Origin of the sequence: Benzoatithermus flavus, from assembly GCF_037908215.1 — a bacterium.
GTDB lineage: Bacteria > Pseudomonadota > Alphaproteobacteria > Geminicoccales > Geminicoccaceae > Benzoatithermus > Benzoatithermus flavus.
Map to the genome: position 1 here is coordinate 396,174 of NZ_JBBLZC010000001.1, position 110,315 is coordinate 506,488.

The 110,315-nt window shown below is 69.6% G+C and carries 106 protein-coding genes, 1 tRNA gene and 1 pseudogene (2 of these 108 cut by a window edge); 40 read left to right on the plus strand and 68 right to left on the minus strand.

Annotated features, from left to right (window positions below; translation table 11 throughout):
- Positions 1–614, plus strand: the 3' portion of a protein-coding gene (gene phoB, locus U1T56_RS01795; RefSeq protein ID WP_418157710.1) for a phosphate regulon transcriptional regulator PhoB. The gene continues 151 nt to the left of window position 1, outside the view; 614 of the gene's 765 nt are visible here — the last part of the coding sequence; the start codon falls outside the window, past its left edge; its stop codon occupies positions 612–614.
- Here phoB and sppA read toward each other — a convergent pair.
- The 4 genes from sppA to U1T56_RS01815 all read right to left on the minus strand — a co-directional run bounded on the left by sppA (position 574) and on the right by U1T56_RS01815 (position 4,571).
- Positions 574–2,280, minus strand: a complete 1,707-nt coding sequence (gene sppA, locus U1T56_RS01800) for a signal peptide peptidase SppA (protein ID WP_418157711.1) — start codon at positions 2,278–2,280, stop codon at positions 574–576. The two genes, phoB and sppA, sit on opposite strands and share 41 nt — an antisense overlap.
- A 4-nt stretch (positions 2,281–2,284) precedes the next feature.
- Positions 2,285–3,415, minus strand: coding sequence for a dual-specificity RNA methyltransferase RlmN (gene rlmN / locus U1T56_RS01805; protein WP_418157712.1), 1,131 nt, complete (start codon positions 3,413–3,415; stop codon positions 2,285–2,287).
- Positions 3,399–3,917 (minus strand): invasion associated locus B family protein, encoded by a 519-nt coding sequence (locus U1T56_RS01810; protein WP_418157713.1) that lies wholly within the window; start codon positions 3,915–3,917, stop codon positions 3,399–3,401. The genes rlmN and U1T56_RS01810 overlap by 17 nt, the downstream gene beginning before the upstream one ends.
- Before the next feature lie 102 nt (positions 3,918–4,019).
- Positions 4,020–4,571 carry an RNA methyltransferase gene (locus U1T56_RS01815; RefSeq protein WP_418157839.1) on the minus strand — a complete coding sequence of 184 codons (552 nt, stop codon included), beginning with the start codon at positions 4,569–4,571 and terminating at the stop codon, positions 4,020–4,022.
- A gap of 137 nt (positions 4,572–4,708) precedes the next feature.
- Here U1T56_RS01815 and U1T56_RS01820 point away from each other — a divergent pair, with 137 nt between their 5' ends.
- Entirely contained in the window at positions 4,709–5,686 is a 978-nt protein-coding gene (locus U1T56_RS01820) for an NADPH:quinone oxidoreductase family protein (RefSeq protein ID WP_418157714.1), read from the plus strand.
- A 149-nt stretch (positions 5,687–5,835) separates the two neighbouring features.
- Entirely contained in the window at positions 5,836–6,882 is a 1,047-nt protein-coding gene (locus U1T56_RS01825; RefSeq protein WP_418157715.1) for a glutathione S-transferase family protein, read from the plus strand.
- Here U1T56_RS01825 and U1T56_RS01830 read toward each other — a convergent pair.
- The 4 genes from U1T56_RS01830 to U1T56_RS01845 all read right to left on the minus strand — a co-directional run bounded on the left by U1T56_RS01830 (position 6,845) and on the right by U1T56_RS01845 (position 11,478).
- Positions 6,845–7,327, minus strand: coding sequence for an RNA pyrophosphohydrolase (locus U1T56_RS01830; protein WP_418157716.1), 483 nt, complete (start codon positions 7,325–7,327; stop codon positions 6,845–6,847). The two genes, U1T56_RS01825 and U1T56_RS01830, sit on opposite strands and share 38 nt — an antisense overlap.
- On the minus strand, positions 7,324–8,097 hold the full coding sequence (locus tag U1T56_RS01835) for a divergent polysaccharide deacetylase family protein (RefSeq protein ID WP_418157717.1): 774 nt from the start codon (positions 8,095–8,097) through the stop codon (positions 7,324–7,326). The genes U1T56_RS01830 and U1T56_RS01835 overlap by 4 nt, the downstream gene beginning before the upstream one ends.
- 265 nt (positions 8,098–8,362) lie before the next feature.
- Positions 8,363–9,694 carry a S41 family peptidase gene (locus tag U1T56_RS01840; RefSeq protein WP_418157718.1) on the minus strand — a complete coding sequence of 444 codons (1,332 nt, stop codon included), beginning with the start codon at positions 9,692–9,694 and terminating at the stop codon, positions 8,363–8,365.
- Positions 9,695–9,963: 269 nt separating this feature from the next.
- The gene (locus tag U1T56_RS01845; protein WP_418157719.1) at positions 9,964–11,478 is read right to left on the minus strand and encodes a TolC family outer membrane protein; all 1,515 of its coding nucleotides are present in this window, start codon (positions 11,476–11,478) and stop codon (positions 9,964–9,966) included.
- Between the two features lie 312 nt (positions 11,479–11,790).
- Between U1T56_RS01845 and U1T56_RS01850 the strand changes: the two genes are divergently transcribed.
- The 3 genes from U1T56_RS01850 (at position 11,791) to U1T56_RS01860 (ending at position 16,141) form a co-directional block, all read left to right on the plus strand.
- Positions 11,791–14,004: a type I secretion system permease/ATPase gene (locus U1T56_RS01850; RefSeq protein ID WP_418157720.1), complete on the plus strand. Its 2,214-nt coding sequence runs from the start codon at positions 11,791–11,793 to the stop codon at positions 14,002–14,004.
- 2 nt (positions 14,005–14,006) lie between these two features.
- On the plus strand, positions 14,007–15,365 hold the full coding sequence (locus U1T56_RS01855) for an HlyD family type I secretion periplasmic adaptor subunit (protein ID WP_418157721.1): 1,359 nt from the start codon (positions 14,007–14,009) through the stop codon (positions 15,363–15,365).
- Between the two features lie 314 nt (positions 15,366–15,679).
- Positions 15,680–16,141, plus strand: coding sequence for a MerR family transcriptional regulator (locus U1T56_RS01860; RefSeq protein ID WP_418157722.1), 462 nt, complete (start codon positions 15,680–15,682; stop codon positions 16,139–16,141).
- Between the two features lie 27 nt (positions 16,142–16,168).
- On the opposite strand, the gene U1T56_RS01865 is transcribed toward U1T56_RS01860, so the two are convergent.
- Positions 16,169–17,365, minus strand: a complete 1,197-nt coding sequence (locus U1T56_RS01865; RefSeq protein ID WP_418157723.1) for a fatty acid desaturase — start codon at positions 17,363–17,365, stop codon at positions 16,169–16,171.
- A gap of 475 nt (positions 17,366–17,840) precedes the next feature.
- Here U1T56_RS01865 and U1T56_RS01870 point away from each other — a divergent pair, with 475 nt between their 5' ends.
- On the plus strand, positions 17,841–18,527 hold the full coding sequence (locus tag U1T56_RS01870) for a sensor histidine kinase (RefSeq protein ID WP_418157724.1): 687 nt from the start codon (positions 17,841–17,843) through the stop codon (positions 18,525–18,527).
- On the opposite strand, the gene U1T56_RS01875 is transcribed toward U1T56_RS01870, so the two are convergent.
- The 4 genes from U1T56_RS01875 to arsB all read right to left on the minus strand — a co-directional run bounded on the left by U1T56_RS01875 (position 18,524) and on the right by arsB (position 24,121).
- Positions 18,524–20,176, minus strand: coding sequence for an HWE histidine kinase domain-containing protein (locus U1T56_RS01875; RefSeq protein WP_418157725.1), 1,653 nt, complete (start codon positions 20,174–20,176; stop codon positions 18,524–18,526). The genes U1T56_RS01870 and U1T56_RS01875 overlap by 4 nt on opposite strands.
- Entirely contained in the window at positions 20,173–21,369 is a 1,197-nt protein-coding gene (locus U1T56_RS01880; RefSeq protein WP_418157726.1) for an FIST signal transduction protein, read from the minus strand. The genes U1T56_RS01875 and U1T56_RS01880 overlap by 4 nt, the downstream gene beginning before the upstream one ends.
- Before the next feature lie 285 nt (positions 21,370–21,654).
- The gene (locus U1T56_RS01885) at positions 21,655–22,575 is read right to left on the minus strand and encodes a DMT family transporter (protein ID WP_418157727.1); all 921 of its coding nucleotides are present in this window, start codon (positions 22,573–22,575) and stop codon (positions 21,655–21,657) included.
- Positions 22,576–22,990: 415 nt separating this feature from the next.
- A complete protein-coding gene (gene arsB, locus U1T56_RS01890) occupies positions 22,991–24,121 on the minus strand; it encodes an ACR3 family arsenite efflux transporter (protein WP_418157728.1) in 1,131 nt (376 codons plus the stop codon).
- Between the two features lie 209 nt (positions 24,122–24,330).
- On the opposite strand from arsB, the gene U1T56_RS01895 reads away from it, so the two are divergent.
- Genes U1T56_RS01895 through U1T56_RS01905 form a run of 3 tightly spaced genes read left to right on the plus strand, consistent with a single transcriptional unit; the run spans position 24,331 to position 25,805 of the window.
- Complete coding sequence (locus U1T56_RS01895; RefSeq protein WP_418157729.1) at positions 24,331–24,726, plus strand: ArsR/SmtB family transcription factor; 396 nt, start codon at positions 24,331–24,333, stop codon at positions 24,724–24,726.
- Positions 24,695–25,189: an ArsI/CadI family heavy metal resistance metalloenzyme gene (locus U1T56_RS01900; protein ID WP_418157730.1), complete on the plus strand. Its 495-nt coding sequence runs from the start codon at positions 24,695–24,697 to the stop codon at positions 25,187–25,189. The genes U1T56_RS01895 and U1T56_RS01900 overlap by 32 nt, the downstream gene beginning before the upstream one ends.
- A gap of 16 nt (positions 25,190–25,205) precedes the next feature.
- Positions 25,206–25,805 carry an arsenate reductase ArsC gene (locus U1T56_RS01905; protein WP_418157731.1) on the plus strand — a complete coding sequence of 200 codons (600 nt, stop codon included), beginning with the start codon at positions 25,206–25,208 and terminating at the stop codon, positions 25,803–25,805.
- Here the strand turns inward: U1T56_RS01905 and U1T56_RS01910 are convergent.
- The 5 genes from U1T56_RS01910 to U1T56_RS01930 form a co-directional block, all read right to left on the minus strand.
- Entirely contained in the window at positions 25,759–27,111 is a 1,353-nt protein-coding gene (locus tag U1T56_RS01910) for a dihydrolipoyl dehydrogenase family protein (protein ID WP_418157732.1), read from the minus strand. The genes U1T56_RS01905 and U1T56_RS01910 overlap by 47 nt on opposite strands.
- A gap of 171 nt (positions 27,112–27,282) precedes the next feature.
- Complete coding sequence (locus U1T56_RS01915) at positions 27,283–27,510, minus strand: GDCCVxC domain-containing (seleno)protein (RefSeq protein WP_418157733.1); 228 nt, start codon at positions 27,508–27,510, stop codon at positions 27,283–27,285.
- Positions 27,507–27,713: a mercury resistance system transport protein MerF gene (merF, locus tag U1T56_RS01920; protein ID WP_418157734.1), complete on the minus strand. Its 207-nt coding sequence runs from the start codon at positions 27,711–27,713 to the stop codon at positions 27,507–27,509. The genes U1T56_RS01915 and merF overlap by 4 nt, the downstream gene beginning before the upstream one ends.
- A 1-nt stretch (position 27,714) precedes the next feature.
- Positions 27,715–28,005, minus strand: coding sequence for a cation transporter (locus U1T56_RS01925; RefSeq protein ID WP_418157735.1), 291 nt, complete (start codon positions 28,003–28,005; stop codon positions 27,715–27,717).
- A 20-nt stretch (positions 28,006–28,025) separates the two neighbouring features.
- The gene (locus U1T56_RS01930; protein WP_418157840.1) at positions 28,026–28,400 is read right to left on the minus strand and encodes a mercuric transporter MerT family protein; all 375 of its coding nucleotides are present in this window, start codon (positions 28,398–28,400) and stop codon (positions 28,026–28,028) included.
- Between the two features lie 125 nt (positions 28,401–28,525).
- Between U1T56_RS01930 and U1T56_RS01935 the strand changes: the two genes are divergently transcribed.
- Positions 28,526–28,924: a MerR family transcriptional regulator gene (locus tag U1T56_RS01935; RefSeq protein ID WP_418157736.1), complete on the plus strand. Its 399-nt coding sequence runs from the start codon at positions 28,526–28,528 to the stop codon at positions 28,922–28,924.
- A gap of 142 nt (positions 28,925–29,066) precedes the next feature.
- On the opposite strand, the gene U1T56_RS01940 is transcribed toward U1T56_RS01935, so the two are convergent.
- A tRNA-Pro gene (locus U1T56_RS01940) sits at positions 29,067–29,143 on the minus strand.
- Positions 29,144–29,228: 85 nt separating this feature from the next.
- Here U1T56_RS01940 and U1T56_RS01945 point away from each other — a divergent pair.
- The gene (locus U1T56_RS01945) at positions 29,229–30,122 is read left to right on the plus strand and encodes a heme-dependent oxidative N-demethylase family protein (protein ID WP_418157737.1); all 894 of its coding nucleotides are present in this window, start codon (positions 29,229–29,231) and stop codon (positions 30,120–30,122) included.
- 66 nt (positions 30,123–30,188) lie between these two features.
- Here the strand turns inward: U1T56_RS01945 and U1T56_RS01950 are convergent.
- The 3 genes and pseudogenes from U1T56_RS01950 to U1T56_RS01960 form a co-directional block, all read right to left on the minus strand.
- Positions 30,189–30,437, minus strand: a pseudogene (locus U1T56_RS01950) (GNAT family N-acetyltransferase); the annotation flags it as partial.
- Between the two features lie 317 nt (positions 30,438–30,754).
- Positions 30,755–31,321: an NUDIX hydrolase gene (locus U1T56_RS01955; RefSeq protein ID WP_418157738.1), complete on the minus strand. Its 567-nt coding sequence runs from the start codon at positions 31,319–31,321 to the stop codon at positions 30,755–30,757.
- Positions 31,321–31,533: a DUF1192 domain-containing protein gene (locus U1T56_RS01960; RefSeq protein WP_418157739.1), complete on the minus strand. Its 213-nt coding sequence runs from the start codon at positions 31,531–31,533 to the stop codon at positions 31,321–31,323. Before U1T56_RS01960 ends, U1T56_RS01955 begins: the two co-directional genes overlap by 1 nt.
- 448 nt (positions 31,534–31,981) lie before the next feature.
- Between U1T56_RS01960 and gpt the strand changes: the two genes are divergently transcribed.
- A complete protein-coding gene (gpt, locus tag U1T56_RS01965; RefSeq protein WP_418157740.1) occupies positions 31,982–32,476 on the plus strand; it encodes a xanthine phosphoribosyltransferase in 495 nt (164 codons plus the stop codon).
- A 15-nt stretch (positions 32,477–32,491) separates the two neighbouring features.
- On the opposite strand, the gene U1T56_RS01970 is transcribed toward gpt, so the two are convergent.
- On the minus strand, positions 32,492–32,803 hold the full coding sequence (locus U1T56_RS01970) for a hypothetical protein (RefSeq protein ID WP_418157741.1): 312 nt from the start codon (positions 32,801–32,803) through the stop codon (positions 32,492–32,494).
- A 259-nt stretch (positions 32,804–33,062) separates the two neighbouring features.
- On the opposite strand from U1T56_RS01970, the gene U1T56_RS01975 reads away from it, so the two are divergent.
- The gene (locus U1T56_RS01975; protein WP_418157742.1) at positions 33,063–34,730 is read left to right on the plus strand and encodes a Na/Pi cotransporter family protein; all 1,668 of its coding nucleotides are present in this window, start codon (positions 33,063–33,065) and stop codon (positions 34,728–34,730) included.
- 432 nt (positions 34,731–35,162) lie between these two features.
- Here the strand turns inward: U1T56_RS01975 and rnhA are convergent, their stop codons facing one another.
- The 4 genes from rnhA to apaG form a co-directional block, all read right to left on the minus strand.
- Positions 35,163–35,618 (minus strand): ribonuclease HI, encoded by a 456-nt coding sequence (rnhA, locus tag U1T56_RS01980; RefSeq protein WP_418157743.1) that lies wholly within the window; start codon positions 35,616–35,618, stop codon positions 35,163–35,165.
- A gap of 11 nt (positions 35,619–35,629) precedes the next feature.
- Positions 35,630–36,592, minus strand: coding sequence for a homoserine kinase (locus U1T56_RS01985; protein WP_418157744.1), 963 nt, complete (start codon positions 36,590–36,592; stop codon positions 35,630–35,632).
- 52 nt (positions 36,593–36,644) lie between these two features.
- The gene (gene ispH / locus U1T56_RS01990) at positions 36,645–37,652 is read right to left on the minus strand and encodes a 4-hydroxy-3-methylbut-2-enyl diphosphate reductase (protein WP_418157841.1); all 1,008 of its coding nucleotides are present in this window, start codon (positions 37,650–37,652) and stop codon (positions 36,645–36,647) included.
- A 65-nt stretch (positions 37,653–37,717) separates the two neighbouring features.
- A complete protein-coding gene (apaG, locus tag U1T56_RS01995; RefSeq protein WP_418157745.1) occupies positions 37,718–38,110 on the minus strand; it encodes a Co2+/Mg2+ efflux protein ApaG in 393 nt (130 codons plus the stop codon).
- A 188-nt stretch (positions 38,111–38,298) separates the two neighbouring features.
- On the opposite strand from apaG, the gene aptA reads away from it, so the two are divergent.
- Together aptA and U1T56_RS02005 are read left to right on the plus strand one after the other, a co-directional pair.
- Complete coding sequence (gene aptA, locus U1T56_RS02000) at positions 38,299–39,639, plus strand: omega-aminotransferase AptA (RefSeq protein ID WP_418157746.1); 1,341 nt, start codon at positions 38,299–38,301, stop codon at positions 39,637–39,639.
- A 334-nt stretch (positions 39,640–39,973) separates the two neighbouring features.
- Positions 39,974–40,315 (plus strand): hypothetical protein, encoded by a 342-nt coding sequence (locus U1T56_RS02005; protein ID WP_418157747.1) that lies wholly within the window; start codon positions 39,974–39,976, stop codon positions 40,313–40,315.
- A gap of 24 nt (positions 40,316–40,339) precedes the next feature.
- On the opposite strand, the gene U1T56_RS02010 is transcribed toward U1T56_RS02005, so the two are convergent.
- Complete coding sequence (locus U1T56_RS02010) at positions 40,340–41,749, minus strand: arylsulfotransferase family protein (RefSeq protein WP_418157748.1); 1,410 nt, start codon at positions 41,747–41,749, stop codon at positions 40,340–40,342.
- A gap of 250 nt (positions 41,750–41,999) precedes the next feature.
- On the opposite strand from U1T56_RS02010, the gene U1T56_RS02015 reads away from it, so the two are divergent.
- The 3 genes from U1T56_RS02015 (at position 42,000) to U1T56_RS02025 (ending at position 47,050) form a co-directional block, all read left to right on the plus strand.
- Complete coding sequence (locus U1T56_RS02015; protein WP_418157749.1) at positions 42,000–43,466, plus strand: sulfatase family protein; 1,467 nt, start codon at positions 42,000–42,002, stop codon at positions 43,464–43,466.
- Positions 43,467–43,710: 244 nt separating this feature from the next.
- The gene (locus U1T56_RS02020; protein WP_418157750.1) at positions 43,711–45,186 is read left to right on the plus strand and encodes a sulfatase family protein; all 1,476 of its coding nucleotides are present in this window, start codon (positions 43,711–43,713) and stop codon (positions 45,184–45,186) included.
- A 166-nt stretch (positions 45,187–45,352) separates the two neighbouring features.
- Complete coding sequence (locus U1T56_RS02025; protein WP_418157751.1) at positions 45,353–47,050, plus strand: L-lactate permease; 1,698 nt, start codon at positions 45,353–45,355, stop codon at positions 47,048–47,050.
- A gap of 51 nt (positions 47,051–47,101) precedes the next feature.
- Here U1T56_RS02025 and U1T56_RS02030 read toward each other — a convergent pair whose 3' ends face one another.
- Together U1T56_RS02030 and U1T56_RS02035 are read right to left on the minus strand one after the other, a co-directional pair.
- The gene (locus tag U1T56_RS02030) at positions 47,102–47,302 is read right to left on the minus strand and encodes a YgaP family membrane protein (RefSeq protein ID WP_418157752.1); all 201 of its coding nucleotides are present in this window, start codon (positions 47,300–47,302) and stop codon (positions 47,102–47,104) included.
- Between the two features lie 72 nt (positions 47,303–47,374).
- Positions 47,375–48,043, minus strand: coding sequence for a Crp/Fnr family transcriptional regulator (locus tag U1T56_RS02035; protein WP_418157753.1), 669 nt, complete (start codon positions 48,041–48,043; stop codon positions 47,375–47,377).
- A gap of 225 nt (positions 48,044–48,268) precedes the next feature.
- Between U1T56_RS02035 and rfbB the strand changes: the two genes are divergently transcribed.
- The 4 genes from rfbB to U1T56_RS02055 are packed head-to-tail and all read left to right on the plus strand — an operon-like array spanning position 48,269 to position 52,333.
- The gene (rfbB, locus tag U1T56_RS02040) at positions 48,269–49,339 is read left to right on the plus strand and encodes a dTDP-glucose 4,6-dehydratase (RefSeq protein ID WP_418157754.1); all 1,071 of its coding nucleotides are present in this window, start codon (positions 48,269–48,271) and stop codon (positions 49,337–49,339) included.
- Positions 49,336–50,220, plus strand: coding sequence for a glucose-1-phosphate thymidylyltransferase RfbA (gene rfbA / locus U1T56_RS02045; protein ID WP_418157755.1), 885 nt, complete (start codon positions 49,336–49,338; stop codon positions 50,218–50,220). The genes rfbB and rfbA overlap by 4 nt, the downstream gene beginning before the upstream one ends.
- Positions 50,217–51,194: an NAD-dependent epimerase/dehydratase family protein gene (locus tag U1T56_RS02050; RefSeq protein ID WP_418157756.1), complete on the plus strand. Its 978-nt coding sequence runs from the start codon at positions 50,217–50,219 to the stop codon at positions 51,192–51,194. Before rfbA ends, U1T56_RS02050 begins: the two co-directional genes overlap by 4 nt.
- Before the next feature lie 17 nt (positions 51,195–51,211).
- Positions 51,212–52,333: a DegT/DnrJ/EryC1/StrS family aminotransferase gene (locus U1T56_RS02055; RefSeq protein WP_418157757.1), complete on the plus strand. Its 1,122-nt coding sequence runs from the start codon at positions 51,212–51,214 to the stop codon at positions 52,331–52,333.
- Here U1T56_RS02055 and U1T56_RS02060 read toward each other — a convergent pair.
- From U1T56_RS02060 to U1T56_RS02070, 3 genes are read right to left on the minus strand one after another with little or no spacing between them, the layout of a single operon-like run.
- Positions 52,320–52,655: a DMT family transporter gene (locus U1T56_RS02060; RefSeq protein WP_418157758.1), complete on the minus strand. Its 336-nt coding sequence runs from the start codon at positions 52,653–52,655 to the stop codon at positions 52,320–52,322. The two genes, U1T56_RS02055 and U1T56_RS02060, sit on opposite strands and share 14 nt — an antisense overlap.
- Positions 52,652–53,671 (minus strand): glycosyltransferase family 2 protein, encoded by a 1,020-nt coding sequence (locus tag U1T56_RS02065; RefSeq protein WP_418157759.1) that lies wholly within the window; start codon positions 53,669–53,671, stop codon positions 52,652–52,654. Before U1T56_RS02065 ends, U1T56_RS02060 begins: the two co-directional genes overlap by 4 nt.
- Positions 53,672–53,673: 2 nt before the next feature.
- Complete coding sequence (locus tag U1T56_RS02070; protein WP_418157760.1) at positions 53,674–54,411, minus strand: class I SAM-dependent methyltransferase; 738 nt, start codon at positions 54,409–54,411, stop codon at positions 53,674–53,676.
- 179 nt (positions 54,412–54,590) lie between these two features.
- Here U1T56_RS02070 and U1T56_RS02075 point away from each other — a divergent pair, with 179 nt between their 5' ends.
- Together U1T56_RS02075 and gpmA are read left to right on the plus strand one after the other, a co-directional pair.
- Positions 54,591–55,544: a 1-phosphofructokinase family hexose kinase gene (locus tag U1T56_RS02075; protein WP_418157761.1), complete on the plus strand. Its 954-nt coding sequence runs from the start codon at positions 54,591–54,593 to the stop codon at positions 55,542–55,544.
- A gap of 27 nt (positions 55,545–55,571) precedes the next feature.
- Complete coding sequence (gene gpmA, locus U1T56_RS02080; RefSeq protein ID WP_418157762.1) at positions 55,572–56,294, plus strand: 2,3-diphosphoglycerate-dependent phosphoglycerate mutase; 723 nt, start codon at positions 55,572–55,574, stop codon at positions 56,292–56,294.
- 563 nt (positions 56,295–56,857) lie between these two features.
- Here gpmA and U1T56_RS02085 read toward each other — a convergent pair.
- From U1T56_RS02085 to rpiB, 8 genes are all read right to left on the minus strand, one after another.
- Positions 56,858–57,724, minus strand: a complete 867-nt coding sequence (locus U1T56_RS02085; protein ID WP_418157763.1) for a DMT family transporter — start codon at positions 57,722–57,724, stop codon at positions 56,858–56,860.
- 40 nt (positions 57,725–57,764) lie between these two features.
- Positions 57,765–58,724: a thiamine-phosphate kinase gene (gene thiL / locus U1T56_RS02090; RefSeq protein ID WP_418157764.1), complete on the minus strand. Its 960-nt coding sequence runs from the start codon at positions 58,722–58,724 to the stop codon at positions 57,765–57,767.
- Positions 58,721–59,212: a transcription antitermination factor NusB gene (gene nusB / locus U1T56_RS02095; RefSeq protein WP_418157765.1), complete on the minus strand. Its 492-nt coding sequence runs from the start codon at positions 59,210–59,212 to the stop codon at positions 58,721–58,723. The genes thiL and nusB overlap by 4 nt, the downstream gene beginning before the upstream one ends.
- Positions 59,212–59,688 carry a 6,7-dimethyl-8-ribityllumazine synthase gene (gene ribH / locus U1T56_RS02100; protein WP_418157766.1) on the minus strand — a complete coding sequence of 159 codons (477 nt, stop codon included), beginning with the start codon at positions 59,686–59,688 and terminating at the stop codon, positions 59,212–59,214. The genes nusB and ribH overlap by 1 nt, the downstream gene beginning before the upstream one ends.
- Positions 59,689–59,747: 59 nt before the next feature.
- Positions 59,748–60,347: a riboflavin synthase gene (locus U1T56_RS02105; protein WP_418157767.1), complete on the minus strand. Its 600-nt coding sequence runs from the start codon at positions 60,345–60,347 to the stop codon at positions 59,748–59,750.
- Positions 60,348–60,354: 7 nt separating this feature from the next.
- Positions 60,355–61,473 carry a bifunctional diaminohydroxyphosphoribosylaminopyrimidine deaminase/5-amino-6-(5-phosphoribosylamino)uracil reductase RibD gene (gene ribD / locus U1T56_RS02110; RefSeq protein ID WP_418157768.1) on the minus strand — a complete coding sequence of 373 codons (1,119 nt, stop codon included), beginning with the start codon at positions 61,471–61,473 and terminating at the stop codon, positions 60,355–60,357.
- 57 nt (positions 61,474–61,530) lie between these two features.
- Positions 61,531–61,992, minus strand: coding sequence for a transcriptional regulator NrdR (gene nrdR / locus U1T56_RS02115; RefSeq protein ID WP_418157769.1), 462 nt, complete (start codon positions 61,990–61,992; stop codon positions 61,531–61,533).
- An 87-nt stretch (positions 61,993–62,079) separates the two neighbouring features.
- Complete coding sequence (gene rpiB / locus U1T56_RS02120; RefSeq protein ID WP_418157770.1) at positions 62,080–62,544, minus strand: ribose 5-phosphate isomerase B; 465 nt, start codon at positions 62,542–62,544, stop codon at positions 62,080–62,082.
- A 189-nt stretch (positions 62,545–62,733) separates the two neighbouring features.
- Between rpiB and U1T56_RS02125 the strand changes: the two genes are divergently transcribed.
- A complete protein-coding gene (locus U1T56_RS02125) occupies positions 62,734–63,156 on the plus strand; it encodes an SRPBCC family protein (protein ID WP_418157771.1) in 423 nt (140 codons plus the stop codon).
- A gap of 28 nt (positions 63,157–63,184) precedes the next feature.
- Here the strand turns inward: U1T56_RS02125 and U1T56_RS02130 are convergent, their stop codons facing one another.
- Both U1T56_RS02130 and U1T56_RS02135 read right to left on the minus strand, forming a co-directional pair.
- Complete coding sequence (locus U1T56_RS02130; RefSeq protein WP_418157772.1) at positions 63,185–63,937, minus strand: DsbA family protein; 753 nt, start codon at positions 63,935–63,937, stop codon at positions 63,185–63,187.
- A gap of 80 nt (positions 63,938–64,017) precedes the next feature.
- Entirely contained in the window at positions 64,018–65,355 is a 1,338-nt protein-coding gene (locus U1T56_RS02135) for a M48 family metalloprotease (RefSeq protein WP_418157773.1), read from the minus strand.
- Positions 65,356–65,460: 105 nt separating this feature from the next.
- Here U1T56_RS02135 and U1T56_RS02140 point away from each other — a divergent pair, with 105 nt between their 5' ends.
- Positions 65,461–66,648, plus strand: a complete 1,188-nt coding sequence (locus U1T56_RS02140; RefSeq protein WP_418157774.1) for a pyridoxal phosphate-dependent aminotransferase — start codon at positions 65,461–65,463, stop codon at positions 66,646–66,648.
- 54 nt (positions 66,649–66,702) lie between these two features.
- On the opposite strand, the gene U1T56_RS02145 is transcribed toward U1T56_RS02140, so the two are convergent.
- Positions 66,703–69,327, minus strand: a complete 2,625-nt coding sequence (locus U1T56_RS02145; RefSeq protein WP_418157775.1) for an Rne/Rng family ribonuclease — start codon at positions 69,325–69,327, stop codon at positions 66,703–66,705.
- A gap of 416 nt (positions 69,328–69,743) precedes the next feature.
- Here U1T56_RS02145 and U1T56_RS02150 point away from each other — a divergent pair, with 416 nt between their 5' ends.
- The 7 genes from U1T56_RS02150 to U1T56_RS02180 all read left to right on the plus strand — a co-directional run bounded on the left by U1T56_RS02150 (position 69,744) and on the right by U1T56_RS02180 (position 79,288).
- Complete coding sequence (locus tag U1T56_RS02150) at positions 69,744–71,033, plus strand: N-acetylmuramoyl-L-alanine amidase (RefSeq protein WP_418157776.1); 1,290 nt, start codon at positions 69,744–69,746, stop codon at positions 71,031–71,033.
- Between the two features lie 49 nt (positions 71,034–71,082).
- Positions 71,083–73,476 (plus strand): penicillin-binding protein 1A, encoded by a 2,394-nt coding sequence (locus tag U1T56_RS02155; protein WP_418157777.1) that lies wholly within the window; start codon positions 71,083–71,085, stop codon positions 73,474–73,476.
- 54 nt (positions 73,477–73,530) lie between these two features.
- A protein-coding gene (prfB, locus tag U1T56_RS02160; protein WP_418157778.1) for a peptide chain release factor 2 occupies positions 73,531–74,647 on the plus strand; the annotation gives its coding sequence in 2 pieces (ribosomal slippage) (positions 73,531–73,599 and positions 73,601–74,647; 1,116 coding nt in all).
- 229 nt (positions 74,648–74,876) lie between these two features.
- Complete coding sequence (locus tag U1T56_RS02165) at positions 74,877–75,677, plus strand: formylglycine-generating enzyme family protein (protein WP_418157779.1); 801 nt, start codon at positions 74,877–74,879, stop codon at positions 75,675–75,677.
- Positions 75,678–75,681: 4 nt separating this feature from the next.
- The gene (locus U1T56_RS02170; protein WP_418157780.1) at positions 75,682–77,160 is read left to right on the plus strand and encodes a BMP family ABC transporter substrate-binding protein; all 1,479 of its coding nucleotides are present in this window, start codon (positions 75,682–75,684) and stop codon (positions 77,158–77,160) included.
- A 101-nt stretch (positions 77,161–77,261) separates the two neighbouring features.
- Positions 77,262–78,107, plus strand: coding sequence for an AAA family ATPase (locus tag U1T56_RS02175; RefSeq protein ID WP_418157781.1), 846 nt, complete (start codon positions 77,262–77,264; stop codon positions 78,105–78,107).
- Between the two features lie 8 nt (positions 78,108–78,115).
- Complete coding sequence (locus U1T56_RS02180) at positions 78,116–79,288, plus strand: vWA domain-containing protein (RefSeq protein ID WP_418157782.1); 1,173 nt, start codon at positions 78,116–78,118, stop codon at positions 79,286–79,288.
- Positions 79,289–79,350: 62 nt separating this feature from the next.
- Here the strand turns inward: U1T56_RS02180 and U1T56_RS02185 are convergent, their stop codons facing one another.
- The gene (locus tag U1T56_RS02185; RefSeq protein WP_418157783.1) at positions 79,351–79,752 is read right to left on the minus strand and encodes a hypothetical protein; all 402 of its coding nucleotides are present in this window, start codon (positions 79,750–79,752) and stop codon (positions 79,351–79,353) included.
- A gap of 297 nt (positions 79,753–80,049) precedes the next feature.
- Here U1T56_RS02185 and U1T56_RS02190 point away from each other — a divergent pair, with 297 nt between their 5' ends.
- Positions 80,050–80,619 carry a thermonuclease family protein gene (locus U1T56_RS02190; protein WP_418157784.1) on the plus strand — a complete coding sequence of 190 codons (570 nt, stop codon included), beginning with the start codon at positions 80,050–80,052 and terminating at the stop codon, positions 80,617–80,619.
- A gap of 1,560 nt (positions 80,620–82,179) precedes the next feature.
- Here U1T56_RS02190 and U1T56_RS02195 read toward each other — a convergent pair.
- Positions 82,180–82,902: an SOS response-associated peptidase gene (locus U1T56_RS02195; protein WP_418157785.1), complete on the minus strand. Its 723-nt coding sequence runs from the start codon at positions 82,900–82,902 to the stop codon at positions 82,180–82,182.
- Positions 82,903–82,905: 3 nt separating this feature from the next.
- On the minus strand, positions 82,906–84,432 hold the full coding sequence (locus U1T56_RS02200) for a bifunctional aminoglycoside phosphotransferase/ATP-binding protein (RefSeq protein ID WP_418157786.1): 1,527 nt from the start codon (positions 84,430–84,432) through the stop codon (positions 82,906–82,908).
- Positions 84,433–84,656: 224 nt separating this feature from the next.
- Here U1T56_RS02200 and U1T56_RS02205 point away from each other — a divergent pair, with 224 nt between their 5' ends.
- Both U1T56_RS02205 and sseA read left to right on the plus strand, forming a co-directional pair.
- Positions 84,657–85,658, plus strand: coding sequence for a cysteine synthase A (locus U1T56_RS02205; RefSeq protein WP_418157787.1), 1,002 nt, complete (start codon positions 84,657–84,659; stop codon positions 85,656–85,658).
- A gap of 56 nt (positions 85,659–85,714) precedes the next feature.
- Positions 85,715–86,551 carry a 3-mercaptopyruvate sulfurtransferase gene (sseA, locus tag U1T56_RS02210; RefSeq protein ID WP_418157788.1) on the plus strand — a complete coding sequence of 279 codons (837 nt, stop codon included), beginning with the start codon at positions 85,715–85,717 and terminating at the stop codon, positions 86,549–86,551.
- 18 nt (positions 86,552–86,569) lie between these two features.
- Here sseA and U1T56_RS02215 read toward each other — a convergent pair whose 3' ends face one another.
- Both U1T56_RS02215 and U1T56_RS02220 read right to left on the minus strand, forming a co-directional pair.
- Positions 86,570–87,175, minus strand: coding sequence for a GNAT family N-acetyltransferase (locus tag U1T56_RS02215; RefSeq protein ID WP_418157789.1), 606 nt, complete (start codon positions 87,173–87,175; stop codon positions 86,570–86,572).
- Positions 87,176–87,281: 106 nt separating this feature from the next.
- The gene (locus tag U1T56_RS02220) at positions 87,282–88,553 is read right to left on the minus strand and encodes a hypothetical protein (RefSeq protein ID WP_418157790.1); all 1,272 of its coding nucleotides are present in this window, start codon (positions 88,551–88,553) and stop codon (positions 87,282–87,284) included.
- Between the two features lie 276 nt (positions 88,554–88,829).
- Between U1T56_RS02220 and U1T56_RS02225 the strand changes: the two genes are divergently transcribed.
- Positions 88,830–89,816 (plus strand): aldo/keto reductase, encoded by a 987-nt coding sequence (locus tag U1T56_RS02225; protein WP_418157791.1) that lies wholly within the window; start codon positions 88,830–88,832, stop codon positions 89,814–89,816.
- Positions 89,817–89,823: 7 nt separating this feature from the next.
- Here U1T56_RS02225 and U1T56_RS02230 read toward each other — a convergent pair whose 3' ends face one another.
- From U1T56_RS02230 to speE, 17 genes are all read right to left on the minus strand, one after another.
- Positions 89,824–90,594 carry an MBL fold metallo-hydrolase gene (locus U1T56_RS02230; RefSeq protein ID WP_418157792.1) on the minus strand — a complete coding sequence of 257 codons (771 nt, stop codon included), beginning with the start codon at positions 90,592–90,594 and terminating at the stop codon, positions 89,824–89,826.
- Positions 90,591–91,385: a TatD family hydrolase gene (locus U1T56_RS02235; protein ID WP_418157793.1), complete on the minus strand. Its 795-nt coding sequence runs from the start codon at positions 91,383–91,385 to the stop codon at positions 90,591–90,593. Before U1T56_RS02235 ends, U1T56_RS02230 begins: the two co-directional genes overlap by 4 nt.
- Positions 91,382–92,926: a methionine--tRNA ligase gene (gene metG, locus U1T56_RS02240; protein ID WP_418157794.1), complete on the minus strand. Its 1,545-nt coding sequence runs from the start codon at positions 92,924–92,926 to the stop codon at positions 91,382–91,384. The genes U1T56_RS02235 and metG overlap by 4 nt, the downstream gene beginning before the upstream one ends.
- A gap of 19 nt (positions 92,927–92,945) precedes the next feature.
- Positions 92,946–94,016, minus strand: a complete 1,071-nt coding sequence (locus tag U1T56_RS02245) for a DNA polymerase III subunit delta' (RefSeq protein ID WP_418157795.1) — start codon at positions 94,014–94,016, stop codon at positions 92,946–92,948.
- Positions 94,013–94,732, minus strand: a complete 720-nt coding sequence (tmk, locus tag U1T56_RS02250) for a dTMP kinase (RefSeq protein ID WP_418157796.1) — start codon at positions 94,730–94,732, stop codon at positions 94,013–94,015. The genes U1T56_RS02245 and tmk overlap by 4 nt, the downstream gene beginning before the upstream one ends.
- An 11-nt stretch (positions 94,733–94,743) precedes the next feature.
- Positions 94,744–95,874, minus strand: a complete 1,131-nt coding sequence (locus U1T56_RS02255; RefSeq protein WP_418157797.1) for a D-alanyl-D-alanine carboxypeptidase family protein — start codon at positions 95,872–95,874, stop codon at positions 94,744–94,746.
- A gap of 33 nt (positions 95,875–95,907) precedes the next feature.
- A complete protein-coding gene (locus U1T56_RS02260) occupies positions 95,908–96,870 on the minus strand; it encodes a septal ring lytic transglycosylase RlpA family protein (RefSeq protein WP_418157798.1) in 963 nt (320 codons plus the stop codon).
- Between the two features lie 30 nt (positions 96,871–96,900).
- Positions 96,901–97,884, minus strand: a complete 984-nt coding sequence (locus tag U1T56_RS02265) for a lytic murein transglycosylase (protein ID WP_418157799.1) — start codon at positions 97,882–97,884, stop codon at positions 96,901–96,903.
- 119 nt (positions 97,885–98,003) lie between these two features.
- The gene (locus U1T56_RS02270; RefSeq protein WP_418157800.1) at positions 98,004–98,330 is read right to left on the minus strand and encodes a hypothetical protein; all 327 of its coding nucleotides are present in this window, start codon (positions 98,328–98,330) and stop codon (positions 98,004–98,006) included.
- A gap of 135 nt (positions 98,331–98,465) precedes the next feature.
- The gene (locus U1T56_RS02275) at positions 98,466–98,906 is read right to left on the minus strand and encodes a Csu type fimbrial protein (protein ID WP_418157801.1); all 441 of its coding nucleotides are present in this window, start codon (positions 98,904–98,906) and stop codon (positions 98,466–98,468) included.
- Complete coding sequence (locus tag U1T56_RS02280) at positions 98,897–101,170, minus strand: fimbria/pilus outer membrane usher protein (RefSeq protein WP_418157802.1); 2,274 nt, start codon at positions 101,168–101,170, stop codon at positions 98,897–98,899. The genes U1T56_RS02275 and U1T56_RS02280 overlap by 10 nt, the downstream gene beginning before the upstream one ends.
- Positions 101,171–101,609: 439 nt before the next feature.
- Positions 101,610–102,326: a fimbrial biogenesis chaperone gene (locus tag U1T56_RS02285; RefSeq protein WP_418157803.1), complete on the minus strand. Its 717-nt coding sequence runs from the start codon at positions 102,324–102,326 to the stop codon at positions 101,610–101,612.
- A gap of 14 nt (positions 102,327–102,340) precedes the next feature.
- A complete protein-coding gene (locus tag U1T56_RS02290) occupies positions 102,341–102,826 on the minus strand; it encodes a Csu type fimbrial protein (RefSeq protein ID WP_418157804.1) in 486 nt (161 codons plus the stop codon).
- Positions 102,827–102,894: 68 nt separating this feature from the next.
- Positions 102,895–104,628 carry a response regulator gene (locus U1T56_RS02295; protein WP_418157805.1) on the minus strand — a complete coding sequence of 578 codons (1,734 nt, stop codon included), beginning with the start codon at positions 104,626–104,628 and terminating at the stop codon, positions 102,895–102,897.
- Between the two features lie 221 nt (positions 104,629–104,849).
- Complete coding sequence (locus tag U1T56_RS02300; protein WP_418157806.1) at positions 104,850–105,113, minus strand: hypothetical protein; 264 nt, start codon at positions 105,111–105,113, stop codon at positions 104,850–104,852.
- 292 nt (positions 105,114–105,405) lie between these two features.
- Positions 105,406–106,893 carry a M81 family metallopeptidase gene (locus U1T56_RS02305; protein ID WP_418157807.1) on the minus strand — a complete coding sequence of 496 codons (1,488 nt, stop codon included), beginning with the start codon at positions 106,891–106,893 and terminating at the stop codon, positions 105,406–105,408.
- Positions 106,894–106,925: 32 nt separating this feature from the next.
- Positions 106,926–107,771 (minus strand): polyamine aminopropyltransferase, encoded by an 846-nt coding sequence (gene speE, locus U1T56_RS02310; protein ID WP_418157808.1) that lies wholly within the window; start codon positions 107,769–107,771, stop codon positions 106,926–106,928.
- 153 nt (positions 107,772–107,924) lie between these two features.
- Here speE and U1T56_RS02315 point away from each other — a divergent pair, with 153 nt between their 5' ends.
- Together U1T56_RS02315 and U1T56_RS02320 are read left to right on the plus strand one after the other, a co-directional pair.
- Positions 107,925–109,091, plus strand: a complete 1,167-nt coding sequence (locus U1T56_RS02315) for a pyridoxal phosphate-dependent aminotransferase (protein ID WP_418157809.1) — start codon at positions 107,925–107,927, stop codon at positions 109,089–109,091.
- A gap of 23 nt (positions 109,092–109,114) precedes the next feature.
- The gene (locus U1T56_RS02320) at positions 109,115–109,792 is read left to right on the plus strand and encodes a hypothetical protein (protein WP_418157810.1); all 678 of its coding nucleotides are present in this window, start codon (positions 109,115–109,117) and stop codon (positions 109,790–109,792) included.
- 2 nt (positions 109,793–109,794) lie between these two features.
- On the opposite strand, the gene U1T56_RS02325 is transcribed toward U1T56_RS02320, so the two are convergent.
- Positions 109,795–110,040 carry a YMGG-like glycine zipper-containing protein gene (locus U1T56_RS02325; protein WP_418157811.1) on the minus strand — a complete coding sequence of 82 codons (246 nt, stop codon included), beginning with the start codon at positions 110,038–110,040 and terminating at the stop codon, positions 109,795–109,797.
- 81 nt (positions 110,041–110,121) lie between these two features.
- Positions 110,122–110,315: the 3' portion of an indolepyruvate ferredoxin oxidoreductase family protein gene (locus U1T56_RS02330; protein ID WP_418157812.1), read on the minus strand. It continues 3,286 nt past the right edge of the window; 194 of the gene's 3,480 nt are visible here — the last part of the coding sequence; its start codon lies beyond the right edge, outside the window; its stop codon occupies positions 110,122–110,124.

Consider the following 110,315-nt stretch of genomic DNA (forward strand, 5'->3'; position numbering starts at 1 on the left):
TTCTGGACTGGATGCTGCCCCAGCTCTCGGGCCTCGAGATCTGCCGCCGGCTGCGGCGCCGCCCGGATACGGCGCACCTGCCGATCATCATGCTGACCGCGCGCGGCGAGGAGCCGGACCGCCTGCGCGGGCTCGACACCGGGGCCGACGACTTCGTCACGAAGCCGTTCTCGCCGGCCGAGCTGATCGCGCGCATCCGCGCCGTGCTGCGCCGGGTACGACCCGCCTTCGTCGAGCAGGTCCTGAGCTTCCACGACATCAGGATGGACCTCGCCGCGCATCGGGTGTTCCGGGGCGAGCGCGAGGTCCAGCTCTCGCCGACCGAGTTCCGGCTCCTGCGCCACTTCCTCGAGCATCCTGGCCGCGTCTTCAGCCGCACCCAGCTCCTCGATCGGGTGTGGGGAACGGATCTCGACATCGAGCTTCGGACGGTCGATGCCACCATCCGCCGCCTGCGTCGGGCGCTGAACGCCGGCGGCGAGGCCGACCTCCTGCGCACCGTCCGAGCGGAAGGTTACTCGCTCGACCGCAAGCTCGCGATCGAGCCTGCGGACGGGGCGGATGCCGGCGGCGTCAGTGCACGCCCAAGGGTGGAAGCGTCGCCGTGCCGGTAGCAGCGCCGAGCTGACGAACGAGCGCCGCCGCCTGCGCCAAGGCGCCGGCCTGCGGCCGGAGCCAACGCAGAGCGGCGAGCAGCGGGTTTCTCGGCCGCGGCAGGATCTCGATGTCGAGCGCGGCGCCGTCGGGCAGGTGCAGCTCGCGGCGCGCTGCCGCGAGAGCCGCATCGAGGCCGCCCAGCTCGTCGACGAGGCCGAGATCCTTGGCTTGGACCCCGATCCAGACCCGGCCTTTCGCCACCGCCTCCACCTGCTCGGGCGTCATGGAGCGGCCGCGCGCCACCCCTGCCTTGAACGTGCCGTAGATGGAATCGAGGACGGCCTCGACCCGTGCCCGCGCCTCCGGTGAGAAGGGCTGGTTCACGGACCACATGCCGGCATGGGCGCCGCGCGCGATCTCGGCCCAGTTGACGCCGATCTTGTCCCAGACGCCGCTCAGGATGGGCTTGCCGGCGATGACCCCGATCGAGCCCGTGATCGTGCCGGGCTGGGCCACGATCCGGGTCGCGTCCATGGCGATCCAGTAGCCGCCCGAGGCCGCCGTGTTGCCCATCGAGACGATCACGGGCTTGCCGGCCTCGCGCACGCGCCTGACACCTCGCGCCACCGTCTCCGAGGCAACGGCCGAGCCGCCGCCGGAATCGATGCGCAGGATCACGGCCCGGATCCGGTCGTCCCCAGCGGCATCGGCCAGGGCCTCGGCGAGATCCCCGGCCGCGATCTCGAAGCCGACACCGTCCTCGCCGCGCCGGATCAGCCCGGCTGCCCGGATCAGCGCGATCTTGGCGGCTCCCGCCTCCACCGTCGGCCGCTGTGCCGCGTAGTCGGCGAGATCGACCCTGCCGGCTCCCGGTCCGGCTCGTTCGCGAGCAGCCCGCATGGCCTCGTCCGCATGCGCGATCCGGTCGATCAGCCGGTTGGCCAGCGCCTCGTCGGCCGTGAACGGGCCATGGTCGATCAGGCGCTGCACCTCGACCGGATCCAACTTCCTGCCCTCGGCGATGCCGGCCACGAGCTGCCGCTGCAGCCCGTCGAGCAGGCCTTCCAGCATCTCGCGGTTGGCCGGCGAGAGCTCGCTCCGGGTGAAGCTCTCGAGGGCGGTCTTGTACTCCTCGCGCTTGACCACCTCGAGCTCGACGCCGAGACTGGCCAGAAGCTCGCGCGCCAGCGGCACCTCGGCCATGAGTCCGGTGAGCCCGACCAGGCCCACGGGCTGAAGGTCGATCTCGTCGAAGGCCGTGGCGAGATAATAGGCCTCGTTGCCGGGGCCGAGCTCGCCGAAGCTGTCGGCATGAGCGATGGCGAAGCGCCCGCTCGCCCGGAAGCGGCGCACCGCATCGCGCAGCTCCTGGGCCGCGGCGAAGCCGTGCCGCGCCTCGGCGAGACGGACCACGAGGCCCTTTACGCGCGGGTCCCTGGTGGCGGCATCGAGCGCCAGCACGATGTCGCTCACCGTGGGCGCCGGCGTCAGCCGGAAGTCGAGGAGGTCGGGTGGCCCGGCGGTCTCCGCGAGCGCCTGGCTCCAGTCGGCCGTGAGGACGAACTGCGCCGGAAATGCATGCCGCTCCGGCAGGAAGCGCCAGACCAGCGCTCCCACCAGACCCACGATCACGAGGGTGACGACGCCGATGGCGGCGAGCACCCCGACGAGAAAACGGCGCAAGGGATCAGGCCGCCGCGGCCGAGAGGCGCCGGCGCAGGCGCTGGCTCTCGGTCTTGAGCTGGCCGCACGCGGCGAGGATGTCGCGGCCGCGCGGTGTCCGCACCGGCGAGGCGTAACCCGCCGCCTCGACGATCGCGGCGAAGGCGTGGATACGGTTGTTCGAGGAGCACTCGAAGGGTGCGCCGGGCCAGGGGTTGAACGGGATCAGGTTGACCTTGGCCGGAATGCCCTCGAGCAGGCGCACGAGCTCGCGCGCATCGGCGTCGCTGTCGTTCACCCCCTTCAGCATCACGTACTCGAACGTGATCCGCCGCCGGGTCGGGTAGCGGCGGCACGCATCGAGCAGCTCGGCGATCTTCCACTTGCGATTGATCGGAACCAGCTCGTCGCGCAGATCGTCCCGGACCGCATGGAGCGAGATCGCGAGCCCGACGCCGAGATCGGCCCCGAGCTGGTCGATCCTGGGCACGACACCCGAGGTCGAAACCGTGATGCGCCGGCGCGAGAGGCCGAGCCCCTGCTCGTCCATGGCGAGGCGCATCGAATCCACGAGATTGTCGTAATTGAACAGAGGCTCGCCCATGCCCATGACGACGATGTTCGTGAACAGCCGGCCCTCGATCGCGGTCGGCCACTCGCGAAGCGCATCGCGGGCGACCAGCATCTGAGCGGTGATCTCAGGGGCACCCAGGTTGCGCACGAGCGGCATGGTGCCGGTGTGACAGAACTTGCAGGTGAGCGTGCAGCCCACCTGCGTCGAGACACACAAGGCCCCCCGATCCTCCTCGGGGATGAACACGGCCTCGACCTCCTGCCCATCGGCGAAGCGCAGAAGCCACTTCCAGGTGCCGTCCGAAGAGCGCTGCTCGGCCACGATCTCGGGCCGCGCCACCGAATAGGCATCGGCGAGCCGGGCGCGCAGAGCCTGCGGCAGCGTGCTCATGATCTCGAACGAGGCGGCGCCCCGGTGATAGATCCAGTGGAAGAGCTGACGCGCGCGCAAATCCCGCTGCCGTTCGGGCTCGCCCAAGGACTCGAGGCAGGCCGCGAGTCCTTGCACGTCGAGCCCGATCAGGCTCGGCTTCCCATCGGCGGCAAGAGGCTTCGGCAGGGCGAGGCTACTTGGCACAGGCATCGCGCATCGCGTCGTAGGCAGCTTTGAAACCATTCAAAGAATAGGTGTCGATGGAGACGGTGTCACGCGTCGAGGTGCCACGCACGGTCATGCTCGAGCCGCGCTTCATGGCCTCGATCAGCGCCTTGTCGTCGGCCTCGGTCCTGGCCCAGGCATGCTCGCCCTTGGTGAAGAGTTGGAAGGTCCGGTTCTCGATCTTCACCTCGACGGAGCTGTTCTTGCGATAGGTGTAGCCGGGCTGAACGCTCACCTGCTCGCTCGGCGGGCTGCCCGGCAGCCGGGCCACGAGCACCGCCGGGTTGCCGCGGCTCTTGAAGTTGCCGTCCTGGCTCGTCGGCTCGCTCGCGGCATAGCACATCTTGCCCTTGCCGTCGGCGACCTCGTAAACGGTCCAATCCTTGAAGCTGCTGACGAACTTCGGTGCCTCGGCCGAGGCGGACGCCGTCTGCGCCGCCGTCGCGACCACGATGCATGCCAGCGTCCAACGCAGCGAATGTCGCATTGGTCTCCTTCGTTCTTGCAGCCGGTTGAAGCCTGTCGGATGGTCGCGGCACCATAATGGCTCGTTCATGCGAGCGGAAGCGCCTGACCGGCCGGCCTAGACTCACGATGACGCCAGATCCTCGGGCGGCCGGCGGCCGAAGCGCTTGATCGGTCCGTGCACGTGCGCCGGCAGGGGCTCGATCGGGCCGCCGGCATGGACCGGCCGCGGTGCGAAGCGGCCGAGGCTGACGAGCCGGTCGTACATGACGATCGCACCCGCCACCGCGAGATTGATGCAGAACCGGGTCGGGATCTTCACGACGTGGTGGCAGCGTGCCAGCATCGCCGGCGAGAGCGAGCTCCGCTCCGGCCCGAACACGTAAGCCGCGTTCAACGGATGACGGAAGCTCGGCAGATCCACGGCCTCGTCCACGAGCTCGCAGCCGACGAGCCGACAGCCGCGCGGGAGCTGCAGCGCCTCGACGGAAGGATAGTCGTAGACCGGAAGCTGGAACTCGGCCTGCGAGGTGTCGGAGCGGGCCTTCCGCACGCTGTAGTCGGCATCGACCAGGAACACGAAGCTGGCGCCGAAGGCGTGCGCCGAGCGCACCAGGTTGCCCAGGTTCATGGGCTTGCTGATGCCTTCGGCGCCAATGGCGAAATAGCCGCGCATGGATGGTTCGGACATGGCGCGCCTCAGATAGGGCCATTCGCCGCATCGCGCCAGGGTCTGGGCGGGAATCTGCGCGATCGGCTTCTCAGCCGGCATCGTCTCCACTAGGCTCGGCCCGCCACCCGAGGGAGATCCGGATGCGAGCCATCGTCTGCCGCACGCTCGAAGGCCCCCAATCGCTGGAGCTCGCCGATCTGCCCGATCCCGAGCCCGGCGCTTGCGGCGTGCGCATCCGCGTGCGAGCGGCGGGGGTCAACTTCGCCGACAGCCTGATGCTGAAGGGTCAGTACCAGGAGAAGCCGCCGCTCCCCTTCACGCCCGGCCTCGAGGTCGCCGGCGAGATCGAGGCGGTAGGTGCCGCCGTACGCGGCCTCGTGCCGGGGCAGAGGGTGCTCGCGGTCGTGAGCCACGGCGGCTTCGCCGAGAAGGTCGTGGCTCGCGCCGACGACGTCGTCGCCCTGCCCGACGAGATGGACGCGGTCACGGCGGCGGGCTTCGCCATCGCCTACGGCACCGCGTACGGAGCGCTCCGCTGGCGCGCCGACCTCCATGCCGGCGAGACGCTTCTCGTCCACGGCGCGGGGGGCGGCGTGGGGCTCACTGCGGTCGAGTGCGGCAAGGCCATCGGCGCCACGGTGATCGCAACCGCCCGTGGTGCGGAGAAGCTGAAGGTCGCCAAGGAGCACGGTGCGGACCACGTGCTCGACAGCGAGGCGGACGATATCCGTGCTGCCGTCAAGGAGCTCACGGGCGGGATGGGCGTGGACGTGGTCTACGATCCCGTGGGCGGGGCCATGTTCGACGCTTCCTTGCGCGCGATCGCCTGGGAGGGGCGGATCGTCGTCATCGGCTTCGCCTCGGGCACGGTGCCGCAGATCCCGGCCAACATCCTCCTCGTCAAGAACGCGGCCGTGCTCGGCTTCTACTGGGGCAGCTACCGGAAGCACGACCCCGAGCGGCTGCGGGCGGGCTTTCACGAGCTGTTCGACTGGTATCGGGCGGGTCGGATCCGGCCGCATGTCGGGACGACGCTCCCGCTCGAGCGGACCGCCGAAGCGATCCGTCTGCTCACGGAGCGGCGCAGCATCGGCAAGGTCGTCGTCACGGTCGCTTGAGATCCGTCCTCGGGCAGCGGTGCAACACACGCCGGAAATGCGCGCGCGCCGCTTGCACCTGCAACCGACGCGGCATAGCCATTAGTGTTGCTTAAAGCATTCGGCGTCATGCTCCCCCTGGTCGCCCGATCCCGCGCAAAGGCGCGCCCATGAGCACGTTGCAGCTCGTCATCGGCAGCAAGAACAGCTCCTCCTGGTCGCTGCGGCCCTGGCTACTGCTGAAGCAGATCGGCCTCGCGTTCGAGGAGATCCTGATCCCGCTGCGCCGGCCGGACAGCCGCGAGCGCATCCTGGCCTATTCGCCGAGTGGCCGCGTGCCGGTGCTGATCGTGGGCGAGGTCAGGATCTGGGATTCCCTCGCCATCGCCGAATTCCTGGCCGAGCACGATCCGGGCCTGTGGCCGCCGGAATCGCGGGCGCGCGCCATGGCACGCTCGATCAGCGCCGAGATGCACAGCGGCTTTCAGGCGCTGCGTACCTTCATGCCGATGGACTTCACCGCCCGCTTCGGCCCGCCCGGCAAGCTGCTCTCCTCGGTCGAGGCCGACATCGAGCGGATCGTCGCGATCTGGCGCGAGTGCCGGCAGCGCTTCGGCCGCTCCGGGCCGTTCCTGTTCGGCTCGTTCACGATCGCCGATGCGATGTTCGCGCCCGTCTGCTCGCGCTTCACCACCTACGCCGTGCCGCTCGACCCGGTCTGCGCCGCCTACGTGGCGCACATGATGAGCCTGCCGGCGATGCGCGAATGGGGTCGCGGCGCTGCGGCCGAGGTCGCGGCGGAGGCAGCGCCCGGCATCGCCGCGGCGCCGGCATCGACGGTGGAGGAGACGATCCCGCGCCTGCCGCCGCACTTCGGCCGCGAGATCGGCCGGCCGGAGCCGGTCCGCGATCTCGGTCTGGCCAGAGGGATGCGGCAAGAGTCGACCCAGCCGCGCGAGGGCAAGCCGGAGCGCTCTCCGCCACCGGCCCATGGCCAGACCACCACCCTTGAGCCGCGCCCGGTCCCGCTCGCCGTGGTCGATTCCCTGCCGCCGGCGGGCCCGCTGCCTCCACCGGCGCCTCCCGTGAGTCACGCCGAGCCGGCCATGCCGTTCCTGCCGGATGCTATCGTGGAGGACACGCGCCGAACACCTCGGCCCATCCCCTCGACGATCATGATCAAGCCCATAGGGGACGGAACTCGTCGACGACGCTGAGATAGACGTCGCGCTTGAACGGCACGATGAGCATCGGAAGCTGCTCGGGCGCGACCCAGCGCCAGGCGCCGAACTCCGGATGCGTCCCGTCCAGGCGGATGTCCCGGTCCTCGCCCTGGAAGCGGAAGGCGAGCCAGCGCTGGGTCTGGCCGCGGTAGCGCCCGCCCCACATGCGCCGGGCCAGCTCGGGCGGCAGGTCGTAGGCGCGCCAGATACGGCTCTCCTGGAGAAGCTCGGCCCGATCGGTTCCGATCTCCTCGCGCATCTCGCGCCGGGCAGCGAGCACGGGCGCCTCGTCGCCGTCGATCCCGCCCTGCGGCATCTGCCAGGCGCCCGGCGCGTCGAGCCGCTCGCCGACGAACACCCGGCCGTCAGCGTTGAGGAGAAAGATTCCGACACAGCGTCGGTAGCCGGGCAGCGGCTCGGGGGTCTCGATGCAGGTCATGGCGCTTGCGCCTCGCTGATCCGGGTCGAGCTCGCGGCACCGTCGAGGAGCGTGCTGGGTGCCACCAGGGTGATCCCCTTGCCGGGCAGGGTTCCGAGCCAGGCTCCGAGCCGCTCGAGGGCGGCCGGCGTCGGCGGAACGGTCAGAAGCGCTCGACCGATGCCCAGCGCCTCGGCCTCGGCGGCGAACGTCCGATCGCTCGCGGCCTCGTCGCCATCCGGCGCCAGGGCGTTCTCATATGGCAGCGCCGTCTCGCCGGCCGTTTCCCGCAGCGTGCCGGCGCCGAACTCGACGAAGCCGAGTCCGCGCGCGTGCAGCGTCTGTGCGATGGGTGCGAACCGCGCCGGCTCGGCGGCGAAGGCGCCGACGGGGGCGGTCACGGCGAGGTAGCCGGCGCCGGTCGCGAGCACCTCGAGCAGGGTCTGCACCTGCGCCTCGGCCGACGCGATGCAGGAGATGACCGAAGGCCCGGCGTCGGCCTCGGGAAAGCGGCGGGGTTGCAGCGGCAGCTCGAGCAGGACCTCGTGCCCGGCGGCCCGTACCCGGGCCTGCCAGTCCGGCAGACCCTCGGCGTAGGTGGAGAAGGCGAGCCCGACGACCGGCGGCAGGTCGAGGGCCCACGCCGACGGCTCGCGCGCGAGGCCCAGAACGACGACGGCAAGGCACGCCCGCTCGCACGGCGCATCGCCCCTTCGGGCGTAGTGACACAGCGAGGTCCTGCCGTCGGCGGCGATGCGCGGCAGATCGCCCGGCTCGGTACGCTCGATCAAGGTCGGGTCGAGCGCAACCGGCGGTCCTGCCGGACTCGCTGCCGAGAGCGGCGGTATCGGCAAGCCGATCGAGGGAGTGTCGCGACGACCCATCCCACCCCCGCTCGGCAGCAGCCAAGCACCCACGGCACCTGCAACGGTCAGGGCAAGGGCCGCAAGGCCGGGGGCCCATATCCCCCTGCTCCACCCTCTCACGGCTGTCACCGCAGCGAGCCTGCACGGCCGCGCCGTGCAGGCAGGATACCGGATGCGACCACCCGGCCGGTCAGCCGCGCGAGCCGGCCACCGTCGAGCGGCCCTCGTAGAGCGAGATGCCGCGCAGAAGATCGATCGCCCGCGAGAGCTGGTAGTCCTTGCCGCTGTCGGCCGGCGGCTCGCCGCCCTCGCTTGCCACCGCGGCCTCGCGGTCGCCCATCTGCTCGTCCTGCTGATCGTTCTTGAGCCGGCCGCGCAGATCGGCCTCGCGCCGGTCGGGCGTGTCGTCGATCTGCTCGACATTGGCCTGGTGCACCTCGATGTCGGGCGTGATGCCCTTGGCCTGGATCGAGGTGCCGGCGGGCGTGTAGTAGCGGGCCGTGGTGAGGCGGATGGCGCCGTTGCCGGGAAGCGGCATGATCGTCTGCACCGAGCCCTTGCCGAAGGACTGGGTGCCCATGACGATGGCGCGCCGCTGATCCTGAAGCGCACCCGCCACGATCTCCGAGGCCGAGGCCGAGCCGCCGTTGATCAGGACAACCATCGGCAGGTTGTCGGCGATGTCGCCGGGCCGGGCGTTGAAGCGCTGGATCGAATCCGATCGCCGGCCGCGGGTCGAGACGATCTCACCCTTGTCGAGGAACGCATCGGCCACCGCGACCGCCTGATCGAGCAGCCCACCCGGATTGTTGCGCAGATCGAGGACGAGGCCGGTGAGCTTGCCCTTGGCCTTGCTCTTGAGGTCCTCGAACTTGTCGCGCATCTCCGTGCTGGTCTGCTCGTTGAACGTGGTGAGCCGGATATAGGCGACATCGCCTTCGAGCCGTGCCCGCACCGGCGAGATCCTGATGATCGCGCGGTTCAAGGTGACATCGAACGGCTCCTCGCGGCCCTTGCGCATGATCCGAAGGTCGATCTTGCTGTCGACGGGCCCCCGCATCTTCTCGACCGCCTCGCTCAGCGTGAGGCCCATCACCGGCTCGCCATCGATGTGGGTGATGAGATCGCCGGTCTCGATGCCGGCCTTGGCGGCGGGCGTGTCGTCGATCGGGGAGACAACCTTGACGAGGCCGTTCTCCATGGTGACCTCGATCCCGAGCCCGCCGAACTCGCCGCGGGTCTGTACCTGCATGTCGCGGTACTTGTCGGCGTCGAGATAGCTCGAATGGGGATCGAGCGAGGTCAGCATGCCGTTGATGGCGGCCTCGATCAGCTTCTGATCGGAAACCTCCTCGACATACTCCGCTCGCACCCGCTCGAAAACGTCACCGAACAGCTTGAGCTGGCGGAACGTGTCGCTCGACCCGGCCTGCGCCACGAGATCGGTGGCCGGACCGACCGCGACGCCGGCGACGAAAGCGGCTGTCGCCACCATGCTGAGCTTGACCGCGAACCTCGGCATCAACCGCGCACCTTGTCCTCACGTGCCGCCAACCAGGAGCGGGACCGGAACCGGTCCCGGACGCTTCGGGCTTCCCCGCCGGGACGAGCGGGCGATCCCCTTGGGCGACGAATTTCGCCAACAGCCCGTCCGGCAACTACGCTCGCGCCTGGATCGGCGTCAAGCGGCAGCTTACCGGCAAGCGGTTGATGATACCCGCCCCGGCCGGCCGCGATCAAGACCGGCCGAGGCGGAAGTACGAGGCGTTCGGGCCGATGCCGATGGCGTGATCAGCGTACCGCCTTGGCCGCGTCCAGTGCATCGTAGGGCGGTTCGCCCGCGTTGTAGCCGCGCAAGGGCCGGGGCTCGGCCTTGGGCTCGAGCAGCTCGCGACTCTTGGCCCTGACCGCCTGCGGCGTCTGGAGGTCGGCCGGGGTACGGTAGATCGAGATGTCCTCGCGCGGGCGGACGATCTCGAGCGTGTCGAGCAGCGCTCCCGTCACCGCCAGCACCCGATAGACCGCAAAGCGCTCGGTGTACTCGGCCGTGGTCTGCGCCACGCGCACCGTGAAGAGCTGGTTCTCGGCGTCGAGCACGTCGAGGAGCGGACGCAGGCCGAGCTCGAACTGGCTGGCATAGGCGTCGCGGGTCCGGCGCTGCGCCTCGGCCTCGGCGCGCAGATCGACCACCCGTGCCCTCGCCGTCTGGTAGGCGTTGTAGGAGAGCCGCGCTTCCTGCTCGGCTTTGCGGCGGGCGCGCTCGAGCTCGATCCGCGCTTGGTTCTGTCGGTGGAACGCCTCGCGCTCGCGCGCGATATCGGCACCACCGCGGAACAAGTTGTAGCGCATCACGAGCATCGCCTGAGCGCCCACGCTCTCGCCCTCGACGCCATTGGCGTCGTCGGCAGCGGTCGCGGCGAGCTCCGCGTCGAGCCGTGGCAGGTAGTTGGCCCGCGTACCGCGCAGCTCGGCCTCCGCCACGTCGACGTCCGCAGCCGCGATCAGCACGGTCGGACTCTTCACCGAGGCGGCATCGGCCGCCTCCTCGGGTCCGGGTGGCAGCGCTCGCACCGGCGAGGGCTCGGCCGTGAGGCCGGCCGGCTTCTGGCCCACGATCTGCTGGTAGTTGGCGATCGCATCGGCGAGCGCTCCTCTCGCCTGGGCGAGATTGGCCCGCGCCTCGGCGATTCGCGCCTCGGTCTGCTGGACGTCCGCGGTATCGGCCCGACCGCCGCGCTCGAGGCCCCGTACCTGACCGAGATAGCGCTCGAGCTGCTGCAGGTTGGCCTCGTTGAGCTTGATCAGGTCCTGGTGCCGCAGCACCTCGAGATGGGCCTCGATCGCATCGAGCGCCGTGAACTCGGCTGCTTCCTGCACCCGGTGCGCGGCGCTGTCGACCCGGGCCGTCTGCCGCTCGACCTCGCTCCGCGTCTCGTAGCCGTCGAACAGCATCTGCGAGAGCGTGAGCTCCACTTCCTTGCGCAGGAGGAGGTTGTCGTCGTCATCGGTGCGGCCGAGAGCGGCACGCCGGCGGTCGCCCGAGAAGCGGGTATATTCCGGGCCGATCGCCGCCCGCGCGTCGAGAGATGGATAGTACTTGGCCCGTGCCTGCCGGAGCTCCTGGTCGACCGCGCGGCGGTTGGCCTTGAGCGCTCCGATCTCGGGGCTGGTGTCGAGCGTGGCCTGCACGGTGTCGCGGATCGACCCGGCCTCGGCCAGAGCCGATCCGGCAACCAAGGCAACAGAGGTCAGAAGCGTGCGCAGCACGACCCGACCCAAGAGCCCAACGCTCGGGTGTTTCGCCATGGGAGTTTCCTCGCCCGTATCCCGGAGTCCGACGTCGGCGCGTCAGAAAGTGTGTAATTTCCTACGGTTCAATAAGACCCCTAATGCGCCATCGTCAATCCTTGCGCATGGGTTCGCATAGCTCACGCTTATGGAAGCGTCTTGCGTTCATATCCCTGCCGATGGCAGGAGAGCAACGGTCTCGAACGCAATCCCTGCCCGTGTCGGCGTCGGTGTGGCACGTTTGCCGTTGCGTATACGACACAATGCTGCGGGAGGCGGATCCGCTATCTTCTCTTCCGGCAGGGCCATTCACCCACCGAGGAGGCATCGATGAGCAACGCCACCACCGCCCTCGCGGCACGGGTGGCCGAACCGGCGGCCAATGAGGACGATGCCGCATCGGCGTCGTGGTGCCCGCGCGCCGACGGAAGCGCCGTCGACGATCCGCTGCTCGACAGCCTCGTCGCCCTCGCCCGGCTGCTCGATCGTCCTGCAAGCGCCCAGGCCCTGACGGCCGGCCTCCCGCTCGTACAGGGCCGGCTCACGCCCGAGCTGTTCCCCCGTGCCGCGGCACGGGCGGGTCTCAGCGCCCGGCTCCTGCGCCGTCCGCTCGAGGCGATCGACCCGCTGGCACTGCCTTGCGTGCTGCTGCTCGTGGGCCGGCAGGCCTGCGTTCTCCTCCGCCTCGCGGACGACCGGGCTCTCGTCGTCCTGCCGGAAACGGGCCTGGGCGGGATGGAGCTGCCGCTGCCGGAGCTCGCGGCGCGCTACACGGGTCATGCCTTCTTCGCCCGGCCCGAGCTCGCCCGCCCGGCCCGTGCAGGCGAGCTCCAGGAAGAGCGCCGAGGCCACTGGTTCTGGGGCACCGTGCTCAGGCAGTGGCCGGTCTACGGCGAGGTGGCGTTGGCCGCCGTTCTGATCAACCTGTTCGCGCTCGCGAGCCCTCTGTTCGTGATGAACGTTTACGACCGCGTGGTGCCGAACAACGCGATCGAGACCTTGTGGGTGCTCGCCATCGGCGCGCTCATCGTGTTCGGGTTCGACTTCCTGCTCAAGGTCCTGCGCGGCTATTTCGTCGACGTCGCCGGTCGGGCGAGCGACATGAAGCTCGCGAGCGCCGTGTTCGAGCAGGTCATGGGGCTCAGGCTCGTGGCGAAGCCCGCCTCGGCCGGGGTGCTCGCGAACAACCTGCGCGAGCTCGAGACCATACGCGACTTCTTCTCCTCGGCCTCGATCACGGCACTCGTCGACCTCCCGTTCCTTCTTCTGTTCATCGCCGCCATCTGGCTGATCGGCGGCCGGGTGGCGGTGGTACCGGCCACGGCCGTGCCGCTCGTCCTGGGTGCGGGCCTCCTCCTCCAGCTTCCCCTGAACCGGGCCGTGCGCACGAGCCTGCGGCAGTCGGCGCAGAAGCACGGCGTCCTGGTCGAGGCCATCAACGGGCTCGAGACCATCAAGAGCATCGGTGCCGAAGGCCGCCTTCAGGCCGCCTGGGAGCGGCTCGTGGCCCTCTCGGCGCGCTCGGCCAATGTCTCGCGCTTCTTCTCCACGCTCACCGTCCACCTCACGAGCCTCGCCTCGAACCTGGTCACGGTAGGGGTCGTCATCGTCGGCGTGTACGACATCGCCGCCGGGCGGCTCACCACGGGTGCGCTCGTTGCCTGCAGCATTCTCTCCGGCCGCGCCATGGCGCCCCTGGCACAGGTGGCGGGCGTGCTCAGCCGCTACCATCAGGCCAAGGGGGCGCTCGATCATCTCGACGCCGTGATGCGCCTGCCCGTCGAGCGGCCGCCCGAGCGGCGGTTCCTGCATCGGCCGCGGCTCGAGGGCGAGATCGAGCTCAAGAACGTCACCTTCACCTATCCGGGTCAGAAGCTGCCGGCCCTCGTCGACGTCTCGTTCCGCGTGCGCCGAGGCGAGCGGGTGGGCCTGATCGGCCGGGTGGGCTCGGGCAAGACCACGATCGAAAAGCTGATCCTGGGGCTGCACGAACCCGACAGCGGGTTCGTCCTCGTCGATGGGACCGAGCTGCGTCAGATCGACCCTGCCGACCTGCGCCGCAACATCGGCTGCGTGCCGCAGGACGTGTTCCTGTTCCAGGGTACTTTGCGCGAGAACATCGCCCTGGGCGCGCCGCACGCGGACGATGCCGCCATCCTGCGCGCGGCCAGGATCGCCGGTGTCGACGATTTCGCGCGCCGTCATCCTCTGGGCTACGATCTGCCGATCGGCGAGCGCGGCGACACGCTCTCGGGTGGCCAGCGCCAAGCGATCGCGGTGGCGAGAGCGCTCCTGCTCGACCCGCCGATCCTCGTCCTCGACGAGCCCACGAGCTCCATGGACAACACGGCCGAGAGCCGGCTCAAGGCGCGGCTCGCCGAGGAGCTTGCCGGCCGCACGCTTCTTCTGATCACGCACCGCGTCTCGCTGCTTTCGCTGGTCGACCGGCTGATCGTGCTCGACGGCGGCCGGGTGGTCGTCGACGGACCGCGCGAGCAGGTGCTCGCCATGCTGGCCGAAGCGCAGGCCAAAGGGAGCCGGTGACGATGACCGCTGCAACCGCCCGCTTCCGGCGCCGCCGCTTCTGGAGTCCGGACGATGCCGATTTCCTTGTCGGCGCCGCTGCCGCCGACCGGCTGCGGCCACGCGGCATGGCCCACGTGCTGCTCTTCACCGTGCTCCTGTTCTTCGTCGTGTTCCTGCTCTGGGCGCGCTGGGCGCGCCTCGACGAGGTCACGCGCGGCGAGGCCAAGGTGATTCCCTCGCGTCAGGTGCAGGTCGTGCAGAACCTGGAAGGCGGCATCGTCGCCGCCATGCTCGTCCGCGAGGGCGAGATCGTCGACGAAGGCCAGGTGCTGGCCAGGATCGACAATATCCGCGCGGCCAGCGACTACCGCGAGAAGCGGGCGCGCTTCCTCGCCCTCCTCGCCGCCTCGGCCAGGCTCCGCGCCGAGATCGACGGCAAGGCGGCCCCGGTCTTCCCGCCCGAGGTCGAGGCGGAAGCACCCGGCCTCGCCGAGAACGAGCGGGCCCTCTTCCGCTCCCGCCAGGACAAACTCGCGACCGAGCTCGAGATCCTGCGCCGCCAGGCCGAGCAGCGGCAGCAGGAGCTCGTCGAGCTCAAGAGCCGGCTGGTCCAGACCGAGCGTTCCTTCGCGCTCGCGAGCCAGGAGCTCGACCTCATGCAGAGCGTGGGCGGCGGCCAGCGCGTCGTGCCCAAGGGCGATCTCCTCCGGCTGCAGCGGCAGGTGAGCGATCTCAAGGGCGAGCTCGAGCAGGCGCGGCTCGCCATTCCCCGCGCCGAGACCGCGCTCCGCGAGGCGGGCAAGCGGATCGAGAACGCGACCAGCACCTTCCGCTCCGACGCACAGCGCGAGCTGAACGCGATCGAAGCCGAAATGGCGGGCCTCAAGGAAGTGGTGACGGCGGGCGAGGACCGGGTACGCCGCACCGAGGTCCGCTCGCCCGTGCGCGGCACGATCAAGACGATCAAGGTCAACACGATCGGTGGCGTGGTCCAGCCCGGCGCGGATCTGATCGAGATCGTCCCGCTCGAGGACACGCTCCTCGTCGAGGCGCAGATCCGCCCGGCCGACATCGCCTTCCTCTCGCCGGGCCTGCCGGCGAAGGTGAAGATCACGGCCTACGACTTCTCGATCTATGGCGGGCTCGAGGGGGTGGTCGAGGACATCAGCGCCGATACCATCACCAACGAGCGCGGCGAGAGCTTCTATCGGGTCCGGGTGCGCACCGAGCGCAACCATCTCGGCACGGAAGAGAAGCCCTTACGGATCATCCCCGGAATGACGGCCCAGGTCGACGTTCTCACCGGCCAGAAAACCGTGCTCGACTACCTCCTGAAGCCGATCCTGAAGGCAAGGGCGCGGGCACTGACCGAGCGCTGAGTCACGAGCGCTGTCACGCAATGCAGAGCGCGAGGAGGACAGGCAGCGCCAGGAGCACGAGCCAGACACCGGCGGCCCAGAAGACGTCGTCCAGATCCATCGCTCCCTCCTCGCTCGATATGGCCGGGCCTCCGGCATGTTGTCGTTGGTCGCACCCATCGCTATGAGCGCCGTTCCGGCGCTTCGGGTCAAGAGGAACCGACCGGCGCCCGCCGGACGGGCGTTTCGACTTCCACCGGGACCGGGCTTGACGTAAAGGTCAGCCGGATGACGTCGAGGCAGAGGTCGGCAGCAACAGAGACGGGTCGGGAGCGATGGACGAGCCTCTCTTCACGGTGGGCGAGCTCGCGAGCGAGCTGCAGGTCACACCCAGGGCACTCCGCTTCTACGAGGATCGCGGCCTGATCCAGCCCCGCCGCGCCGGACAGAACCGGATCTACAGCCGCCGCGATCGGGCGCGGCTGATCCTGATCCTGCGCGGCAAGCGCCTGGGCTTCTCGTTGGCCGAGATCAAGGAGTGGCTCGACCTCTACGATGCCGACCCGATGCAGGTGGCCCAGACCCGCCACCTTGCGCGGCGCATCGAGGCCCGTCTGCGCCAGCTCGAGCAGCAGCACCGCGATCTCGAGGCGACACTCGCCGATCTGCGCGCGATCAAGGCCCAGGTCGATGCTCACCTCACCGCGACGGGCGCTCTCGACGGTCATGGCGTCGAGAGCACCACGATGCCGGTCCGGCGCAAACTTCGGGAAAGCCAGGCCCGCCACTCGGTCTGACGGGCCGGCCCATGCCGCTGCCGGTTGTCAGCGCGCCCCCGGTCGGATGACCTCCGGCGGCGTGCGCGACAGTGTGGCGAGATTCTCGTCGATTGCCCGGAACAGGCCCCAGGTCTCGCCATAGTTCAGGGGATAGCCGGGACAGCCGGCGTCGACGTCGCGCTGCCGCGCATGGATATAGTCGGTCCAGGCCTTCGTCGCCGGCCGACGATGATGGAAGTCGTGGCAGGGCGCATCCCCGACCAGGACGAACACCCGCACGAAGAGCTGGACGGTCAGCATGTTGAGCCACCACGCCGCCCAGGCGAGAAAGCCGGCGAGCGTGCCCGCGGAAGCGGCAGGCGGCACGACGCCGGGGAACACGCCTGCCGTCGCCCGGCAGACGAACTCGCGGCCGCGCGCTGCGATCAGCGCCGGCTCGGGGAAGCGGTGCTCGCAGAGGATCCGACCGACGGTCGCCACCTGCAGGAGCAGGGTGACCGGCAGCACCCAGAGGACCAGGAACGCGACGAGCCGGCCCGAAGCGGCGCTGAGCACGAACGCGGTGAGCCAGGCCGCGATGCCGACGTGGTTGTGGAGGGTATCCGGCGAGCACAGCGACGCACGCAGGCGCCGCAGCAGGAAGCGCAGGTGGAAGGCGGGCGAGAACACCACGTTGACGAGCACCCGGCGCCAGAGCTCGCGCTTGGGCAGGCCCGGCGCCAGCCGGCACATCTCGAGGACGAAATCGGCGAACTCGTCCTCCTCGGTCAGGAGCTTTCTCGCATTGTGGTGGAGCATGTGCTCGCGCCGGTAGGCGTCGAAATGCTTGAACAGCAGGAGCGCCGAGATCAGCCGTCCGACGTTCCGGTTGTGCTCGGGCTTCGCGAACACGGTGCCGTGCGAGCAGTGATGGAACACCACGACCTGGAACAGGCCCAGACCCGAACTCGTGACGACGAGCGAGATCGGCAGCAGCACCGCGGCGAGCGGGGGGGCCGAATCGAGCGCCAGCACGCCCAGCGCCACGCCGACCACGAGCCACAAGAGTGCCTCGCTGACATAGGTCCAGGCCGGCCGGCTGCGCTCCGCCTCGCCCGGCGCCGGCCGCGCCGTCAGCCAAGTGAGGAACGGCTGAACCGCCATGGGCAGGCGGGCCGCCATGAGGGCGCGCGGGTCGCGGCGATCGGTCGCTCCTGCGTCCGACAGTGCCGCTGATGGCGCTGCGATAGCAGTATGAGCCATGATGATATCCTCCTGGTTGGAAGACTCGTTGCGTCCGCTCTTTTCCCGGCATGGACGAGTGATCCGGGCCGGGCGGTGGATGCACGCAGGTTAGGACTCGGTTCGGGTCTTGCTCAGCTCATGAGCATCCATCGACTCCTCCCGAGGGCTGGTCGGCTTGGCCAAGACCGAGACAGGCCGGACGACCATTTCTTATAATGACTATACAAGTCTCTTTGCGATTTAGCTGTTTTATCCTAATATGCCGATTATTCCATCTCTCCCTTGCGCGGCATGATGCGATCTTCCCCGGGGAACGAAGAGCTGGACGAGCGGCGCCGGCTCTGTTCAGCTATCCGCACGGCAACCGCGCGACGCCATCATCGTCGCGCCCACATATCGAGCTGGAGGGATCGACCGCTTGCCCGCGAAGCAGTCTCCGGCGAGCACGTCCGAGATGCTTATCCGGCTGCGGAAGCTGGAGCGGGAGGCCGCCTTGCTGCGGCAGGCTCTCGGGCAGACAGCATCGTCGGGCACAGCCTCCGAGCCGGCCGGAACGACAGAGGATGCCGCCCGCCTGCTCGACAGGCTGGGGCACCGGTTCAAGAACACCCTCGTCCTGATCCAGGCCACGGCCTGGCAGACCGCCTTGGGTGCGGTCGACGTTCAAGACTTCCTGAAGCTGTTCGACGGTCGACTGCGCGCGATCGCCGCGGCCAGCGACGTCCTCGCCAGAAACGGCTGGGGCAGCTTCCCGCTCGGGGAGCTCGTCCGCGCCGTCCTGGAGGAGCACGAGGAAACCACGCGCAGCCGGATCCGGATCGAGATCGGAGACCTGCCGCCTCTCCTGCCCGAGGCGGCCCAGAATCTGGCGCTCGCCCTGCACGAGCTGACGACGAACGCGCTCGAGCATGGGGCGCTGTCGGTGCCGGGCGGGTCCGTGCGGCTCGAGAGCCGAATCGAGGGCGAGGAACTCGTGGTGGTCTGGCGGGAAGCAGACGGCCCGCGCGTCGTCCCGCCGACACGGCAGGGCTTCGGCCTGGTCCTGCTCGATCGCGTCGTGGCACGCCGCTATGCCGGCCGGGCGATCATGGATTGGGAACGGAGTGGCCTGATCTGCACCTTGCGAATACCGGGCTCCCGGATCCTGGATCGCCCGGCCGGGAGGCCGGCCACTTCCTAGCCGTCGCCGGATGCGGACTCGCGAGCGAGCGCTCGGGCCAGCATCTGGAGCAGGCGGTCCTGCCGGTAGGGCTTGGGCAGGCGCGGAACGTCCTTGTGCCGCGCCGGTATGACGGAATCGGTCGCATAGCCGGTGGCGAAGATGAACGGCACGCCCTGCTCCCGCAGCATGTCCGCTACGGGAAAGACCGGCTCGTCGGCGACGTTGACGTCGAGCACCGCCGCATCGATCCGCTCGGATCCCGCCAGGAAGAGCGCCTCCGGCACCGTCGTGGCCGGCCCGACGGGCTCGGCGCCGACGCCCTTCAGGATGCGCTCGAGCGTCATCGTCAGCATCAGCTCGTCCTCGACCACCAGCACGCGGGTTCCAGCCAGCACATCCTCGCGCACGCTATCCCTGACGCGCTGGCGGGCCGGTATCCGCGGCGCCATGGCGGCCGCAGGAGGCGAGATCCGTGCCAGCGGATATTCCAGCTCGCAACGCAAGCCCGCCGTTTCGAACGAAAGCCGTGCCGCACCGTTCAGATCGCGCGCGGCCGCCCGCTCGATCAGCGTGGTGCCGAATCCCCGGCGGACCGGCGGGGTCACGCTCGGTCCGCCGCTCTCGCGCCAGACCAACCGCAGCGTCGGGCCGCCGGCATGGACCTGCCGCGACCAGGAGAGGTCGACTCTCCCCTCCGGCACGCTGAGCGAGCCATACTTCACGGCGTTGGTGGTGAGCTCGTGCAGGATGAGGCTCAGCGACAGGGCCGCACGCGGGTTCAGGGGCTGCCGCTCGCCAGCGATCCGCACCCGGTCCGCCACCGCATAGGGCCGCATCTCCTCCTCGACGAGATCGCCGAGATCAGCGCTGCGCCAGCGCGCGTCCGTCAGGAGATCGTGGGTCCGCGCCATGGCCGCGATGCGACCGGCAAGAGCCTCCGCCAGCTCTTCCGGCGACCCGGCCTCGGCCGCGCTGCAGCCGACCATGGCCTCGATGGTGGCGAGGATGTTCTTCACGCGATGGTTGAGCTCGTCCATGAGCAGGATCTGCGCCTCCTCGGCGCGCCTGCGGGCGAGCACGTCGAGATAGACGGAAAGACCGCCCTCGATCAGCTCCTGATCCCCCGGCTCGAACGGCCGGCTGACGTTGGCCTCGAGCCGGTTGCCGATGATGAGCGCATAGCCGGTCGAGCGGTCATAGGCCCAGAGCACGTAGGGTAGCTGCAGGATGCCGGTCAGCTCGTAGGCTGGTGATTCGAGCGGCGTCTGGGCCGTGGTGAAGAAGAACGAAGGCGGATCGGGCACGACGCTCACGGCGAGCGGCTGCTCGCCGAGGCCGATGGCGCGCAGCACGGTGAAGCGGCCGCTGCCGACGGGACTCTCGGACAGGAGGGCCGCCCGGTCGCACATCGTGTTGTCGACGATGATCTCGAGGACCGGCCCGGCGAGCTCGTCCGAAGGCACGCCGGTGTCGGCCAGGCGGTGGGCCTCGCGGATCAGCTTGGCCACGGTCCGGCTGCGGCGCGCCTCGCGGAACGCGCTGCTCTGTTCTTCCTGCAGGCGGAGCAGCCGCGCGCCGAGATCGTTGCATTCCCGCCGGTAGTAGGCGAGCTCCCGCTCGAGCCGGCCGAGCGTGGCGGCGTGCGACGGGCTCAGCGGACGCGTCATCGCCGTCGCAGCACGGTGAGCACGCCCGTCCAGTCGAGCGGGCGGCTGTAGCCGGCGAAGGGAGCGATCTCGACACCCGAATAGAAGCCGAGCAGAGGCGCAGCAGAATCCAGCGCCTCTCGTACCAGATCGGCCTCCTCGATCGGAGCGCCGCTGCGCGCGCTCGCCCGCCCGGCGCAGTCGATGTAGAGCCCGAGCAGCATCTCCTGGCCGGCGATCGCCCGGTTGATGGCGGCGACACCGCTGCGCACGCTGTCCAACATCAGGGCGTTGTCGCGGCTCATGATCTGGACGCGCGTGCCGCGCCGGAAATCGGGCTCGAAGAGCGTGATCGAGCCCGTGGCGCGGTCGGTCCGCAGGATCAGCCGGTTGACGTAGCTGTTCTCGTCGTAAGGACCGTAAGGATCGCCCTGCTTCTCGCCGAGGGTCGCGATCAGCGACAGATCCTCCCCCCCTCCTTTCCCGAGCGAGATGCCCAGCATCCGCTCGATCACCGCGAGCGCCGGCTCGCCGTCGAGCTCGTAGACCTCGGCGCCGTCGATCCGGGTGATCTTCATGAAGGTGCTGACCGGCCGGCAGCCGTGCAGGATCGCGGTCTCGTCGACGACGGCGGACGGGAAAACCAGAGCCGCGGCGGCGTGCTTAGCCACCCCGGCTCCATCGAAGATCCAGCTATCGGACAGGTTCATGTCGGTCAGCGTGCCGCCGCCGATCAGGCGCACCGAACGCCGGCCCAGCCCGGCCTGCACGCCCTCGACGATGGCGCTGGCCGGATGCAGCCGAAGCGGTGCCGTGCTCGCGACGCTGTCGTAGAGCATGAGGACGGTCGCACCCTCGCTCGCCGTCTCGGCGATGCGCGCCCCCAGCTCGCGCCCGAGCGCGCGTTCGTTCTGCCGCGGCCCTCGCACCGCCACGATCCGGGGTGCCACGGCCGGATCGGAAAAAGCAGCGAGGCCGAGCTCGAGGCCGCTGTAGCCGAAGCCCTCGCGCCAGATCACGCCCGCGGCCGAGCCGCCCACGATCGGCACGTCCGGCCCGAACGCGCCGCGGAGCGCCGAGAGCATGACGGCAGGATCGTGCTTGCCGCCGCAGAAGGCCAGAAGCACGCACGGACGGGTCACGCCGAGAGTCCGGCGGCACTGCTCCACCGCCTCCCGTGCCGATGCGTGCTTGCCGTACGCGACGCGTATCATCGTTGCATCGCCGCCTCCCGTCCATTTGTGCTCATATCGCAGTATAGCAACCGCGATTCAACGCGCAGATGTCGCGATCCGTGACAGGGGCGAACCCGATGAGAAGCATGGGAGCCTTCGCGAGGTCGTCGGACGTATCGGCCTCGCCGCCGAAGCGACCGCGGATGGCGCCAGGAGCCTCCGTGCCTTGCACCGGCCCCGGCTTCGCCACGACGGGGCGAGGCTCGCCCTTTCGAGGAGCGCCGCCTACGCGCCACGACTCGACGCGCAGGCGACCAAGGGCGATCAGCCTGTCGGCTCGGATGCTCTCGCTGGCGCGCTCCACATCAGCAGGGCCGACACGGAGCAAAGAATGACCGCGGCACCGGCCGATTGGGTCAGGGTCAGCCGCTCGCCGAGGAGAACGTAAGCCGAGGTGATGCCGAAAACGGGGATGAGGTTCAGGAAGCCACCCGCAATGGCGGCCGGAACGGACCGCAGGCCCGTCAGGTAGAACCAGAAAGCAGCGGCGTAATACATCAGGCCGGAGACGGCACCCCCGAGCCATTCGCTCCGCGACGGCACCAGCACGGGCTCGCCATCGGTCCGGTGCAACGTCACGGACCAGAGCGCCACAGCCCAGAGCAAACCCGCGCTTTGCTGCAAGGCGACGGTGAACAGGAGATCGGCGCTCGGTGCCACCTTCCGCGACAGCACCGTGTAAAGCGCACAGCAGAGTACGCCTCCCAAGATCAGAACGTCGCCGCATCGATCACCCGCGACACCTGCTCCTTCGGGGAAGCCGCTCACCAGAAGAACGCCGCCAGCCGCCGTGGCCGTCACGACCAGGAGGCGGATCGTCAGCGGCTCGCGGAGCACCAGCCAAGCCATGACGACGATCAAGGCCGGTTCGGCCGCCCATAGCAGGGTGGCCACGCTCGCGGTCGTCCGCGCGAGCCCGAGCATGCTCAGGGTGTAGGAAAGGCCTGGGTTCAAGCACCCCATCAGCGCCACGGCGAGCAGCCCGTACCGTTGCACAGGCCGGGCACCGCGAGCGAAAACGAGGAGCCACAGCAGAAGCACGCTCGGTGCGAGCTGAACGACGAGGAGCGTGATCGGCGGGACGGATGCCAGTAGCTTCTTGCTGATGACCGTGGCGACGCCCCAGAAGGCGCTTGCCAGAACGAGCGATGCAATCGGCGAGATGCCGAACGAGCACCGGGACATGACGGCTCTCCGGATGAGAACGCGTGGGCGGACGGCGGTGAGGACGATGCGCAGCGCGCCGAGCAGGCGCGGCGAGCGTCGTCATCGCAGTTGTCGTACCCAGGTTTGCGGAGAGGCCGATGGATCATGCGTGCCGGTCCTCGGGCTCGGCCTTTTAGCACGGTCCGGCCGCGATGGTGCTCTAAAAATGAAGTCCGCTGCCGCGAGCCGGGCTGCATGCAAGCAGGTGCGCGAGCCGCTGACGCTCCGAACCGGCGATGTCGATGCGTTCGACCAGGGCATGCCCCAAGGAATCGCCCGGGCATATCGGGAACGAGCGGCCGTGACCCTGGCGCGCCGACCTCCGCCGAGCGCGCCGAGCACCGAGCCGCATCGGCACCGAGCCGGTCGGTCCCGACCGGCTCGGTGCCGCCGTTCAGCACGACTGCGCGGCTCCCCGCTCGTACCAGCGACGCGAGCGCATCACGAGCCGTACCACGGACAGCATCACCGGCACCTCGACCAGCACACCCACGACGGTGGCCAGGGCAGCGCCGCTTTGGAAGCCGAACAGGGCGATGGCGGCGGCGACGGCCAGCTCGAAGAAGTTCGAGGCCCCGATCAGGGCCGACGGTCCGGCGACGCAGTGCGCCTCGCCCAGCCAGCGGTTCAGCAGGTACGCCAGCCCGGCGTTGAAGTAGACCTGAATGGTGATCGGCACCGCCAGCAGCAGGATCACGAGCGGCTGCTCGATGATCTGCTGGCCCTGGAAGCCGAACAGCAGCACGAGCGTCGCCAGCAGCGCCAGCAACGAGGCCGGCTGCAGCGCCTTGAGCGTCCGCGCCAGCGCCGCCGCGCCGCCGCGCGCGAGGAGCGAGCGCCGCCAGACCTGAGCCACCGCCACGGGGATCACGATGTACAGCACCACCGAAAGCAGCAGCGTCTCCCAGGGCACCGTGATCGACGACAGGCCCAGCAGCAGCGCCACGATGGGCGCGAACGCGAAGACCATGATCGTGTCGTTCAGCGCCACTTGCGACAGCGTGAAATGCGGCTCGCCGTCGGTCAGGTTGCTCCAGACGAACACCATCGCCGTGCAGGGTGCCGCAGCCAGCAGGATCAGGCCCGCGATGTAGCTGTCGATCTGCTCGGCCGGAAGCAGAGGGCGGAACAGCCAGCCGACGAACAGCCAGCCCAAGAGCGCCATCGAGAACGGCTTCACCAGCCAGTTCACCCCGACGGTGACAGCGATCCCGCGCCAGTGCTCGGTGACGCGGTGGAGCGCGCCGAAGTCGATCTTGAGCAGCATCGGCACGATCATGAGCCAGATCAGCACCGCCACCGGCAGGTTCACCTGGGCCACGTTCGCGCGCCCGAGCGCCTGGAACGGACCGGGCAGCAGGCGGCCGAGGACGATCCCGGCGACGATGCACAGCGCCACCCAGACCGACAGGTAGCGCTCGAACGTGCCGAGCGTCGCGGCCGGGCGCAGCGGCCGGTCGGTGGCCTGCGCGCCGGTGGCGGCACCTGGGCGTGCCCGGGTCATCATCGTATCCACGTCGTTCATGCAATCGGCCATTAATTCGATGATTTGCGAATCATCGAAAACATGGTCCATGTCAACAGCTTTCTCCCGCCCGGCTCGACCTTCCGTCGCGCCAGCTCACCCGCACACCGCCATACGCTGCGGGCGGTCTTTTCGACGATCATCGAAACAGTGTTGACAAGAGCCATTTTTTCGATGATTCTCCAATCATGGAATCATCACTCGAACCTATGAGCGACGAGAAGGCGGTCGCGGCGCTGGCGGCGCTGGCACAGGAGACGCGCCTTCGCATTTTCCGGCTGCTCGTGACCGCCGGACCGAACGGCCTGACGGCGGGCGAGATCGCCGAGCAGCTCGGCGTCGTCGCGTCCACGCTGAGCCACCATCTGCGGGAGCTGAAGCAGGCGGGGCTTCTTCGTTCCACGCGCATGGAACGGAACATCATCTACGCCACCGATTACGAGGGCACCCGGCGGCTGCTAGCCTTCCTCGTGGAGGACTGCTGCCGCGGCCACCCGAGCCTTTGCGGCAGCGGCTTTGCCATGCCTGCGTGCCCGCCCGACGATCCCACCGGCAACGAGCAGGAAGCCGACGATGAAGCGCTTTCACGTCCATGTTGCGGTTGATGACCTCGCCACGGCCGTGCGATTCTACAGCACGCTGTTCGCGGCCGAGCCGACGGTTCTGAAGCCCGACTATGCCAAGTGGATGCTCGACGACCCGCGCATGAACTTCGCGATCAGTGCGCGCGGGGCCGCCGTGGGCGTCGAGCATCTCGGCATCCAGGTCGAGGACGAGGCCGAGCTGCACGAGGTCTATGACCGGCTGGTGGCCGCCGACCGGCCGGTGCTGGAGGAGGGCCACACGACCTGCTGCTACGCGCAGTCGGAGAAGTCGTGGGTGACCGACCCCGCGGGCATCCCGTGGGAAGTGTTCCGCAGCTACGGCGCGAGCGCGGTCTACGGCGGCGGCGAGATCGCCGAAGGCGGCCGGAACGCGCAGCCCCGCTTTCCCGCGTCGGTCTGCTGCACCTCCGAGAGCAAGCCCGAGCGGCCCGCCACGCGGGCCTGCTGCACCCCGGCGGCTTGAGGTCCGGGGGAGCGCCATGACGCCCGACCGCGTCTACAACGTGCTGTTCTTGTGCACGCACAACTCGGCCAGGAGCATCATGGCCGAGTGCATCCTGAACCGCGAGGGCCGGGGCCGCTTCCGGGCGTTCAGCGCGGGCAGCCGGCCCTCGGGCCGGATCAACCCGTTCGTGCGCGACCTGCTGGAACGGCTGGGATTCGACACCGCGGACCTGCGTTCGAAGAGCTGGGACGAGCTTGCCCGGCCGGACGCGCCGAAGATGGACTTCGTCTTCACGGTCTGCGACAGCGCCGCCGGGGAGGTCTGCCCGGTGTGGCCGGGCCAGCCCATCACGGGGCACTGGAGCTTTCCCGACCCGTCGAGTTTCGAGGGCAGCGACGCCGAGAAGGCGGCGTTCACGGCGGGCGTGTTCCGCATGATCCAGCGCCGGGTCGGCATCTTCGCCAGCCTGCCCATCGGCTCGCTCGACCGGACGAGCCTTCAGCGGCGGCTTCGCGATCTGGACCGGCCTACGGCCCGTGAGGCGACGGCGGCGCCGCCGTCGTCACCGCAGGCCGCGCCTCCCGATCTCACACCAGATAGCCGAGATCAGATCCGGCCGAAGGATAGGCGCTGACGAAATTCTTCAGGGCATCAGCCCCCAGGCCGTTGCGCATGGCGAGCGCGAACAGGTTGATCGCTTCGACGCTTTCCGGGCCGAGCAGGTGCGCGCCGACGATCCGCCCGGTGTTCTTCTCGACCAGCACTTTGGCCGCCGCGTGGGTCTCGCCGACGCGCTGCACCGTGTACCAGCCGCGCATATCGGTGAATTTCACCTCGACATCGAGTCCCTGCGCCTTCGCCTCTTCTTCCAGCAGTCCGACCCTGGCCAGCGCCGGGATGGTGAATACGGCACTTGGCACGCCCGTGTAGTCCGGGGTCGCGTGATTGCCCTGAAGCAGATTCGCCGCCACCACCTTGCCTTCCAGGCTCGATACCGGCGTCAGCGGCGGCCCGGCCGTGGCGGCGGCATCGCCCGCGGCGTAGACGGCGGGATTGGAGGTGCTCTGCAGATGCTCGTTCACCTCGACGCCGCGCTTGCCCGCGCGCACCTCGCCCGCCGCAAGGTCCAGCTCGTCGATGGCGGGTATCCGGCCCGCGCCGTGCACCACCAGCTCGGCCTCGAAAGCGCGCCTCGTGCCGCCGACCGAGGCCCATACCCGCAGGCCGGCCTCATCCCTCTCGACCGCTTCGACCGTGGCACGGGTATGCAGATCGATACCGATGGCACGCGAGCGTTCGACCAACAGACCGGCCAGATCGGGATCGAAGGCGGTCAGCGGACGCGGGCCGCGCGTCAGCACCGTGACCCCGGCATCCGTGCGTGCCGCCATGTGTGCGAACTCGAAAGAGATGTAGCCGCCACCGATGAACAGCACCCGCCGCGGCAGGTGCTCCAGCTCCAGAAACTGGTCGCTCGTCGTCACCAGCGCCTCGCCAGGAATCCCGAGCGGGCGCGGCTTCATGCCGGTCGCGATCACGATCCGGCGGCCCTGGAGCCGGTCATCGCCGACGGCAATGGTCGTCTGGTCGAGGAAGCGGGCCGTGCCGTGGAAGGTGGCGATGCCCTGTTCCGCGAACCCGCGCTCCCGTTTTGCCGGGACCGGATCGGTGAAGCCGCGCTTGTGCGTCTGAAGGGCTGCCCAGTCGATATGCAGCCCGTCCGGTGCGATGCCCCGGCCCTCCATCCGCCTTGCCGCATCCACGATCTCCGGGCCTCGCCGAAGCATCTTCTTCGGATCGCAACCGCGCAGGGCGCAGGTGCCCCCGTAAGGCCGGTTGTCGATCACGGCGACCGACCAGCCCGCCTTGCGACACCGGTTCGCGACGACCCCGGCCGCCGTGCCGGTGCCGATGACGACAAGGTCGTAGCTCTTGGTCATGATGAACGTGCCCTATGGCGCAGATACCGGTCCCAAAGCGCTTCCGACACAAACCACAGGAGGGCTGCACCTGCGGCAATCCCCCCCCCCGTGCCACATCCACCCATGCCGGTCGAGTGGGAAAAGCCCGACACCGTGGAGAAAGACGGCCATGGGCATCATCTCTCGTTCCTATCCCGTGCAGCATGCGCTTGGCTGTCCCATCTTGCGCGCCTCCTGGACGGGCGGGCACGGCACCGAGCCGTACGAGCAGAACACGCAGCAGTCGCCGGGTTTGGGCCGCAGCAGCGCGCCGCAGCCCTTGCAATCGTAGAAGAACTGGCAGGCGTCGGTCGGCATCACCTCGGTATGCCGATGCCCGCAATGCGGGCAAGTGATGGTGGATTGCAGCTCGCTCATGCCGTGCGTCGCCTTCTCCAAAGCGCGTAAGCCGTGATGCCGACAACCCCCGCCAGCGCAGGAAGCGGCGCGACATCCAGCCAGCCCACGCTGGCCGAGAGGCCGACCGCACCGAGCAGGGCCACGAGAACGGGCGTGAAGCAGCACGGGGCGGCGATCACGCTGCCGAGAATGCCGGTGCACAGGAGGGCCGCATCGGTCATCTCAGCTTCCCGCTCCGGCGGGCCGGGCCGGAAAGCCGGCGTTCGCGCTGGCCGCCGCCACGGCCTCGACCGTCGTCCTGGTGTCATCGAAGGTGACGACCGCCGCCTTGTGCTCGAAAGAGACCGCGACATTGCTGACACCGGGCACGGCCGCCATGACCTTGTGCACGATGTAAGGGCAGGCGGCGCAGTCCATGTTCTCGACCGCGAGCGTAACCGTCCGTTCGGCTGCGTCCCCGGCGGCGGGCAGCAGGCCCAGGGCGGTGATGGCCAGGATCGGGATGCGCCTCATCGAGCTATCCTCCTGTGGCTTCAGACCCCGAACAGGCGGGGTGCGACGTAGGGGAAGGCCAGAGCCGCCGCGACCAGTGCGGTCGCAACCCAGAGCGTCGCCTTTACCCACCGCTGCGGCAGTGGCCGGGCGCAGGCGGCGGTGCCGTCCGTACAGGCCCGCCTCGGCCTGCCGTAGACGAGCCAGAACCCGTAGCCGAGCAGCGCGAGCGTGATCGCCACGAAGATCGGCTGATAAGGTGCCAGCGCCGTCAGGTTACCGATCCACGCGCCGCCGATACCGAGGCTGAACAGCGCCAACGGCAGGAGACAGCACGATGCCGCCGCCAGCGCGCCGAGCAGCCCGCCGGCCGCCGCCAGCTCCTGCCGCCCGGCCGTGCCGGTCGTTCCGGTCATCCGCCCGCCGATCGTCTTCAGGGTATCGCTCTGTTCGTCCATGGCTACGGCTTGCATCCCGGCTTTGCTGCTGATAAGCAGCCTAGGACCTGTAGCGGCTACAGGTTCAAGGGGGAAATTTGCGGGTGGGTCGGGAGCTGACCATCGGTACGCTGTCCAGGCGCAGCGGCGTCAACATCGAGACGATCCGCTACTACGAGCGGATCGGCCTTCTGCCCGCGCCGCCGCGCAGCCAGGGTGGCCACCGCCTCTATAGCGGCGAACACCTCGAGCGGCTGGTGTTCATCCGGCGCGGGCGCGAGCTGGGCTTCACCCTCGACGAGATCCGCGATCTGCTGGGTCTGATGGTGGGCAAACATACCTGCGGCGAGGTGCAGACCATGGCGCTCGCTCACCTGGATGACATCCGGGCCAAGATCGCCGACCTGCGCCGGATGGAGCGGATGCTCGCCGCCACCATCGCCCGATGCCAGGGTGGTGGCAGATCGGAGTGCCCCATCCTGGATGCTCTGGCTGGCGGCTGAAGCTGGCTCGCTCGACCGGACGAGCCTTCAGCGGCGGCTGCGCGATCTGGATCGCGCAGCCTGTGGTCGTTCGGTCTGAACGGTGCGCCGGCAGCCTCGCGGCCGTGATCGATGTGGCCCTCGGCTACCGTTCGTGGATGCGTGGTCGGGGTGGCCGGATTCGAACCAGCGACTTCTTGCTCCCAAAGCAAGCGCTCTACCAGCCTGAGCTACACCCCGGCGGGGGCCTCTTCTACGGCATGTCGTGGCCGTTCTGCAACCGTCGGACCTTGACGGCGCTGCCAGTTCCGCTTCTTTGCCGCCCATGCAGACCCCGCTCGTCTTCCTCCAGGGTCCCTGGAAGCTGTCCATGGGCCTGAACGCGCTCGACCCGGCCGACTGGCTGTGGCTGGACGAGCGCTTTTCCGCCGAGACCGCGGCGCGCGCGGCCCTCGTGGCCGAGCGGGCGCAGGAGGTCCATGCCATGCTGCCGGAAGCGGAGCCCGCCGCGCGCGAGCTTCTGGCGCTGGTGCTGGACCACCTCGTCCGATACGCTCCCGAGCGCGCGCCGGCGAGCCTTCCTCCGGACCTTCCGCCGCTCGTGGCCCTTGCGACCCTCGCCCAGGAGGATTTCTGCCTGATGCAGAAACGGACGGACGGTCGCTACGCGCTCACCGGCGCCATCCTGTGCTTCCCGTCGCACTGGCATCTGCACGAGAAGCTGGGCCGGCCGATGGCGGAGATCCACGCGCCCGTGCCGGGCTTCGGCGCGCGGCTGGGTGGGGCGGCCGACCGGTTCATGGCGAGCATCCAGCCCGACCGGCCGGTGTGGCGCGCGAACTGGACGCTGGTCGAGAGCCCCGAGCTGTTCCATCCGCACCCGCGCGAGCCGATCCCGGACCTCTCGGCCGAGAACGTCGGCTCCCGCCTATGGCTGCGCGTGGAGCGGCAGACTCTGCGCCGCCTGCCCGAGACCCGGGCCGTGGTGTTCACCATCCGCACCCTGGTCGAGCCGCTCGCCGAGGTCGTGCACCGGCCCGGGGTCGCCGCCGCCATGGCGGCGCGGATCCGCGAGATGGATGACGCCATGGCCGCCTACAAGGGCCTGCCGGCCTTCCGTGGGCCGCTCCTCGCCTGGCTCGACCGGCTGGCCGAGGAGCCCCGGCACGCGCTCGCGCAAGAGCAGCCCGCCCTCGGGCGGCAGCACGGCACCCCCTAGCGCCGTGTATTGCAGCCGGGCGGGATCCTCGCCCGGCATCACGACGCTGGCGGGTGCCACCTCGAAGCCGTGCTGCGCGTAGTAGGCGGGATCGCCGACGAGAAAGACGAGCCGGTGGCCCAGGGCCTCGGCCTTGGCGAGACTCGCCTGCAGAAGCGCCCGGCCGATGCCCTGGCCGCGCCGGGCGGGGTCGATCGCGAGCGGACCCAGCAGGAGCGCCGGCCGGTCACCGAGCCGGATCGGCCAGTAGCGGATGGCGCCCACGAGCCGCCCCGCCTCGCGCGCGACGAGGCACAGCTCGGCCAAAGGCGCCATGCCGACCCGGTAGCGGTAGGAGATCTTGCGGAAGCGGTCGGGGCCGAAGGAGAGGTCGAGCAGGATCTCGATGGCGGGCGCGTCGAGCGGGCCTTCGGGGGCGATGACGAGCAATGCAGGGTCTCCAGGTGGACGGTTCCTGACCGTCACCCGTGCCCTGCCGACCCCGTGGCTGCTCCTCAGTCGGCGAGCGCACGGATGACGCGCGCGCGGCAACGGCAACGCGCGCGTCGTCGTCGGTCGATGGCGAAGGCGGCCGATTCGTGCAGGCTCAGCATCATGCTTCGGTGCATAACAGACGGGTGGCGCGTGTCAATTCAGATGGCGCCCTCGCCCGGTATCGGCTCGGGCTGGCGCTCTTCGGGATTGCTCGCCACGGCCTGCGGCCAGGGCAGGCCGCGCAGCTCGAGTGCTCGGCGCAGAATCCAGTCCACGGTGGGAAATGCCAGCGAGTCCCAGGGGATCTCAGACCAGCCCACGAGCCGCACCTCGAGGCTCTCCGGCCCCGGCGCCACGTTCTCGTCGAGCAGGCGCGCCCGGTAGAGGAGCTGGACCTGGTCGATTCGCTTGACGCTGTAGACCGCGAGCAGGCCCTGGATCTCGATCCGGGCGCGCGCCTCCTCCCAGGCCTCGCGCCTCGCCCCCTCCTCGGCGGTTTCGCCCAGCTCCAGGTAGCCGGCCGGGATGGTCCAGAAGCCCGCCCGCGGCGGGATCGCCCGCCGGCACAGGAGCAGCCGGTCCCCGAGCGTGCACACGCTGCCGACGACGATCTTCGGGTTGTGGTAGTGCACGGTCCCGCAGGCCGTACACACGTGACGATCCCGGTCGTCGCCCTCGGGGCGGCGCAACTCGACCGCGGCACCACAGCTCGGGCAGAAGCGCATCAGCCCGGCTCGCCCGACCCGGTGGCGGCAGGCGGCCGCCGGAACAGCGCCTCGGCGGCGCTGCGCACGTCGCGCTGGCGCGCGATCTCGGCCTCGACCCGCGCGATCTCGGCCTTGAGCTCGGCGATATAGGCCTCGAGGTCGGCCACCGACAGCGAGCGCAAGTCGCGGCGAACGCTCGTGGACGGCTTGGGCCTCGGCTCCTCCTCCATGCGTCCCTCCTTCACGGCTGGACCGTGCCGGGTGAGACTATGTCGCAGCCGAAGCCTCGGCAAGCGAGGGAGCCATCGGGCGAAAGGGCCTCGCCCGATGCCCACTCCTCCTTGCCCGACGGCCTCGGCAGCGCGGGTGACGCAGGCGTTCGGGCCGGGCGCACTCGACACTTCATGTGTTGGTTGCTGAAATCATCGGATTTCTCGAAATCGTTCGTGCAATTGCGCTTCGCAAGGTCGCCGCTGCCCGCAGCATGGCCATGTCGGGATTGATTCGGAATAATATCCTAGAAACTGCTCTCTGCGCAAGGCGGGCCGCCCGTGGCATCGCTTGCGTCCCTTCGCTCGGCGGCCCTACGGTTGCACCGCTTGACAAGCGACTGCGCGCGCGACCACTTCACCGCACCCGTCCGCCCCGCACCGTCACGCCACCTCCCGGAGGCCCACCTTGAGCGAAACCAGCAGGCGCTATTATCCCGTGTCCTGGGAGCAGCTCCACCGCGACGCCAAGGCGCTCGCCTGGCGCCTCGCCGAGAGCGGCCCGTTCAAGGGCATCGTCGCCATCACCCGCGGCGGACTCGTGCCCGCGCACATCATCGCCCGCGAGCTCGACATCCGCGTCATCGACACGATCTGCATCAGCTCCTACGACGAGGAGACCCAGGGTGATGCCAGCGTGCTGAAGTCGGTCGGCGGCGACGGCACGGGCTGGCTCATCATCGACGACCTGGTCGACACCGGAAAGACCGGCCGGATCGTACGCGAGATGCTGCCGAAGGCGCACTTCGCCACGGTCTACGCCAAGCCCGCCGGCCGGCCGGTGGTCGACACCTTCGTCACCGAGGTGAGCCAGGACACCTGGATCCTGTTCCCCTGGGACACCGAGCCCCAGTACGCGAAGCCGATCGCGAAGGCACGGGCGGGCGAGACCGTCGTGCCCTGAGGCTCGGAGCGCTCCTCAGGTGAGCGCCCAGGTGACGCCGAAATCGGGGTCGACGCTGTCGGCAGCGGCACCCTTGCCGTGATGGTCGACCTCGCGCCGGGCGACGATCGTGACGACACCCGGCACGTCCTCGGCCAGAACGGTGCAGCCGCCGTCGGGCAGATGCTCGCTCACCGCGAGCCTGCAGCCCAGCTCGCCCGAGGCCCGCTCCAGGGCCGGCCCGATCATCGCCGCCCGCTCGCCGTCGTTCCGCTCCGCATCGAAGAAGCCCTCGCCGCGCAACGCTGCCGTGATCGCATCGCAGACCTGAACGATCGTCGTCGCCATCGCCATTGTCCGTCGCCTCCCAGAAAGGTTGCCCGACGTGATCCGTCCAGCAACGGGCGGCACCGGCTCACAGGCTCTTCACGACTTCGTGAACGGATCGCCTGTCTTCGGCCATGCCCGCCGGCACGCGGGCTCATAGACCGCGGAACCTACGGCCATACCAGGATTTGACCCGCCACGAGCCCGCGCGGTGTTGCGCGCGAGGCGTGAACAGCCTTAGCTCACCGGAACGCCCTGCGACGCAAAAAGCCGTGATGCGATGCCCGCCACCCATGCCCTGATCAACCTTCTCGGCGAGGTAGCCCTTCTGCTCTGGGGCATCCACATGGTCCGGGGCGGCGTCATGAACGCCTTCGGCAGCAGCCTGCGCCGCGCGCTCGGGGCCTGCCTGCGCAACCGGCTCGCGGCCTGCCTCGCCGGCGCAGGCGTGACGCTCACCCTCCAGAGCAGCACCGCCACGGCCATGATGGCGACCTCGTTCCTCTCGGGCGGGGTGATCGACCTCGTGCCGGCGCTAGCGGTGATGCTGGGCGCCAATCTCGGCACGGCGCTGGCCGCCCGGCTGCTCGCGTTCGACGTGGCGCTGGTCTTTCCCGTCCTCCTGCTTGCGGGCTATCTCCTGTTCAAGGCCGTCACCCGCTCGGATCTCAGGAATCTCGCCAAGGCTCTGATCGGGCTCGGCCTCGTCCTCCTGGCGCTCCATCTCCTGGTCGATACGATCGCTCCCGGCGCCATCGCACCCGAGGCGAGAGAGCTTCTCGCCACCCTGACGCGCGAGCCCCTGCCCGATCTGGTGCTGGCCGCGGCCGTCGCCTGGGCGGCGCATTCGAGCCTCGCGGTCGTGCTCGTCATCGCCTCGCTCGCCGGGGCCGGCATCCTGGCACCCGAGCCGGCGCTCGCCATGGTGCTGGGTGCCAATCTCGGCAGCGCCCTCAATCCTCTGAGCGCCGCTCACGGCGACCGGGCGGCGCTCCGCCTGCCGCTCGGCAATCTGCTCAACCGGTTGATCGGCTGCGCCATAGCGATGCCGTTCCTGCCCGAGATCGAGGGCTTGCTGCGGCCCTTCTCGTCCGGGCCGGGCCGGCTCGCGGTCGATTTCCACCTGCTGTTCAACGCCGCTCTGGCCGTGCTCTTCCTCCTGCCGCTGCCGTTGATCGCACGGGCGCTGGAGCGCGCTCTGCCCAGTCGGCCGAACCCGGCCGATCCCGGCAACCCGCTCTATCTCGATCCGGACGCGCTGCACACCCCGGCGGTAGCGCTGGCCAACGCCGAGCGCGAGACGCTGCGGATGGCCGACGTGGTCGAGGCCATGCTGCGGGATTCGCAGAGCCTCCTCTCCCGCGACGACGAGGCCCTGGTGGCCGGCGTGCGCCGGATGGACGACGTGCTGGACCGGCTGCGCCGCGCGATCGAGCTCTATCTCAGCGCCCTCGACCGGAGCGGGCTCGACCCGCAGCAGCGGCAGCGCCTGGCGCAGATCCAGGTGGTGGCGCTCAACCTCGAGCATGCCGGCGACATCGTCGACAAGGGGCTGATGCCGCTCGCCGCCAAGCGCATCCGGCGGCGGCTGCGCTTCGGCGAAGAGGAGCTGACCCAGGCGCGGGCGGTGCACGCGCATCTTTTGAGCCAGCTCCGGCTCGCGGTGGCAGTGTTCATGGCCGACGACCTGCAGGCGGCGATCCGCCTCGTCGAGGAGAAGGAGGGCCTGCGCGAGCTCGAACGGAGCGCCACCGCCGGCCATTACGCACGGCTGCGCGAGAACGGTGGTACGGCGGCCGAGACGGGGGCGCTCCATCTCGACGTGATCCGCGACCTCAAGCGGATCGAGGCGCATCTCGCCGCTACCGCTCACCCGCTCCTCGAGCGCCGCAACCTGCTGCGCCGCAGCCGGCTCGTGCCGGTGGAGAAGACGGCGGGCGATTCTTAGGCCCGTTCTTGCGCAAGCGGGAAGCGGCGCTCCTACTGTTCACGCCAAGGTTGCTGCGCGAGCAGCGATCCAATAAGGAAGGTTCCCATGGCATCGCCGCAGCCGTCAGGGAAACGTTTCGGATGAGCCGAAGATCCACGCGGCATCGGCCAGACAGTGGACTGGTCCTTGGGCGAAGAACGATGCCCAGCACATGACCATCTGCAAGAATGCTTTCGGCTGTGAGCGGATAAGCGAGCTCCATGTCGTCGTCTGCGGCCGCAACGCCTCGATGGCCCCACCGAGAGAGGCCGCTTCGAATGGCGCAGCGACAAGACGAGCATCGCGGGCTCGAGAATCTTGTGCCCGGCCTGCGACGATCTGCTGGCGTACTTCGAGGCGAGGCTCGACGAGATCCGCGATAGCGGCTCCCAACGGCGAGAGCCACCGCCCCTACTGCCGCTCCATCAGCCTCTTGATCGCGTCTCGCGCGAGCCGGTCGGCGCGCTCGTTCTCGGCATGGCCGGCATGGCCCTTGAGCCAGCGCCATTCGACCCGGTGCCGCCGCTGCGCCGCATCCAGGCGCTCCCACAAGTCCTGGTTCTTCACGGGCTTCCTGTCGGCCGTGCGCCAGCCGCGCGCGCGCCAGCCCTCGAGCCAGGTCGTGATCCCCTGCCGGAGATACTCGCTGTCGGTCCAAAGGCGCACCCGCATCGGCCGCTTCAGCGCCTCCAGCGCCTCGATCGCGGCGGTGAGCTCCATGCGGTTGTTGGTGGTGAGCGGCTCGGCCCCGGAGAGCTCCTTCTCCCTGCCGTGCCAGCTCAGGATCGCTCCCCAGCCGCCGGGGCCGGGATTGCCGCTGCAGGCCCCGTCGGTGTGGATCTCGACGACGTCGTCTTCGTCCGCCATGCACGTGCCGCTCAGCCGAGGCCGTAGGCCCTAGGGCCGGCCACACCGCGGTGGAAGCGGAGCTTTCGCAGATACTCGCGCGGGTCCTTGGGCTTGACGAGCGCTCCTTCGACCTGGTGCAGCCAGTCGTAGAGCCGGGTCATGAGGAAGCGCAGCGCCGAGCCCCGCGCCAGCACCGGCAGGGCCGCGACCTCGTCGGGCGAGAGCGGCCGCCGCTGGCGGTAGCCCTGGAGCAGCGCCTTCGCCTTGGTCACGTTGAACGAGCCGTCCTGCTCGAAGCACCAGGCATTGAGGCAGATGGCGACGTCGTAGGCCAGAAGGTCGTTGCAGGCGAAGTAGAAGTCGATGATCCCGGTGACCTTGTCCCCCGCGAAGAAGACGTTGTCCGGGAACAGGTCGGCATGGATCACGCCCGCCGGCAGGTCGTTCGGCCAGAGCCGGGCGAGTTCCTCGAGCTCGGTCGCGATCTCGGCCTCGAGGCCGGGCAGGATCGCATCGGCCTTGCCGCGGCAGCCCGCGAACAGCGCCCGCCAGCCCGCGAACGAGAGCGCGTTCGGGCGGCGGAGCCCGAAGTCGGCGGCGGCGAGGTGCAAGGCCGCCAGCGCCTCGCCGAGCGCTGTGCAGTGCCCGGCCTCGATCCGCCGCGGCCAGCGCCCTTCGAGGAAGCTCACGATGGCGGCGGGCTTGCCGAGGATACGGCGCAGCGCCTGCCCGTCCCTGGCATGGACCGGGAGCGGACAGGGCAGCCCGTGCCGGGCGAGATGCTCCATGAGGCCGAGGAAGAACGGCAGATCGGCGGGATCGACCCGCTTCTCGTAGATCGTGAGGATGTAGCGGCCGCGCTCGGTCTCGAGCAGGAAGTTCGAGTTCTCGACCCCCTCGGTGATGCCCTTGAGGCTCCTTACGGCTCCGAGATCGTAGTCGGCGAGGAAGGCGTGCAGCGCCTCGGGTGGGACGTCGGTATAGACCGCCATGGCTGGCTCGGCGCTGTCTCGATGGGATCGTTGGCTGGAAGCGGAGGGTTCCTCAGGAGGCCTTCCTGAGCGGGATCGGCGGCACCTTGAACGAGACGTTCTCCTCGGTCAGGCGCACGTCCTCGACCGTGACGGCGAAGCGCTCGCGGCAGGCCGCGATCACCTGCTCGACCAGGATCTCGGGTGCCGAAGCGCCGGCCGAGAGACCGAGCGTCCTCACCCCTTCGAGCCAGCCCCAGTCGATGTCCTCGGCGGTGCCGATCAGCTCGGCCCGGGCACGGCCGTGCCGCTGCGCCACCTCGACGAGCCGCATCGAGTTCGAGGAGTTCCGGGCACCCACGATCAGGAACAGGTCGACCCTGGGGGCGATCGCCGCCACGGCCTGCTGCCGGTTGGTGGTGGCGTAGCAGATGTCCTCGTTGCGCGGCCCCGCGATCTGCGGGAAGCGGCGGCGCAAGGTCGCCACGATCTCGGCCGTGTCGGCGACCGAGAGCGTGGTCTGGGTGGAGTAGGCCACCCGCGCGGGATCGGGAACGCTCACGGCCTCCGCATCGGTCACGGTCTCGACCAGGAGCACCGAGCCCGGCGGCACCTGGCCCATCGTGCCGATCACCTCGGGATGGCCGGCATGGCCGATCAGGAGCACGGTGCGCCCGTCTTTGTGGTGCCGCTCGACCTCGCGGTGCACCTTCGAAACGAGGGGGCAGGTCGCATCGGCGAACAGCAGTCGGCGCCGGCGCGCCTCGGCCGGCACCTCCTTGGGCACGCCGTGGGCCGAGAACACGACGAGACCGTCGTCCGGCACCTCGTCGAGCTCGTCGACGAACACCGCCCCCATCGCCCTGAGCTCCTCGACCACGTAGCGGTTGTGCACGATCTCGTGCCGGACATAAACCGGCGGCCCGTGGCGGCGCAGCGCCTCCTTGACGATCGCGATGGCGCGGTCGACGCCGGCGCAGAAGCCGCGCGGGCGGGCGAGCAGGATCGTGAGCGGGGAGCGTGGACTGTCGGGCAAAGGCGAGGCTCTCGCGGAAGCTGGCGGGGAAAGGCGGTGCGGCAGCGTGCCTAGCACAAAGGCGGCGCCGAGGCGAGGGCGCCGACCGCGCACCTCGGGCACGGGCGGGCTCAGTTCACCCGGCCGCGCACCTCCGGCGCATCGAGCGAGAAGGCGGGGATCGCGATGTCGAAGCGCTCGCCGCCGTCGGTCACCATCTGGTAGCTCCCGACCATGATGCCGCTCGGCGTGGGCAGGGGCGTGCCGCTCGTGTACTGGAAGCTCTCGCCGGGCTCCAGGCGCGGCTGCTCGCCGACGACACCCTCGCCGCGCACCTCGACCATGCGGCCACGCCCGTCGGTGATCCGCCAGTGGCGCGTGAGGAGCTGCACGGGCTCGCTGCCGCGGTTCTCGATCAAAACACGGTAGCCGAACACCCAGCGCTCCTTCTCGGGCTCGGACTGCTCGGCGAGGTAGAACGGCTCGACGCTCACCTGGATCGAGCGGGTGATGGCGGTGTACATGGTCGACGCCTGCCGATCGTGATGCCTCGCGGATGGGCCATGTACCATAGCGCTGTCCCGCCTGCTTGGGGAGATGCGCAGCGGCCCGGCACGCCGCTGCCGCATGACGGCCTGCGCTCCGGCTCGCGTTGACAGGGGCAGAGGCCGCGACTCAAGATGCGCCACGGTTCAGGGAGAGGTATCTCGACATGCTGACGAAAGAGCTGGCGGCGCCGAACGATCTCGAGGCGTTCTGGATGCCGTTCACGGCCAACCGGCACTTCAAGGCGCATCCGCGCCTGATCGCGCGTGCCGAAGGCATGTACTACACGCTCACCGACGGCCGCCGCCTCATCGATGCCACCGCGGGCCTGTGGTGCTGCAATGCCGGCCACGCCCGGTCGAGAATCGTCGAGGCGATCCAACGCCAGGCGGCCGAGCTCGACTTCGCCCCCACCTTCCAGTGGGGCCACCCGCTCGCGTTCCAGCTCGCGTCCCGGCTCGCCAACCTGTTTCCGGGCGATCTCGACCATGCCTTCTTCACGAACTCGGGCTCGGAGTCGGTCGACACCGCGCTCAAGATCGCTCTCGCCTACCAACGCGCGATCGGCCAGGGAACGCGCACCCGCCTGATCGGCCGCGAGCGCGGCTATCACGGGGTCGGCTTCGGCGGCATCTCGGTCGGCGGCATCGTCAAGAACAGGATGTATTTCGGCTCGCTGCTCACCGGCGTCGATCACCTGCCGCACACGCTCGACCTCGAGAAGAACCGCTTCAGCCGCGGCCAGCCCGAGCACGGGGCGGAGCTCGCGGACAATCTCGAGCGCATCATCGCCCTGCACGACGCCTCCACCATCGCCGCCGTGATCGTCGAGCCGGTGGCGGGCTCGATCGGCGTCTACCCGCCGCCCAAGGGCTATCTCGAGCGCCTGCGCGCGATCACGGAAAAGCACGGCATCCTTCTGATCTTCGACGAGGTGATCACGGCCTACGGCCGGCTCGGCGCCTCCTCGGCGGCCGAATATTTCGGCGTGCAGCCGGACCTCGTCACCACCGCCAAAGGCCTGACCTCCGGTACCGTGCCGATGGGTGCCGTGATGGCCAGGAAGCACGTCTACGACGCCATCGTGAACGGCGAGGGTGCGGGCCCCGAGAAGGCGATCGAACTCTTCCACGGCTACACCTACTCCGCCCATCCGCTCGCCTGCGCCGCGGCGCTCGCCACGCTCGAGACCTACAAGGAGGAGGGCCTGTTCGAGCGCGCGGCCGAGCTCGCTCCCTACTGGGAGGAGCGGCTGCACGCGCTGCGCGGCAAGCCCAACGTCATCGACATCCGCAACATCGGCCTCATGGGTGCCGTCGAGCTGAGCGCCCGCCCCGGCAAGCCCGGCGAGCGCGGCTACGACGCCATGCTCAAGGCCTGCGACAAGGGGCTGATGATCCGCATCACCGGCGACACGATCGCCATGTCGCCGCCGCTGATCGTGACGCGCGAGGAGATCGACCAGATCATGGACCGTCTCGGCGAGACCCTCGACGAGCTCGAGTGAGGCGGCCGGAGTTCATCTTTCGCGCGTTGCGATTTTGCCATTTTTCAACCCCTGCTACAGATCTGCCCAGCCCGGCTCGGCCATAGCTGAACGCCCGGTCATCGCGAGAGCGATGACCGGCACCAGGCGGCACAATCTGCAGGGGGAACGTCATGCTCAGGCGAGGGCGCTGGAAGCCCCTGGCATTTCTGGCTGCCGCATGCCTCGCGGCCGGCAGCACGGGTGTCGCGGCCGCCGACGCGGTCACCCGAAATCTCCTGGCCGGCAAGCGGCTCATGCCGGAGCCGGTGCCGGCCTTCACCAACCGCCTGCTCGCCAAGGCCGATCCGGACGAGTGCTTTGCCGGAATCGGCAAGGACCATCCGGCGCTCGGCCCGGACGGCACCTGTCCTCGAGGGGGGCGCCCAAGACCAACGAGGCCTATGTCTGGGGCCTCGTCCAGACGGCGAACGACCGGCTCTGGTTCGGCACCGCGCCGAACGTCCATTGCCTCGTCATCGGCGGTTTTCTCGGCCAGACCCGGGCTCACGAGACCCGCTCCTGGGTATGCGAGTTCGGCGAGAGCAAGCTCGCGCACGAGAACCCGGTCCTGCCAGCGGCCGTCGGCGACTGGCGACCGCCCAGCATTTACGAGTACGACGCCAACACGCGCCGCCTCGTCGCCAAGGGCCGCTGAGCCCCTCCAGCACCTCGTCCGGGATCAGCCGCCCGCATCGGCATCGGCCGGGTGGCCGACGCTCGCGTGGTTCGCCCCCGGCGTCAAGGGCTCCCAAGCAAGCCCTGGGTCGAACATGGCTGGATCGATGCGCTGCGCCCAGGAAACGATCGGGATCACTTCCTGCTTGTCCTTGGCCCGCTTGGCCCGGACCGGGTTGACCCAGTTCCACACGATCTGGCCGTCCGGCGTCACCTCGAACAGCCGGCCGCCGTCCGATTCCGTGATCAGCGTGTTGCCGTTCGCGAGCCGCTCCTGCGAGGAGCGCACCTCGCTCTCGAAGGGATGCTCGGGCGTGCCGGCATAGCTCCAGACGATCTGCTGCGTCTGCGGGTCGATCTCGAGCACACGGGTCATGCCGCCGGGGTTGCCCGCCCCGCCCTGGTTGTCGAACAGGAGGATGTTGCCGTTGGGCAGGAGGTCGGGGTCGTGCTGGCGCAGCCAGGGCCCACGCATCGCCCAGACGATCTCCTCGCGCTCCACGTCCATGATCGCGATCGTGCTGATCTCGCGGAACGACAGGAGCACGCGCCCGGCATTGGCCTGCGGCAGCTTGGAGGCGGCCGAGCCGTCGAGCACCTCGATCGCGTTGGTGTGGAGATAGTCGCCCGCGCCCTTCGAGACGTACCACGGCACCATGTCGAGGAGCCGCGCGTAAGGCGAGCGCAACACCATGTCGATGATCCGGATCTTCTTCAGCTCCTTACCGTCGGGCGAGAGAATCGTGACATAATCGTCGACGCGCGGTGCCTTGAGGTGCGGGAACTGCGGGATGTCGTCCTTGCCGATCTCCTGGGTCAGCGCGAAGATCCGCCCGTCGGGTGCGATGCTGACATCGTGGTGCGCGTGGGCGAGATACTTCCAGATGACCTTCGAATCCTTGTCCATCTTGACGAGGCCGTAGCCCCAGGGCGTGTCGCCGACCGCGACGTAGATCGCGAGGAGATCGCCGTTGGGATAGGGCACCGCCTTCTCGATGTAGACGTGGCTGTCGGGCTGCGGCGCCCTGACCGCCGCCGACTTGTCCCAGATGGCGCTGAACGGTACGCCCCATTCCTGGACGATGCGCCCCTCCATGTCGATCAGGAAAGCTTTGGGTGCATGGCCCGAGGTGTAGAGTGTGAGGCCCGGCTGCACCTTGCCCGGCACGTAGACCGTGGTGCCGCGTGCCTCGGTACGCGCCGGCCGCCAGAGATCGAACTGGAGCGGATCGCGGTACTGGGTGAGCTTGCTGTAGAGAGCCGTGCCGGCGCGATAGGCGTCCTCGACCACGCGTCCGGGCCTGCTCTCGCTCAAGGTCGCGACGCTGCCGGCCACGAAGCTCAGAAAGCCGATCGCAGCGAAGCAGGTGGCGATGTAGGCGGCCTTGCCGAAACTTTCCGAACGCGCAGGCATCGAGATCACCGTCGTTGGTCATCAGCCCGTCCGCCGGACGGGAAAACTCTGGTTCAATCGCCGAAGATGGAAGGCGGTTCCTCGCCACCGGCGCAAGCCTGTCATCCAGGCGTGGCAGTGCCGGGACGAGGAGCGTTTTCCAGACGTCCCGATGAGAAGCCTTATTCCCGCAAGCCGTCTCCGTCTTTGCAACCGTACCTGCCGGTCGCCTGCTCGGCAGGCAGCACCGCACGAATCCGGAGGTCACGCCATGCTCCATCCGGGCCGCCCGATCCCGCTCACGCTTCTCTGGCTCCTGGCCGCCATCGCCCCTGCCGCAGCCACAGCGACCGAACCGGCCGCCTCTTTCTTCCGCCCCAACATCGTCCTGATCCTCTCCGACGACGAGGATCTGGCCTCGCACGCCTACATGCCGAAGACCCGAGCGCTCGTCGAGGAGCAGGGGGTGAGCTTCGGGAACTTCTTCGTGAGCTACTCCTTCTGCTGTCCGTCGCGCGCCACCATCCTCCGCGGCCAGTACCCCCACAACCATCGCATCGAGGGCAACGAATGGCCGACGGGCGGGTTCGAGAAATTCCGCGCCCTGGGCCACGAGAGCTCGACCATCGCCACCTGGCTTCACGCCGCGGGCTATCGCACCGCGCTCCTCGGCAAATACCTGAACGGCTACCTGCCCGAGAGACACGAGCCGGCACCCGGCTGGGACGAGTGGTTCGTCACCGGCGGCACCTTCTCGAACTACAACTACACCATCAACCACAACGGCGAGCTGATTCGTCACGGCAACGCGCCGGAGGATTACCTCACGGACGTGCTCGGGACCGAAGCGGTGGGGATCATCGAGCGGGCGGCCGCCCACGAACAGCCGCTGTTCATGATCGTGGCTCCCTACAACCCGCACAGCCCGGCGACTCCGGCCCCGCGCCACGAGGGCCTGTTCGCCGATGTCGCGATGCCGAAGCCGCCCTCGTTCGACGAGCCCGACGTCGGTGACAAGCCCGCGGCGATCCGCAAGACCCCGCGGCTCGCCGAATGGCAGAAGAAGGCGATCGAGGAGCACTACCGCGACCGCCTGCGCTCGCTGCAGTCGGTCGACGACACGGTCGAGCGGATCGTGAAGGCGCTCGAGGCGACCGGACAGATCGGGCGGACCTATCTCGTCTACAGCTCCGACAACGGCTTCCACATGGGTCAGCACCGGCTGTTCGTCGGCAAGACCACGGCCTACGAGGAGGACATCCGCGCGCCGCTGATCGTGCGCGGACCCGGCGTGCCGGCCGGGGAGAAGCGCGACCAGCTCGTGCTCAACAACGATCTCGCCCCCACCTTCGCCGCCATGGCGGGTGTCGAACCGCCCGGCTTCGTCGACGGGCGCTCCTTCCTGCCGCTGCTCCATGACGGGAAGCTCCCCTGGCGCCGGAGCTTCCTGATCGAGCGGCGCGAGATGGAGACACACGAGATCACGGGGCCAGCGATCTTCGATGCGATCCGTACCGCCGATTCGATCCTGATCCGCTACGGCACCGGCGAGACGGAATATTACGACCTGAACCGCGACCCGTTCGAGCTCGTCAACCGCATCGACCAGGTCGATCCGGCTCTCCTGAACTCGCTGACCCGGCGCCTGGCCGAGCTCACGAGCTGCGCCTCCTACAACTGCCAGGAGCTCGAGGACCAGCGGATCGAGCCGATGTGGTCACCGTCGGCGCAGAAATGAGCGACAGGCGATTGCATCGCACCCGGAACGCTGCCGCTGCGACGCGATGCGCCTCGACCCTGGTCCTCGCCGTGCGCATGTTACTCCTGCCGTGACCGGGAGCCTGCGAGGCATCCCGCTCCGGCATGGATCGCGTCGTTCGCGGGGAACACGACCGCCCGAGCCGAGCCCGGCTCGCGTGACGCGGCAGGTGACGACAACCGGGCGCTGCACCCGACCGGCGCCCAGCACGGGAACGTGGATCATGCCGCTCTTCCGTCGCCGCACGAGGCTGCTGGCGCTCGTCCTTCTGGCTCTGGGTCTGTCGTTCGCCGGCAGCACTTCGGCAGCACCGGCCAGGAAACCCAGCATCGTCCTGATCCTCACCGACGACGAGGATCTGGCCTCGCACCGGGTGATGAAGAAGACCAAGACTCTCCTCGAGGACCAGGGCGTGGTCTTCACGAACTATTTCGTGAGCTACTCCTTCTGCTGCCCGTCGCGCGCCACGATCATGCGCGGCCAGTACCCGCACAACCACCGGATCGAGGGCAACGAGTGGCCGACCGGCGGCTACGAGAAGTTCCGTGCGATGGGCACGGAGAGCTCGACCATTGCCACCTGGCTCGACGGCGCCGGCTACCATACCGCCTTCTTCGGCAAGCTCATGAACGGCTACGAGCCGGAGAAGCACGAGCCTCTGCCGGGCTGGGACGAGTGGTACGGAGTCGGCGGGAAGTTCGCGAACTTCAACTACACGCTCAACGAGAACGGCAGGATCAAAGCCTACGGCCAGAAGCCCGAGGATCATCTGACGGACGTGCTCGCACGCAAGGCCGCGGCGACCATCCGCAAGGCCGGTCCCGACGAGCCGCTCTTCCTCTACATCGCCCCTTACGACCCGCACAGCCCGGCGACCCCTGCACCGCGCTATGCGAAGGCCTACGAGGACGAGCCCCTGCCACGCCCGCCCTCGTTCGACGAGGCCGACGTGAGCGACAAGCCCTCTTACGTGCGCGACCTGCCGCCGCTCGAGCCCTGGCAGAAGGAAGCACTGACCGCGCACCACCGCGACCGGCTGCGCGCCTTGCGCGCGGTCGACGACATGGTCGAAACGGTGGTCGAGGCGCTGCGTGATGTCGGCCGGCTCGACGACACCTACGTCGTCTACAGCTCCGACAACGGCTTCCACATGGGCCAGCACCGCCTGTTCGTCGGCAAGACCAGCGCCTACGAGGAGGACATCCACGTGCCGCTGATCGTGCGCGGCCCCGGTGTGCCCAAGGGGGTGCGCATCGGGCAGATGGTGCTGAACAACGATCTCGCCCCCACCTTCGCCGAGATAGGCGGAGCCACCGCACCCGGCTTCGTCGACGGGCGCTCCTTCCTGCCGCTGCTCGCCGGCCGCGACGTGCCCTGGCGCAAGAGCTTCCTCCTCGAGCGGCGCGAGATGGAGACGCATGAGATAAGCGGCAAGGCCGTGTTCGACGCCATCCGCACCGAACGCTACACCTATATCGAGTACGGCACCGGCGAGCGCGAGCTCTACGATCTCGCCCACGACCCCTGGCAGCTCGACAACCGGGCGGAGACGGCGGACCCCGCTCTCCTCCAGGCCCTCGCGACCAGGCTCGCCGAGCTCAGGAACTGCGCCGCGACGAACTGCCGCGAGCTCGAGGATCGATCGGTCGAGCCGACGACGATGCCGGTGGCCGCCTCGGAAGGCGCCACCAAAGGTTGAGTCCTGCACCGGCCTTCCGGCCGGTCCTCCGCAGCACCGATCTCGGAACGGCCCGCCAGCGCCTCTCCCGCACGCTCGCGGGAAGGTGTAGCAGAAGGCACGACCGAGGCCGGGGGCACGGGCTCCGGCACCCTCCTCGCCTCGTCGTCCATTGGGAGGAACAGTGATGGAGCCCCAGGTCTGGGCGCAAGTTTATAATCCTACCGGGAGCATGGTGCTCTCGACCATCGTGGCCGCGATCCCGGTCGTGGTCCTCCTGGGTGCCATCGGCATCCTCGAGATCAAGGCGCACATCGCGGCCATCCTCGGCCTCGCCGCAGCGCTCCTGGTCGCGATCGTGGGCTTCGGCATGCCGGCCGGCATGGCCGGCATGGCCGCGGTCTACGGCGCCGGCTACGGCCTGTGGCCGATCGGCTGGATCATCCTGAACGTCATCTTCCTTTATCAGCTCACCAGCAAGAAGGGCGAGTTCGACGTTCTGCAACGCAGCATCCGCGGCATCTCGGACGACCGCCGGTTGCAGCTCCTGTTCATCGCCTTCAGCTTCGGCGCCTTCTTCGAGGGTGCGGCGGGCTTCGGCACGCCCGTGGCGGTGACGGCGGCCATGCTGATCGGCCTCGGGTTCTCGCCGCTCGCGGCCTCGGGCCTGTCCCTGATCGCGAACACGGCACCCGTGGCCTACGGCGCCCTCGGCACGCCCGTCATAGCACTCTCCGCCGTGACCGGGCTCGACCTCCAGGAGCTCTCGGCCATGATCGGCCGCCAGCTCCCCTTCTTCTCGGTGATCGTGCCGTTCTGGCTGATCTGGGCCTTCGTCGGCTTCCGGGGCATGATCGAGGTCTGGCCCGCCCTTCTCGTCGCCGGTGTGGCCTTCGCGATCCCGCAATATCTGGTCTCGAACTTTCACGGGCCGTGGCTCGTGGACGTCGTGGCGGCGATCGTCTCCATGGGCTGCCTCGCCCTTTTCCTGCGCGTCTGGCATCCGCGCAAGGTCATGACCGAGACCCCGCGCGACTGGTCGTCCCGGCCCGAGGAGCCGCACGCGCGCCCGGCCGACGTCACATCGCGCGGCGCGGTGATGAAGGCGTGGCTGCCCTGGATCATCCTGAGCGTGCTCGTGTTCTTGTGGGGCCTGCCGCAGGTGAAGGCCTGGCTCGATGGAATCTGGATCGCGAAGCTGCCGGTGGCGCACCTGCACAATCTGGTGCAGAAGGTGCCGCCCGTGGTGGCCGCACCCGCCGTGGAACCCGCGGTCTACAACCTCAACCTCCTCTCGGCCACCGGCTCCGGCATCCTGGTGGCGGCGATCATCTCCGGCTTCGTCCTGGGCTATGGGCCGCTCGGCCTCATCCGCATGTACGGCCGGACCCTCTACCTCGTACGCTATTCGCTGCTCACGATCGCCTGCATGCTGGCTTTGGGCTACGTCACCCGCTACTCGGGCACCGACGCCACGCTGGGCCTCGCCTTTGCCCAGGCCGGCTGGCTCTATCCGCTCTTCGGCACGCTGCTCGGCTGGCTCGGCGTGGCGCTCACGGGCTCGGACACCGCCTCCAACGTGCTGTTCGGCGGCCTGCAGAAAGTCACCTCGCAGCAGCTCGGCCTCAACCCGGTGCTGATGGCGGCCGCGAACAGCTCGGGCGGTGTCATGGGCAAGATGATCGACGCCCAGTCGATCGTCGTCGCCTCCACCGCCACGCGCTGGTACGGCCACGAAGGCAGCATCCTGCGCTACGTGTTCTTCCACTCGATCGCGCTCGCCGTCCTCGTCGGCCTGCTCGTGATGGCACAGGCCTATGTCGACCCGTTCACCCGCCTGGTGCCGCCCATGCCGCCGGCGGCCACGACCGCGCCCGCGGGGTGAGCCGGAACGTCCCGCCTCGGGCCCCTGCCGGCCCGGGGCGGGATCGCCCGCTCAAGTCGCCTTCCTCGGCGCCAGCGGACAGGTGCTGAGGCCGAGGAGCCTGTAGGCCGGGCAGAAGCCGGCCAGCGCCGTCACCAGGGGCACGACGCCAAGCCAGCCCCACCACTGCCCGCCGAACAGCGCCAGCGCCAGCAGCACGAGCCCCGCCACGATCCGCACCACCCGGTCGATGGTCCCGACGTTCCGCGTCATCGTCCTCTTCCCCCCGCTTCCTTCAGGCGAGGAGGAGCAGAGCACGGACGAACATGCCGTTCCGTGACTATGTCACGCTCGGCCGGAGCGGTCGGCGAGCCGCGCGATCCGACGCAGGCCCGCCGGATCGTGCAGCTCGATCCGGCCGCGGGCGAGCGCCACGAGCCCCCGCCGCTCGAACTCCTTGAGCTGGCGGCTCACCACCTCCCGCGCCGTGCCGAGCTCGACCGCGATCGCCTGGTGCGTGCTGCCGATCGCCACCTCGCCCGCTGCGTACCGGTGGAGGAGCCAGTCGGCCAGCCGCGCGTCGATCCGCCGGAACGCGACCTCGTTGACGAGCAGCATGAGGTCGGCGAGGCGCCGGCCGAACCCGGCGAACACGAATCTGCGAAACTCGGCCGATTCCGCGATCAGCCGGTCGAACAGGGAGGGCGTGAGCCCGAGACCCTCGATGGCGGTCTCGGCCACCCCTTCGGCCGCATAAGCGTCGTGGCCCAGAAGGCAGGCGGTGGTGAGGACACAGCTCTCGCCGGGCTCGACCCGGTAGAGCACGATCTCGTGCCCGGTGGCGCTCACGAGCTGCACCCGCACGATGCCCCGGAGCAGCACGAGATAGAGCGTACAGGCATCGCCCGGCCGGAACAGGACCGTCCCGGCCGGCACCGCGAGCGGTGCCGCCTCGGCCAGCACACGGCGGCGCACGGGCTCCGGGAGCGGCGGACAGAACGGCGCGGTCGTCATCGCCGCGACACCATCAGAAGCCGCCCCTTCCGGTCAAGCCGCGCCGAGCGCGGTGGATGGCAGGGCCGGCTGCGACATCCTGTCCGTCCTTGCCGCCCGGCGGCGCATCGTCTATGGCGCGCTCCGGCCTCCGGTCCTACCACCGGCCATGCGGGTGATGCATCCTCGGCCGGCGGCCGATGCGGACCGTCGGCGAGCGGCAGAGGATCGAGAGCGGGCTCGGGCATGAACATTCTCGTCACCGGCGGCATGGGCTTCATCGGCAGCGCCCTCGTCCGGCATCTTCTGGCCGAGAGCGGCCACAGCGTCGTCAACGTCGACAAGCTCACCTATGCCGCGAGCCCCGAGGCACTGGGCGCTTTCGCCTCGGACCCGCGCCACCGTTTCGAGCGGGCCGACATCGCCGACCCCGCGGCCATCGCCGGCATCTTCGCCCGGTACCGCCCCGATGCCGTCGTCCATCTCGCCGCCGAGAGCCACGTCGACCGCTCGATCGACGGTCCGGCCCCGTTCGTGGCGACCAACATCACCGGCACCTATGTCCTGCTCGAGGCCGCCCGCGCCTATTGGGCCGGGCTCGAGGGCGAGGCGAAGGTGCGCTTCCGCTTCCACCACGTCTCGACCGACGAGGTATTCGGGGCGCTGGGACCGAATGATCCGCCCTTCACCGAGGCGAGTCCCTATCGTCCGCGCAGTCCCTATGCGGCGAGCAAGGCCGCCTCCGACCATCTCGTGCGCGCCTGGGGCGAGACTTACGGTCTGCCGGTGATCGTCTCCAATACCTGCAACAATTACGGCCCCTGGCAATTCCCGGAGAAGCTGATCCCGCTCGCGATCACGAACGCGCTCGAAGGCCGGCCGCTGCCGGTCTACGGCAAGGGCGAGCAGGTCCGGGACTGGCTCTATGTCGAGGACCATGCGCGAGCGCTGCGCCTCGTCCTCGAGCGCGGCCGGCCGCACGCGACCTACGCCATCGGTGCGGGAGAGGAGCGGCAGAACCTCGACGTGGTGCGCGCGATCTGCAAGGTGCTGGACGAGCTTCTTCCCGACCCGGCGGGCCCTTACGAGCGGCTGATCACGTTCGTTCGCGACCGGCCCGGCCACGATTTCCGCTACGCCATCGACCCCGCGAAGGCGCGGCGCGAGCTGGGCTGGGCACCTTCGGAGAGCTTCGCCTCGGGCCTGCGCCGCACCGTGGCCTGGTACATCGAGCATCGCTCCTGGTGGCAGGAGGTGCGCGCCCGCCGCTACGGCGGCGAGCGGCTGGGCCTGAGCGCTGCGGGAGTGCCTGCATGAAGGGTATTCTTCTCGCCGGTGGGGCCGGCACGCGGCTCCATCCGCTGACGCTCGCGACCTCGAAGCAGCTTCTGCCGGTCTTCGACAAGCCTTTGATCTATTACCCGCTCTCGGCGCTCATGCTGGCCGGCGTCCGCGAGGTGCTGCTGATCACCACGCCGCACGACCAGGCGGGCTTCCGGCGTCTCTTCGGCGACGGCTCGGCCTTGGGCCTCGACATCGCCTATGCCGTGCAGGAGCGACCCGAAGGCATCGCGCAGGCGCTCCTGATCGGGCGGACGTTCGTGAACGGCGGCCGCTGCGCGTTGGCGCTGGGCGACAACCTGCTCTACGGCGATGCGCTGGGTGCGGTCCTGCAGCAGGCGCGCGCACGGGAAACGGGTGCCACCGTCTTCGCCTACTGGGTCAAGGATCCCGAACGTTACGGTGTGGTCGAGTTCGATGCCGCCGGCCGGCCGGTGCGACTGGTCGAGAAGCCCGAAGCGCCCCGCTCGAACTGGGCCGTGACCGGCCTCTACTTCTACGACGAGGACGCGGCCGAGATCGCGGCCGGGCTCGTCCCCTCGGCGCGCGGCGAGCTCGAGATCACCGATCTCAACGCCGAGTACTTGCGCCGCGGCCGGCTCCACGTCGAGAAGCTCGGGCGCGGCTATGCCTGGCTCGACGCCGGCACGCCGGTTTCGCTGCTGCAGGCGAGCGTGTTCGTCCAGACCATCCAGGAACGGCAAGGCCTGCAGATCGCCTGCCTCGAGGAGATCGCCTACCGCATGGGCTTCATCGACGAGGAGCAGCTCCTGCGTCTGGCGCACGGCCTGCGCAGCACCGAGCTCGGTACCTATCTCCGCCGGATCGTGCGCCAGGACCGGGAGGAAGCGCCATGAGCTGGCAGGGCCGGCGCGTCCTCGTCACCGGCGGAGCGGGTTTCCTGGGCTCGAACCTCGCCCATGCCCTGGCACGGCGGGGCGCCGTGCTCACCCTCGTCGATTCCTTCGAGCCCGACGGCGGCGCCAACGCGGCGAACCTCGAGGGCATCGAGGGCGAGATCTGCCTCGTGCGAGGCGATCTGCGCACGCTCGAGAACCTCGCGGAGCTGCTCGACGGCCAGGAGTTCCTGTTCAACCTCGCCGGCCTCACTTCTCACAAGGGCAGCATGGAGGACCCGTTTCGGGACTTCTCCGTCAACGCCGCGGCCCAGCTCCGGCTCCTCGAAGCGCTCCGCCACGGGGGAATGCGCCCGCGGGTGGTGCACGCCAGCACGCGCCAGTTCTACGGCAGGCCGCGCTGGCTGCCGGTCGACGAGAGCCACCCGCTCGACCCGCCCGACGTCAACGGCATTGCCAAGCTCGCGGGCGAGCGGCTCTGGCTGCTCTACGGGCGGGTCTACGGGCTCGAGGTCACGGCGCTTCGGCTCACCAACTGCTACGGCCCGCGCGTGCGCATCAAGGACGCGCGCCAGAACTTCATCGGCCTTTGGATCCGGCGCATCCTGGAAGGCGAGCCGATCGAGGTCTGGGGCGGCGACCAGCTCCGCGATCTCACTTACGCGGACGACGTGGTGGCGGCGATGATCGCGGCCGCCGAATCGCCCGCGACCGTGGGCCGGCCGTTCAATGTCGGCGGCTTTCCGGCCGTCTCCTTGCGCCAGCTCGCCGAGCGGCTGATCGCGGCCCATGGCGGCGGCTGCTACGTGGTCAAGGAATTCCCGGAGGCGCAGCGCGCGATCGACATCGGCAGCTTCGAGGCCGACGACCGCGCCTTCCGCGCCGCCACGGGCTGGGTGCCCAAGGTGCCGCTCGCCGAAGGCCTCGCCCGCACGCTGGCCTATTTCCGCCCCCGCCTCGCCGACTATTGCTGAGTCGAGACCAGAGTCCCATGCATCCCGTCCCGCAGGCCGACCCGCGCATCTCCTACCTCGCCCACAAGGAGGCGATCGACGCCGCCGTGGCGCGCGTGCTCGCGAGTGGCTGGTACGTGCTGGGCGAGGAGGTGGCGGCGTTCGAGCGGGAGTTCGCGGCCTTCGTCGCTGCCGGCCACGGCATCGGGGTGGGGAGCGGCACGGACGCGATCGCACTGATCCTGCGCGGGCTCGGGATCGGGCCGGGCGACAGGGTCGCGACCGTGTCGCACACCGCCGTGGCCTCGGTGGCGGCGATCGAGATGGTGGGTGCCGCCCCTGTGCTGATCGACATCGAGCCCCAGGCCTACACGATGGATCCGGGCGATCTCGCGGCCGCGCTCGCGGCCGACGCGGAAAAGCGCATCAAGGCGGTGATGCCGGTGCATCTCTACGGCCAGCCCGCCGCCATGGACGCGATCGGGCGGCTCTGCCGCGAGCACGGATGCTTCCTGATCGAGGACGCGAGCCAGGCGCACGGTGCGGCACTCGATGGCACGCCCGTCGGCGGCTTCGGGATCGCCGCGGCCTGGAGCCTGTACCCGACGAAGAACCTGGGTGCCATCGGCGATGCCGGGATCGTGACCACGAGCGATCCGGCCCTCGCCGAGCGGCTGCGAGCGCTGCGGCAATATGGCTGGCGCCGGCGCTACGTCTCGGACGAAGCCGGGGTGAACAGCCGCCTCGACGAGCTGCAGGCGGCGATCCTGCGGGTGAAGCTGGCCCGTCTCGCCGCCGGCAACGCCCGCCGGCAGGCGATCGCCGCCCGCTACGACGCAGCGCTCGCCGGCGGCCCCTTCGCCCCGCCCAGCCGCCGGGCAGGTGCGGTCCACGTCTTCCACCAGTACGTGATCCGCTGCCCGAACCGCGATGCGGTGCAGGCGCGCTTGCACGAGGCCGGGATCGGCACCAACGTCCACTACCCCGTCCCGGTCCATCGCCAGCCCGCCTATGCGGGGCGCGTGGCGCTGGGACCCGCCGCGTGCCGCGAATCCGAACGCGCGGCGCGGGAGGTCCTGAGCCTGCCGATGTTCCCCGAGCTCGACGACCGGCAGGTCGAGCGCGTATGCGCGGCGCTTTCGGCGCTCAGGCGCGGGTGAGCATCACGACACCGGAGCAGATCAGCGCCAGTGCCGCGAGGTGCTGCCAGCTCACGGGCTCGTTCCAGACGAGAAAGCCCAAAAGCGCGATCACGGCGTAAGAGAGGGCCGTACTCGGCAGGGCCACCGACATCGGGATGGCCCGGAGCGCGACGATGTAGAGCATGGCGGCGGCACCGTAGCAGCCGAGCCCGACGATGGTCTGCCAGCGCAAGAGCTGCTCGAGGAAGCCGCCCTGGCCGGAGGCTCCGGCCTTGAGGAGGAGCTGGCCGCTGGCGCTCACGATGATGGCGGTGAACAGGGCCAGAAAATGCGGACTCATGCTCGAGGCGTCTCCGACGATCGACCGGCCTGCCGCTGCTCCGAGCGGAGGACGGCGCGCACAATACCTTGCGGCTTGTGGTTGGCGGTCAGGAACACGCGACCAACATACTCGCCTACGATCCCCAGCATGGCAAGCTGCACGCCCGAGAGCAGCAGCACCACGACCATGGTGGACGCCCAGCCCGCCGGCGGCCGCTCGTAGATCGACTCGACGACGACGACGAGCGCGCCTACGAGCCCGATCGTGCCCATGACGAGGCCGAGCAGCACCGAGAGCCGGAGCGGCAGAATCGAAAAGTTGAGCGCCAGGTTGAGCCAGAGACGGAGGAGCCGCTTCAGGGTGTAGTTGGACCGCCCGTGCCTGCGTGGCAGATGCCGGACGAGGATCGAATCGATCCGGCTCGTCACCTGCATCAAGAGCCCGTCGACGTAAGGGTATGGACCTTCGTAGGCGAGGATGCTGTCAACCGCAAGGCGGCTCATGCAGCGGAAGCTCGAGAGATAGAGTCCTTTGGGCTTGTCGAGCAGGATGTCGGCCACACGGTTCGCGAACCGGCTGCCGAGGTTGCGCCAGAGCGCATGCTGCTTCTCGGCGTAGCGGGCATAGACCACGTCGAGATCGTTGCGCCGCGCGTGATCGTAGAGGCGGACGACCTCGTCGGGCGGGTTCTGCAGGTCGTCGTCCATGGTGATGACGTAAGCGCCGCGCGCATGGCGCAGGCCGGTCATGACCGCATTGTGCTCGCCGTAATTGCGGGCATGCTCGACGAAGGTGATCGGCACGGGCATGCTCGCCACGAGCGCCCGGCACACCTCGCCGGAATTGTCGGGGCTGCCGTCGTTGACCAGCACGATCTCCAGCCCGCCCGCGACCTCGAGCTTCGCCAGCGCCGCCACGAGCTCACCCACCGTGTCCGCACCCCGGTAGACCGGCACCACGATCGAGAGCCCGGGCCTCGCAGCCGGATCGTCCGGCCGGACCGCCGGGACTGGAGCGGGATGCACGTCGAGCATGGCTATCTTTTCACCGCTACGGCCAGAATCGAGCCACCAAAGGGAAAGCGCACGCCGAGACCCGCGAGCAGCCGCTCGATGCCGACGACACCGCGCAAGAGCCGGTCGAGTGGGGCCGTGACCGGCGCCACGTCGCTCTCGGCCGCCTCGCCGCGGGCGAGGACCTTGCGCTGCAGCACCATCAGCGGGAACAGAAGACTGTTCCAGAACCGCAGCTCGCGGATCTCGAACCCGGCCCGGACGAGCAGCTCCCCGGCCCGCCGCCGGTCGTAACGCCGGACATTGTGCACCCGGATGTCGTGGGTCGAGAGCAGCCAGGCGAAGGCCGGCAGGTTGAGCACGAGCGTGCCGCCCGGAGCCAGGACCCGCGCCGCTTCCGCGAGCGCCTTCTCCTCGTCCACGAGCCGGTGGCACAGGACGTCCGCCATCAGCACGCCGCCGAGGCTGCCGGCCGCGAACGGCAGCGCCGTCACGGACGCCACCGCCACCGGGACCGGACTCCGGCGCCGCGCCGCCGTGGCCGCCGCAGGAGCGATGTCCACGCCCAGGAGCGGGCGTGCCGGGAACGCAGCGGCGAGCCGGCGCAACAGCCCGCCGGTGCCGCAGCCGGCATCCAGAAGAGGCAGGTCGGGCGGCCCCGGATGGCGGGCGACGGCGTCCAGCATGCGGGCGTGGAGCGCCGCGAACCACCACATGCCGTCCTCGGTCGCCTCGAGACGTGCGTATTCGGCTGCTTCCATCCGTAGGGGCCGGACGTTTCCGATCGTATGAGCGGGGCTCGTGTCCCGACCGGCGGGTACTAATCGCCCGACGCGCCGTCCGCAAGCCCGAGGCGGCCGCGGCGATGCGCGACGAATCGCATTGGAGCGGGCGGCGTTTCGCTCTACGGACTGGCTGAGCAACCAGCGGACCTCGCGTCATGAAGCCCATCGTCACCCTGACCGTGAACCCGGCGATCGATGCGTCCTGCGTCGCCGACGAGGTCGTCCCGATGCGGAAGGTGCGCACCCGCGACGAGCGATACGATCCGGGCGGCGGCGGGCTCAACGTCGCGCGCGTGATCCACGAGCTCGGCGGCGAGGCGGTGGCCTTCTACATGGCGGGCGGCTACACCGGCATGGCGCTCGAGGGCCTGATCGAGCGCAGCGGCATCACCGCCGTTCGGGTGCCGATCGCCGGCCTGACGCGCGTGAGCCACACGGTCTACGAGACCAGCACCGGCCACGAGTTCCGCTTCACCCCCGAAGGTCCCGAGGTGAGCGAGGCCGAGTGGCGCCACTGCCTCGAGGTGCTCTCGGTGATCGACGGCGAGTACTTCGTCGTCAGCGGCAGCCTCGCCCGTGGCATGCCGGTCGACTTCTACGGCCGGATCGCCCATGTGGTGAAGCAACGCGGCGGCAAGCTCGTGCTCGACACCTCGGGGGCACCCTTGCACTGGGCGCTCGAGGAGGGCGTGTGGCTGGTCAAGCCCAGCAAGCGCGAGCTCGAGCATCTCATGGGCCGGAAAGCCCCCACACCGGAAGAGGAGGAAGCCCTCGCCCGCGAGGTGGTGGCCAGCGGCCGGGCCGAAATCGTGGCGCTCACCCTCGGCAGCGCTGGCGCCGTGCTCGCGAACCATAAAGGCACCTTTCGCCTCGCGAGTCCCAGGGTCGAGACCAGGAGCGCCGTCGGCGCCGGCGACAGCTTCGTGGGTGCCGTGGTATGGGCGCTCACGCACGGCCGGCAGCTCCCCGAGGCCTTCGCCTACGGCGTGGCCGCGGGTGCCGCCAGCGCCATGACGCCCGGCACCGAGCTGTGCCGGCGCGCGGACGTCGAGCGGCTGTACGAGGTTGTGCGCGCGCAACTTCCTTATCAGGAAGCGATCAGCATCTGACCAGCGAGGAACAGAGAGGAGACGGCCTTGCCCCATCTCGTGATGATCCGTCACGGCGAGAGCGACTGGAACCGGCAGAACCGGTTCACGGGCTGGATCGACGTCGACCTGTCCGAGACCGGCATCGCGCAGGCGCGCCGCTCGGGCGAGCTCTTGCGCGAGACGGGGATCGCCTTCGACGTCGCCTTCACTTCCGTGCTCAAGCGCGCGATCCGCACGCTCTGGATCGTGCTCGACGAGCTCGACCGGATGTGGCTGCCGCAGCATGCCCACTGGCGCCTGAACGAGCGTCATTACGGCGCGCTGCAGGGGCTTAACAAGGCGGAGACGGCCGCGAAGCACGGCGACGAGCAGGTGCACATCTGGCGCCGCAGCTTCGACGTGCCGCCGCCGCCGCTCTCGCCCGACGATCCCATGCACCCGAGCCACGATCCGCGCTACGCCGGCGTGCCGCGCGAGCTCCTGCCCGCCACCGAATCGCTCAAGATCACGCTCGAGCGCGTGATGCCGGTCTGGAGCGAGGCGATCGCACCCGAGCTCCGGGCCGGCCGGAACGTCCTGATCGCCGCCCACGGCAACAGCCTCCGGGCACTCGCGAAGCATCTCTTCGGCATCGGCGATCAGGAGATCGTCGGCCTCGAGATCCCGACCGGCAACCCGATCCTGGTCGAGCTCGACGAAGCGCTGCGGCCCCTGAGGGCTGGCTATCTCGACGCGAGCCGCGCCGGCCCGCTGCCGAAGCTGGGCTGAGGGTCACGCCGGGCCGGGCTCGTCCGGCCCGGCTGCCGGCATGACGGCCTCGAGCCTCGAATAGACGCTTTCCACCGTGACGGCACGGCCGACTTGCCGGTACCAGCGGGCAGCCTCCGGATCATCGATCTCATCGAGACAGGATTCCACGGAAGCAGGAAGAGAGGCTTCGGCCTCGGATCCTCAAGCTGCTGCCACAAATCCTCGAAGATCTGCTTCACGCTCGAGATCCCTGAGAAACCGCTCCCACCTCTCCGGGCGAACCCAATCCAAGAACACCACGTCGAGAGCCAAGGGGTAGACCTCGTCCTCGATGATCGCGACGATTTCGTTCCAGGCGACGCCAACCTGATCCAGGAACAGGAAATCCCATCCGAATGGGGAAACATGGTGTCGCGTGCCGAGGAGCCGATGACGCCAGCATCGACGCCACGCGCTGCGAGCCGCTGCAAGGCTTCGATGGCACGCGGCAACGCTTCCACACGCCGTTCGGCGGCGCGAGCGCATAAGCCAGGATCGACGGGCAGCGGCATGCGCCGGAGTGCTCCTCTTCTCCTTCGGCTTCACTTGACCGTGGAAGCCCGCCGCATGACCAGACCGACCCCTCCCGTTGCCACCGCCATACCGGCAAGCTGCACGAGGCTCAGCCTCTCGGCGAGCACGAGCCAGGCGACGAACGCAGCACCGGGTGGGACCAGGAAGAACAGCGAGGTCACACGCGAGGCCTCGCCGCGGCGGATCATGATGGTGAGAAGCGTGATCGCCACGATCGAGTTCATCAGCACGAGATAGGCGAGCGCGCTCGCGAACGGCCAGCTCCAGGCGATGCGCATGGTCTCGCTCGCCGCCGCCACCGGTGCGACGACGAGGGTCGCCACCGCGAACTGCACCGCTCCACCGCTCCAGAGATCGAACGCCCCGGCGAAGCGCTTCTGGTAGAGCGTGCCGCCGGTGATGGCGAAGAGGCCGAGGAAGGACCAGATCACGCCGGTCGCCGTGCTGGCGCCCAGCGCCAGCTTGTCCTCGAGCACGAGCGCCACGCCGACGAGGCCCAGAACGAGGCCAAGCCACTGGATCGGGCGCACGCGCTCGCCCAGGAAGGGACCGGCGACCACGGCCGTGAGCAGCGGCTGCAGGCCGACGATGAGCGCCAGCGCCCCCGCCCCTACTCCGGCCGCAAAGGCGAGATAGGTGCAGCCGAAATAGACCGCCTGCATGAGCAGCCCGGTGACGACGACGGGAACGAGCTCGGCTCGGGTCCTCGGCCAGGGCGAGCGGCGAAGACCTGCGATCCCCGCCATGACCAGGGTGACGAGCGCGAAGCGGAGGGCAAGGAACGTGAGCGGCTCCGCACCCCGTAGCCCGATCTTGGCGGCGACGAAGCCGCTGCTCCAGAAAGTGAGGAAGAGCCAGGGGGCTGCGGCCACCACGAGGCCCTCGGCCGGCCTTGCAGCCGTGCCGTGCCCGACCTCAGAAATGACGCCACCCGCCGCGGTCGACGACGAGCCGGTTACCGGCGCCGTCCTCGACCTCGAGCCCCTGCCCGATCCGGATCGTGCCGATCCGCGTCAGCCGGTGGTCGAGGCCGGCGCGCAGCGCCTCCACCTCCGCCCGCCGGTCGGCGGGTGCGGTGAACAGGATCTCGTAGTCGTCGCCGCCCGTGAGCGCCGCCTCGCGCGCACCGGGGATGCCGGCCGCGACCGGGGAGAGCGGCACGAGCGAGGCGTCGAGGATCGCACCCACGCCCGAGGTCTCGAGGATGTGACCGAGATCGGCGACGAGTCCGTCCGAAACGTCGATGGCCGCAGTGGCGAGCCCGCGCAAGTGCCGGCCGAGCTCGAGGCGCGGGCGCGGGGTGCGGTAGCGGTCGACGAGCGTTATGGCCTCGTCCTCGGGCACGGCGAGGCCGCGCAGCACGCGCAGGCCCAAGGCGGCGTCGCCCAGCGTGCCCGAGACCCAGACATCGTCGCCGGGCCGGGCACCCCGGCGCAGGAGTGCCCGGCCCTTCGGCACGGTGCCGAGGATCGTGAGCGAGAGCACGAGCGGCCCCGGCGTCGAGACCGTGTCGCCGCCGAGAAGATGACAGCCGAAGCGTTTCTGGTCGGCCATGAGCCCGGCCGCGAACCGCTTCAGCCAGGTGTCGTCGATGTCGCGCGAGCGGGCCAGCACGGTGAGATAGCCGAGCGGGTCGGCCCCCATCGCGGCGAGATCGGAGAGATTCACCCGGAGCAGCTTGCCCGCGACCAGCTCCGGCGGGTCCTCCTCGAGGAAGTGCACGCCGGCGACGATGGCATCCTTGGCGACGACGAGCTCGAGCCCGTCCGGCACCTCGACCAGTGCCGCATCGTCGGTGAGGTCCAGGGCACCGGGGAAGCCGCGCGCCAGCGGCTTCAGGAGGCGGTCGATCAGTTCGAACTCGCCGAGGCTCATAAAGCGGCCTCGCTCAGGCGCAGACGCGGTGCGAGCCGGTCGAGCACGGCGTTGACGAAGGCGGGCTCGCTGCCGTCGAAGAAGAGATGCGCCACCTCGACATACTCGTTGATCACGACCTTCACAGGCACGTCGGTCCGCTCGGCGAGCTCGTAAGCACCGGCGCGCAGGCACGCGCGTAAGAGATAGCCACAGCGGGCCAGCGTCCAGCCGTCGGCGAGGCAGGCCTCGATCTCGGGATCGAGCCGCCCGCGCGCGGCCCAGGCCCCCTTGACCACGATCTCGAACCACTCGCGATCGACCCGCGGCGAGGGCTCCTCGACCTCGAACGGCTCGAAGAGCCGGGCCAGGCGATGCTCGCCGAACTCGCGCACCACCACCTCGGGCCGCTCGCCCAAGAGCTCCACCTGGTAGAGCGCCTGCACGGCGGCGAAGCGGGCGGCACGCCGCTTGTTGAGGACGGGCCTCTCGCGCGGGGGGCGTGTCATCAGCCGCGGCCCTCCGTGAGGCGGCGCTGCCAGAGGAGAAGGCTCAAGGCCGCGAGCGCCGCCCCGCCGCCCTTGTCCTGATGATGCGGATCGGCCCGCACCAGGGCCTGCGCCTCGTTCTCGACCGTGAGGATGCCGTTGCCGATGGCGATCCGCTCCCGCACGCCGAGATCCATGATCCCGCGGCAGCTCTCGCCGGCCACGAGATCGTAGTGCGTGGTCTCGCCACGAATGACGCAGCCGAGCGCCACATAGGCGTCGAACCGGCCGGTGGCGTGCGCCATCGCGATCGCCGGCGGCACCTCGAGAGCGCCCGGCACGACGATGTGCGTGACCTCGGCGCCTGCCTTGGCGAGTACGGCCTTCGCACCTTCGAGCAGAAAGTCGTTGATGCGCCCGTAGAAGCGGGCCTCGACGATCAGGACGCGCGCGCCCGGCAGGTGCGGGACCTCGGCGGCAGCGCCGGCTCCAGCCATCGAGCGATCTCCTCGTGACAGATGGGGACAGACCAGAAGTAGGCGTTTGCGGCCACGGCTCAAGCCGGACGTGCGAAGGCGAGCTGACGTGCCACATAACGCGCCAGCATGTCGGCCTCGAGATTGACGGGATCGCCGGGACGCCGGTCCGCGAGCGTCGTGTGCGCCCACGTATGCGGGATGATGGTGACCGCGAACCGGTCTCTGCCGGCCTCGTTGACGGTGAGCGAAATGCCGTCCACCGCGATCGAGCCTTTGACCGCCACCATGGGTGCCAGCGTGGGCGGCAGGGCGATCTCGACCCGGCGATAGCCGCCTTCGGGCTCGATGGCGACGATCTCGCCCACGGCGTCGACGTGACCGAAGACGAGATGGCCGCCGAGTTCGTCGCCGAGCCTGAGCGAGCGCTCGAGATTGACGCGGGTGCCCGCCCGCCAGCTTCCGAGCGTGGTGCGGGCGAGGGTCTCCGGCGAGGCCTGGACGGCATGGCTACCTTCGCCGGACGCCACGACGGTGAGACAGATGCCGCTGTGGGCGATGGAAGCACCCAAGGGGATCTCGGCCAGCGGCAGGTCGCTCTTCACGACCAGCTCGCGCCCGTCCGCGACCTCGCGCACGGACACGATCTCGCCGAGATGGGTGATGATGCCGGTGAACATCGGGACCTCACGTCGCTGCCTCGTCTTCGGCCGGCTCCAGCACGCCGAGCCGGTCCGGGCCGAGCAGGCGATCCTCGATCCGCCGCCAGCGCCTCGCCTCCACGAGGCGGCGGACCGAGAGACCCTGAACCGCCGGGCGGCCGTCGGCTCCGATCAGAAGCGGCGCATCGAACAGATAGAGCCTGTCGACCAGACGCTCGCGCAGAAACGCCGTGGCGATACCGGCCCCGCCTTCCACGAGCACACGCGTGATACCCTGCCCGGCAAGGGTCGCCAAGACCTCGCGCAGCTCGCCCGCCCCTTCTCCTTCGCTCGCGAGCGGAAACAGCCTGACCCCTGCCTCTGCCAGCGCTTCGGCTTCGGGCGTGTCGAGGCGGCGCGTGAACAGCCAGACCGGGAAGGCGCGCGCGCTGCGGGCGAGACGGCTCGAAGGTGCAAGCCGCAGACGCCGGTCGAGGACGATGCGCACCGGCGAGCGCGCCTCGAGTCCCGGCAGACGGCAGGTGAGCAGGGGATCGTCCGCGAGCGCCGTGCCGCTGCCGACCAGGATCGCATCGTGCCTGAGCCGCAGCCGGTGACCTTCCGCGCGCGCTTCCGGCCCCGTGATCCACTGGCTCTCCCCGGTCGCGGTCGCGATCTTCCCATCCGCACTCGTCGCGAGCTTGAGCGAGACCAGAGGCCGGCCCCGGCAGCAGCGGGCGAAGAAACCGGCATTGAGTGCCTGCGCCTGCGCCTCCAGGCAGCCGACCTCGACCGCAATGCCGGCCGCGTGCAGCCGGGCGATGCCACGACCGTTGACGCGCGGATCGGGGTCGACCGCGGCGATCACCGTGCGCGCGATCCCGACCGCGATCATGGCATCGGCGCAAGGCGGCGTGCGCCCCTGGTGCGCGCAGGGCTCGAGCGTGACGTAGGCCGTGCTGCCGCGCGCGGCCTCGCCCGCCCGCAGGATCGCCTCGCGCTCGGCGTGCGGCCGGCCGCCGGGCTGGGTCCAGCCGCGGCCGACGATGCGCCCGTCCTTCACCAGCACGCAGCCCACGGCCGGGTTCGGCCAGACATTGCCGAGCCCGCGCTCCGCCAGAGCCAGGGCGGTGGCCATGTGGCGCCGGTCCGAAGCCTCGGTCATGGAAGGAGTCGGGCGAGTCCCGCCCCGGTCGCGGCCCGGCTCTTCCGGGCGGTTCTCTCAGGCGTCATGGTCTTCGGGCAGGTGCCGGATGAACTCCTCGAAGTCGCGCGCGGTGGCGAAGTCGCGGTAGACCGAGGCGAAGCGGACATAGGCCACCTCGTCGAGCTTGGCGAGGCTTTCCATCGCGAGCTCGCCGATACGCCGGCTCGGCACCTCGCTCTCGCCGCTGGTCTCGATCCGCCGCACGATACCGTTCACGATCTGCTCGATCTGCTCCTCGTCGATCCCGCGCTTTCGGGTCGCGAGCCGGATCGAGCGGGCGAACTTCTCGCGGTCGAACGCGACCCGCCGCCCGTCCTTCTTCACCACGACGAGATCACGGAGCTGGACCCGCTCGAACGTCGTGAAGCGGGCGCCACAGCCCGGACACTGGCGGCGACGGCGGATCGCCGAAGCCTCCTCGACGGGACGGGAGTCCTTCACCTGGGTGTCTTCCGTCCCGCAGAATGGGCAGCGCATCCCTCGCTCCGGCAACGGCCGAGACCGGACCGTCCGGCCTCCTCGCCCGGCTGCTCGATCCGGGCGGCTCGTGGCGGCGGGACTATATCATCGGTTGCTGTCGGGGGAAGTGGCGGCACCGCTCAGCTTGTCCACCCGCCGCTGGTGCCGGCCGCCCTCGAACGGCGTGTCGAGGAAGGCCTCGAGGCAGTCCCGCGCGACGCTGGGTCCCAGCACCCGCGAGCCCATGGCCAGCACGTTGGCGTCGTTGTGCTGACGGGCCAGCCTCGCCGTCGTCACGTCGTGGCACAGGGCGGCGCGGATGTGGAGGTGCCGGTTGGCGGCGATGCTGATCCCGATCCCGGTGCCGCAGACGAGCACGCCGCGGTAGGCCCGCCCGTCGGCCAGGGCCTTGGCGAGGGCTGCGGCCATGTCGGGATAGTCGATGGAATCGCCGTTGTGAGCGCCCAGATCCAGCACTTTCAGGCCCCGCTCCTCGATCACGACCTTGAGCGTGTTCTTGAGCTCGTAGCCGGCATGGTCGGCGGCAAGCACTACGGTGTTCTCGGGCATGACGGGTTCTTCTCGGGAGGTCCGGGGTGAGCGCGAGTTTAGTCGATCCGATGCCGCGCGGGAACGCCCTGCGGCCATCGGGCAACGGGCCGCTTGCCAGCGCCCTCGCGGCGGCTTAGCACCTTGTCGGTGCCGGAATCCGCACGGCCTCCCTCCCTGGGAGGCCGTGCCGAAAGGGAGTCTCAGCCCATGCCCAAGATCACGATGTCGACGCCGGTCGCCGCGAGCCCCGACATGCTCTGGCAGGCGATCGGCGCCTTCACCGCGATCGGCGACTGGCATCCGCTGGTCGAGAAGGTCGAGAGCGAGGGCGAATACAAAGGCTCGACCCGCACCCTCCAGCTCGGCGGAGCTCGAATCGTGGAGCGGCTCGAGGAGGTGAGCCCGACCGAGCGGCTCTACCGCTACTCGATCGTCGACAGCCCTCTGCCCATCCGCAACTACGTCGCCGAGATCCGGGTCAAGGACAACGGCGACGGCAGCAGCACGGTCGAATGGTCGAGCGACTTCGACGTCACCACTGGCAACGAGGGCGACGTCGTCAAGACGCTCCAGGAGGTCTACCGGGCCGGCCTCGACAATCTTGGCCAGCTCTACGGCTTCAAGCGCTGAGGATGCGCCTCGCCGCCGCTGCCGGCCGTTAGTTGCTGGCCTCGCGCTGCTCCTGGATCAGACGCTGGAGCTGCGCTACGTCGACCGCACCCGGGATCAGGGTCTCGCCGATCACGAAGCTGGGCGTCCCCGAGATCCCGAGCTTGTCGGCCAGGGCCAGGTTGGCGTCGATCCGGGCCTTGACCCAGTCCTGCTCCATCTCGGCGCCGAGCTGGCCGCGGTCGTAGCCCTGCCTGGCCGCGATCTCGAGGACGGCGTCGCGGCTCAGATCCCTGCTCTGCATCAGCGCAAAGTGGAGGCTCGGGTACTTCTTCGCATCGAGCTTCGCGGCAGCGAGCGCCGCCTTCGCGGCGGTCACCGAGTCGGGGCCGAGCACAGGCAGCTCCTTGAACACGAAGCGCAGCTCCTTGTCGCCGTCGAGCATCTTGCGCAGGCTCGGCGACATCGCCCGGCAATAGCCGCAGTGATAGTCGAAGAACTCGACCAGCGTGACCTTGCCATTCTGGTCCCCAGCGACGGGATCCTCGGCCTGGTGGAAGATCTCGTCCTTGTGCCGCGTGATCGTCGCCTTCTGCCGCGAGGCCTCCTCGGCCTGCTGGCGCTTCTGCAGCTCCTGGATCGCCTGGTAGATCACCTCCGGCTGGCGCAGGAGATAATCGCGCACGATCCGCTCGATCGCCTCGACCGGCAGCTTCTCCTGTGCCCGTACCGGCATTCCCGGCAGAAGCAGCGCCGCCCCGAGAAGAGCCAGGACGGCGAGGACGCGTGTTGGTCTCGGCATGAGAGCGGATGCCTTCCTCGAGCGTGTCGGAAACGCGACGGTGGTAACCCAGCTCGCCGGCCGATGCCAGTCACAAGCCGTCACCGGCGCTGCGGCGGTGGCTCGATCTCCTCGACGGCGCGCGACAGGTCCTGGAGCCGATACCAGCTCGGATCGCTCGGCTTGATGAGCTGCTGGGCGCGATGAACGTAGAAGTCGGCGTCCTTGCGATTGCGCAAGAGCACGGCTTGCTCGGCCAAGGCCAGGGCGGCCGGCCCTTCGCGCCCGCGCCGGCCCTCGGCCACGCCGAGAAAGCGCCAGGCGCCGGCATTGTCGGGCTCGATCCGCACCGCTTCCTGCAGGAGTGCTGCCGCCTCGTCGACGTTCCTGGCGTCGCCCTGCTCGAGGAGCGCTCGGGCGAGACCGAAGCGCAGCAGCGCGGAATCGGGCCGGAAGCGGACGGCCCGGCGGTAGGGCGCTATCGCTTCGGCCACCCGGCCGTTCTCGAACAGCATCTGACCCTTGAGCTCGTGGAAGTAGGGGTCCTCGGGCCGCTCCTCGATGAGTCCGTCGATCAGCGCCAGGGCCTTGTCGAGATCGGGGATCCGGTAATAGGCGACGGCGCGCGCGTACCGGTCGGGCAGGCTGTCGGCGCTGCGGCGGGCGATCACCTGTGCCGGGTTCGAGAGGAACCCGTCCAGCTTCGCCACCGCCCGCTGATGCTCGAGCATCAGAGACCGGTCCGGCTTGGCGTCACGATAAGGCGAGCGCGCGACCGCATCCTCCATGAAGGCGATCCGGTCGCTGGTCAGCGGGTGGGTGCGAAGATAGGAATTGCCTTCCGAGCTGATCCGCAGATTCTGCGTGTCGAGAATCCGGAAGAAGTCGAGCAGGCCCTCGGGCGACATCCTGAGCGCGGCGAGATAGTTGACCGCCGCCTGATCCGCCGTTTGCTCCTGGGCCCGGCTGAAGGCGAGAAAGCCGCGCTGCGCCACCGTCAAGCCGCCCGCCATGATCGCCGTGCCGAGCTGGGGCGCGCCCGCCACCGCGGCGGCGGCACCCAAGAGCGCCCCGACGATGGAGCTGGTGCCGGCGCTGGCCATCGCGTCCTGCGCCCGGGTGAGATGGCCGCCCGCGATGTGGCCGGTCTCGTGCGCGATCACCCCGGCGAGCTGATCCGGGTTCTCGGTGCGCATGATGAGGCCGGTGTTGATGAACAGGTTCTGGCCGCCGGCCACGAACGCGTTGAGTTTGTCGTCGTTCAGGATGTAGACGTTGATCGACGCGGGATCGAGCCGTGCGGCCTTGAAGATCGGGTCGGCAATGGCACGGATCGTGCTCTCGATCTCGGCATCGCGGATCACGGTCGCGGCCGAGGCGGGCCATGCCATCGCGGCGAGCAGCGCCGCCGCGACCACACGCCGGCACCAGATTCTCATCCCGTGCATCCGTCGAGTCCGTTCGTTGACCGCGAGCCGCGGCACCCTATCAAGCTCGGTCCGAGGTCGCCACGTTTCAAGTCAGCCAGCGAGGCCAAGCATAGCATGAGCGCTTCTCCGCCGTTCAGGCCATCCCGTCGCAGCGCCGTCGCTCCCTTCGTCGTGATGGAGGTGCTCGCGGCGGCCAATGCCCGCGCCGCGGCCGGAGCCGACGTGCTGCATCTCGAGATCGGCGAGCCCGGCGGCGGCGCTCCGCCCGCGGCGGTCGCGGCCGCCACACGGGCCCTCGCCGCGGGCGCTTGCGGCTACACCGAGGCGTTCGGCCTTCCGACCCTGCGCTGCCGGCTCGCCGAACACTACCGCGAAACTTACGGGCAGGTGGTCGATCCGGCGCGGATCGCGCTCACCATGGGTGCTTCGGGCGCCTTCATCCTGGCCTTCCTCGCCGCCTTCGACGCCGGCAGCCGCGTCGTCGTGACCGAGCCCGGCTACCCGGCCTACCGCAACATCCTGGAAGCGCTCGACATCGAGGTCGTGCCGCTGCCGACGACGCTCGAGACCCGCTTCCAGCCCACACCCGAGCTGCTCGAGACCGTGGCCGGGCCGATCCACGGGCTCGTGCTCGCGAGCCCCTCGAACCCTGCCGGGACCATGCTGGCAAGGGACGAGCTCGAGCGGCTCGCGCGCTGGTGCCGGGCGCGCGGTATACGCATCGTCTCCGACGAGATCTACCACGGGATCTCCTACGGCACGCCGGCCGAAACGATCCTCGCCTTCGACGACGCTGCCGTCGTGGTCAACAGCTTCTCGAAATATTTCTGCATGACGGGCTGGCGGCTCGGCTGGCTCGTGCTGCCGGACGATTTAGTCGAGCCCGTCATCCGGCTCGCCCAGAATCTGTTCATCTCGGCTCCGACCGTCTCCCAACACGCAGCGCTCGGCGCCTTCGCCGACCGGCCGGAGCTCGAGCGGCGGATCGATGGCTACCGCCGCAACCGGGCGCATCTGCTGCGCGCCCTGCCCGAGGTCGGCCTCACCCGTATGGCGCCGGCGGACGGCGCCTTCTACCTCTATCTCGACGTCGGTGCGTTCACCGACGATTCCGTGCGGCTCTGCCACCGCATCCTCGAGGAAGCCGGCGTGGCGCTGACCCCGGGCGTCGATTTCGACCCGCCACGGGGCCGCCACTTCGTCCGGCTGTCGTTCGCCGGTCCGGAGGACGAGGTGAGCCGCGCCTGCGACCGGCTGTGCGCCTGGTTCCGCAGGGAACGGCCGAGCGGCGGCGCACGCTAGCCCCTGCCCGATCCCTCCCCTGTCCATTCGGAGGAAGGATCGGGCGGGCAGCGGTCAGCGGACCCAGCGGCTCCACCAGCCCGAGCGCTGCGGCCGCTGCTCCGTGCTCTCGCCGGCCGACGTCGGCGCCTCGGGGGCGGTCTCCTGGGCGGGCGGGGCCGTGACCGGCTCGACAGGCGCCTCGCCGTTCGTGGCACCACCTTCGACGACGGCAACCGGGGCGGTCGCCGGCTCGCTCTCGCGCCGCTTGAGTTCCCAGCTTCCCACTGGCGCAGGCTCGGCCGGCACGGGCTCACCGCTGCCGGCGAAGGTCTCGGGCTGGCTGGTGGTGGGCACGGCCTCGGCCGGAGCCGTCTCGGCGGCTGTCGCTGGCTTCCTGCTGCGCGGCTTGCGCGGGGGCCGGGTCCGAGCCGGGGCGGGTGCCGCGGCGGCGGGCTCCGGCATCGTCGCCTCCTCGGCTACAGCTTTAGCCTTGCTCCTGGACGCGGCACGGCGACGGCGCGGCTTCGGCGCCGCTTCGGCCTCTGCGGCAGGCTCCATCATCGGCACCGGCTCGGCCGCGCTCTCGACCGCCGGCAGCACCGTCTCGACCGGCTCCGCTGCCGGCGCAGACTCCTCGGCCTCCGCCAGTCGGGCCGACGCCTCCTCCGCTACCGGCTCGATCTGCTCGGCCTCGGCTGCCGTCGGGACCTCGACGGCAGGCGGCAACGGCAGGGCTTCGGCTCCGGCTGCTGCCTCGGGAGCAGCAGCCTCGACCTCGGCCTGCTCCGGCTCGAGCCGTTCCTCGCCCTCCGCCTCGATTTCCTCGGCGGCAGACTGGGCGCTGCTCACGGCAGCAGCAACCTCGGCCGGCACGCCGGCCTCGCCCGGCCGCCGCCGGCGGCGGCGACGGCGACGGCGACGGCGGCCACCGGCCTCCTCACCCTCCTCGGCCGCAGCCTGGGGCGGCTTCGCCTGCGCAGCGGGCGCGGACTTCGCGGGTGCCGCGGCCTGCGGACGACGCTCCTCGGCCACCTCCTCCTGCGGCGCCGCCTCGACCACCCGCTCGCGCTTCTCGGTCATCTCGATGCGCATCGTGGGCGGGACGAGATCCTCGTCCACCTGGACGAGCACACGCATGCCGTAGCGCTGCTCGAGCCGGATCAGGGCCTCGCGCTTCTGGTTGAGAAGGTAGAGCGCCACCTCCTCGGGCAGCGTGACGCGAAGGGCCGCCGCCTCGTGCCGGATCCCCTCCTCCTGGATCGCGCGCAGCGCCTGAAGTGCGCACGATTCGGTCGAGCGGACCACGCCCAGGCCGGCGCAATGCGGGCAGACCTGGCTCGAGAGCTCCTGCAGGCTCGCGCGCAGCCGCTGGCGCGACAGCTCGAGCAGGCCGAACTGGCTGATCTTGCCCATCTGGATGCGCGCGCGGTCCGCCTTGAGCGCGTCGCGCAGGCGCTTCTCGACCGCGCGCTGGTGGCGCGCCTCGGCCATGTCGATGAAGTCGATCACGATCAGGCCGGCGAGGTCGCGCAGGCGAAGCTGACGGGCGATTTCGTCGGCCGCCTCGAGGTTGGTCTTGAGCGCGGTCTCGTCGATGTGCCGCTCGCGGGTCGAGCGGCCCGAGTTGACGTCGATCGCGGTCAACGCCTCGGTGGTGTGGATGACGATCGATCCGCCCGAGGGCAGCTCCACCGTCGGGCTGTGCATCGCGTCGAGCTGGTCCTCGACGCGGTAGTGGAAAAAGAGCGGGACCTCCTCCTTGTAGAGCTTCACGAGCTTGGCCCGGCTCGGCATCAGCATCTGCATCAGCCGCTTCGCCGAGCGGTAGCCCTCCTCGCCCTCGACCAGCACCTCCTCGATGTCGCGCGTGTAGAGGTCGCGCAAGGCCCGCTTGATGAGGTCGCCTTCCTCGTAGATCAGCTTGGGCGCTATGCTCTGCAGCGTAGTCTCGCGGATCTCGTTCCACAAGCGCAGGAGATACTCGTAGTCGCGCTTGATCTCGGCCTTGCTGCGCTCCTGGCCCGCCGTCCTGATGATCAGGCCCATGCCCGGCGGCACGTCGAGCTCCTGCGCGATCTGCTTGAGCTTCCGCCGGTCCTCGGGCGAGACGATCTTGCGGCTGATGCCGCCGCCGCGCGGCGTGTTCGGCATCAGCACACAGTAGCGGCCGGCGAGCGAGAGGTAGGTCGTGAGCGCTGCCCCCTTGTTGCCGCGCTCCTCCTTCACGACCTGCACCAGCATGATCTGCCGGCGCTTGATCACCTCCTGGATCTTGTAGCTGCGCAGGAGACGCGCACGGCGGCGCGCCTGGTCGGCCATCATCTCCGCCGTCTCTTCGTCGGCGTCGTTGGTGACGGTCTCGGCCCCCTCGCCGCTCTCCTCGCCGTCGCCGGCGCTCGCCTTAATCGCCGCCTCGCGCTCGAGATCCTCGAGCAGCGCACGATCGGCCTGCGGGATCTGGTAGTAATCGGGATGAATCTCGCTGAAGGCGAGAAAGCCGTGGCGATTGCCGCCGTAGTCGACGAAGGCGGCCTGCAGCGAGGGCTCGACCCGCGTCACCTTGGCGAGGTAGATGTTGCCCTTGAGCTGAAGCTTGGTCGAGGTCTCGAAATCGAAGTCGACGAGGTGATGGTCATCGAGCACCACCGCCCGGGTCTCCTCCGGGTGGGTGGCGTCGATCAGCATGCGTTTGACCATGGATGAAAAGCTCCGGTGGCCGCCTCGCCGACCGCAGCGGCAGCTCCCGGCAGTGGCGGCTCGAGTTGGTGGCGACCTGCGACATTCCCGGCTTCCCTGCAGCGGCACGGAACGTCAGCAGGCCGAAACGGAACGAATCGGTCACGTGGCGCGAGCCTCGCCGGCGGCGCAGGGCGTCGTGGCGACGACGAAACGCCTTCTGCGGCAAACCAAGCCCGGCAGCCAGAACCTTTCGGTTGAGAAGATCATCAGCCGGCTTTGCGGCGCGTACGGGCGCCAACCCTCTGCACGCACCATCCTTGTGCCGAGCCCGGATCATCACGGCGCCGAACTATAATGCCTGTCCTTGTGCGCTACAATCGGGTAATCTGCGCTCGTACATGGCGGCGGGCAATCATCGATTCGGCGAAGGTTCGTTGCGGACGCTCCATCATTGGCACGTGCCTCGGGGCCTCGCCCGCGGTGCCCGACGGCAGATATCCTCGCGCTGCGGCTTTCCGCCCTTCGTCCTGCTCTGCCTGATCCTGCTGTTCGGCCTTCTGGCATCGGCCGCGTGGGCCGATCCCGGCCAGGTGAGCGGGCTGCGCTTCGGCATCAACGGGCAGACGACGCGTGTGGTGCTCGACCTCGACCGGACGCTGAATTACGAGGTCAGCGTCGAGCGCGATCCGAGCCGGCTCGTCGTCGATCTCGAGGAGGTGCGCTGGCAGCTCGGGGCAAACACCGACACCCGGCCGCGCGGCCTCGTCCGGGCTCACCGCTACGGCCTCGTGACACCCGGCCGGTCGCGGCTGGTCGTGGACATGGCCCGGCCGTTCACGATCCGGAACACGATGTTGCTGCCGCCCTCGGCGGACAGCAGCCATTATCGCCTCGTGATCGACCTGACGCCGGATCGGGAAGTCCCGGCCGGCAGCGCCGCGGTCGAGCCGGCCGCCGGTACCAGGACGCGCGCCGCGGCACCGCGCGTCCCCTCGCCACGCCCCGATGGGGCTGCGCCCAAGGCTGCGGCCGTCAGGAAGGCCGTTCCCGTCGTCGTGCTTGATCCTGGCCATGGCGGGGTCGATCCCGGCGCCATCGCCGTCACCGGCAAGTACGAGAAGGACATCGTGCTGGCCATGGCGCGGCAGCTCGCCAAGGTGATCGAGAGCACCGGCCGCTACCGGGTGGCGTTCACCCGCGACGACGACACGTTCATCCGGCTGCGCGACCGGATCGCGCGGGCGCGCGAGTTGGGCGGGCAGATCTTCATCTCGCTCCATGCCGACAGCCTCGACGCCGCCGAGCAGCGGGGCGCTTCGGTCTACACGCTCTCCGAGACCGCCTCGGACGAGGAGGCGGCCCGGCTCGCGAGCAAGGAGAACCGGGCCGACATCCTCTCGAGCACCGACCTCTCGCAGCACGATGCCGCGGTTGCGACCATTCTCCTCGACTTGGCGCAGCGCGATACCAATAACCGCTCCATCGCGTTCGCCGACATCCTGGCCGAGGAGCTCGCGAAGGTGTCGCCGCTCCTGCGCAAGCATCGCCGTTTTGCCGGATTCGCCGTGCTGAAATCGCCGGACATGCCTTCCGTCCTGCTCGAGCTCGGCTATCTTTCCAACCCGGTCGATGCGCGCAACCTGACCCGATCCGCCTATCGGGTCCAGGTGGCGCGTGCCGTCGTTCGCGCCCTGGATCGCTTCTTCTCCGACCACCGGTCCTGACCTACATAACCCGTCCGTCGGCCCGGCACGCCTTGCAGAGGATGAGGACGTGAGACGTCTGTTCCGCTTTTTGGCCAGCCTCGTGCTCGGCACGATCGTGCTGGCGGTCCTGGCCGGTATCGGCCTGTTCGTCCTCGTCGAGCGCTACGGCGGCGAATTGCCCGACTACCGTCAGCTCGCGACCTACGAGCCGCCCACCACGACCCGGATCCATGCCGGCGACGGCCGCCTACTCGCGGAATATGCCCGCGAGAAGCGGGTCTACGTGCCGGCCGAGGCGATCCCGGACCGGGTGAAACAGGCCTTCATCGCCGCCGAGGATCAGAACTTCTACCGGCATCCCGGCATCGATATCGTCGGCATCAGCCGGGCACTCCTCAGCAACGTGCAGCGGCTCGGGACCGACCGGCGCCCGGAGGGTGCTTCGACCATCACCCAGCAGGTAGCGAAGAACTTCCTCCTCAGCAACGAGCTCTCCTACAAGCGCAAGCTCAAGGAGGCGATCCTGGCGCTCCGCATGGAGCGCGCCTTCACGAAGGATCACATCCTCGAGCTCTACCTGAACGAGATCTTCCTCGGCAACCGCTCCTACGGCGTCGCCGCGGCGGCGCTCAACTACTTCAACAAGTCGCTCGACGAGCTCTCGATCGCCGAAGCCGCGCTTCTGGGCGGCCTGCCGAAGGCCCCCTCGAGCTACGATCCGCGCCGGAACCCCGAAGCGGCGCTGGCGCGGCGCAATTACGTCATCGGCCGGATGGCCGACGACGGCTACATCACCGCTGCCGAGGCCGAGGCCGCGAGGAACGAGCCGATCGTGCTGCGCGAGCAGTCGCCGACCGAATTCGCCGAGGCCGACTTCTTCATCGAGGAGGTGCGCCGGCAGCTCGTGGCGCGCCTGGGCGAGGACGGCTTCTATGCCGGCGGCCTCTCGGTACGCGTCACCGTCTCGCCCAAGCTGCAGGAGATCGCCGACCGAGCGCTCCGTCACGGCCTCTCGGCCTACGATCGGCGCCGCGGCTGGCGCGGTCCCTGGGGACGGATCGATCTCGCCGCCGCGGGCGCCGCCTGGCCCGCGAAGCTCGCCTCCATGGATCCCGGCTTCGAGCTCGGCACCTGGAAGCGCGGCGTGGTCCTGGAGGCGCAAAAAGACCGGGTCGAGGTCGGGCTCGAGGGCGGCGAGAAGATCCGCCTTTCGGCCAGCGACGTCGCCTGGACGAAGCGGAACCTCGACCCCGGCGATCTCGTGCTGCTCGAGCCCATGAGCGAAGGCGGCGAGCGACGCTGGGTGCTGCGGCAGCGCCCGGAGGTCGATGGCGCCGTGGTGGCGATCGACCCGCACACCGGCCGGGTGCTCGCCATGAGCGGCGGCTTCAGCTACCGGCAGAGCAAGTTCAACCGCGCGACGCAGGCCAAGCGTCAGCCCGGCTCGGCCTTCAAGCCGTTCGTCTATCTCGCGGCGCTCGAGGAAGGCATGACCCCTGCCACGGTCATGCTGGACGCGCCCATCGTCGTCGACCAGGGGCCGGGCCTGCCGAAATGGCGGCCCGAGAACTACACCGACGACTTCCTGGGGCCGATCACGCTGCGCGTGGCACTCGAGAAGTCGCGGAACACGATCTCGGTCAGGATCGCGCAGACGATCGGCATGGCCAAGATCATCGACCTCGCGAATCGGGTCGGCATCGGCGAGGGTCTCGGCCCCTATCTCGCCGCCTCCTTGGGTGCCAACGAGGTGACGCCGCTCCAGCTCACCGCGGCCTACGCCTCGATCGTCAACGGCGGCAAGAAGATCGAGCCCGTGCTCGTCGAGCGGATCCAGGACCGCCACGGCCGCACCATCATGCGCGGCGATCCGCGAAGCTGCGACGGCTGCAACGGCATCGCCTGGGACGGCTCGCCGCCGCCGGCGCTGCCCGACCCGCGCGAGCAGGTTCTCGATCCGCGCCACGCATACCAAATGGTGTCCATGCTGGAAGGCGTGGTCGAGCGCGGCACCGCCAAGGCGGCACTCTCGATCGGCAAGCCGGTCGCCGGCAAGACCGGAACCTCGAACGACAGCCGCGACACCTGGTTCGTGGGCTTCTCGCCCGACCTCGTGGTCGGCGTGTTCGTGGGCTACGATCAGCCGCAGAGCCTCGGCAAGCACGAGACCGGCGCCTCGGTGGCGCTGCCGATCTGGATCGAGGTGATGGATGCGGCCCTGAAGGATCAGCCCGCCACCCCGTTCCGTACCCCGCCCGGCCTCACCCTCGTGCGGGTCGATGCCACAACGGGACGGCTGCCCGGTCCCGACAGCCGGGCCGTGATCACCGAGGCGTTCCTGCCGGGCACGGAGCCGGGACGCGACCGGTCGATCGACCCGGATGCCGAGCCTGCGGATCCGTTCACGGCGGCCCGCGAAACCATGAAGGTGATACCGCCCGGAACCAGCGGTCTCTATTGACAACGGCCACGGCCCGCCGTTCTTCCCCCCTTCTTCGTCTGACAGGGATCATCCATGCGCGCCGAAATCGCGAACCTCGCCGACTCCATCAAGGAGGGCCTCGTCCTCCTGCGGAGGCATCTTTGACTGGGATCGGGCACTTCTGCGGCTGGACGAGCTGAACAGCCTCTCCGAGGATCCCAAGCTCTGGGACGATCCGGAGAAGGCGCAGGCCATCATGGGCGAGCGCAACAGGCTCGCCGCCGCCATCGATCGCCAGAAGGCGCTCGAGCAGGGTCTCGAGGACGCGACTGCCCTCGCCGAGCTCGCCGAGGAGGAGGGCGACGAGGGCACCGTGACCGAGGTGCAGCGCGACCTCGAGCGGCTCAAGGAGCAGGTCGACCGGCTGCAGCTCGAATCGCTGCTTTCGGGCGAGGCCGACGCCAACGACGCCTTCCTGCAGGTGGCGGCGGGTGCGGGCGGCACCGAGAGCCAGGACTGGGCGCAGATGCTCTTGCGGATGTATCTGCGCTGGGCCGAGCAGCACGGCTACAAGGTGGAGTGGATCGAGGAGAGCGAGGGCGAGGAGGCCGGGATCAAGTCGGCGACGATCAAGATCATCGGCGAGAACGCCTATGGCTGGCTCAAGACCGAATCGGGCGTGCACCGGCTCGTGCGCATCTCGCCGTTCGACAGCAACGCGCGTCGGCACACGAGCTTCGCCTCGGTCTCGGTCTCGCCCGTGATCGACGACCGCATCCAGATCGACATCCAGGACAAGGATCTCAAGATCGACACCTACCGCGCCTCGGGCGCCGGCGGCCAGCACGTCAACCGGACCGATTCGGCCGTGCGCATCACGCACCTGCCGACCGGGATCGTGGTCGCCTGCCAGAACGACCGCAGCCAGCACCGCAACCGGGCGCAGGCCATGGACATGCTGCGCGCCAAGCTCTACGAGCTCGAGATGCAAAAGCGCCGGGCCGCCTCGGACGCGCTCGAAGCGCAGAAGATGGACACGAGCTTCGGCTCGCAGATCCGCAACTACGTGCTCCATCCCTACAAGCTCGTGAAGGACCTGCGCACCGGGGTCGAGAGCGGCAACCCGCAGGCCGTGCTCGACGGCGATCTCGACAGATTCCTGGAAGCCTCGCTGGCGCAAGGCGCCGGCCAGCGCCGGCCGGATGCCTAGCCCGAACGACGGCGGGTCCGCCGCGGGCGGGACGAGCATCCCGCCCGCGGGCTTCCCTCTCCCGATCCGCCTGCTGCGAGCGGATCGGCGAAGCCATCAGTGTCGCGGAAGCGACACTGCCCGATCTTCCATGAATCTGCCTTAATGATCGTTATTGCCTTGCCTGTCGTTCGCTTCTAGCTGGATGACGCTTGCGCCGATGAGCGTAGCTGAAGGTCGGAACGAAGCCATGGCCGGGCACAGCCGATACTGGGTGTCGGGGCTCCTCGCCGCCTGCCTGATCGCCGGCGGAGCCGGCTCGCCGATGGCGCAGGGCAGGGGTCCGGTCGAGGAGCCGACGAGCGGTCTCGTGTTCCAGCCGATCCAGGGCGGCTGCTTCGATATGGGCGACCTCGATGTCGGCGTCATCGAGCAGGTCTGCGTCGACGACTTCCTGCTCGCGCGCACCGAGGTCACCAACGCCCAGTTCCGGCAGTTCCGGCCCGAGCACCGCAGCGGCAGCTTCGCGGGTCGAAGCCTCGACGGCGACGATCAGCCCGTCGCCAACGTGAGCTGGCGCGACGCCGTGGCCTATGCAGCATGGCTCGGCGACAGAACCGGTCATCGTTTCCGTCTGCCGACCGAGGCCGAATGGGAATATGCCGCGCGCGGCGGTACCAGGACCGCGCGCTTCTGGGGGGCCGACGAGGACGATGCCGCCCGCTATGCCAATCTCAAGGAGCGGCCGGGCCTGCCCACCGACGGCCACGTCGTCACGGCTCCGGTCGGATCGCTCGCGCCGAACCCGTTCGGGCTCCACGACATGCTGGGCAACGTCTCCGAATGGGTCGAGGACGCCTACCTGCCGGGTGCCGACCGCTACGGCGATCGCCGGCGCAACCCGAAGGTCGAGGGCGACGGCCGCCTGCGCGTGCGCCGGGGCGGCAGCTTCGACGATCCGCCGCGCATCGTGCGCACGTCCGCGCGTGACTTCTACGCCGCCGACTTCGCGGTGCCGCAGACCGGGTTCCGTCTCGTCATGGAGCGATAGGGCGATGACAACGCAGAGATGCGTGCACCCGTGGCGGCGTCGGGCCGCGGCGGTTCTGGCCGTGCTCGGGGCAGCGGCGCTGACCCTGCCCGTACAGGCGCAGAGCGCTGGCTGGATCGAGACCGAGAAGGCCGGCCGGGTCGACAAGGCGGCGCTCGACAGCGTGCTCGAGGTGACGTCGCGCGCGCTCAACGTCCGCCCCGAGCCCTCGACCGCGAAGCCGCCGGTGGCGGTGCTGGAGCAGGGCGACGTCGTCCGCCGGGTCGGCGACACGTTCAACACGGTCGAAGGTCGGGCCTGGATCCAGATCGAGCGGCCGAACGGTCAGCGCGGCTGGGTCTCGGCCCCGTTCCTGCAGCCGATCAGACCCTCCCTGGAACGGGTCGAGCAGGCCATGCTGCTCGTGGCCGGCCTCGGCAGGGCCGGCGCCGCTCCGACCCGGATCGCGGCCAAGGAGAAGATCCGCGCCGGGTTCGTCTATGTCGGCCCGGTCGGGGACGCGGGCTGGACCTACTCCCACGACCAGGGCCGGAAGGCGCTGGAGGCGCTCCCGTTCGTCGAGAAGACGAGCTACGTCGACAGCGTGCCCGAGGACCCTGCTCTGGTCGGTGCTGCCATCGACAAGCTCGTGGCCGACGGCGCCAACCTCGTTTTCACGACGAGCTTCGGCTACATGGACCCGACCATCGCCGCCGCCGCACGACATCCCGACGTCGTGTTCATGCACGCCTCGGGCTTCAAGACGGCGACGAACGCCGGCACCTATTTCGGACGGGAATACGAGGCGCGCTACCTCGCCGGTATTCTCGCCGGCGGCATGACCGAATCCAACATCATCGGCTATGTCGCGGCGTTCCCGATCCCGGAGGTGATCCGCGGCATCGACGCCTTCGCGCTGGGTGCCCGCAGCGTCAATCCCGACGCCGAGGTGCGGGTCTTGTGGACCAGCACCTGGTACGGTCCCGGCGTCGAGCGCGAGGCCGCCGAGCGGCTGCTCGACTTCGGCGCCGACGTGCTGACGATGCACCAGGATTCGCCGGCGGTGGTCCAGGCGGCCGAGCAGCGCGGCAAATATGCGATCGGCTACCATAGCGACATGAGCGTGTTCGCGCCGCGCGCCACGCTCGCTTCCGCTGTGTGGGACTGGACGCCACTCTATCGGAAGGTGGCCCAGGACGTGCACGATGGCACCTGGGAGCCCTACAAGCTGTGGTGGGGCCTCCGCGAAGGCGTCGTGAAGCTCGCCGGCCTCGACCCGAGCCTGCCCGATTCCCTGAAGCAGCGGGTGGCCACCGCCGAGCGGGCGCTGAGGGAGGGCAGGCTCCGGATCTTCGAGGGTACCATCCGCGATGCCGACGGCGTCGTCCGCGTGCCATCGGGCAAGGTGCTGTCGGATGCGGATCTTCTGAGCCTGGACTGGTTCGTCCTCGGCGTGAAGGGCGATCTGCCGAAGCCGCAGCAGCCCTCGCTGCCTTCGAACTGACGATGTAGGCCCGTCCCGCTGCGGTCGGCCGCTCCTGCTTGTGATGACGGAGCGGAGCCGTTAACTCCTGCTGCTGCAGGTCAGCAGGAGCCGTGTCGGGCATGAGGTTCGAGGGTAGCAGCCGCTATATCGCCACCGAGGAGCTCCAGCTCGCGGTGCGGGCCGCCGTGGCGCTGGAGAAGCCGCTGCTCGTCAAGGGCGAGCCTGGCACCGGCAAGACCATGCTCGCCGAGGAGGTCGCCGCATCCCTCGATCTGCCGATCTTCCGCTGGCACATCAAGTCGACGACCAAGGCACAGCAGGGCCTCTACGAGTACGACGCGGTGGCGCGGCTGCGCGACAGCCAGCTCGGCGATCCCAGGGTCCAGGACATCCGCCATTACATCAGGAAGGGCGTGCTCTGGCAGGCGTTCGCGAGCGAGCGGCGCGCGGTCGTCCTGATCGACGAGATCGACAAGGCCGACATCGAGTTCCCGAACGATCTCCTGCTCGAGCTCGATCGGATGGAGTTCTTCGTCTACGAGACCGGCGAGACCGTGCGGGCGCGCCACCGGCCGGTCGTCGTCATCACCTCGAACAACGAGAAGGAGCTGCCGGACGCCTTCTTGCGCCGCTGCTTCTTCCACTACATCCGCTTTCCCGACCGGGAGACGATGCGGCGGATCGTCGAGGTGCACTATCCGGGCCTGCGCGGCGATCTCGTCCGCGAGGCGCTCGAAGCCTTCTTCGAGCTGCGCGAGCTGCCGGGCCTCAAGAAGAAGCCTTCGACCTCCGAGCTCCTCGACTGGCTCAAGCTCCTCATGGCCGAGGAGATCGGGCCCGAGGTCTTGCGCGAGAAGCGGGTGAAGAAGGCGATCCCGCCTCTGTTCGGGGCGCTGCTCAAGAACGAGCAGGACACGCAGCTCTTCGAGCGCCTCGCCTTCATCGCCCAGCGCCAGGGGCGCTGAGGCCGACGATGCTGGTCGACTTCTTCCTGAAGCTGCGCGCCTACGGCCTGCCGGTGACCTTGCGCGAGCTCCTGGATCTCCTGAGCGCGCTCGAAGCGCGGGTGATCCAGGGCTCGATCGAGGACTTCTACGCGCTCGCCCGGCTCTGCCTCGTCAAGGACGAGACACACTACGACCGCTTCGATCTGGCCTTCAGGGACTTCTTCGAAGGCGTGCAGAGCCTGGCCGAGATCTTGGGCGAGATCCCTTACGAATGGCTCAGGAAGGAGGCCGAGCGCCTCTTGAGCGAGGAGGAGAAGGCGCGGATCGAGAGCCTCGGCGGGTTCGAGGAGCTGATGCGGACCTTGGCCCAGCGTCTGGCCGAGCAGGAGCAGCGCCATCAGGGCGGCAGCAGGATGATCGGCACCGCCGGCACCTCGCCGTTCGGCGCCTACGGTTACAACCCGGAAGGGGTGCGCATCGGCCAGGACCGGAGCCGCCACCGCCGCGCGGTCAAGGTCTGGGACGAGCGGCAGTTCCGCAATCTCGCCGACGATGTCGAGGTCGGCACGCGCAATCTGAAGGTGGCGCTACGCAAGCTGCGCCGCTTCGCCCGCACCGGCGCGCCCGAGGAGCTCGATCTCGAAGGAACCGTCGCCGGCACGGCGCGGAACGCCGGCCTCCTCGACCTGCACCTGCGTCCCGAGCGGCGCAACGCGATCAAAGTCTTGATGTTCTTCGACGTCGGCGGCTCGATGGACGACCATGTTCGTATCGTCGAGGAGCTGTTCTCGGCGGCGCGCAGCGAGTTCAAGCACCTCGAATATTTCTACTTCCACAACTGCCTTTACGAGTGGGTCTGGCGCGACAACCGCCGCCGCTTCGACCAGCGCATCCCGACCGTGGAGCTCCTGCGCACCTTCGGCGCGGACTACAAGGTCGTGTTCGTGGGCGATGCCACCATGAGCCCCTACGAGATCACCTATGCCGGCGGGGCCAACGAGCACTGGAACGAGGAGCCCGGCGCGAAGTGGCTCACGCGCGTGCGCGAGACCTGGCGCAAGTGCGTCTGGCTCAACCCGCAGCCCGAGGACTGGTGGGAGGCGCACGAGTCGATCCGGATCATCCGCCACCTGCTCGAGGGACGGATGTATCCTTTGACCCTGAACGGGCTCGATGCGGCCATCAGGGAGCTGCGCTGACCGACGCGACTACGAGATAGAGCGCGGCCGACCGCATCATGGCGCGGCCGCGCTCGGCTCGGTCACTGCTGCGGGTAGTTGCTGCTGCGGGTCGGCCCGGTCGTATCCTCGCCGGTGCCGCCGCCGGTGCCGCTGCCGCCGCCGCCCGTGATGCCCTTGGCGGGCATGTTGTTGCTGGGGCTTCCGGGCACCGGGGTCATCACCGTCGGGCCGGCGCCGGTGGTGCCACCCATGCCGGCGCTTCCGCTGGTGGCTCCGCCGTAGGTGTCCTCGCCGGTACCACCACCCGTGCCGGATCCGCCACCACCGGTGGTTCCTCTCGCCGTGCCGCCGCTCGGCATGCTCACGCAGGCGCCGTGCGCATCGAGCTGCATGCCGGTCGGGCACTTCTGCGCGGCCGGGGCGGGAGCCGCCGACCAGATGCCGAGCGAGACGACGGCCGCTGTCCAGAGAAGCTTGCTCATCACTGTCATCCTGATGGCTTGATCCCGGGTCGGAGCACCCGGAGTGTCGCGCCGGCCGCCGACGGACAACCGACGCTCATCCTACTCCGTCCGCGGAACAACGGCTCCCCCGCCGCGCAGTTCCCCTCCTGGCCGGCATGCTTTCCCGTGTGCCGCCCGACAGGATGCAAGGAAGAGGAGGCCATATCTAGAATTGATATAGAATAATATTATTCAACTTTTGGTTAACGCCAGCTACATATCCAATTACTACGGAGTAGACTTCTCGATCGGCGCAGCCGCGATTATTTGTTCTGCATGAACAAGATCGTCAGAAACGCCCTGGTCGTGTTTTGGCTCCTCCCGCTCGGGCTGGTTTCCGGCTGCTCGCCACCGTCCGACAAATCCGCCAGCACCTCGCGCCGGCAGGAAGCGCGGCAGGAGCAGGTGATCGCCGGTCGCGCTTCGGTGATCGACGGCGACACGCTGGAGATCCACGGCCACCGCATCCGGCTGCAGGCGATCGATGCGCCGGAGGCGCGACAGACCTGCAAGCTGGACGGCAAGCCCTGGCCGTGCGGCCGGCAGGCGGCCTTCGCCCTCGCCGACCTGATCGGGACGCGGCCCGTGGAATGCCGCTCGCGGCAAAGGGATCGCTGGGACCGGGCGGTGGCCGTCTGCCGGGTGGGCGAGACCGAGATCAATGCCTGGATGGTCGAGCACGGCTGGGCACTCGCCTACCGCCGGTACGGCAAGGACTATCTCGGCCAGGAGAAGGCGGCGCGCGCGGAGCGGCGCGGCGTGTGGGCCGGCTCGTTCGTGCCGCCCTGGGAGCATCGGCGCGGGCGCGAGAAGGAGGTCTCCGCGGGGAGCTTCGCCAGCACCTGATGCGGCGGCAGGGCCTTTGATTCCGAGCCTCGCCCGTCCTAAAGCCCATGCAACTGCGGGGACAAATGCATGGGCGACCTCCTTGCCGGCGGGGCGCTCGACGAGCGTGCCCGGACCGAAGCCGCGGCACGCCCCACGAAGCGTCCGGGCATCCTTTCTCCACCTCGAGCAGCGGACCTCGATCGCCTCGCCACGATCACGCGACCCGACATCGGCCCGCACGGGACGACGCTCGAAGGCTTCGCGATCGATGCCGTGCTCGCTTCGGCACGCACGCTGGCCGACCGCATCGCGGCCGGAGCGCCCGATCTCGCCGTCACCGTCCACGACCCGCGTGCGACCTTCCGTGCGTGGTTCCGGCGGCGCAGCGATCCACGTCTGTTCTTTCCGGAAGCGCTCGCCGCGGCGCTGGCTCCCCGCTTTGCCGCCTCGCCGCGCGGCGAGGATCGCCTCCATCCGGCAGCCGAGATCATCCTTCCCCTCGATGCCGGCTCCGCCGAGCCGGCGGATGCGGACGGGCCGATGCTGCCGCCGTGCCGTGTCGCCGCGGAATGGGTCGACGATCACGAGCTCGCCCATCTCGCCGACCGCGCGATCACGGATCGCAAGGCCTGGTTCGAGCAGTTCGACCCCGCCATCAAGCACCGGCGCGAGATCCTGGCCGACGGCTTCGCGCACGTGCTCGCGATCCTGCGCCACGGCGACGCGGGCGAGCGGGAGGCCCGGACGCGCGCCGACGGACGGGCTCATCATCTCCTGACCCAGGGCGATGCGGCGCACTTCACGGCCTATGCCGCCGGACCGTTCATCACCCTGGGCCGGTCCTTGCGGGCGCGAGGCATCGGGGTGGAGACGATCGAGCCTCTCGCACTCGCCCGGCGCTGCCGGGAGCTCGCCGCGGCCCTGGCGCTCGCGCCAGCGGAGCTGGAAGCGATCCGGGAGCGCGCGCTCGGGCTGCGGCATGCTGCCGGCGATCGCACCGGCCTGCCGCCGCATCTCGATCGCATTCTGGCCGGCGCCTACGCCGGCGCCGAACGCTACCGGCACGAGAGCCGCCGGCGGGCGGTGCCGGCAGAGATCTGGCTCGCGGCCATGACACGCGCCAATCCGGACGATGCGGCTCTGCTGCAGGCGGCGTGGACGGCGATGCGGCTGGAGCGCTCGACGCACGAGCTCGGCATCGTGCTGGGACGGCCGGCCGGCGGCGCGGGGCACACGCGCGAGGCGCACGGTCGAGCCGTCACGGCGTTTCTCGGCATCTTGCACGGCATGGTCGGGCACACCCTGCCCTTCGCCGCGGACGAAGCGGCCACGTGCGCGGTCCGGCTCGGTATGCGCGCGGTCGGCCTCGGCGAGGGACTGCTGCGGGCGGCGCATCTCTCCGCCGCCGACTGGACCGCGACCTTCCTGCTCACGCTGCAGGAGGCGCTGTCGCTCGCCTGGGAGGGCATCGAGCACGGCCTTCTGCCGGGCCCGCTCGACGGCACGATCCGCGCCCACATGCTGAGCCTCGCCGGGCAGGTCCGCGTCTTTCTGGCCAAGCATGGCGCCACCTGGGCGCTACCAGAGGCTCCCCTGCGCCGGTCCCGGCTCCGGCGCACGCTCTTCCCTCTGCCCGAGCGGCTCGGCCAGCGAGGGACCCTCGTTTCTCGGGTTGTTGACCGCGCGGCCCACGGCGCGCACGGCGAGCTCCGAGTCGGGCCGAGGGATGAGGAGCGCCTCGAGGAGACCCGTGTCCTTTACCGTCGGGTCGAGCCAGAGAGCGTGGCTCGCCGTCGGAAGGATCACCGGCATGCGGTGGTGGATCGGCTTCAGGAGCAGCGAGGCCGCGGTGGTGAGGATGGTGCAGGTCTCGAGCACCGAGCCGTCGGCGAGACGGTTGGCGCGCCACAAGCCCGCGAACGCGAACGGCTCGCCACTTTCGAGCCCGATGAAGAACGGCTGCGCCGGGCCGCTGCCTTTCTTCTGCCACTCGTAGAAGCCCGAGGCCGGGATCAGGCAGCGGCCGCGGCGGAACGCGTCGCGGAGCATGGGCTTCGAGGCGGCGGTCTCGACCCTGGCGTTGATCTGACGCCCCGGATCGTTCGCCTCCTTGGCCCAGGGCCCGAGCAGGCCCCAGCGGACGAAGGCGGCCTCCGGCACCCCGCCTTCGCCCGCGCGGACGACGACGATGGCGCTGTCCGGGGCGATGTTCCATCGGTCCACGATCCCCTCCGGCGGGGCGCAGCCGAAGACCCGCTCGAACTCGGCCGGGACGATCGAGAGCGCGAAGCGACCGCACATGGATCAGCTCTCCCAAATCCGTCGGACATCGGCCGCCACCTCGTCGAGGGGACGGCCGGCGGCGACCCGTGGCCAGAGGACGGCGCTCGGGTCCATGGTCCGGGCCTGTGCCCGGACCACCGCGAGGTCGGCGTCCGAGGCGTCGCCGCGCCTGGCACCGACGCGCGCTTCCAGCACGGGCTCGGCCGCCTCGAGCCAAACCGGGCGGAACGGCACGCCCGCGGCCTTCGCCACGGCTTCGATCGCCTCGCGCTGCGCGGCCTCGCCGTAGACGGCATCGGCGATGACGGTGCGGCCGGCGGCGAGCAGGACGCGGGCACGATCCGCGATCCTGGCGAAGACGCGGGCCGAGTGCTCGGGCGTGTAGGCCTCGGGCGGCAGGCGTTCGGTGGGCTCCTTGCCGAGCAGACGCTTGCGGATGACGTCGCTGCGCAGGATCATCGCCCCCGGCATGGCGCCGAACGCAGGGGCGAGCGCCTTTGCCACGCTCGACTTGCCGGTACCGGAGCGGCCGGCCACGACGAGCAGGCGCGGCGGCACGGGCTCGAGGGCCTTCCGGGCGAGAGCGAGATAAGTACCGGCCTCCTGGACCTTGGCCGTCCTCGCCTCGCCGCCCAGCACGCCGGCGTTGAAGCCCGCCACCTTCGCCCGGATCGCCGCGCGCACCGAAAGGAACAGCGGCAGAAGAGCGAGGCCCGCGTCGTCCTCGGCGCGATCATGGTAGGCCTGGAGCAGCGTGCGCGCGTGCGCGGGCAGGCCGCGCCGGATCAGGTCCATGACCAGGAAGGCGAGGTCGTAGAGCACGTCGATGCAGGCGAGCTCCTCGTCGAACTCGAGGCAGTCGAACAGAACCGGCCCGCGCTCGAGGAGCACGATGTTGGCGAGGTGCAGATCGCCGTGGCAGTGCCGCACCCGGCCGTCGGCACGGCGCTGGTCGAGAAGGTGGGCTCGTGCCTCGAGCTCTCGCTGCGTGGCCGCGTTCAGCGCTGCGACCGCGGCCGCGTCGAAGACGGCGGGTGCGAGGCTCGCGAGATCGCCGGCATTGCCCTCGACGACCGCCCGCATCGCCGCGTAGCCGCCCTTGTCGCGGCGGACCTCGGCCTCGGCGTGGAAACGGCAGATCTCGACCGCCAGCGCCTCGATCAGGTCCGGGCCCAGCTCGCCTCGTGCCGCGACCCGGTCGAGCTGGGCGTCCTGCGGGAAACGGGCCATCTCGAGCAGCCATTCGACCGGCTCGCCCGACCCGCCGAGCGCCAGGCGGCCGTCGGCCTCGCGCGTGACCGCGACGACGCGGCGGTAGAGCTCGGGCGCCGTGCGCCGGTTCAGGGCGAGCTCGGCCTCGAGTGTCGCCTTGCGCCGCGCGAGCGTGGAGAAGTCCATGAAGCTGAAGCGCACCGCGCGCTTCATCTTCCAGGCGCGCTCCCCGGCGAGGAGGATGACCGCACCGTGCGTGTCGATGCGCTCGACGCGCCCGCCCAAAGCGCCGCCGGCAAGAAAGGCCAGGACCTCGGCCTGCCCGTCGTCCGTCATCGCTCCTCCGTGGTCCGCGATCTGGCCGCTGCCGGCCGGTCTAGCGCAGGCGGCGCAGGCGATGAAGCCGGGACGGTCGGGCGAAGGGATGCACGCGGCGCCACGCCTCCGTCGATCCGGCTGCACCGGGGCCGAAGCCGCCGGCGCTTGCCGTCCGCCATGCCGCGGACTACACCCTGGAACGGGATCAGTCACCGAACACCACACCAACGCAGCGGACAGGCATGGATATCCGTGGGGGCTTCGTCGATCTCATCGGCAACACGCCGCTCGTGCGCCTGAAGCGCGTGTCCGAGATGACGGGCTGCGAGATCCTGGGCAAATGCGAGTTCCTGAACCCGGGCGGCAGCGTGAAGGACCGGGCGGCGCTCGCCATCATCGAGGATGCCGAGCAGAAGGGCCTGTTGCGTCCGGGCGGGGTCATCGTCGAGGGCACGGCGGGCAACACCGGAATCGGCCTCGCCCTGGTCGGCAACGCGCGCGGCTATCGCACGGTGATCGTGATGCCGGAGACGCAGAGCCAGGAGAAGAAGGACATGCTGCGCCTGATCGGCGCCGACCTTCGTCTGGTCCCGGCCGTGCCCTACAAGGATCCCAACAACTACGTGAAGCTCTCGGGCCGGATCGCCGAGGAGCTGGCGAAAACCGAGCCCAACGGCGCCATCTGGGCCAACCAGTTCGACAATGTCGCGAACCGCATGGGCCACTACCGCACCACCGGCCCCGAGATCTGGGAGCAGACGGGCGGCAGGGTCGATGCCTTCACCTGCGCGGTGGGCACAGGGGGCACGCTCGCCGGCGTCGGTATGGCGCTGAAGGAGCGCAACCCGAACGTCAAGATCGTGCTCGCCGATCCGATGGGGGCGGCACTCTACCACTACTACAAGCATGGCGAGCTCAAGGCCGAGGGCTCCTCGATCACCGAGGGCATCGGCCAGGGCCGGATCACGGCGAACCTCGAAGGAGCGCCGATCGACGACGCGGTGCAGATTCCGGACGAGGAGGCCCTGCCCTACATCTTCGATCTCGTGATCGAGGAGGGCCTGGTCCTGGGTGGCTCCTCGGCGATCAACATCGCGGGTGCGGTGCGGGTGGCGAGAATGCTGGGTCCCGGCCATACGGTCGTGACCGTCCTGGCCGATTACGGCACCCGCTACCAGAGCAAGCTGTTCAATGTCGAGTTCCTGCGCGAGAAGGGCCTGCCGGTCCCGTCCTGGCTGACCTGAGCCGGGGCTCACGCCGCCGATCGCCTTCTCCTCCACTCTCACGAGCAGCCGAGAACATGCCCGACGCCCTCGTCACGACCGATTGGCTCGAAGCGCATCTGGGAAGTCCGGATGTGCACATCGTCGACGCGACGTGGTTCCTGCCCACGGTGGACCGCGACGCGCGCGCCGAGTACGAGGCGTGCCACATTCCGGATGCCGTGTTCTTCGACCTCGACGAGGTGTGCGAGCCCAAGGGCCTGCACCCGCACATGGCGCCCTCACCGGCCAAGTTCAGCGCGCGGGTGCGCAAGCTGGGCCTGGGCGACGGGACCAGGATCGTGGTCTACGACAACAACCGCTTCTTCGCCTCGGCGCGGGTCTGGTGGATGTTCCGCCTCATGGGCCATGCCGACACGATGGTGCTCGACGGCGGCCTCGCCAAATGGCGGGCGGAAGGCCGGCCGGTGCGGGACGGGGCCGAGCGCCATCGCGAGCGGCACTTCACGGCGCGGCAGAACAACCTGATCTACCGCGAGCTCGACCAGATGCGCGCCAACCTGACGAGCCGGCGCGAGCAGGTGGTGGACGCGCGCTCGCCCGGCCGGTTCCACGGGGTCGAGCCGGAGCCGCGGGCGGGCCTGCGCTCGGGCCACATTCCGGGGGCGAAGAACCTCCACTACGCGGCGCTGATCGGGGGCGACGGCACGCTGAAGCCCAAGGACGAGCTGCGGCGGCTCTTCGCCGCCGCCGGAGTCGACCTCGACCGGCCGGTGGTCACGACCTGCGGCTCGGGTGTCTCGGCGGCACTGCTCAACCTCGCCCTGTTCGAGCTCGGCATCCACAACGTGGCCCTCTACGACGGCTCCTGGGCCGAGTGGGGTGCTCAGCCGGACACGCCGGTCGCGACCTGAAGGAACGCTCTCGGCCCGTCAGCGCCCGCCGATCAGGGGCAGCCAGGGTGCGGCGCTCTCGGGCAGAAGACCCAGAAGGCGCGGGTCGTCCGCGACCTCGATCGCGCGCTTGTAGGGCCTGAAGCCCGAGCGGATGTAGAACGCCAGCGCCGCCGGATGATCGAGGCTGCAGGTGTGGACGAAGAGGCGGCGGGTATCCGCGCACCAGGCGAGCTCGATCGCCCGGTTCATCAGCCAGCGCCCCGCACCGGTCCCGACCAGCGCCGGTGTCAGGCCGAAATAGGCGAGCTCGACATCGGGCGCCCGGCGGCGGTCGAGTTCGAGCAGGCCTTCGTCCCGGCCGTCCCTACTCAAGGCGTAGACCTCGACCAGAGGATGGCGGATCGTCGCCAGCAGCTCCGCTTCCGGCATGACGAGGCGACCGAACCAGAGCCAGTCCGTGCCGATCCGACGGAAGAGATCGCGATACCAGGCGAGATCCGGCGCCTCTACCCGCCGCAGGCTCAGACGCGGAATCTCCGGCGCCGGCCGCGCAGACGGGCGCTCGGTCATCTCGAGATAAGTGACGACCGCGGCGATCTTGCCGGGCGGCAGGTCGTAATAGCCGTTCTCTTCGAGCTGCACGCGCGGCCTCCTGGAGCGCACCGGGGACGAAGCCTGCGGCTACCAACCCCGTCGCCCGGCGTCCAGCGATTCTGAGCACCTGCGGGGCCGCTCGCGGGGGCGAACGCTACGGCATCGCGAGATGCTCCTGCCCGTCGGGCAAGCGCGAGCCATTCGGTCCGCCGATCCGGGTCGGCTTGTCGTTCGCGACGTGACGCGCGCTCGCCGGCTGCCCGGCGTCATCGGCGTGGGCGATCCTGCCGTGGCGGTGCGGCTCGATCGCTCCGGGGCGCACCACGTACCCGATCTCGTCGGCGTCCTCCTCGGACGTGCGCCTGTCCTGTGGCTGCTCCACAGCAGCCATCTGCAGGCAGAGCACCAGCAGCATGACGAAGGGCATGAAGTCGACGGCGATACCGACGATCCATGGGCCGGGCACGACGTTCGCGTGGTTCCAGACCGCGAGCTGGGCGTTGGTCGGCTCGTAAGCCGGCACGCGGACGGGCCGCTGGGCTTCCAGCAGGCGGTCGGCGGCCGCGTGCGCTTCGGCCGTGTGCTTCTCCAGGCGAAGATCCAGCTCCCGGAGTGCCCGGCGCTGTGACGACGAGGCTGCCGGGCCGCCACTGCCGATCACCACGCCGGACTGCTTGACGATCGACGCCATGTACCCGCTCTGCAGGTCCGCCACGATCCTGGCGACCTGTCCGGTGGCGGCGGCGATCTCGCCCTGCGCCGCCTGCGGCCCGAGATCGGCGATCCGGCGGCGTGCGGCATCCAGCCGCTCCATGGCATCGCGATGCTGGGTGCTGGCCCGATCGAGCGCGGCCCTGATGCCGGCCGCCAGCTCGTCGAAGTCGGCTGCCGCGGCCACGATGCTGCGCGCCACGACGCCGTCGCCCGCCTTGCCCGAGGCGCCCAGCCCGTCGCGCTCGTCCTCCGCCGCCATGCGCAGGGCCGCGGCCGACTTGCTCAGGACCGGCTGCAACTTCTGTTCGCGCATCCGCTGCTCGTAGGCTTCGTCCAGAGCCTTCTGCACGGCCTCGAGATGTCTCTCTTCGTGGTACGCCAGGGCCGCCGACCCGCCGATCGCGGCGGCGATCCACCAGGCCGACATGGCGGCGACGACGAGCGCCAGCGACAGGCCCAGGCTCAGCAGCAGGACGCGCAGGTGCGGCACCATCGGCTGCCGGGCGAGACGCAGGAGCTGATGCCAGAGCACCCATGCCCCGACCGCGACGGCGACCGAGACGACGAGCGGTATGATCGCACGCTCGGCGGCACCGGCGCCGTCCATGGCACCGCGCAGACCGAAGAAGGACGCCACCGCGGCGCTGATCGCCGCCGCCGCGAGCGCCAGATGGACGATCGTCTCGAGGCCGCCCTCGTCCCGGCCCTTCATGGCCATCTCCCGAGCATCGAGCACGCAGGTCGGCGGGCCGCAGCAGCGGCAACGCTTAAGGAAATCTTAGCCGGGATTCGGGTCGCGTCCGGCGCGATCGGCGGCGCCGCACATCGCGGTATGGAACGGCCGGCCTCGGGCTCGTATCGGAATGCTGCGGGCGCAGGTTGACCGCCCCGCGTCGGAGGCGCACGGTGTCTCCCCGGACGACGGCCGGCCGGGAACCGGCTACTGCGGCGCGTGTTCGGGCGGTACGGAAGCCGTGGAGGGACGGACATGCAGACGCGTCGGCTGGGCCAGCAGGGCCTCGAGGTCTCGGCGCTGGGGCTCGGCTGCATGGGAATGTCCGATTTCTACGGCGGGCGCGACGAGGCCGAGGCGATCGCCACCATCCACCGCGCCATCGAGCTCGGCGTCACCTTTCTCGACACCGCCGACATGTACGGTGTCGGGCGGAACGAGGAGCTGGTCGGGCGCGCGGTCAGGGGCCGGCGCGACAAGATCGTGATCGCGACCAAGTTCGGCAACGTGCGCGACGCCGACGGGCGGCCGCTCGGCATCAACGGCCGGCCGGAGTACGTGCGCTCGGCGTGCGAGGCGAGCCTGCGCCGGCTGGGTGTCGAGGTGATCGACCTCTACTACCAGCACCGGGTCGATCCCGAAACCCCGATCGAGGACACGGTGGGGGCGATGGCCGAGCTCGTGCGGCAGGGCAAGATCCGCCATCTCGGGCTCTCGGAGGCCGCACCGGAGACGATCCGGCGCGCCCATGCCGTCCATCCGATCACGGCACTGCAGACCGAGTACTCGCTCTGGAGCCGCGATCCCGAGGCGAGCGTGCTGCCCACCGTGCGCGAGCTCGGCATCGGCTTCGTCGCCTACAGCCCGCTCGGGCGCGGCTTCCTCACCGGGCAGATCAAGTCGGCGGAGGATCTCGAGACCGACGACTGGCGGCGGCTGATGCCGCGCTTCCAGCCCGAGAACTTCCAGCACAATCTCGATCTCGTCGCCAAAATCGAGGCCATGGCACGGCTGAAGGGCTGCACGCCGGCGCAGTTGGCGCTCGCCTGGGTGCTGGCGCAAGGCGAAGACATCGTGCCGATCCCCGGCACCAAGCGGCGGCGCTATCTCGAGGAGAACGTGGGCGCTGTCACGGTGAGCCTGAGCGCTTCCGAGCTCGCCGAGATCGACGCCGCGATCCCGCAGGGGGCGGCCGCCGGCATGCGCTATCCCGAGCCGGCGATGAAGGCAGTGAACCGCTGAGGCAGGTTCAGTCCGGGATCTCGATCACGAGACCGTCGTGGGCCGGCAGCACACCTTCGGGCAGACGGTTCGCCCAGTCGGTGTAGTCGACCTCATGGTTCATGTGGGTGAGGAAGGCCCGCTCCGGGGCCAGCCGGTCGATCCAGCCCAGCGCCATCTCGAGATGCGCATGGCTGGGGTGCGGACGGTCGCGCAGCGCGTCGACGATCCAGGTCTCGACGCCGCGCAGCGCGGCGAACGCGCGCTCGTCGAGGCCGTCCGTGTCGGTCGAGTAGGCGAAGCGGCCGATGCGAAAGCCCCAGCTCACGCCGCGGCCGTGCTTCTGCGGGAACGGCACGATCTCGACCTCGCCGACCCGGAACGGCCCCTCGAAGGCGTGCGGGCGGATCTCGGGGCGCCACCAGCCATGGGTGCCCCGTCCGCCCTCGAACACGTAGGGAAAGCGCTCGCGGATGCGGGCGAAGACACCGGCATCGGCATAGGCCTCGATGGGCGCCATCATGTTGTTGTTGATGGCGCGCAGATCGTCGATGCCATGGACGTGGTCGGCGTGGGCGTGGGTGTAGAGCAGCGCTTCGATCTGGCCGATCCCGGCGTCGAGGCATTGCTGGCGCAGATCCGGGCCGGTGTCGACCAGGATGCGCTGGCCTTCCGCCTCGATCAGGATCGAGCAGCGCCGGCGCTTGTTGCGCGGATCGGGCGAGCGGCAGACGGGGCACGTGCAGCCGATCTGCGGCACGCCCGCGGAGGTGCCGCAGCCTAAGACCGTCACCCTCATGCGGCGGCCCGAACCGCTGCCGCCGCCTTCGGGAACAGGCGGAAGAAGTTGTCGGTGGTGACGCGCTCGATCTCGGCCTGCGGCACGCCCTTCACCTCGGCCAGCACCTTCGCGACGTGGACGGTGTAGGCGGGCTCGTTGGTCTTGCCGCGGAACGGGACCGGGGCGAGATAGGGCGCATCGGTCTCGAGGACGAGGCGATCGAGCGGCATGTCCTCGACGATGGCACGAAGATCCTCGGACTTCCTGAAGGTCAGGATGCCGCCGATGCCGAGATGGAGGCCGATCGCGATGGCGCGCTCGGCGAGGCGCCGCGACGAGCTGTAGCAGTGGATGACGCCGGTGAACGGCGCCTTCGCCATCGCGGCCTCGAGGATCGCCATCGTATCCTCGTCGGCATCGCGGGTGTGGACGACGAGCGGCAGGCCCGACGCCTGCGCGGCCGCGATGTGGACCTCGAAGCTCGCCGCCTGCCGGTCGCGCGGGGAGAAGTCGTAGAAATAATCGAGGCCGGTCTCGCCGATGGCGACCACACGGGGATGCGAGGCGAGCTCGAGGAGCGGCGTGGGGTCGTCCAGGCCCTCCTGGCCGGCCTCGTGCGGATGCACGCCGACGGCGCAGAACACCTCCGGCCGGCGCTCGGCGAGCGCCACACCGACCGGCCAGCCGGAGCGCTTGGCGGCGATGTGGACCATGAGATCCACACCGGCCGCGTGTGCACGGGCGATCACGCCGGCCTCGTCCTCGGCGAGGCCCGGATAATCGAGGTGGCAGTGGCTGTCGACGATCATGCCGCCTCGGCCGGCTCGACGTAGCGGGGAAACACGCCCGAAGGCGCAGGCAGCACGGTGCCGGGGACGAGCTTCGCGCCTTCCGGCCCCAGGGCCGTGAAGGCGCGGTCGGCCACGGGAACGGCCAGAAGGTCGAGGAGCTTCGCCGAGGCGCCCGGCATGAAGGGCTGGGTCAGGGTCGCGAGGTGGCGCACGGTCTCGGCCAGGACCCAGAGTACGGTCGCCATGCGGGCAGGATCGGTCTTGCGCAAGCTCCAAGGGGCCTGAGCATCGACGTAGCGATTGGCCTCGCCGCAGACCTCCCAGATCGCCTCCAGTGCCTTGTGGCCGGCGATCTCCTGCATGAAACCGCGCACGCGCGGCAGGAGGCCGTGGGCGGCCTCGAGCAGCGCCTCGTCCGCATCGGTGAGCGGTCCGGGCTCCGGCACCCTGCCGCCGCAGTTCTTCGCGACCATCGACAGCACGCGCTGGGCGAGGTTGCCGTAGTCGTTGGCGAGGTCGTGGTTGATGCGGCGGACCATGGCGGCGTGGCTGAAGTCGCCGTCGCTGCCGAAGGCGATCTCGCGTAAGAGGAAATAGCGGGTCTGGTCGAGGCCGTACTTCGCGATGAGGTCGAACGGACTCACCACGTTGCCGAGCGACTTCGACATCTTCTGCCCCTCGACCGTCCACCAGCCGTGGGCGAAGACGTGGCGCGGCGGCTCGAGCCCGGCGCTCATCAAAAAGGCCGGCCAGTAGACGGCGTGGAAGCGCAGGATGTCCTTGCCGACGACGTGGAAGTCCGCGGGCCAGAAGGTGCGGTAGAGCTCGCCCCCGGTGTCGGGGTAGCCGAGTGCGGTGATGTAGTTCGCGAGCGCGTCGAGCCAGACATACACGACGTGGCCCGGATCGCCCGGCACCGGGATGCCCCAGGCGAAGGTGGTGCGCGAGACGGAGAGGTCCTGCAGGCCGCCCTTCACGAAGCTCACCACCTCGTTCATGCGCGTCTGCGGCATGACGAAATCCGGGTTCGTTTCGTAGAAGGCGAGCAGGCGCTCCTGCCAGGCCGAGAGCCTGAAGAAGTAGGACGGCTCCTCGACCCATTCGACCGGCGCGCCGGTCGGGGCCTTGCCGTCGACGAGTTCGCTCTCGGTGTAGAACGCCTCGTCGCGCACGGAGTACCAGCCGGCGTACTTGCCGAGATAGATGTCGCCGCTCGCGACGAGGCGCTGCCAGAGGGCGGCGACGCCAGCTTTGTGGCGCGGCTCGGTCGTGCGGATGAAGTCGTCGTGGCTGAAGTTCATGGCGGCCGCGAGATCGCGGAAGCGCTCGGAGACCCTGTCCGTGAACGACTGCGGGTCGAGGCCCGCGGCATCGGCCGCCTTCTCCACCTTCTGCCCGTGCTCGTCGGTGCCGGTCAGAAAGCGCACCCGCCGGCCGTCGAGGCGCATGAAGCGGGCGAGCGCGTCGCAGGCCAGCGTCGTGTAGGCGTGGCCGATATGCGGGCTGTCGTTGACGTAGTAGATGGGCGTCGTGACGTAGAACGCGTCGGACGCGGCCATGCCGATCTCCTGACTTCCTCTAGACGAGCCCGAGCTCGATCTCGGGCTCGACGCCGCAGGCGGCCTGCACGATCTGGAGCAGCGCTACCAGCGGGTCGAGATTGAGCCCCTCGACGCGCAGCGCCAAGGCCGAGAGCTTGTCCCACAAGGCCACCCAGTGATCAAGCCCGCGGCCGGCGGCGAGCTCCTCGAGGATGGCCGTCTCGCCCGCGAACAGCTCCCGGCCGAGCGGCTCTCCAGCCGCGAGCCAGGCGAGGCGGCGGAGCACGAGACCCAGGAGGTCGACGGCACCGCGAAAGCTCGTCCCCTCCCCTCCCTGAAGAAGCTGGGTGGCGATCACGAGGCGGGCGACCTCGCTGGCGCGGGCGACGCTCAGCTTCTGCACGAGCTCGGCATAACGCTCGAGCCAGCCCGAGCTTCCGAGCTCGAGTGCCCGGCCGATCGAGCCCCGAGCGAGCTGGGCCAGAAGCTCGACCCGCTCCGGCGCCAGGTCGGGGGCGAGCGCCGCCACGCCGGCGAGGAGCTGGGGCTCGGGTAGAGGTGCCAGGGTGATCTGGGCACAGCGGGAGAGGATGGTGCGCGGCAGAAGACCGGGGCGCTGGCAGACCAGGAGCAGGATCACGCCCGCGGGCGGCTCCTCCAGGAGCTTCAGGAGCGCGTTGGCGGCGGAATCGCTGAGCTCGTCGGCGGGATCGACCACGAGCACCTTCTGGCCGGCGCGGGCCGCCGTGGCATGCAGCGCCGCATCGGCATCGCGCACCTGCTCGACCAGGATCTCCTTGTAGAGCTTGCCGGTCTTGGGATTCGGGATGCGCTTCAGGACCCGGAGGTCGGGATGAGCACCGCTCGCCACCATCCGGAATACCGGATGGGCGGGGTTCTCGGCTGCCGCCTCGTGCCCGGCCGGCCCTGCCAGCAGCCGTCGGGCGAAGCGGAAGGCGAGCGTGGCCTTGCCGACGCCGCGCGGGCCTTTGAAGAGCCAGGCATGAGGCAGACGGCCGTTCTGAAACGCACGGAGCAGCACGGCCTCGACGCGCTCGTGGCCGAAGAGACAAGGGTTCGCGGCGGGAGACGGCAGCTCGACGCTCATGAGGCGGCGAGGCCGAACCGGGATGTGACCGCCCGCCAGATCGCCTCGGCCACCTGCTCCTCGTCCTTCGCCGCGTCGATCACGACGAAGCGCGCCGCCTCGCGGGCAGCGAGCATCAGGAAGCCTTCGCGCACGCGCTCGTGGTAGGTCCGGTCCTTGGCCTCGAAGCGCGCTGTCGATCCGTCGGGCAGCGCCGCTGTTTGGCCGGCGCGGCTGGACCGGGCGCTGCAGCGGGCCATGCCCACCTCGACCGGGAGATCGAGAAGGAGGGTCAGATCGGGCTCGTGCCCGACGAGGAGCGGCGCGTGGAGCGCATCGACGGTCTCGAGGCCGACCTCGCCCGCATAGCCCTGGTAGACCCTGCTGGAATCGGCGAAGCGGTCGCAGACGACCCAGACGCCGCGCTTCAGCGCCGGCAGGATGGCGCGCTCGAGATGGTCGTCGCGGGCGGCGAGGAACAGATAGAGCTCGGTCAGCGGCCGCCAGCGATCGGCCGGCCCGTGCACGATGAGCTCGCGGATCGCTTCCGCCCCTTCGGTGCCGCCGGGCTCGCGAGTCAGAAGCAGCTCGAGGCCGAGCGCCTCGAGGCGGTGCGCCAGCCTCTTCGCCTGCGTGCTCTTGCCGGCCCCCTCACCACCCTCGAGCGTGATGAAGCGACCCCGCTGCCGGGAATCCCGGTCTGCCGGGGACAGGCCGGGGTGGATCCGCTCTGCCATCGACGACTCCTTCAGGAAGCGCCCCAGACATAGTAGCCGACCATGCTCGTGACCCGCCCGAGCAGGCCGGCACGCGGCACGTCCTTGCCCGCCACGAGCGGCACGGAGAAGGTGGTCATGTTGGGGGCGCTGATCTCGAGGCTGCCGAGCTGCTGACCGGCCTCGATCGGCGCCGGCACGGGATTGCCGTAGCGCAGCTTGACGCTGAGGCCGCGGCGCGCCTCGTGCGAGAGGGTGACGCCCACGGTCTTGGCCGGGACGAGCGGAACCTTGGCTTCGGCACCCAGCCAGACATCGGCGTCGACCACGCTCTCGCCGGCCTGGAACAGACGGTATTCCTGGAACTCGCGGAAGCCGTACTCGAGCAGCCGCTCGCCCTCGGTCTTGCGCTGGTTGATCGATTCGAGCCCGGCCAGGACGACGATGATGCGGCGATCGTTACGCTTGGCGGTGCCGACCAGGCCATAGCCGGACTGCTCGGTGTAGCCGGTCTTCATGCCGTCGGCACCCGGAACATTGGCCTGGATCAAGGGGTTGCGGTTCTGCTGCTTGATGTTGCGATAGACGAACTCGCGCTCGGAGTAATATTTGAAGTACTCGGGGAACTCGGTGATGATGGTGCGGGCCAGAGTGGCGAGATCGCGCACCGACATCAGGTGGCCGGGAGCATCGAGCCCGGTCGCGTTCGCGAAGGTGCTGTTGGTGAGCCCGATCCGCCTCGCGGTCTCGGTCATCTCGCGCGCGAACTCCTCCTCGGAGCCCGCCAGCGCCTCCGCCATCGCCACACAGGCATCGTTGCCCGACATGATGATGATGCCGCGGATCAGGTCCTCCACCCGCACCCGGTCGCCGACCTTCAGAAACATCTGCGAGCCGCCCATCTTCCAGGCCTTCTCGCTGATGGTGATCTCGTCGTCGAGCTTGAGGCGGCCGTGCTTCAGGCGGTCGAAGATCATGTAGGCCGTCATGAGCTTGCTCATGGAGGCCGGCGGGAGCCGCTGGTCCGCGTTCTTTTCGAACAGGACCACGCCCGTGCGGGCGTCGATGATGATCGCCGCCTTGGCAGCGGTCTCGAAGGCTTCAGCCGGTGCCGCGAGGAACCAGCCGATCAGCATCAGCGCCAGGAGCAGCCGCTGTCGCATCCTCTACCTCGTGAAGTCCGCCGAGCACGAGGCTCAGCAGGTCAGCGCAACCGGAGCGCCCGCCTTCTGCGCCGCGGGCGTCAGGAACGCGCCCGTGTAGCCCATCGCACGAACCTGTTCCAGGAGCCGTCTTGCCTCAGCACCCCCGTTGACCGGCCCGAGGCGGACCCGCGCCATGGCCTTGCCGGCGACGAAGGTGGGCTCGACCCGCGGCTGCCGGAGCTTGCCGACCGCCTCGATGGCGGCGCGGACCCGCATCGTGTCGGCGAAGGCGCCGACCTGGACGAACTGGTCGCCGGCAAGGCAGGCAGCGCCTGGCGCGGCCGATGGCGGTGGCATCAACGCTGCCACCTGCACCGGCCGGCCGGCCGGGATGGTCAGCGGCGCCACCGGCTCGCGTGGCGGCGCTTCCGAGCGCTTGGGCGGCGACGGCGCGACGGGGGCGGTTGCCGGCGGTGTGGAGCGGGCGGCCACCATCACCGGACGCGGCGGCGGGCCCTTGGCCTCGGCGAGTCCGAGGAACTTCACGCGCACGCGGGCGAGACCCTGGCTCTCGTAGCCGAGCTCGCGCGCGGCGGCCTGCGAGAGGTCGATCAGCCGGTCGCCCACGAACGGCCCGCGGTCGTTGACGCGGACGTCGATGCTGCGGCCGTTGTCGAGGTTGGTGACGCGCACGATGCTCGGCAGAGGCAGGGTGGTGTGAGCCGCGGTGAGCTGCGTCTTGTCGAACACCTCGCCGTTGGCGGTCGGCAGGCCCTGGAAGTCGTCCCCGTACCACGACGCGATGCCGACCCGCTCGTAGCTCGGGTCGAACTCGGGGTAGTACCACTTGCCGTTGATCTGGTAGGGCGTTCCCACCTTGTAGGTGCCGATGGGGCCCTGGGCTTTCGACGAGGACGGCCCCCGGCTCGCCTCACGCGTGCTGCTGCAGGCGGCGAGCAGCAGGATCAGAGCCAGAGCCAGGCCGGAACGGGCGTCGGTCGGGGCGGCAATCATGGCCGAACTTCATATCATGGATGAGCTTCGTCATCCATCCCTCAAGGAATCAGCCAAAAGCCCGACTGACACGCCGAAGTAGGTGGACCGGTTCCAGGCCATCAGCGCCCGGAAGTTGGCATAAGCGAGAAAGCTTCCGGCCTCGCCGCCGTCCATGCGCAGAAGGGAGGCCTGGATGGATGCTCGGGGCAGGCTGCTGCCGTCGGGCAGGCGGATGCCGCGCTGGCTCCAGTCGGCGAGGCTCGCGCGATGGTCGAGCCCGCTCCTGCCGTCGACGAAGCCGTCAGGCACCAGCACTTCGCGTCCCCAGATGTAGCGGCCGTCCCAGCCGGCGCGGGCGAGGTAGTTGGCGGTGGAGGCGAAGACGTCGGGGAGTGAGCGCCAGATGTCGCGCCTGCCGTCGCCGTCGAAATCGACGGCATAGCCGAGATAGGTCGAGGGCATGAACTGGTTCTGCCCCATGGCCCCGGCCCAGGAGCCCTGCATCAGCTCGGGCTCGATGTGGCCGCGCTCGACGATCTCGAGCGCCCCGAGCAGCTCCTTGCGAAAAAAGCTCGCCCGTCGTCCCTCGTAGGCGAGGGTCGCCAGCGCCGCGAGCACGGGGTAGCCGCCCTGCCGCTCACCGAAGTTCGATTCCATTCCCCAAAGGGCCACGATCACCTCGGCCGGGACGTGATAGCGGGCCTCGACCCGGCTCAGGAGGTCGCGATGTCGGGCCAGCAGCTCGCGGCCCGTGGCGACGCGCCGGTCGTTGACCACGCGGCGCCGGTATTCGGCGAAGCTGAGCCTGGTCTCGGGCTGACGCCGGTCGGCCTCGATCACGGCGGGAAGGATCTCGATGCCTTGCAGCGCCCGATCGAGCGTCTGGCGGGAGATGCCGTGCTTGAGCGCCTCGTGCCGCAATCCGGTGAGCCAGCCGGCGAACGATTCTTCCGCTCGGGCCGGAGCCGCTGCGAGAAGACCGAGGAGCGCCGCCAGCATGGCGAGGTTGGTGCGGCGCGTGACACCGGGCATGAACGACCCCTATTCCACCGACGAGAGACCGGCCTCTTTTTAAGCGTTCGGCCTTCCTATCGAAAGTGGAAATCTCGCAGGTCGTTTACGCTTAAGGGCTGGGCCGATGACGTGGAATGTCAGTAATAGAGCGTGACGTAACGCACGCCCGGCTCGCTTTCGACAGCAACGGCGGCAGGTCCGGCACCATCGCTCGTCGCGGATGGCGCGGCCGTCTCTTCGCGCACGGCCATGGGTCCGCTCAGCACGCTGCAATCCGAATCGACAGTGACGACCCGACCGGCGAGGCTCGCGGTGCAAGGAGCGACGACCTGAACGGTCACGCCGAGCAGGCCGCGAGCCTCGCCTCTGACGCCGCCACCGTCGGCCACGACCACGGTCACGCCGAGCACCGTGGGGGGAACCAGCGCAGCAAGACGGGTCGCGTTCTCGCGCAGGCGACGCATCGTTTCCTCCGATCGATCTTTTATCGTGTGAGGCGGAACGGAGGATAGCGCTTGCGGCCTCCGGGCAGGGCCGTTCCGCCGGAACCCGCACATCGGCGTATGCAGCCGGCGCGTCCCACCGTGCGCCGGCCGGGCTCAGAAGGTCAGCGTGACCTGCAGGCTGTCGATGTACTCGCCAGCCGGAACGCCCGGCTGTGGCGGCACGACGCCGTAGATGACGAGGCGCGTCGTGGCGGCGCCGTCGCTCCGGCCCGAGCGTGTCCCGCCGATCGCCTGCCCGTCGCCCCAGGGCACGGAATGGCCGGCATCGGCGAACAGGTAGTAATCGAGCCGACCGCCTTGCGGGCCCGCCATCTGCCGCGGCTCGCCGCCGCTGCGGCCGGGCGAGATGCCGACCTCGAACGATGCCGCGGCATCGCAGCGCACGATCACGGCCCCGGTTCCGGTCGAGGTGCGGGTAACGTCGATCGTTCCGAACGCCACCGGGTCGGCCGACACGCTGCAGGCGGCCCACGCCGGCAACGGTGCCGCGAGAGCAAGGCCGAGCGTGAGGAGGCTGGCACGGCTCAGCGGCATGCGACCTCGCCGAGATCGGGCAGGACATCGTCCGCGGGCGCGGCCGGCAGCTCGCAGGCGAAGGCCTCCTGCCCGTCCGCGCTCGTCACCGTGACAGGGGTCGGAAGCGGTCCCTTGACCTGGGTGAACCCGTCGCGCGCGACCCAGGCCGTGACCCGGCCGTCGGCACTGCGCAGGCGCAGTCCCACGGGCAGCGGCGTGCCGTCCGCGGCGCGCAGCACGACCGTGGCCTGCGGGCTGCGTGCGACCGGAAAGCCGATCGTCATCCCGCTGCGCTCATAGGGTACGGCCTCCACCTCGGCGGTGTCGATCTCGGCGTCGAGCGGCAGGTCGTGTACGTCGAGCCGGACCCGGTTGGCCTCGTAAGGGCGCAGGTCCGGCAGGAGCAGTCGGCCGCGCGCATCGGTACGGCCGGTCTCGCGGTTGTCGAGATAGACCCGCACGTCGGGGAAGCCCGGCAGGGAGACGAGGCCGAACGCCCGACCGATGCGCCGCGAGGGCAGCAGTTCGCCGTCGATCAGCGCCATGCTGCCGTTGACGCCGGCGCGCAGCGCGTTGCTGCCGTCGAAGCGCACGAGATCGAGTTCGGCGGCTCCCAGCTGCGACTGATAGCTGAAGCGGGCATCGATGGCGCTGCGATCGGTGCCGGTCTCGGCCGCGAGGCGGTAGTCGAGGCCGAGGTCGCTAGCCCCGCGGGTCTGCCGGAACTGGCTGCGGGCGCGGTACGCCTCGCCCTGCTTCACGAGCTCGGCGGAAGCCGAGCGGTGCTGTCCGAGCGGCAGAGTGTAGACCGCGGTGAGCGCCAGCTCGGGACCGGGCTCGACGAGCTGGGCCGCGCGCAAGGTAAGGGCCCCCGGCCCGAGCGGCAGGCTCCAGGTCGCGGCGAGCGAGGTCGCATCGCCGCCGTCTCTGCCGTCGCGGTGCAGGAGCAGCAGGCCGAGACTGCCCGCCGCACCGAGATCGAGCCCGAGATTGAGCTGGTCGGTGCGGGCGGCTTCCTCGTCGGCGCCGGCCTGCCGGAAGCCGCTGCTGGTCCAGCGGGTACGGGCGCCGACGTTGAACCGCCTGCCGTCGTACTCGTAGCCGAGTTCGCCCAGAACGCCGCTGCCGTCGCCGCCGGTGGAGGTGCCGATCCCGCCGCTCACGACGCCGAAGCGCCCGAGGAGCCACGAGCCGCCGAAGGCCAGGCTCTGCTGGTCGAGCTGCAGCTCGGCATGGGCCTCGCCGGTGAGCCGGTCGGTGAAGCCGTAGCGATGGGTCGCCATCGCGATGGCATCGCCATAGTCGAAGCTTGCCCGGCCGTAGTCGTGGCGGAGCGCGCCGACCTCGTAGGAGAAGTCGTGCAGGCCCGCCTTCAGAAGGCGGGAGCTCACGTAGTAGGGCTGGGTGACGACCTGCTCGCGGCCGAGCAGGTCGGTCACCCGGAGCTGCACCTCGCCTGCACCCGTGACGACGGGCAGGCTCTCGATCGTGAACGGCCCCGGCGGAACGGAGCGGATCTGTCGCTGCAGGTTGTCGATCAGCACGTCGACCACCGAATCCTGGCGCGCGAGGCCGCCGATCGCCGGCAGCGGAAAGGTGACGAAGCTCGGATCGACGCCGAAGTTGGTCGCGTATTGCAGGCCGCCGAAACGGACCGGCGGCGCCAGGGCGCCGCCGGCCGCGACGGCATCGCCCAGCCGGAACGAGGTGCGGGATCCGGGCCGGTCGCGGGTGAAGGTGGTATCGAGGCGGATCACCTCCGGGTGCTTCGTCACGTCATCGAGGCGAAAGCTCGAGAGCAGCGTGCCGGGCGGACCGAAGGCGCCGAGCTCCACGAGCCCGCTGGCACCGTCCAGGACCTTCTCGCCGGCCTGGTAGAGGAGGTCGTAGTCGAGCCAGCCGCCGATCCCGGCGACCGGCTCGGGCCGGGGGACCGGCTCGCCTGCGAGGACCGAAGGCAGGAACTGGTCGGCCGGAACCTCGAGCACGAGATGGAGCGCCTGGCGGTCGAAGGTGAAGCGGGCGCCGGGGATGGCGTCCAGCGGATAATAGGGCTCGCCCTCGAAGGTGATGATCCTGACGGGGTCGGTCCTGATCCGCCAGGCCTCGAGCAGGGCGAGCTGCGCGGCGAGCGGTCCGCCGCCGGGCGGCTCGACGAACAGCCCGCCCTGGCTCGCGCGCCGGCCGTTGAGCTCGACGGTGAGCGGCCATTCGCGCCAGGCGGCCTGCTCCTGCAGCGGCGGCTCGACCGGGTCCCGTCGCAGCACCCTTGGCGTCGGCACGGCCTGCTTTGCCGACGCCGGCCCGACGCTCGGCGGGGCCGGCGTCGGGGAGGCGGGTCGCGCGTTCCCCGCACTGCCGGCAGGGGCGGGAGCGGCCGGGGGCGATGCGGCTGGTGCGGCTGCAGCCGCCGGCATCTCGACGGCAGGCGCGGGCGGCGCCACAGGGGCGAGGAATGGTTCGACCGGGATCGGTGGTTCCGCCGCCGGGGCCGGACCGGCTGCCGGCTCGGGCGCCGCCGGAGCGGGGATCGGAAGCTCGAGGGCCTCGCGCACCGGCTGCTGCCGAACCCGACGCACGAGTTGACGCAGGAGCATCTCGGCAGGTGCCCGCAAGGCCTTCGGCTCCGGATCGGCGCCGGCCGCGGACGTGTCCGGCCGCTCGCCGCTCGCGACCCGATGACCGGACCACGCGGCGGCGAGGACGGCCAGGGCCAGGAGGCTAGCTCTGCGACAGGGCGAGGGAAGCCTTGAGCGGGCCAAGGTTCGTCTCTGCCTCGAGCTGGAGCGTCGGCTGGACGCGCGCCGTCGCGCCGAGAGGCCAGGTCTGCTCCTGGCCGGGAAGGACGTAGGCCGCACCATCGATGACCTGCGCGGGCTCGGCCCGGCCGGGAGCCCGCAGAACGATCCGGTGCACCTGCAGGTGGGCCGTGCCCCGGTTGGCCAGCGTCAGCACCTGCCCGCCGTCCCGGCCGGGCCGAGCCGACCAGACCGGGCCGGGGGTGGCGCCGGCCGGGGTCACGAACACGGGCAGGCTCAGGCGGAGCGCGAAACGCACGCCGATGCCGGGCGTCCGGTCGGAGCCGGGCACCTCGCTGATCAGGAGCCGGTAAGCGCGCTCGACGTCGGGCTGCATCGGCCGTCGCAGGGCCACGCGGACGACCTGCCTGGCGTTGGGCTCGAGCGCCACGATCGGGGGGACCGCGATCAGATCGTGGGTCGGCTCGAGATCCTCCGTCGCGGGTGTGCGCCGCCAGGCGAAGGTCTGCATCTGGACGGTCACGGGCGCGGACGCATTGTTCTCGAGCGTCAGGGTCACCATGCGGTCGCCGGGGCCGAACTCGAGCCGGGTCGGCGCCACGCCCAGGGAGGCGGCGCCGGCCTCGCCGGCGGGCAGGGTCAGAAGGGTCGCCAGCACGGCCTGGACCACCGGACGCATCGCGATGCCACCGCTCAGAAGGTCAGGGTGATGTTGACGATGTCGGTGTAGACACCGTCCGGAACGGTTTGGCCCTTGAAGATGCGGCCATAGACCGGGATCGAGCCGCTCTGCGTGCCGATGAGTTGCTGGCCTTGGCTGTCGGTGCCCGTACCCCAGATCGAATTCCTGATCTGGTTGCGATAGATCTGGTAATTGAGCCGGTTGGCGCCCGAGCGCATCTGACGGGCATTGATGTTGGCGCTGCCGCCGCCGTCGAGCGCGAAGGTCAGCATGCCGCTGCAGTTCGTATAGTTGATGGCGCCGATCGCATCGAGATCGGTCTGCTGGCCCGACGTGTACGTTCCGAAATCCAGGGTGCCGCCGCTCAGCGCGCAGCCGCTCTGCACCGTGGCAGTAACGGTAAGCTGGTCGGTGTCGGTGCCGGCGAGCGCCAGACGCGGGGCGGCCAGGATCGCCGCAATGGCCAGCAGATCCAGGACGGTCACGCGACGCAGCATCTCCACCTCCCCAACCGGGCTGCGTCTGGCGCCCGGATAATTCTATCATAGAGAAAATTATCGCGACCTCAATCTATCGGCAAGCGATTTTTGTTTTTGATCGCCTTTTGGTTGGAAAGTCGCGCGATCTGGCGGTCGATCTCGCTCAGCAGAGCGGCAGCCGAGATCGGCTTCGTGACATAACCGTCCATGCCCGCGGCGAAGCAGGCGCTGTCGTCGCCGCGCATGACGTTGGCGGTGATCGCGACGATCGGCGTGGCAGCGAGGCGCTCGTCGGGCAGAGCGCGGATACGGGCAGTGGCTTCGAGCCCGTTCATCACCGGCATCTGCACGTCCATGAGCACGATGTCGTAAGCTTCGGCCTCGAGCTTTCGCAGCGCCTGGAGCCCATCGGGCACGGTGTCGACCGTGTGGCCGGCACGTTTCAGGATGATCGAGGCGAGCCGGCAGTTGACCGGGTTGTCGTCCGCCAGGAGCACCTTGAGCCCGGAAGGACGGCGCTCCGAGAGGCTGTGCACCGTGATCGGGCCCTGTCCCGGCTCGAGAGGGCCTGCCCGCAGGGTCTGCAGGCAGGCGAGCAGGGTCGCTGCTTCGACCGGCTTCGAGAGATAGGCGGAGAAGCCGGCCGCCTGCGCCGCGGCGGCATCGCCGCGCATGCCGGAGGATGCCAGCAGGACGAGGCGGGCGTGCCGCAGGCGAGGATCGGCCCGGATCGCCGCGGCCACCTCCTCGGCCGTCGGATCGGCGATGCTGCGGTCGATCACCACGAGGTCGAACGGGGCGTTGCGGTCGGCTGCCTCGCCGAGGAGAGCCAAGGCCTGCCGGCCGCTGCGGGCAGTCCGGACGGTGAGGCCCCAGCCGGTCGCGAGCTCGGCCGTGATCTCCCGGGTGCGCGCGTGCGGATCGGCCACCAGGAGCGCGCAGCCGGCGAGGCCGGCCGTGACCGGCAGCGGTCCGGCGGCTGCCGCCACGGCCGTCGGCAGTGGCACCGCGACATGAAAAGTGGTGCCCTGCCCTACCCGGCTCGCGACGGTGATCGCGCCGCCCATGGCCTGAATCAGGCGATGCGCGATCATGAGTCCGAGCCCGCTTCCGCCGTAGAGGCGAGGCGTGTCGGGACCGGCTTGCGTGAACGAGGAGAACAGGTGCTCGAGCGCCTCGGGCGGAATACCGATGCCCGTGTCCTCGACCTCGATCGCGAGCCCGCCCGGCGAGCCGTCCATGGTGGTTCCCGGTCCAACCCGCAGCCGGACCCCGCCCTCTTCGGTGAATTTGATGGCGTTGCCGATCAGGTTGAGCAGCACCTGGCGCAGCCGGGCCGGGTCGGCACGGACGACGGCGGGCGTACCGGGTAGGACCTCGCAGCGAAAGCCGATCTGCCGGGCACGGGCGCGCGGCTCGACCTGCAGCCGCAGCCGCTCCAGGAACGCGGCCAGTTCGACCTCGACCGGCGCCAGCTCCAGCCGACCCGCATCGATGCGGCCGAGGTCGAGAATGTCGTTGACGATGGTGAGCAGCGTCTCGACCGATTCGAGCGCCGTGTCGACATAGCTCCGCTGCTCGTCGTCGAGCGGGGTGTCGCGCAGCAGCCGAATCATGCCCACGACCCCGTTCATGGGCTCGCGGATCTCATGGCTCATCATGGCGAGGAAAGCGGCGCGCGCCCGACTCGCCTCCTCCGCCGCCTCGCAGCGACGACGCCAGACGGCAACCGCCGCCGGACCGGAATCGGCCTCGTCCGCGGCCATGTCGGTCGGGCCCGACGAAACCGGACGGGAAGAGCCGTCGTCGAGATCGGACATAGCGCTCCATCCTGCTCGGCAGCTTCGGCAGGACAGACGAGACGGGACCAGAGCCGGGTTTAAGCGGAACCGAAGGGAGGAATCAATTTTTACCTTGAACGAGAGAAAAAGTATGCTACCTGGGATAGTAATAGCTCGCGCACGAACATGCCGTACCCACCCAACCGGTGGCGGACAGGCACGCAGGGAGGAACATGCATGGCACGAGCGGCCCGAAGCGCTCAAAGGTCGGGCGAGCGCTCCTGGATCAGGATCAGGTCCAGCCCGGGCTGGTAGAACAGCTTCAGCCCGTTGTCGAACGCGACATAGCGAAAGCCGGACACGTCCTCGCCCGCCGCGGTGACGTGGCGGCCAGCCTCGCCTTCGGCGACGACGACGGCATCGGTGCTCACGGCGAGTGAGCGTAGGCCGGAGTCGTTGAACAGCACGACCTCGCCGTTGGCGTCGCGCACCAGATCGGACAGGGAGAGGACGATCGAAGACAAGCTCTCCTCGGGCTCGGCCGAGGAAGCACCCGTCGTCGGGCGAGGTTGGTTGCCATGATAGGTGTGCTGTGCCCGCATTCTCGTCGAGGCCATCATTTTACCGTCCGCCGTCGGTACAGGCCGGTCTCCCGACCCCAAACGCACCTTAGACCACACATCTTCGCGGCGTAAGCGAACAACCGCCTCGCCGGTATCCTTGTTACCGAGGTAACGTTAAGAAGCCGTAAAGACAAGCGGTCGGATCGACCCTGTCGGATCGCGCCGGTCCAAACCACGCGTTAACCATACCGGGCTATGAAAGGGCCGGCCGCAGGCGAAGCCCCGGCGGCAAATGGCGGAAGGGCAGGCTCGCCGGATCGGCGACATTCGCACCCGGCGCTTCCACCACCAACACCTCGTCGGCGAGCGGTTCGAAGTCCGCCCGGAAGTGCACCGAACTCTTGAGGGCGAGGATGCGCTTCGCCGCCGGATCGACGCCGAGATGATGCAGGATCGCCCGATCGGCAGCCTGCAGCCGGCGCGACGAGACGGCGATCTCCACGCCCGGCGCCGCGAGCGGACGCAGGAGCGCCATCGGACCGAGATCCATGCGGTTGCCGCCGTACATCGGCCCGGTGGCGGTGAACCGGCCGTTGCCGAGACGCCCCACCGCGAAGTCGCCGCGAACGGGCCGAACCCCTGCCGGTCCGTGCCGCCCGCCGAGCGCGAGCCCGCGCAGGATCCTGCCCTCGCCCGCGGCATGCGCGGCCCTCGCCGCCTCCTCGTCGCATAAGAGCGCCAGGACCGCCCCTTCGGCACGGGCCGCGATCAGGGCCTCGAGGAGGCCGGTCGTATCGGAGCTGCCGCCGCCGCCCGGATTGTCCTGCGTGTCGGCGAGGATCACCGGTCGGCTGCCGGCATGGGCCTGCGCATGGCGCACCGCCTCGTCCGGCCGCCACAGCCGGCCCATGAAGCGCGGCTCGGCTTCCCGAAAAGCCGTTGCGAGGCGCGCCGCGACCGCTTCGGCCGTTGCGGGATCGTCGGCATAAACCAGGACGGACGGTCCGGCCACGGGCGTATCGGCTGCGGGGAAGCCCATGCAGATCGAGGCCGAGAGCACACCGTCGCACGCGACCTCGTCCAGCAGCACATAGAGCGTGCGCGCGGGCTCGATGGTCGTGCACTGCCAGGGCAGCGGGATCAGGAAGTCAAGCTTCCGGTGCGCCTTCGCGAGCGGCCGGCCGGCGACGAGCCGCTCGAGCAACGGCAGACACTTGGCGCCGGTGGCGGCGAGATCGATATGCGGGTAAGTGCGGTAGGCGACGAGCGCATCGCTCAAACCGACCATCGCCTCGGAGACGTTGGCGTGGAGATCGAGGGCCGCCACGATCGGCAGGTCGGGGGCGATCCGTCGCAGCCGCCGGAGCAGCTCGCCCTCGCCGTCCGGCAGATGCTCGGTGACCATCGCCCCGTGCAGGTCGAGGAAGAGCGCATCGATCGGCCCTGCCGCCGCGAGATCCTCGAGCATCATGGCGGCGAGGCGCTCGAACGCGTCGCGCGTCACCGGTCCGGACGGACAGGCATTGGCCCACACCAGCGGCACCAGCGCGTGGCCGGCGGCGCGGGCGGCATCGATGAAGCCGGTGATCGCGAGATTGGCGCCGGCGGTGTTCGCGAGCATCGCCGCTCCGCGCGAGAGCGGCGGCCAGCCGTCCGCCTCCTCGAACCGCTCCATGGTCGCGGGCTGCGGGGCGAAGCTGTTGGTCTCGTGATGCAGGCCACCGATGGCGATGCGCGCCATGGAAGCGTTCTCCAAGAGGCGTGAGGATCGGGCTAGTGACCGACGCGCTCGATCATCCAGGCCGGATGGGCGAAGGCGGCGACGTGGACCTCGGGCGTGTAGTAGCGTAAGCCCTTGGGCACACCGCGCTCGCGGATGGCATCGGCGCCGACCTTGCGCTTCGCGGGATCGTCGGTCGCGAAGCCGAGCGCCATGCCGCCGCCGATATAGGTCGGCACCACCGGCAGGTAGTAGTCGACGAGCGCGAAGCCGGCCGCGCGCTGGGCGGCCTGCGTATCGACCAGCTCCTGCGGCTTGATCGAGGGATTGCCGCACTGGGTCGCGAGGATGCCACCGGGATTGAGGAGCCGGCGCACGTTGCGGTAGAACTCCTCGGTGAACAGCACCGCACCAGGGCCGATCGGGTCGGTGGAATCGACCACGATCACGTCGAAGCGCTCCGGGCTCTCCGCCGCGAACCTGGCGCCATCGGCGATGATCACCCGTGCCTTGGGATGATCGAAGGCGCCGTCGCTGATCGTGGGCAGCCACTTGCGGCAGAGATCGATGACGCTGCGGTCGATCTCGACCTGGGTCACACGCTCCACGCCCTCGTGCTTCAGCGCCTCGCGCAGGCAGCCGCCGTCGCCGCCGCCGATGATCAGGACCTGCCTGGGCGCCCCATGCGCCAGCATCGGCACGTGGACGATCATCTCGTGGTAGCAGAACTCGTCGCCGGTCGTGGTCTGGACGACACCGTCGAGGGTGAGCACCCGGCCCCAGGCATAGCTCTCGAAGATCATCAGATCCTGAAGCTCGGTCTGGTCGCGGTAGAGGATCTCCTTGATCCGGATGCCCTGACGCCAGTTCTCGTGCAGCGTTTCCTCGAACCACTCCATGCCCGCTTCGTCCTCTCGCCGATGCTGCGATCAACGAGACAGCTAGAGCCAAGCCATGCGCCTTGCAACCCGCCACGGCGGCAACACCGATTGAAGCGGCCGGGCACTCCTGGCACGCTGGCATCCCACGCCAAAGGGAGGTCGGAGAATCCCATGCATCTCGCCGCCGCCATGAGCCGGCTCGGTACCGAGAGCGCCTTCGAGGTGCTGGCGCGCGCCACGCGCCTCGCGCAGGAAGGCCGCTCGATCATCAATCTCGGCATCGGCCAGCCCGATTTCCCGACCCCGCCCAACATCGTCGAGGCGGCGGTCAGGGCGCTGCGCGACGGGCAGCACGGCTACACCCCGGCCAACGGCATCCTGGCCCTGCGTGAGGCCGTGGCCGAGGACATGGCGCTCCGGCGGGGGGTGGAGGTGCATCCCGACCGGATCGTGATCGTGCCCGGCGGCAAGGTGACGATGTTCTTCGCCATAGCGATGTTCGGCGAGCCGGGGGCGGAGATCCTCTACCCGGACCCCGGCTTTCCGATCTACCGCTCGCTCATCGAGTGGACCGGAGCCACGGCGGTGCCGATAGCGCTTCACGAGAGCCGCGGCTTCGCCTTCTCGGCCGAGGAGGTTCTGGCCCAGATCACGCCGCGCACGCGGCTCCTGATCGTCAACAGCCCCGCCAATCCCACGGGCGGTGTGGTGCCCAAGGCCGAGCTCGACCGGCTCGTGGCGGGGCTGGCACGCTTTCCGCACGTCGCCGTGCTCTCGGACGAGATCTATGCCCGGATGTGCTACGACGGTGTCCCGCATGCGTCGCTCACGGCCTATCCCGAGATCGAGGACCGGCTGATCCTCCTGGACGGCTGGTCCAAGACTTATGCCATGACCGGCTGGCGGCTCGGCTGGGGCGTGTGGCCCGAGAGCCTCGTCGAACATGCCACCCGGCTCGCGATCAACACCCATTCCTGCGTCAACGCCGCGACGCAGTGGGCAGGCGTGGAGGCGCTGAAAGGCCCGCAGGACAGCGTGGAACGCATGGTCGCGACGTTCGACGAGCGCCGGAAGCTGATCGTGGCGGAGCTGAACCGCATTCCGGGCTTCCGCTGCCGGATGCCGGGCGGGGCCTTCTACGCCTTCCCCAACATCGAGGGTACCGGCAAAAGCTCGCGGCAGCTCCAGGACGAGCTCCTGAACGAGGCCGGGGTCGCCGTCATCAGCGGCACCAGCTTCGGCATCCACGGCGAGGGCTTCATCCGCTTCTCCTACGCCGCCTCGAGCGAGGCGATCGAAGAAGCCTGTGCTCGCATCCGGCGCCATCTCGGCGCTTGAACGACGAAGGAGACCGGAAAGCCTTGGCCGATCTCCTGCAGGAACTCGGGCAGCGCCTCGCCTCGGTCGGGCTCTCGCGCCACGGCGGCTTTCACCCCTCGCCCGAGGACGCCGTGCCGGCGCTGCCGGATGGCACGTCACCCGGCACCGTCGTCATGGTGGGGAACGTCGGCTCGGCGTTCTGGGCTCACGTTCAGGCTTCGCCCGAAGGAAGGGGTCCGGACCCGATCGATCGCTGGACCGAGCGGGTCTTGGGTAGGATCGCGGCCGAGCTCGGTGCCGTGGCCCTGTTCCCGTTCGCGGGGCCGCCCTGGCATCCGTTTCAGCGCTGGGCACGGCGCGCCGACCCGGCGCTCAGCCCCTCGCCGCTCGGCATCCTGATCCACCCCGATCACGGCCTCTGGCACGCGCTGCGTGGTGCGTTGCTGTTCCGCGAGCGCCTCGTCCTGCCCTCGATCGAGCCGCGGCCGAGCCCCTGCATCGCGTGCGAGACGAAGCCCTGCCTCCGGCACTGCCCGGTCGAGGCCTTCACCACGGCAGGCTATGACGTCACGAGCTGCCGGTCCTATCTCGCGACGCTCTCGGGCCAGCCCTGCATGATCCAGGGCTGCCGGGCGCGCGCCGCCTGCCCGGTGGGAAGAAGCAACGCCTATACCTCGGACCAGATCCAGCACCACATGCGGCGGTTCGCGCGCGGCTGAGCTCAACGGTAGATCGGCCGGCCGAGATCGATCTGCTGGGGCGTGGTGACGGCACCCGTCACGCCGCCGACCCCGGCGCCGACGAGAGCACCACTGGCGATGCCGACCGGCCCCAGGAGCAGGCCGGCCACGGCCCCCGTGCCGGCCCCGATCCCGGCACCCGTAACGGTTCGATCGAACCGGCTCGTGCCGCATCCCGAAAGCACGACGAGCCCCAAGATCCCCACCACGGCACACCAGCGCTGCATCGGCCTTACTCCCGCCTGTCCACATGATCCTGTGAATGGACCAAGAACGGATCAGGGGCGACGAAGGTCCCGTGGGCGGCCTTACTCGGCGGCGCGCAGGAGTGCGGCTTCGCCCCGAAACGTCGCCAGCAGCTCGGCCTCTTTCGCCTTCGCCCGCCGGACGTTGGCCTCCTTGACGTGGCCGAAGCCACGCATCTGCTCGGGCAATGCTGCGAGCTCGACGGCGAGCGGGTGATTCTCGGGTGTGAGCTTCTGCAGGATCTCGTCCAAGAGCG

What these genes read in the sequence shown, in the direction of transcription:
- rlmN (WP_418157712.1), bottom strand. Translation starts at nt 3,415, where the DNA reads ATGCCTGTGCCAAGTAGCCTCGCCCTGCCGAAGCCTCTTGCCGCCGAT.
- U1T56_RS01810 (WP_418157713.1), bottom strand. Translation starts at nt 3,917, where the DNA reads ATGCGACATTCGCTGCGTTGGACGCTGGCATGCATCGTGGTCGCGACG.
- U1T56_RS01815 (WP_418157839.1), bottom strand. Translation starts at nt 4,571, where the DNA reads ATGCGCGGCTATTTCGCCATTGGCGCCGAAGGCATCAGCAAGCCCATG.
- U1T56_RS01820 (WP_418157714.1), top strand. Translation starts at nt 4,709, where the DNA reads ATGCGAGCCATCGTCTGCCGCACGCTCGAAGGCCCCCAATCGCTGGAG.
- U1T56_RS01825 (WP_418157715.1), top strand. Translation starts at nt 5,836, where the DNA reads ATGAGCACGTTGCAGCTCGTCATCGGCAGCAAGAACAGCTCCTCCTGG.
- U1T56_RS01830 (WP_418157716.1), bottom strand. Translation starts at nt 7,327, where the DNA reads ATGACCTGCATCGAGACCCCCGAGCCGCTGCCCGGCTACCGACGCTGT.
- U1T56_RS01840 (WP_418157718.1), bottom strand. Translation starts at nt 9,694, where the DNA reads ATGCCGAGGTTCGCGGTCAAGCTCAGCATGGTGGCGACAGCCGCTTTC.
- U1T56_RS01845 (WP_418157719.1), bottom strand. Translation starts at nt 11,478, where the DNA reads ATGGCGAAACACCCGAGCGTTGGGCTCTTGGGTCGGGTCGTGCTGCGC.
- U1T56_RS01850 (WP_418157720.1), top strand. Translation starts at nt 11,791, where the DNA reads ATGAGCAACGCCACCACCGCCCTCGCGGCACGGGTGGCCGAACCGGCG.
- U1T56_RS01855 (WP_418157721.1), top strand. Translation starts at nt 14,007, where the DNA reads ATGACCGCTGCAACCGCCCGCTTCCGGCGCCGCCGCTTCTGGAGTCCG.
- U1T56_RS01860 (WP_418157722.1), top strand. Translation starts at nt 15,680, where the DNA reads ATGGACGAGCCTCTCTTCACGGTGGGCGAGCTCGCGAGCGAGCTGCAG.
- U1T56_RS01865 (WP_418157723.1), bottom strand. Translation starts at nt 17,365, where the DNA reads ATGGCTCATACTGCTATCGCAGCGCCATCAGCGGCACTGTCGGACGCA.
- U1T56_RS01875 (WP_418157725.1), bottom strand. Translation starts at nt 20,176, where the DNA reads ATGACGCGTCCGCTGAGCCCGTCGCACGCCGCCACGCTCGGCCGGCTC.
- U1T56_RS01880 (WP_418157726.1), bottom strand. Translation starts at nt 21,369, where the DNA reads ATGATACGCGTCGCGTACGGCAAGCACGCATCGGCACGGGAGGCGGTG.
- U1T56_RS01885 (WP_418157727.1), bottom strand. Translation starts at nt 22,575, where the DNA reads ATGTCCCGGTGCTCGTTCGGCATCTCGCCGATTGCATCGCTCGTTCTG.
- arsB (WP_418157728.1), bottom strand. Translation starts at nt 24,121, where the DNA reads ATGAACGACGTGGATACGATGATGACCCGGGCACGCCCAGGTGCCGCC.
- U1T56_RS01895 (WP_418157729.1), top strand. Translation starts at nt 24,331, where the DNA reads ATGAGCGACGAGAAGGCGGTCGCGGCGCTGGCGGCGCTGGCACAGGAG.
- U1T56_RS01900 (WP_418157730.1), top strand. Translation starts at nt 24,695, where the DNA reads ATGAAGCGCTTTCACGTCCATGTTGCGGTTGATGACCTCGCCACGGCC.
- U1T56_RS01905 (WP_418157731.1), top strand. Translation starts at nt 25,206, where the DNA reads ATGACGCCCGACCGCGTCTACAACGTGCTGTTCTTGTGCACGCACAAC.
- U1T56_RS01910 (WP_418157732.1), bottom strand. Translation starts at nt 27,111, where the DNA reads ATGACCAAGAGCTACGACCTTGTCGTCATCGGCACCGGCACGGCGGCC.
- U1T56_RS01915 (WP_418157733.1), bottom strand. Translation starts at nt 27,510, where the DNA reads ATGAGCGAGCTGCAATCCACCATCACTTGCCCGCATTGCGGGCATCGG.
- merF (WP_418157734.1), bottom strand. Translation starts at nt 27,713, where the DNA reads ATGACCGATGCGGCCCTCCTGTGCACCGGCATTCTCGGCAGCGTGATC.
- U1T56_RS01925 (WP_418157735.1), bottom strand. Translation starts at nt 28,005, where the DNA reads ATGAGGCGCATCCCGATCCTGGCCATCACCGCCCTGGGCCTGCTGCCC.
- U1T56_RS01930 (WP_418157840.1), bottom strand. Translation starts at nt 28,400, where the DNA reads ATGACCGGAACGACCGGCACGGCCGGGCGGCAGGAGCTGGCGGCGGCC.
- U1T56_RS01945 (WP_418157737.1), top strand. Translation starts at nt 29,229, where the DNA reads ATGCAGACCCCGCTCGTCTTCCTCCAGGGTCCCTGGAAGCTGTCCATG.
- U1T56_RS01955 (WP_418157738.1), bottom strand. Translation starts at nt 31,321, where the DNA reads ATGCGCTTCTGCCCGAGCTGTGGTGCCGCGGTCGAGTTGCGCCGCCCC.
- U1T56_RS01960 (WP_418157739.1), bottom strand. Translation starts at nt 31,533, where the DNA reads ATGGAGGAGGAGCCGAGGCCCAAGCCGTCCACGAGCGTTCGCCGCGAC.
- U1T56_RS01970 (WP_418157741.1), bottom strand. Translation starts at nt 32,803, where the DNA reads ATGGCGACGACGATCGTTCAGGTCTGCGATGCGATCACGGCAGCGTTG.
- U1T56_RS01975 (WP_418157742.1), top strand. Translation starts at nt 33,063, where the DNA reads ATGCCCGCCACCCATGCCCTGATCAACCTTCTCGGCGAGGTAGCCCTT.
- rnhA (WP_418157743.1), bottom strand. Translation starts at nt 35,618, where the DNA reads ATGGCGGACGAAGACGACGTCGTCGAGATCCACACCGACGGGGCCTGC.
- U1T56_RS01985 (WP_418157744.1), bottom strand. Translation starts at nt 36,592, where the DNA reads ATGGCGGTCTATACCGACGTCCCACCCGAGGCGCTGCACGCCTTCCTC.
- apaG (WP_418157745.1), bottom strand. Translation starts at nt 38,110, where the DNA reads ATGTACACCGCCATCACCCGCTCGATCCAGGTGAGCGTCGAGCCGTTC.
- aptA (WP_418157746.1), top strand. Translation starts at nt 38,299, where the DNA reads ATGCTGACGAAAGAGCTGGCGGCGCCGAACGATCTCGAGGCGTTCTGG.
- U1T56_RS02010 (WP_418157748.1), bottom strand. Translation starts at nt 41,749, where the DNA reads ATGCCTGCGCGTTCGGAAAGTTTCGGCAAGGCCGCCTACATCGCCACC.
- U1T56_RS02015 (WP_418157749.1), top strand. Translation starts at nt 42,000, where the DNA reads ATGCTCCATCCGGGCCGCCCGATCCCGCTCACGCTTCTCTGGCTCCTG.
- U1T56_RS02020 (WP_418157750.1), top strand. Translation starts at nt 43,711, where the DNA reads ATGCCGCTCTTCCGTCGCCGCACGAGGCTGCTGGCGCTCGTCCTTCTG.
- U1T56_RS02025 (WP_418157751.1), top strand. Translation starts at nt 45,353, where the DNA reads ATGGAGCCCCAGGTCTGGGCGCAAGTTTATAATCCTACCGGGAGCATG.
- U1T56_RS02030 (WP_418157752.1), bottom strand. Translation starts at nt 47,302, where the DNA reads ATGACGCGGAACGTCGGGACCATCGACCGGGTGGTGCGGATCGTGGCG.
- U1T56_RS02035 (WP_418157753.1), bottom strand. Translation starts at nt 48,043, where the DNA reads ATGACGACCGCGCCGTTCTGTCCGCCGCTCCCGGAGCCCGTGCGCCGC.
- rfbB (WP_418157754.1), top strand. Translation starts at nt 48,269, where the DNA reads ATGAACATTCTCGTCACCGGCGGCATGGGCTTCATCGGCAGCGCCCTC.
- rfbA (WP_418157755.1), top strand. Translation starts at nt 49,336, where the DNA reads ATGAAGGGTATTCTTCTCGCCGGTGGGGCCGGCACGCGGCTCCATCCG.
- U1T56_RS02050 (WP_418157756.1), top strand. Translation starts at nt 50,217, where the DNA reads ATGAGCTGGCAGGGCCGGCGCGTCCTCGTCACCGGCGGAGCGGGTTTC.
- U1T56_RS02055 (WP_418157757.1), top strand. Translation starts at nt 51,212, where the DNA reads ATGCATCCCGTCCCGCAGGCCGACCCGCGCATCTCCTACCTCGCCCAC.
- U1T56_RS02060 (WP_418157758.1), bottom strand. Translation starts at nt 52,655, where the DNA reads ATGAGTCCGCATTTTCTGGCCCTGTTCACCGCCATCATCGTGAGCGCC.
- U1T56_RS02065 (WP_418157759.1), bottom strand. Translation starts at nt 53,671, where the DNA reads ATGCTCGACGTGCATCCCGCTCCAGTCCCGGCGGTCCGGCCGGACGAT.
- U1T56_RS02070 (WP_418157760.1), bottom strand. Translation starts at nt 54,411, where the DNA reads ATGGAAGCAGCCGAATACGCACGTCTCGAGGCGACCGAGGACGGCATG.
- U1T56_RS02075 (WP_418157761.1), top strand. Translation starts at nt 54,591, where the DNA reads ATGAAGCCCATCGTCACCCTGACCGTGAACCCGGCGATCGATGCGTCC.
- thiL (WP_418157764.1), bottom strand. Translation starts at nt 58,724, where the DNA reads ATGAGCCTCGGCGAGTTCGAACTGATCGACCGCCTCCTGAAGCCGCTG.
- nusB (WP_418157765.1), bottom strand. Translation starts at nt 59,212, where the DNA reads ATGACACGCCCCCCGCGCGAGAGGCCCGTCCTCAACAAGCGGCGTGCC.
- ribH (WP_418157766.1), bottom strand. Translation starts at nt 59,688, where the DNA reads ATGGCTGGAGCCGGCGCTGCCGCCGAGGTCCCGCACCTGCCGGGCGCG.
- U1T56_RS02105 (WP_418157767.1), bottom strand. Translation starts at nt 60,347, where the DNA reads ATGTTCACCGGCATCATCACCCATCTCGGCGAGATCGTGTCCGTGCGC.
- ribD (WP_418157768.1), bottom strand. Translation starts at nt 61,473, where the DNA reads ATGACCGAGGCTTCGGACCGGCGCCACATGGCCACCGCCCTGGCTCTG.
- nrdR (WP_418157769.1), bottom strand. Translation starts at nt 61,992, where the DNA reads ATGCGCTGCCCATTCTGCGGGACGGAAGACACCCAGGTGAAGGACTCC.
- rpiB (WP_418157770.1), bottom strand. Translation starts at nt 62,544, where the DNA reads ATGCCCGAGAACACCGTAGTGCTTGCCGCCGACCATGCCGGCTACGAG.
- U1T56_RS02125 (WP_418157771.1), top strand. Translation starts at nt 62,734, where the DNA reads ATGCCCAAGATCACGATGTCGACGCCGGTCGCCGCGAGCCCCGACATG.
- U1T56_RS02130 (WP_418157772.1), bottom strand. Translation starts at nt 63,937, where the DNA reads ATGCCGAGACCAACACGCGTCCTCGCCGTCCTGGCTCTTCTCGGGGCG.
- U1T56_RS02135 (WP_418157773.1), bottom strand. Translation starts at nt 65,355, where the DNA reads ATGAGAATCTGGTGCCGGCGTGTGGTCGCGGCGGCGCTGCTCGCCGCG.
- U1T56_RS02140 (WP_418157774.1), top strand. Translation starts at nt 65,461, where the DNA reads ATGAGCGCTTCTCCGCCGTTCAGGCCATCCCGTCGCAGCGCCGTCGCT.
- U1T56_RS02145 (WP_418157775.1), bottom strand. Translation starts at nt 69,327, where the DNA reads ATGGTCAAACGCATGCTGATCGACGCCACCCACCCGGAGGAGACCCGG.
- U1T56_RS02165 (WP_418157779.1), top strand. Translation starts at nt 74,877, where the DNA reads ATGGCCGGGCACAGCCGATACTGGGTGTCGGGGCTCCTCGCCGCCTGC.
- U1T56_RS02170 (WP_418157780.1), top strand. Translation starts at nt 75,682, where the DNA reads ATGACAACGCAGAGATGCGTGCACCCGTGGCGGCGTCGGGCCGCGGCG.
- U1T56_RS02175 (WP_418157781.1), top strand. Translation starts at nt 77,262, where the DNA reads ATGAGGTTCGAGGGTAGCAGCCGCTATATCGCCACCGAGGAGCTCCAG.
- U1T56_RS02180 (WP_418157782.1), top strand. Translation starts at nt 78,116, where the DNA reads ATGCTGGTCGACTTCTTCCTGAAGCTGCGCGCCTACGGCCTGCCGGTG.
- U1T56_RS02185 (WP_418157783.1), bottom strand. Translation starts at nt 79,752, where the DNA reads ATGAGCAAGCTTCTCTGGACAGCGGCCGTCGTCTCGCTCGGCATCTGG.
- U1T56_RS02190 (WP_418157784.1), top strand. Translation starts at nt 80,050, where the DNA reads ATGAACAAGATCGTCAGAAACGCCCTGGTCGTGTTTTGGCTCCTCCCG.
- U1T56_RS02195 (WP_418157785.1), bottom strand. Translation starts at nt 82,902, where the DNA reads ATGTGCGGTCGCTTCGCGCTCTCGATCGTCCCGGCCGAGTTCGAGCGG.
- U1T56_RS02200 (WP_418157786.1), bottom strand. Translation starts at nt 84,432, where the DNA reads ATGACGGACGACGGGCAGGCCGAGGTCCTGGCCTTTCTTGCCGGCGGC.
- U1T56_RS02205 (WP_418157787.1), top strand. Translation starts at nt 84,657, where the DNA reads ATGGATATCCGTGGGGGCTTCGTCGATCTCATCGGCAACACGCCGCTC.
- sseA (WP_418157788.1), top strand. Translation starts at nt 85,715, where the DNA reads ATGCCCGACGCCCTCGTCACGACCGATTGGCTCGAAGCGCATCTGGGA.
- U1T56_RS02220 (WP_418157790.1), bottom strand. Translation starts at nt 88,553, where the DNA reads ATGAAGGGCCGGGACGAGGGCGGCCTCGAGACGATCGTCCATCTGGCG.
- U1T56_RS02225 (WP_418157791.1), top strand. Translation starts at nt 88,830, where the DNA reads ATGCAGACGCGTCGGCTGGGCCAGCAGGGCCTCGAGGTCTCGGCGCTG.
- U1T56_RS02230 (WP_418157792.1), bottom strand. Translation starts at nt 90,594, where the DNA reads ATGAGGGTGACGGTCTTAGGCTGCGGCACCTCCGCGGGCGTGCCGCAG.
- U1T56_RS02235 (WP_418157793.1), bottom strand. Translation starts at nt 91,385, where the DNA reads ATGATCGTCGACAGCCACTGCCACCTCGATTATCCGGGCCTCGCCGAG.
- metG (WP_418157794.1), bottom strand. Translation starts at nt 92,926, where the DNA reads ATGGCCGCGTCCGACGCGTTCTACGTCACGACGCCCATCTACTACGTC.
- U1T56_RS02245 (WP_418157795.1), bottom strand. Translation starts at nt 94,016, where the DNA reads ATGAGCGTCGAGCTGCCGTCTCCCGCCGCGAACCCTTGTCTCTTCGGC.
- tmk (WP_418157796.1), bottom strand. Translation starts at nt 94,732, where the DNA reads ATGGCAGAGCGGATCCACCCCGGCCTGTCCCCGGCAGACCGGGATTCC.
- U1T56_RS02255 (WP_418157797.1), bottom strand. Translation starts at nt 95,874, where the DNA reads ATGCGACAGCGGCTGCTCCTGGCGCTGATGCTGATCGGCTGGTTCCTC.
- U1T56_RS02260 (WP_418157798.1), bottom strand. Translation starts at nt 96,870, where the DNA reads ATGATTGCCGCCCCGACCGACGCCCGTTCCGGCCTGGCTCTGGCTCTG.
- U1T56_RS02265 (WP_418157799.1), bottom strand. Translation starts at nt 97,884, where the DNA reads ATGCCCGGTGTCACGCGCCGCACCAACCTCGCCATGCTGGCGGCGCTC.
- U1T56_RS02270 (WP_418157800.1), bottom strand. Translation starts at nt 98,330, where the DNA reads ATGCGTCGCCTGCGCGAGAACGCGACCCGTCTTGCTGCGCTGGTTCCC.
- U1T56_RS02275 (WP_418157801.1), bottom strand. Translation starts at nt 98,906, where the DNA reads ATGCCGCTGAGCCGTGCCAGCCTCCTCACGCTCGGCCTTGCTCTCGCG.
- U1T56_RS02285 (WP_418157803.1), bottom strand. Translation starts at nt 102,326, where the DNA reads ATGCGTCCGGTGGTCCAGGCCGTGCTGGCGACCCTTCTGACCCTGCCC.
- U1T56_RS02290 (WP_418157804.1), bottom strand. Translation starts at nt 102,826, where the DNA reads ATGCTGCGTCGCGTGACCGTCCTGGATCTGCTGGCCATTGCGGCGATC.
- U1T56_RS02295 (WP_418157805.1), bottom strand. Translation starts at nt 104,628, where the DNA reads ATGTCCGATCTCGACGACGGCTCTTCCCGTCCGGTTTCGTCGGGCCCG.
- U1T56_RS02305 (WP_418157807.1), bottom strand. Translation starts at nt 106,893, where the DNA reads ATGGCGCGCATCGCCATCGGTGGCCTGCATCACGAGACCAACAGCTTC.
- speE (WP_418157808.1), bottom strand. Translation starts at nt 107,771, where the DNA reads ATGGAGTGGTTCGAGGAAACGCTGCACGAGAACTGGCGTCAGGGCATC.
- U1T56_RS02315 (WP_418157809.1), top strand. Translation starts at nt 107,925, where the DNA reads ATGCATCTCGCCGCCGCCATGAGCCGGCTCGGTACCGAGAGCGCCTTC.
- U1T56_RS02325 (WP_418157811.1), bottom strand. Translation starts at nt 110,040, where the DNA reads ATGCAGCGCTGGTGTGCCGTGGTGGGGATCTTGGGGCTCGTCGTGCTT.